The 115,343-nt window shown below is 60.8% G+C and carries 91 protein-coding genes, 4 pseudogenes and 1 riboswitch (2 of these 96 only partly in view); of the genes and pseudogenes, 55 read left to right on the top strand and 40 right to left on the bottom strand.

The window, feature by feature from the left end; translation table 11 throughout:
* The 12 genes in view from AACY44_RS03420 to AACY44_RS03365 are tightly spaced (at most 9 nt apart) and all read right to left on the bottom strand, a layout consistent with a single transcriptional unit that may run on beyond the window.
* A protein-coding gene (locus AACY44_RS03420; protein WP_339529798.1) for an MMPL family transporter crosses the window boundary here: on the bottom strand, window positions 1-2,048 show its 5' portion. Its footprint begins 265 nt before the window's first position; the window shows 2,048 of its 2,313 coding nt (coding positions 1-2,048); its start codon is at window positions 2,046-2,048; its stop codon lies beyond the left edge, outside the window.
* Window positions 2,038-2,721 (bottom strand): outer membrane lipoprotein carrier protein LolA, encoded by a 684-nt coding sequence (locus AACY44_RS03415; RefSeq protein WP_339415572.1) that lies wholly within the window; start codon window positions 2,719-2,721, stop codon window positions 2,038-2,040. The genes AACY44_RS03420 and AACY44_RS03415 overlap by 11 nt, the downstream gene beginning before the upstream one ends.
* The gene (locus tag AACY44_RS03410) at window positions 2,715-3,143 is read right to left on the bottom strand and encodes an acyl-CoA thioesterase (RefSeq protein ID WP_339427274.1); all 429 of its coding nucleotides are present in this window, start codon (window positions 3,141-3,143) and stop codon (window positions 2,715-2,717) included. Before AACY44_RS03410 ends, AACY44_RS03415 begins: the two co-directional genes overlap by 7 nt.
* Window positions 3,136-4,677: an HAL/PAL/TAL family ammonia-lyase gene (locus AACY44_RS03405; RefSeq protein WP_339529797.1), complete on the bottom strand. Its 1,542-nt coding sequence runs from the start codon at window positions 4,675-4,677 to the stop codon at window positions 3,136-3,138. The genes AACY44_RS03410 and AACY44_RS03405 overlap by 8 nt, the downstream gene beginning before the upstream one ends.
* Window positions 4,661-5,596: an LpxL/LpxP family acyltransferase gene (locus AACY44_RS03400; protein ID WP_339529795.1), complete on the bottom strand. Its 936-nt coding sequence runs from the start codon at window positions 5,594-5,596 to the stop codon at window positions 4,661-4,663. The genes AACY44_RS03405 and AACY44_RS03400 overlap by 17 nt, the downstream gene beginning before the upstream one ends.
* On the bottom strand, window positions 5,593-6,327 hold the full coding sequence (locus AACY44_RS03395) for a glycosyltransferase family 2 protein (protein WP_339415576.1): 735 nt from the start codon (window positions 6,325-6,327) through the stop codon (window positions 5,593-5,595). Before AACY44_RS03395 ends, AACY44_RS03400 begins: the two co-directional genes overlap by 4 nt.
* On the bottom strand, window positions 6,320-7,990 hold the full coding sequence (locus AACY44_RS03390; RefSeq protein ID WP_339529793.1) for an ApeI family dehydratase: 1,671 nt from the start codon (window positions 7,988-7,990) through the stop codon (window positions 6,320-6,322). The genes AACY44_RS03395 and AACY44_RS03390 overlap by 8 nt, the downstream gene beginning before the upstream one ends.
* Window positions 7,987-8,532 carry a hypothetical protein gene (locus AACY44_RS03385; RefSeq protein ID WP_339529791.1) on the bottom strand — a complete coding sequence of 182 codons (546 nt, stop codon included), beginning with the start codon at window positions 8,530-8,532 and terminating at the stop codon, window positions 7,987-7,989. The genes AACY44_RS03390 and AACY44_RS03385 overlap by 4 nt, the downstream gene beginning before the upstream one ends.
* Window positions 8,529-8,783, bottom strand: coding sequence for an acyl carrier protein (locus AACY44_RS03380; RefSeq protein ID WP_003187949.1), 255 nt, complete (start codon window positions 8,781-8,783; stop codon window positions 8,529-8,531). The genes AACY44_RS03385 and AACY44_RS03380 overlap by 4 nt, the downstream gene beginning before the upstream one ends.
* 9 nt (window positions 8,784-8,792) lie before the next feature.
* Window positions 8,793-9,062 carry a phosphopantetheine-binding protein gene (locus AACY44_RS03375; RefSeq protein WP_339427272.1) on the bottom strand — a complete coding sequence of 90 codons (270 nt, stop codon included), beginning with the start codon at window positions 9,060-9,062 and terminating at the stop codon, window positions 8,793-8,795.
* Window positions 9,040-9,852, bottom strand: coding sequence for a lysophospholipid acyltransferase family protein (locus AACY44_RS03370; protein ID WP_339427271.1), 813 nt, complete (start codon window positions 9,850-9,852; stop codon window positions 9,040-9,042). Before AACY44_RS03370 ends, AACY44_RS03375 begins: the two co-directional genes overlap by 23 nt.
* Complete coding sequence (locus AACY44_RS03365; RefSeq protein WP_339415581.1) at window positions 9,828-10,547, bottom strand: beta-ketoacyl synthase chain length factor; 720 nt, start codon at window positions 10,545-10,547, stop codon at window positions 9,828-9,830. The genes AACY44_RS03370 and AACY44_RS03365 overlap by 25 nt, the downstream gene beginning before the upstream one ends.
* A 304-nt stretch (window positions 10,548-10,851) precedes the next feature.
* On the opposite strand from AACY44_RS03365, the gene AACY44_RS03360 reads away from it, so the two are divergent.
* Complete coding sequence (locus tag AACY44_RS03360; RefSeq protein ID WP_339438062.1) at window positions 10,852-11,622, top strand: ParA family protein; 771 nt, start codon at window positions 10,852-10,854, stop codon at window positions 11,620-11,622.
* A 124-nt stretch (window positions 11,623-11,746) separates the two neighbouring features.
* On the opposite strand, the gene trxC is transcribed toward AACY44_RS03360, so the two are convergent.
* Window positions 11,747-12,181 carry a thioredoxin TrxC gene (gene trxC, locus AACY44_RS03355; protein WP_339415583.1) on the bottom strand — a complete coding sequence of 145 codons (435 nt, stop codon included), beginning with the start codon at window positions 12,179-12,181 and terminating at the stop codon, window positions 11,747-11,749.
* 235 nt (window positions 12,182-12,416) lie between these two features.
* Here trxC and AACY44_RS03350 point away from each other — a divergent pair.
* Window positions 12,417-12,712 (top strand): annotated as a pseudogene (locus AACY44_RS03350) (type II toxin-antitoxin system HigB family toxin).
* Window positions 12,709-13,110: a helix-turn-helix domain-containing protein gene (locus AACY44_RS03345; protein ID WP_339415827.1), complete on the top strand. Its 402-nt coding sequence runs from the start codon at window positions 12,709-12,711 to the stop codon at window positions 13,108-13,110. The pseudogene AACY44_RS03350 and the gene AACY44_RS03345 overlap by 4 nt, the downstream one beginning before the upstream one ends.
* A gap of 5 nt (window positions 13,111-13,115) precedes the next feature.
* Here the strand turns inward: AACY44_RS03345 and selO are convergent, their stop codons facing one another.
* From selO to AACY44_RS27630, 5 genes and pseudogenes are all read right to left on the bottom strand, one after another.
* On the bottom strand, window positions 13,116-14,579 hold the full coding sequence (selO, locus tag AACY44_RS03340) for a protein adenylyltransferase SelO (protein ID WP_339427268.1): 1,464 nt from the start codon (window positions 14,577-14,579) through the stop codon (window positions 13,116-13,118).
* Between the two features lie 48 nt (window positions 14,580-14,627).
* The gene (gene mscK / locus AACY44_RS03335; RefSeq protein ID WP_339415586.1) at window positions 14,628-18,011 is read right to left on the bottom strand and encodes a mechanosensitive channel MscK; all 3,384 of its coding nucleotides are present in this window, start codon (window positions 18,009-18,011) and stop codon (window positions 14,628-14,630) included.
* Between the two features lie 52 nt (window positions 18,012-18,063).
* Entirely contained in the window at window positions 18,064-19,806 is a 1,743-nt protein-coding gene (locus AACY44_RS03330; RefSeq protein ID WP_339427267.1) for a potassium/proton antiporter, read from the bottom strand.
* A 232-nt stretch (window positions 19,807-20,038) separates the two neighbouring features.
* A complete protein-coding gene (locus tag AACY44_RS27635) occupies window positions 20,039-20,902 on the bottom strand; it encodes a methyl-accepting chemotaxis protein (protein WP_370468024.1) in 864 nt (287 codons plus the stop codon).
* A pseudogene (locus AACY44_RS27630) lies at window positions 20,894-21,649 on the bottom strand (MCP four helix bundle domain-containing protein); the annotation flags it as partial. The pseudogene AACY44_RS27630 and the gene AACY44_RS27635, both read right to left, overlap by 9 nt.
* A 293-nt stretch (window positions 21,650-21,942) precedes the next feature.
* On the opposite strand from AACY44_RS27630, the gene AACY44_RS03320 reads away from it, so the two are divergent.
* Together AACY44_RS03320 and AACY44_RS03315 are read left to right on the top strand one after the other, a co-directional pair.
* Complete coding sequence (locus tag AACY44_RS03320; protein WP_339415589.1) at window positions 21,943-22,173, top strand: hypothetical protein; 231 nt, start codon at window positions 21,943-21,945, stop codon at window positions 22,171-22,173.
* Window positions 22,170-22,463 (top strand): cell division protein ZapA, encoded by a 294-nt coding sequence (locus AACY44_RS03315; protein WP_339415590.1) that lies wholly within the window; start codon window positions 22,170-22,172, stop codon window positions 22,461-22,463. Before AACY44_RS03320 ends, AACY44_RS03315 begins: the two co-directional genes overlap by 4 nt.
* Here AACY44_RS03315 and AACY44_RS03310 read toward each other — a convergent pair.
* Together AACY44_RS03310 and putA are read right to left on the bottom strand one after the other, a co-directional pair.
* The gene (locus AACY44_RS03310) at window positions 22,460-24,262 is read right to left on the bottom strand and encodes an acyl-CoA dehydrogenase (RefSeq protein WP_339415591.1); all 1,803 of its coding nucleotides are present in this window, start codon (window positions 24,260-24,262) and stop codon (window positions 22,460-22,462) included. The two genes, AACY44_RS03315 and AACY44_RS03310, sit on opposite strands and share 4 nt — an antisense overlap.
* Before the next feature lie 158 nt (window positions 24,263-24,420).
* A complete protein-coding gene (gene putA, locus AACY44_RS03305) occupies window positions 24,421-28,377 on the bottom strand; it encodes a trifunctional transcriptional regulator/proline dehydrogenase/L-glutamate gamma-semialdehyde dehydrogenase (RefSeq protein ID WP_339529787.1) in 3,957 nt (1,318 codons plus the stop codon).
* Window positions 28,378-28,838: 461 nt separating this feature from the next.
* On the opposite strand from putA, the gene putP reads away from it, so the two are divergent.
* From putP to AACY44_RS03290, 3 genes and pseudogenes are all read left to right on the top strand, one after another.
* Window positions 28,839-30,323, top strand: a complete 1,485-nt coding sequence (gene putP, locus AACY44_RS03300) for a sodium/proline symporter PutP (protein WP_339415593.1) — start codon at window positions 28,839-28,841, stop codon at window positions 30,321-30,323.
* A 204-nt stretch (window positions 30,324-30,527) separates the two neighbouring features.
* Window positions 30,528-32,503 (top strand): annotated as a pseudogene (locus tag AACY44_RS03295) (type VI secretion system Vgr family protein).
* 27 nt (window positions 32,504-32,530) lie between these two features.
* A pseudogene (locus AACY44_RS03290) lies at window positions 32,531-33,214 on the top strand (DUF4123 domain-containing protein).
* Here the strand turns inward: AACY44_RS03290 and AACY44_RS03285 are convergent.
* Window positions 33,200-34,477, bottom strand: coding sequence for an O-acetylhomoserine aminocarboxypropyltransferase/cysteine synthase family protein (locus tag AACY44_RS03285; protein WP_339415594.1), 1,278 nt, complete (start codon window positions 34,475-34,477; stop codon window positions 33,200-33,202). The pseudogene AACY44_RS03290 and the gene AACY44_RS03285 sit on opposite strands and share 15 nt — an antisense overlap.
* Before the next feature lie 249 nt (window positions 34,478-34,726).
* On the opposite strand from AACY44_RS03285, the gene AACY44_RS03280 reads away from it, so the two are divergent.
* A complete protein-coding gene (locus tag AACY44_RS03280; protein WP_339415595.1) occupies window positions 34,727-35,563 on the top strand; it encodes a 23S rRNA (adenine(2030)-N(6))-methyltransferase RlmJ in 837 nt (278 codons plus the stop codon).
* Between the two features lie 79 nt (window positions 35,564-35,642).
* Here AACY44_RS03280 and msrA read toward each other — a convergent pair whose 3' ends face one another.
* From msrA to aceE, 4 genes are all read right to left on the bottom strand, one after another.
* Window positions 35,643-36,290, bottom strand: a complete 648-nt coding sequence (gene msrA, locus AACY44_RS03275; RefSeq protein WP_065875274.1) for a peptide-methionine (S)-S-oxide reductase MsrA — start codon at window positions 36,288-36,290, stop codon at window positions 35,643-35,645.
* A 72-nt stretch (window positions 36,291-36,362) separates the two neighbouring features.
* Window positions 36,363-39,053 (bottom strand): putative bifunctional diguanylate cyclase/phosphodiesterase, encoded by a 2,691-nt coding sequence (locus AACY44_RS03270; RefSeq protein ID WP_339415596.1) that lies wholly within the window; start codon window positions 39,051-39,053, stop codon window positions 36,363-36,365.
* A 316-nt stretch (window positions 39,054-39,369) separates the two neighbouring features.
* Complete coding sequence (gene aceF / locus AACY44_RS03265) at window positions 39,370-41,013, bottom strand: dihydrolipoyllysine-residue acetyltransferase (protein WP_339529784.1); 1,644 nt, start codon at window positions 41,011-41,013, stop codon at window positions 39,370-39,372.
* Window positions 41,014-41,024: 11 nt separating this feature from the next.
* Window positions 41,025-43,670 (bottom strand): pyruvate dehydrogenase (acetyl-transferring), homodimeric type, encoded by a 2,646-nt coding sequence (gene aceE, locus AACY44_RS03260; RefSeq protein WP_339415598.1) that lies wholly within the window; start codon window positions 43,668-43,670, stop codon window positions 41,025-41,027.
* A gap of 383 nt (window positions 43,671-44,053) precedes the next feature.
* On the opposite strand from aceE, the gene glnE reads away from it, so the two are divergent.
* The 8 genes from glnE to AACY44_RS03220 all read left to right on the top strand — a co-directional run bounded on the left by glnE (window position 44,054) and on the right by AACY44_RS03220 (window position 54,166).
* Window positions 44,054-46,993, top strand: a complete 2,940-nt coding sequence (gene glnE / locus AACY44_RS03255; protein WP_339529782.1) for a bifunctional [glutamate--ammonia ligase]-adenylyl-L-tyrosine phosphorylase/[glutamate--ammonia-ligase] adenylyltransferase — start codon at window positions 44,054-44,056, stop codon at window positions 46,991-46,993.
* A 220-nt stretch (window positions 46,994-47,213) separates the two neighbouring features.
* Window positions 47,214-48,248: a lipopolysaccharide heptosyltransferase II gene (gene waaF / locus AACY44_RS03250; protein WP_339415600.1), complete on the top strand. Its 1,035-nt coding sequence runs from the start codon at window positions 47,214-47,216 to the stop codon at window positions 48,246-48,248.
* 1 nt (window position 48,249) lies between these two features.
* Complete coding sequence (gene waaC, locus AACY44_RS03245) at window positions 48,250-49,311, top strand: lipopolysaccharide heptosyltransferase I (protein WP_339415601.1); 1,062 nt, start codon at window positions 48,250-48,252, stop codon at window positions 49,309-49,311.
* A complete protein-coding gene (locus tag AACY44_RS03240) occupies window positions 49,311-50,435 on the top strand; it encodes a glycosyltransferase family 4 protein (RefSeq protein WP_339493308.1) in 1,125 nt (374 codons plus the stop codon). The genes waaC and AACY44_RS03240 overlap by 1 nt, the downstream gene beginning before the upstream one ends.
* The gene (rfaP, locus tag AACY44_RS03235) at window positions 50,432-51,238 is read left to right on the top strand and encodes a lipopolysaccharide core heptose(I) kinase RfaP (protein ID WP_339415603.1); all 807 of its coding nucleotides are present in this window, start codon (window positions 50,432-50,434) and stop codon (window positions 51,236-51,238) included. Before AACY44_RS03240 ends, rfaP begins: the two co-directional genes overlap by 4 nt.
* Window positions 51,238-51,972, top strand: coding sequence for a lipopolysaccharide kinase InaA family protein (locus tag AACY44_RS03230; RefSeq protein ID WP_339415604.1), 735 nt, complete (start codon window positions 51,238-51,240; stop codon window positions 51,970-51,972). Before rfaP ends, AACY44_RS03230 begins: the two co-directional genes overlap by 1 nt.
* Window positions 51,969-52,721, top strand: a complete 753-nt coding sequence (locus AACY44_RS03225) for a lipopolysaccharide kinase InaA family protein (RefSeq protein ID WP_339435800.1) — start codon at window positions 51,969-51,971, stop codon at window positions 52,719-52,721. The genes AACY44_RS03230 and AACY44_RS03225 overlap by 4 nt, the downstream gene beginning before the upstream one ends.
* On the top strand, window positions 52,721-54,166 hold the full coding sequence (locus tag AACY44_RS03220) for a lipopolysaccharide kinase InaA family protein (protein WP_339415606.1): 1,446 nt from the start codon (window positions 52,721-52,723) through the stop codon (window positions 54,164-54,166). Before AACY44_RS03225 ends, AACY44_RS03220 begins: the two co-directional genes overlap by 1 nt.
* A gap of 7 nt (window positions 54,167-54,173) precedes the next feature.
* On the opposite strand, the gene AACY44_RS03215 is transcribed toward AACY44_RS03220, so the two are convergent.
* Entirely contained in the window at window positions 54,174-54,440 is a 267-nt protein-coding gene (locus AACY44_RS03215) for a hypothetical protein (protein ID WP_339415607.1), read from the bottom strand.
* Between the two features lie 119 nt (window positions 54,441-54,559).
* Window positions 54,560-56,662, bottom strand: a complete 2,103-nt coding sequence (locus tag AACY44_RS03210) for a TonB-dependent receptor family protein (protein WP_339529780.1) — start codon at window positions 56,660-56,662, stop codon at window positions 54,560-54,562.
* 198 nt (window positions 56,663-56,860) lie between these two features.
* Here AACY44_RS03210 and AACY44_RS03205 point away from each other — a divergent pair, with 198 nt between their 5' ends.
* The 8 genes from AACY44_RS03205 to AACY44_RS03170 all read left to right on the top strand — a co-directional run bounded on the left by AACY44_RS03205 (window position 56,861) and on the right by AACY44_RS03170 (window position 65,479).
* On the top strand, window positions 56,861-57,217 hold the full coding sequence (locus tag AACY44_RS03205) for a YceK/YidQ family lipoprotein (protein WP_339435803.1): 357 nt from the start codon (window positions 56,861-56,863) through the stop codon (window positions 57,215-57,217).
* Window positions 57,218-57,359: 142 nt separating this feature from the next.
* Window positions 57,360-59,117 (top strand): carbamoyltransferase family protein, encoded by a 1,758-nt coding sequence (locus AACY44_RS03200; RefSeq protein WP_339438054.1) that lies wholly within the window; start codon window positions 57,360-57,362, stop codon window positions 59,115-59,117.
* The gene (locus AACY44_RS03195; protein ID WP_339427262.1) at window positions 59,101-60,231 is read left to right on the top strand and encodes a glycosyltransferase; all 1,131 of its coding nucleotides are present in this window, start codon (window positions 59,101-59,103) and stop codon (window positions 60,229-60,231) included. Before AACY44_RS03200 ends, AACY44_RS03195 begins: the two co-directional genes overlap by 17 nt.
* Window positions 60,231-61,127: an antimicrobial resistance protein Mig-14 gene (locus AACY44_RS03190; protein WP_339415612.1), complete on the top strand. Its 897-nt coding sequence runs from the start codon at window positions 60,231-60,233 to the stop codon at window positions 61,125-61,127. The genes AACY44_RS03195 and AACY44_RS03190 overlap by 1 nt, the downstream gene beginning before the upstream one ends.
* Complete coding sequence (locus AACY44_RS03185; RefSeq protein WP_339415613.1) at window positions 61,124-62,506, top strand: PIG-L deacetylase family protein; 1,383 nt, start codon at window positions 61,124-61,126, stop codon at window positions 62,504-62,506. The genes AACY44_RS03190 and AACY44_RS03185 overlap by 4 nt, the downstream gene beginning before the upstream one ends.
* Before the next feature lie 56 nt (window positions 62,507-62,562).
* Window positions 62,563-63,447 carry a DUF6625 family protein gene (locus AACY44_RS03180; protein WP_339415614.1) on the top strand — a complete coding sequence of 295 codons (885 nt, stop codon included), beginning with the start codon at window positions 62,563-62,565 and terminating at the stop codon, window positions 63,445-63,447.
* Complete coding sequence (locus tag AACY44_RS03175; RefSeq protein WP_339435805.1) at window positions 63,444-64,598, top strand: glycosyltransferase; 1,155 nt, start codon at window positions 63,444-63,446, stop codon at window positions 64,596-64,598. The genes AACY44_RS03180 and AACY44_RS03175 overlap by 4 nt, the downstream gene beginning before the upstream one ends.
* Window positions 64,595-65,479: a glycosyltransferase gene (locus AACY44_RS03170; protein WP_339415616.1), complete on the top strand. Its 885-nt coding sequence runs from the start codon at window positions 64,595-64,597 to the stop codon at window positions 65,477-65,479. The genes AACY44_RS03175 and AACY44_RS03170 overlap by 4 nt, the downstream gene beginning before the upstream one ends.
* 51 nt (window positions 65,480-65,530) lie before the next feature.
* On the opposite strand, the gene AACY44_RS03165 is transcribed toward AACY44_RS03170, so the two are convergent.
* A complete protein-coding gene (locus tag AACY44_RS03165; protein WP_339415617.1) occupies window positions 65,531-67,387 on the bottom strand; it encodes an O-antigen ligase family protein in 1,857 nt (618 codons plus the stop codon).
* 157 nt (window positions 67,388-67,544) lie between these two features.
* On the opposite strand from AACY44_RS03165, the gene msbA reads away from it, so the two are divergent.
* From msbA to AACY44_RS03150, 3 genes are all read left to right on the top strand, one after another.
* The gene (gene msbA, locus AACY44_RS03160; RefSeq protein WP_339415618.1) at window positions 67,545-69,350 is read left to right on the top strand and encodes a lipid A export permease/ATP-binding protein MsbA; all 1,806 of its coding nucleotides are present in this window, start codon (window positions 67,545-67,547) and stop codon (window positions 69,348-69,350) included.
* Between the two features lie 126 nt (window positions 69,351-69,476).
* Window positions 69,477-70,901 carry a bifunctional D-glycero-beta-D-manno-heptose-7-phosphate kinase/D-glycero-beta-D-manno-heptose 1-phosphate adenylyltransferase HldE gene (gene hldE / locus AACY44_RS03155; RefSeq protein WP_339415619.1) on the top strand — a complete coding sequence of 475 codons (1,425 nt, stop codon included), beginning with the start codon at window positions 69,477-69,479 and terminating at the stop codon, window positions 70,899-70,901.
* The gene (locus tag AACY44_RS03150; RefSeq protein WP_339415620.1) at window positions 70,894-71,820 is read left to right on the top strand and encodes an NAD-dependent epimerase/dehydratase family protein; all 927 of its coding nucleotides are present in this window, start codon (window positions 70,894-70,896) and stop codon (window positions 71,818-71,820) included. The genes hldE and AACY44_RS03150 overlap by 8 nt, the downstream gene beginning before the upstream one ends.
* A gap of 109 nt (window positions 71,821-71,929) precedes the next feature.
* On the opposite strand, the gene AACY44_RS03145 is transcribed toward AACY44_RS03150, so the two are convergent.
* The 4 genes from AACY44_RS03145 to AACY44_RS03130 form a co-directional block, all read right to left on the bottom strand.
* A complete protein-coding gene (locus AACY44_RS03145) occupies window positions 71,930-72,889 on the bottom strand; it encodes a metal ABC transporter ATPase (RefSeq protein WP_339415621.1) in 960 nt (319 codons plus the stop codon).
* Window positions 72,890-72,930: 41 nt separating this feature from the next.
* Window positions 72,931-73,743 carry an aldo/keto reductase gene (locus tag AACY44_RS03140; RefSeq protein ID WP_339438047.1) on the bottom strand — a complete coding sequence of 271 codons (813 nt, stop codon included), beginning with the start codon at window positions 73,741-73,743 and terminating at the stop codon, window positions 72,931-72,933.
* The gene (locus AACY44_RS03135; RefSeq protein ID WP_339493307.1) at window positions 73,740-74,909 is read right to left on the bottom strand and encodes an NAD(P)/FAD-dependent oxidoreductase; all 1,170 of its coding nucleotides are present in this window, start codon (window positions 74,907-74,909) and stop codon (window positions 73,740-73,742) included. The genes AACY44_RS03140 and AACY44_RS03135 overlap by 4 nt, the downstream gene beginning before the upstream one ends.
* Before the next feature lie 142 nt (window positions 74,910-75,051).
* Window positions 75,052-75,387, bottom strand: coding sequence for a DMT family transporter (locus tag AACY44_RS03130; protein WP_339415624.1), 336 nt, complete (start codon window positions 75,385-75,387; stop codon window positions 75,052-75,054).
* Between the two features lie 102 nt (window positions 75,388-75,489).
* Here AACY44_RS03130 and AACY44_RS03125 point away from each other — a divergent pair, with 102 nt between their 5' ends.
* Together AACY44_RS03125 and waaA are read left to right on the top strand one after the other, a co-directional pair.
* Entirely contained in the window at window positions 75,490-76,380 is an 891-nt protein-coding gene (locus AACY44_RS03125; RefSeq protein ID WP_065879892.1) for a LysR family transcriptional regulator, read from the top strand.
* Window positions 76,381-76,403: 23 nt separating this feature from the next.
* A complete protein-coding gene (gene waaA, locus AACY44_RS03120) occupies window positions 76,404-77,681 on the top strand; it encodes a lipid IV(A) 3-deoxy-D-manno-octulosonic acid transferase (protein ID WP_339427251.1) in 1,278 nt (425 codons plus the stop codon).
* Between the two features lie 118 nt (window positions 77,682-77,799).
* On the opposite strand, the gene AACY44_RS03115 is transcribed toward waaA, so the two are convergent.
* A complete protein-coding gene (locus AACY44_RS03115; RefSeq protein WP_339415627.1) occupies window positions 77,800-79,239 on the bottom strand; it encodes a TolC family outer membrane protein in 1,440 nt (479 codons plus the stop codon).
* A gap of 207 nt (window positions 79,240-79,446) precedes the next feature.
* A riboswitch (TPP riboswitch) is annotated at window positions 79,447-79,552 on the top strand.
* Between the two features lie 149 nt (window positions 79,553-79,701).
* Here AACY44_RS03115 and thiC point away from each other — a divergent pair.
* Together thiC and cytX are read left to right on the top strand one after the other, a co-directional pair.
* Window positions 79,702-81,606, top strand: a complete 1,905-nt coding sequence (gene thiC / locus AACY44_RS03110; RefSeq protein WP_339415628.1) for a phosphomethylpyrimidine synthase ThiC — start codon at window positions 79,702-79,704, stop codon at window positions 81,604-81,606.
* Window positions 81,607-81,759: 153 nt separating this feature from the next.
* The gene (cytX, locus tag AACY44_RS03105; protein WP_339529777.1) at window positions 81,760-83,049 is read left to right on the top strand and encodes a putative hydroxymethylpyrimidine transporter CytX; all 1,290 of its coding nucleotides are present in this window, start codon (window positions 81,760-81,762) and stop codon (window positions 83,047-83,049) included.
* Here the strand turns inward: cytX and AACY44_RS03100 are convergent.
* Complete coding sequence (locus tag AACY44_RS03100) at window positions 83,018-83,755, bottom strand: RsiV family protein (RefSeq protein WP_339438044.1); 738 nt, start codon at window positions 83,753-83,755, stop codon at window positions 83,018-83,020. The two genes, cytX and AACY44_RS03100, sit on opposite strands and share 32 nt — an antisense overlap.
* A gap of 247 nt (window positions 83,756-84,002) precedes the next feature.
* On the opposite strand from AACY44_RS03100, the gene AACY44_RS03095 reads away from it, so the two are divergent.
* From AACY44_RS03095 to AACY44_RS03060, 8 genes are all read left to right on the top strand, one after another.
* The gene (locus tag AACY44_RS03095; RefSeq protein ID WP_339415631.1) at window positions 84,003-84,620 is read left to right on the top strand and encodes an NUDIX domain-containing protein; all 618 of its coding nucleotides are present in this window, start codon (window positions 84,003-84,005) and stop codon (window positions 84,618-84,620) included.
* Complete coding sequence (locus tag AACY44_RS03090; protein WP_339415632.1) at window positions 84,611-85,060, top strand: DUF1249 domain-containing protein; 450 nt, start codon at window positions 84,611-84,613, stop codon at window positions 85,058-85,060. The genes AACY44_RS03095 and AACY44_RS03090 overlap by 10 nt, the downstream gene beginning before the upstream one ends.
* Before the next feature lie 97 nt (window positions 85,061-85,157).
* Window positions 85,158-85,973, top strand: a complete 816-nt coding sequence (cpdA, locus tag AACY44_RS03085; protein WP_339415633.1) for a 3',5'-cyclic-AMP phosphodiesterase — start codon at window positions 85,158-85,160, stop codon at window positions 85,971-85,973.
* Between the two features lie 203 nt (window positions 85,974-86,176).
* Window positions 86,177-86,785 carry a YqiA/YcfP family alpha/beta fold hydrolase gene (locus AACY44_RS03080; protein WP_339415634.1) on the top strand — a complete coding sequence of 203 codons (609 nt, stop codon included), beginning with the start codon at window positions 86,177-86,179 and terminating at the stop codon, window positions 86,783-86,785.
* Between the two features lie 44 nt (window positions 86,786-86,829).
* The gene (parE, locus tag AACY44_RS03075) at window positions 86,830-88,734 is read left to right on the top strand and encodes a DNA topoisomerase IV subunit B (protein WP_339427250.1); all 1,905 of its coding nucleotides are present in this window, start codon (window positions 86,830-86,832) and stop codon (window positions 88,732-88,734) included.
* Complete coding sequence (locus AACY44_RS03070; RefSeq protein ID WP_339415636.1) at window positions 88,734-89,729, top strand: esterase-like activity of phytase family protein; 996 nt, start codon at window positions 88,734-88,736, stop codon at window positions 89,727-89,729. The genes parE and AACY44_RS03070 overlap by 1 nt, the downstream gene beginning before the upstream one ends.
* Window positions 89,730-89,802: 73 nt before the next feature.
* Complete coding sequence (gene parC, locus AACY44_RS03065; protein WP_339415637.1) at window positions 89,803-92,067, top strand: DNA topoisomerase IV subunit A; 2,265 nt, start codon at window positions 89,803-89,805, stop codon at window positions 92,065-92,067.
* A gap of 176 nt (window positions 92,068-92,243) precedes the next feature.
* Complete coding sequence (locus AACY44_RS03060; protein WP_339415638.1) at window positions 92,244-92,954, top strand: PqiC family protein; 711 nt, start codon at window positions 92,244-92,246, stop codon at window positions 92,952-92,954.
* 74 nt (window positions 92,955-93,028) lie between these two features.
* Here the strand turns inward: AACY44_RS03060 and AACY44_RS03055 are convergent, their stop codons facing one another.
* Window positions 93,029-94,534 carry an AhpA/YtjB family protein gene (locus tag AACY44_RS03055; RefSeq protein ID WP_339435811.1) on the bottom strand — a complete coding sequence of 502 codons (1,506 nt, stop codon included), beginning with the start codon at window positions 94,532-94,534 and terminating at the stop codon, window positions 93,029-93,031.
* Between the two features lie 133 nt (window positions 94,535-94,667).
* Here AACY44_RS03055 and serB point away from each other — a divergent pair, with 133 nt between their 5' ends.
* Complete coding sequence (gene serB, locus AACY44_RS03050; protein ID WP_027604912.1) at window positions 94,668-95,882, top strand: phosphoserine phosphatase SerB; 1,215 nt, start codon at window positions 94,668-94,670, stop codon at window positions 95,880-95,882.
* A gap of 123 nt (window positions 95,883-96,005) precedes the next feature.
* On the opposite strand, the gene asd is transcribed toward serB, so the two are convergent.
* From asd to AACY44_RS03035, 3 genes are read right to left on the bottom strand one after another with little or no spacing between them, the layout of a single operon-like run.
* On the bottom strand, window positions 96,006-96,866 hold the full coding sequence (gene asd / locus AACY44_RS03045) for an archaetidylserine decarboxylase (protein ID WP_339415640.1): 861 nt from the start codon (window positions 96,864-96,866) through the stop codon (window positions 96,006-96,008).
* 15 nt (window positions 96,867-96,881) lie between these two features.
* The gene (locus tag AACY44_RS03040) at window positions 96,882-97,697 is read right to left on the bottom strand and encodes a rhodanese-like domain-containing protein (protein ID WP_339435812.1); all 816 of its coding nucleotides are present in this window, start codon (window positions 97,695-97,697) and stop codon (window positions 96,882-96,884) included.
* Between the two features lie 58 nt (window positions 97,698-97,755).
* Window positions 97,756-99,291 carry an HDOD domain-containing protein gene (locus tag AACY44_RS03035; protein WP_339455623.1) on the bottom strand — a complete coding sequence of 512 codons (1,536 nt, stop codon included), beginning with the start codon at window positions 99,289-99,291 and terminating at the stop codon, window positions 97,756-97,758.
* A 166-nt stretch (window positions 99,292-99,457) separates the two neighbouring features.
* Between AACY44_RS03035 and motA the strand changes: the two genes are divergently transcribed.
* Both motA and motB read left to right on the top strand, forming a co-directional pair.
* Window positions 99,458-100,309 (top strand): flagellar motor stator protein MotA, encoded by an 852-nt coding sequence (motA, locus tag AACY44_RS03030; protein ID WP_339415643.1) that lies wholly within the window; start codon window positions 99,458-99,460, stop codon window positions 100,307-100,309.
* 3 nt (window positions 100,310-100,312) lie between these two features.
* Window positions 100,313-101,332 carry a flagellar motor protein MotB gene (motB, locus tag AACY44_RS03025; protein WP_339415644.1) on the top strand — a complete coding sequence of 340 codons (1,020 nt, stop codon included), beginning with the start codon at window positions 100,313-100,315 and terminating at the stop codon, window positions 101,330-101,332.
* Between the two features lie 63 nt (window positions 101,333-101,395).
* On the opposite strand, the gene rsgA is transcribed toward motB, so the two are convergent.
* Window positions 101,396-102,427 (bottom strand): small ribosomal subunit biogenesis GTPase RsgA, encoded by a 1,032-nt coding sequence (gene rsgA / locus AACY44_RS03020; protein ID WP_339415645.1) that lies wholly within the window; start codon window positions 102,425-102,427, stop codon window positions 101,396-101,398.
* A 109-nt stretch (window positions 102,428-102,536) separates the two neighbouring features.
* Between rsgA and orn the strand changes: the two genes are divergently transcribed.
* Both orn and AACY44_RS03010 read left to right on the top strand, forming a co-directional pair.
* On the top strand, window positions 102,537-103,079 hold the full coding sequence (orn, locus tag AACY44_RS03015; protein WP_010213620.1) for an oligoribonuclease: 543 nt from the start codon (window positions 102,537-102,539) through the stop codon (window positions 103,077-103,079).
* 112 nt (window positions 103,080-103,191) lie between these two features.
* On the top strand, window positions 103,192-103,806 hold the full coding sequence (locus tag AACY44_RS03010) for a trimeric intracellular cation channel family protein (protein WP_069075149.1): 615 nt from the start codon (window positions 103,192-103,194) through the stop codon (window positions 103,804-103,806).
* Here AACY44_RS03010 and queG read toward each other — a convergent pair.
* A complete protein-coding gene (queG, locus tag AACY44_RS03005) occupies window positions 103,803-104,867 on the bottom strand; it encodes a tRNA epoxyqueuosine(34) reductase QueG (protein WP_339415646.1) in 1,065 nt (354 codons plus the stop codon). The genes AACY44_RS03010 and queG overlap by 4 nt on opposite strands.
* A 63-nt stretch (window positions 104,868-104,930) precedes the next feature.
* Here queG and AACY44_RS03000 point away from each other — a divergent pair, with 63 nt between their 5' ends.
* From AACY44_RS03000 to AACY44_RS02955, 10 genes are all read left to right on the top strand, one after another.
* Window positions 104,931-105,791: an NAD(P)H-hydrate dehydratase gene (locus AACY44_RS03000; RefSeq protein WP_339415647.1), complete on the top strand. Its 861-nt coding sequence runs from the start codon at window positions 104,931-104,933 to the stop codon at window positions 105,789-105,791.
* A complete protein-coding gene (gene tsaE / locus AACY44_RS02995; protein ID WP_049710303.1) occupies window positions 105,779-106,249 on the top strand; it encodes a tRNA (adenosine(37)-N6)-threonylcarbamoyltransferase complex ATPase subunit type 1 TsaE in 471 nt (156 codons plus the stop codon). The genes AACY44_RS03000 and tsaE overlap by 13 nt, the downstream gene beginning before the upstream one ends.
* Window positions 106,250-106,264: 15 nt before the next feature.
* Complete coding sequence (locus AACY44_RS02990) at window positions 106,265-107,686, top strand: N-acetylmuramoyl-L-alanine amidase (protein WP_339415648.1); 1,422 nt, start codon at window positions 106,265-106,267, stop codon at window positions 107,684-107,686.
* Window positions 107,686-109,602 (top strand): DNA mismatch repair endonuclease MutL, encoded by a 1,917-nt coding sequence (gene mutL / locus AACY44_RS02985; protein WP_445261108.1) that lies wholly within the window; start codon window positions 107,686-107,688, stop codon window positions 109,600-109,602. Before AACY44_RS02990 ends, mutL begins: the two co-directional genes overlap by 1 nt.
* Window positions 109,602-110,573, top strand: coding sequence for a tRNA (adenosine(37)-N6)-dimethylallyltransferase MiaA (gene miaA / locus AACY44_RS02980; protein WP_339438043.1), 972 nt, complete (start codon window positions 109,602-109,604; stop codon window positions 110,571-110,573). The genes mutL and miaA overlap by 1 nt, the downstream gene beginning before the upstream one ends.
* A 94-nt stretch (window positions 110,574-110,667) precedes the next feature.
* A complete protein-coding gene (hfq, locus tag AACY44_RS02975) occupies window positions 110,668-110,928 on the top strand; it encodes an RNA chaperone Hfq (protein ID WP_049710299.1) in 261 nt (86 codons plus the stop codon).
* Between the two features lie 12 nt (window positions 110,929-110,940).
* The gene (hflX, locus tag AACY44_RS02970) at window positions 110,941-112,242 is read left to right on the top strand and encodes a ribosome rescue GTPase HflX (RefSeq protein ID WP_339415652.1); all 1,302 of its coding nucleotides are present in this window, start codon (window positions 110,941-110,943) and stop codon (window positions 112,240-112,242) included.
* Window positions 112,243-112,338: 96 nt separating this feature from the next.
* A complete protein-coding gene (hflK, locus tag AACY44_RS02965) occupies window positions 112,339-113,514 on the top strand; it encodes an FtsH protease activity modulator HflK (protein ID WP_339415654.1) in 1,176 nt (391 codons plus the stop codon).
* A complete protein-coding gene (gene hflC, locus AACY44_RS02960; protein ID WP_339529773.1) occupies window positions 113,514-114,380 on the top strand; it encodes a protease modulator HflC in 867 nt (288 codons plus the stop codon). Before hflK ends, hflC begins: the two co-directional genes overlap by 1 nt.
* A 294-nt stretch (window positions 114,381-114,674) precedes the next feature.
* Window positions 114,675-115,343, top strand: partial view of an ATP phosphoribosyltransferase regulatory subunit gene (locus AACY44_RS02955; protein ID WP_339435817.1) — the 5' portion only. It continues 519 nt past the right edge of the window; 669 of the gene's 1,188 nt are visible here — the first part of the coding sequence; it begins with the start codon at window positions 114,675-114,677; the stop codon falls past the right edge of the window.

Genomic DNA, 115,343 nt, shown 5'->3' with positions numbered 1-115,343 from the left:
GGCTGGCCCAGCCAACCGAGGCTGGCCAGGCTGCACAGGGCCGCCAGCAGCGGCAGGGCGACAATGCGCAAGGCACCGCCAAACCCGAAGGGCAGGATCAGCAAGAGCACGATCAGCACGCACGACATCAATTTCAATTCGGCGGCGCTGATTTGCGTGTCGGCGAACACCCGGTTCAATTCGCCCAGGCGGTCCACCAATTGCACGCCGGGTAAATCCACTGCTTGCACCCGCAGCAGCGCCGGGTTGTTCAAGCCTTGCAGGCTAACCATTGCTGCCACGCCGCCGTCCACCGGGCCCAGCCACAGGGTGCGCCAAGGCTCGGCCAATGGGCCTGCCAGTGCGGCGTCGATATCTTGCGTAGGCAACGCTTGCAGTTGCCTCACCTCAGCTTGCAGGGCGCTGGCCGGTACGCCAAGGTCCAGCAATGGCTGCCAGTGCTGCGGCAGTTTATTCAAGGCGTCGCGCACTTGTTGCTGCTCGGCGGGCAGGCTGACCAGTTGATTGAGCGCCAGATAGCCCTTGAGCTTATCCATGTTTACCAATTGATCCAGGCGCTGCGCGAGTGCGCGCTGGCGCTCCAGCAACTGCTGCTGATCCTGCGCCCGCACCAGGAAAAACTGGCTGGTGGGTTGGAACCCGGTAATCCGCGCGACGGCCTGTGCTTCTTCCAGCAATTGCGGCGGCGCGCCGATCCACTGGCGGATATCGTTTTTGCTGTTCAACTGCCACAGGCCACCGGCGCAAAACAGCACCAGCAGCGCCAGCAAGACCGGGCTCGGCACGCGCTTGAGCAGCGAGGCGCGCAGCCGCCACAGGCCTTCGGCGATACGCAGCGGCCATTGCGCCGGGCGCAGCTCGACGCCCTTGAGCAGCGCCGGCAACAGGCACACGGCGGACAAATAAGCGCCCACCAGCCCGGCGGCGGAGAACACCGCGATCTGTGTCAACGCCGGGAACGGCGTCCACGCCAGCGCCAAGTAACCGATGCAACTGGTCGCCAGGCTCAGGCTCAGGCCGGGCAAGGTCAGGCGCAACGCCGGCCAGCTGCGCCATGGGCGCATGCTCCAGCTTTTCGACAGGTAGTGCAGCGGGTAATCCACCGCCACGCCGATCAGGCTGGAGCCGAGCACTAAGGTCATCACATGCATGTGCCCGAACAGCGCCACACAGGCCACCGCGCCAAACAGTATGCCCACCAGCACCGGCACAAAAGCCAGCAACACGCGCCAGCGTCGGAACGCCAGCAACAGCAGTAACAGGATGCCGACGGTAGCGCCGCCGCCGACCCAGGTGATTTCCCGCGTGGCTTGCTGCTGACCATTGGCCGCATACAGCAAGCCACTGGCGGCGAGCAGTTGCGCGCCTTGCTGACCTGCCTGCTCGCGGCTGGCCTGGAGCAACTGCGCCACTTGCAGCGGCAGGTTCATGTCAAAGGCATTGCCGGTGGTGCTCGCACGCAGCAGCACCCAACGCTTGCCGTCAGCGTCGGCGACCAACGCGCCGCTGCCGATATCCAATTGCACTGAGCCCTGTTGCGGTTGGCTGTTCTGGATACGCCCGGTCAGCCCCAGCCAGTCATCCTGGCTGGGCACCAGGCTGAACCCGGTAAAGGGGTCGAACAGGGCTTGCACGCGTTGCTGGATAAACGCGTCGGGCTGGTTGATCAGCTGCTCGCGGTCCGTGGTCGAGAGCATCGCCAGGCGACCGCGCAGCAATTGCTCGCGTAGCGCCGGCAAGTCGGCTTGCAGGTTCCACTGCACTTTTTCAAACAACCCGCTGGCTTGCCAGCGCTCGCCCAATTGTTGCGCCACGGCGACCGCTTGTTGGCGGTCGGCATGGCCCACCAGCACCAGTATTTGGTGGTTAAGCGGTTCCTGCATGCGCTGTTCGGCTTGTTGCTCCAGGGCGTCCGGCGTGTTGCCCGGCACCAGCTCCATCAGGTTGGCGGACAACGGCGCGCCGTGGCGCCACTGCCAGCCGGCCAGCGCAAGCACCGCCACCAGCAGGATCAGGAAAAGGCGCGGCAGCAGGCGCTCACTGGGCAAAGTCGTGTTGCTCCGCGTCGCTCAACGGCTGGTTGGCAGTGCTGTCCTGCATGCGCAGCACGGTGCTGTCGCCTTGGGTTTCGAGCAATTCGATCTTTTGCACAAGATCGCCACCGTCGATGTTGATCCGGTTGAAGACTTGCTTGAGCAGCAGCGAGCGCGGAATCAGGGTCAATTGCCACTGCTTGGCCTCGCCGTGCAACTGCAATTCGAAGTCACGCTGCAAGCCGCTGCTGTCGCCCTGGAGCACGGCGAGGAACAAACGGTTCTGCTCGGCGCCGGCACTCTTGTTTGGCAGCAGTTGCCAGCCATTGGCGTCGCGGCGGGCGATGCCTTGTGCGCTGATGCGGTAGTCCTGTTGCAGCGGGGTTTTCAGCAGCCACAGCAGGCCGTGGTCCTTGGCGAGGACGAAGGTGCCTTTGCTGACCAAGGGTTGGGGCAGGGCACGCAGGTGTTTTTCCTGGGTGAAGCTGCCGTGGATCACTGAGGGTTTTGCAAGCTGATCGCTGAGTTGTTGCAGATCAAAGGCGTGGGCATTAAAGCTCAGCAACAGCGCAACCCCTGTGGGAGCAAGCTTGCTCGCGAAGAGCCTGAGAGCGCCGCGCAGTGTCAGGCGGCCCGCGTTATCGTTAACGTCCATCGCGGGCAAGCCCGCTCCCACAGGGGTCAGCATTTCAAGGCCCTTTCTATGGCGTCTGTGAATACTTTTGGCGAGGCCAATTGCATCTCGCGGGTCGTGATTTCCACGGCCACTTGCACGGTGCTGGCACGGGTCAAACGCTCGCCGCTGGCGAGGTCGGTGATCAGGTAATTGACCTTCAAGCGGTTCTCCCACTCCACCAGGCTGGCGCGCACGTTAATGGTCTGGCCGAACACAGCACCGCGCACGTAACGCAGTTGCATGTCGATCACCGGCCAGGCGTAGCCGGACTCGAGCATCGCCGTGTAGTTATGGCCGATCTGGTCCAGTAGCGCGCAGCGCGCCACTTCCAGGTACTTCACGTAATGCCCGTGCCACACGACATTCATGGTGTCGACGTCAAAAAACGGCACCAGGATTTCGGTGTCGCAATGCAGTACGCCGGGGCTACGCATGCAGCCTCCAGTGTTGCTCGGCGATGCGTTGCAGGCACAGGCGCAGTTCACCTTCCAGGGCACGGTCTTCGATGACCGGCGGGAAATCTTTGGCGAGTTCTTCGTGCATCGCCGCCAATGCCGGTGGCAGCGCGCGTGCATCCTCAGCCTGGGCCCGCAGCCAAACGCCTTGGTTGGCGGCGAGCAAGGTAGCGGCGGCGACCTGTTCGGTCAGCTCCAGCACGCGGATCGCATCGCGTGCGGCGATGGTGCCCATGCTCACCTTGTCTTGGTTATGGCACTCGGTGGAGCGCGAGAACACGCTGGCAGGCATGGTGTTTTTCAGCGCTTCGGCGGTCCAGGCGCTGGTGCCGATCTGCACGGCCTTGAAGCCATGGTTGATCATCGCGCGGTCAGTCGGGGCGCCGGACAGGTTGCTCGGCAGGCCGTGGTTGTAACGCACGTCCACCAGCAGCGCGAGCTGGCGGTCAAGCAGGTCGGCGACGTTGGCCACCAGGGTCTTGAGGCTGTCCATGGCGAAGGCGATATGCCCGCCGTAGAAGTGCCCGCCGTGCAATACGCGCTCTTCTTCAGCGTCGATGATCGGGTTGTCGTTGGCGCTGTTCAGCTCGATCTCGATGAACGAACGCAGCCAGTTCAGGCTGTCGGCCAGCACCCCGAGCACGTGGGGTGCGCAGCGCAGCGAATAACGGTCTTGCAGGCGATGCAGCGGCGCGGTCGGTGCGTCAATCGCCAGGTCTTTGCGCAGCCAGGCGGCGACTTGCATCTGCCCCGGGTGCGGCTTGGCGGCGAACAGGCGCTCGTCGAAGTGTTCCGGGTTGCCTTGCAGCGCTACCACATTCAGTGCGGTGATGCGCGTGGCCAGTTGCAGCAGGTAGTCGGCGCGGGCGAAGGCCAGGCAAGCCAGGCCGGTCATCACAGCGGTGCCGTTCATCAGCGCCAGCGCTTCCTTGGGCCGCAGTACCAGCGGTTCCCAGCCCAGCTCGCGGTGCACGTCGGCAGCCTGGCGGCGTTCGCCACGGAACATCACTTCGCGCTCGCCGGACAGGGTCGCGGCCACGTAGGACAGCGGCGTCAGGTCACCGCTGGCGCCCACCGAGCCTTCTTCCGGGATCAGCGGCAGCACGTCGTGTTCAAGGAAGGCATGCAGGCGCTCGAGCAGTTCCACGCGCACACCGGACACGCCGTGGCACAGCGACTGCAAACGCGCGGCCAGCACGGCGCGGGTCGCTTGGGCGTCGAGCAACTTGCCCAGGCCGCAACCGTGAAAGGTGTACAGGTGACGCGGCAGCGCCTCGACGTGCTGCAACGGCACCGCCACCACGCACGAATCGCCGTAGCCGGTGGTCACGCCGTAGATCACGCCTTCCTTGTCCAGCAGCGAGTCGAGGAACTGCGCGCCCTTGGCAATGCGCTGGCGATACGCGGCATCGTCTTGCAATTGGGTGGGCACCTGACGATTGGCCAGGGCCAGCACGTCTTCGATGCGCAAAGCGCGTTCGCCAAAGGTTACTGGCTCAAGATGCGTCGTCATCGGTCTTCCAGAAAGGGTAAAAGTTGAACCATTGTTGGGGCGCTTCCAGGCAAAACTGGCCCAGGCGTGCAGCGTAGCGCGCGGTCCATAAGGCTATGACTTGCTCGCGGGTGTTGCGTTTCCATTCGACCCGTTCGGCGAAAGGTTCAATGCTCAGGCGATAGCGGTTGTTGTGCTTGAGGCACATCAGCAGGTTCACCGGGCACTTGAGCAGGCCGGCCAGCAGCCAGGGGCCCTGGGGGAAGGCGGCGTCATGGCCGAGGAAACCCACGCGCACCGTGCGCCCACCGTGCAGCGGCACGCGGTCGCCGGCAATCGCCAGCCACTCGCCGTCGTCCAGGCGCTGGCTGAGCAGCAGCATGGTGGCCGGGTCCAGCTCGCTGACCTGGATCAGGCGCAAGTGGCTCGCGCCGGCTTCGCCCAGCAGGCGGTTGAATTGTTCGGCGTGCTTGGTGTGCACCAGCACGTTCATGGTGACTTTTTCACCGATCTCCGCGAGGGCGCGGCACACTTCGAGGTTGCCCAGGTGCGCACCCACCAGCATCTGCCCACGTTCACCGCGCAGGTGCCCGCGCAATTGCGCCGGGTCGTTGATGTCGATCTGCTCCAGGCGCAATTTGCCGTTCCACACGTCGAGCTTATCGAGCATTGAGTCTGCAAACGCCATGAACTGACCGAAGACTTTCCTGTGGGTGGGGCGCAGGTCATCACGCCGGCTCCAGTCGGCCAGGCGCTGCTGGTATTGCCAGGCGCTCTGGCGCGCCGTGCGGCCGAACAGGAAGAAGTACAGGACGATCCCGTACAGCAGCGGGCTCAATACCCGACGGCCGAGTACCTTGGCGGCGAAGGCCGTGAGCTTCATCAGCCAATAGCTGCCGCGTTCATCACGGTCAGCCCAGTGTTTGTTGCGATCGCTCATGCCTGCCACCGTCGCCACAGGATCATCGGCGCACGGATCAGCATGCCGAAGAACAGTCGGGTGTGCATGGCCGAGATACGGACGTTGTCGCGGAACAAACGAAAGTGCGACAAGCCGTCAGCGGGGTAGTGCACCTGGGTTGGCAGCCAGCGCATCGGCTGGTTGCGCCAGGCCAGGCGCACCAGGATGTCCGAGTCGAAGTCCATGCGCGTACCAATGTAGGCCGAGTCCATCAGCGCCAGCACCGGCGCCAGTGGGTACACGCGAAAGCCGCACATCGAATCGCGAATCTGCAGCGACAAGGTGTTGATCCACACCCACACGTGGGTCAGGTAGCGCGCGTACAAACGGCCCTTGGGCACGCTGTCGTCGTATTCGGGGTAGCCGCAGATAATCGCATCGGGGTGCCTGCGCGAGGTGTCGACAAACGTCTCGACTTCGCGCAGGTCGTGCTGGCCGTCGGCGTCCACTTGCAGCGTGTGGCTGAAGCCCAGGCGTGCGGCTTCGCGAAAGCCCGCCATCACCGCGCCGCCTTTGCCCTGGTTGTTGGGCAGGGTGAGCAGGGTGACGTTATCCAGGGTGGCAAGTTGCGCCAGCACTGCCGCGCAGGTGGGGCTGCTGCCGTCGTCCACCAACAGGCAGGGCAGGCCGCTGTTCAACAGGCTGTGGACCACGGCCGGCACGGCGGCTTCGTGGTTGTAGACCGGGATCAGGGCGCACGGGTTATGCATGCGCGGCCTTCAGCAAAATCCGGCCGCTGGAGCAGGCGGCGACGCCGTTGCGGTAGGCGAAGTACAACTTGCCGCGCTCCCGGTCGAAGCGCAGGTGCAGTTCAATCGCGTCGCCGGGGCGTACCAGTTGCTGGAACTTGAGCACTTCCATTCCGGCAAAGGTCGGCGGCAAATCGAGCAGTTGCTGGCCCAGGTTGAACGCCCATTCCACCTGCACCACGCCCGGCAGCACCGGCGTGACCGGGAAGTGCCCGCTGAAATAGGCCAGGTCCGGCGGGACGCTTAGTTGTGCGGTCCATTCGCCGTTGGCTTCGACTTTCTCCAGTACGTCTGGCGCCTTTGGGCGCGGCGCCAACAGCAGCGACTCGACGTCCGCCTGGGGCAGCTTGCCTTGGCTGTTCAGCGGTAACTGCCTGAGCAAACGCCAGCGACGCGGCAGAGCCAGCGCTTCGCAATGCTGGCTCAAGTGTTGGCGCAGGGTTTGGGTGAGCGTGCGCCGGCCCTGATTGCGCAGGGCATGCAGGCCCTCGTCGCTCAGCACCACCAGGGCGCCGAGGGAGGCGCGGTTTTCCTGCACCACGCCCAGGCGGGTTTCGGCGACCCACGGATGGGCCATCAGTGCGTGTTCTAGCATGGGCAGGGAAATACGTTTTTCTTCCAGTTTGACGATGCGATCCAAGCGGCCCAGCAGTTCGAAACGGCCATCGGCGTGAATGCGCGCGGCGTCGGCGGTCTGTTCGATATGCCCTTCAGGCAGATACTTTGAGGCGATGCGCAGCGCGCCGTCTGCATCCTGACTCAGTTGCACGTCGGCAAACGGCTGCCAAGGCTGCGCACCCTGGCGCCAGGCGATGCCGCCGGTTTCCGAGCTGCCGAGGATTTCCGTGGGCCACTGCTGCAAACGGTCGTAAAGGCTGCCGGCAGCGTCCACTGGCAGCGCGCCGCCGGACGAAAACACCCGCGACACCTGGCTCAGTGCCGGCCAGTCGAGGTTATCGCCCATGCGCTTGAGCAGTGCCGGGCTGGCGACCCAGGCAAATTGTCCGTGCTCGCGGCTCGCGCGCTGCATGTCTTCAGGGAAAGCCAACTGCTTGCGCACAAAGGTGCGCCCGGCGCACAGCGGCCAGAGCACTCGGAACAGCAAACCGTAGATATGTTGAGTGGCCACGCTGCCGATGATGCAGGCGTCTTTAAGGTCCGGGCCCCACAGGGTTTCCAGCGCCTCAACTTCGTTAGCCAGCTGGCGCAGCGTCTTGTCGATGCGCTTGGGTTCGCCACTGGAGCCGGAGGTGCACAGGCTCAGTTGGCAGCTGTCCAGATCAAGGGCGGCTGGGCGCAGTGGTGTTTGAAACAGCGCGTCCAGGTCAGCCGCTTCGGTCAGCCAGGCATCAACGGCCTCGTCCCAGCGTTGGCGGGTTTGAGGTTGCAAATCGGCGGGCAGTAGCACGCTGACCCCGGCCCGCCATGCACCCAGCAGGGCAATTGCCAGCAGGCCGGCATCTTCCAGGTACACGGCGAGGCGCTGGGTACCCCGCGCTTGCAGGCCCGCCGCCAGGCTCAGGGACTGCTCCCACAGCTGTGCATGATTCATCTCAGGCTCGGTGGTGACCAAACGCTGTTGCAGCGGCTCAAGCAGCAAGTGCTCAAGTTTCAACCCATTCATACGCGGCCTCGAACCCTTTGTCGTACCAGCCATTCCACGGCAAACAACAGCCCAATCAGCCCGTAGGCGATCAAGCCGTTGTACAACGTCCACCAGCTCAGCGGCGCCCACAGGGTGAGGGCAGTGGCGAGCAGGCCATTACACAGAAAAAACACGCTCCACACCACGGTAACCTGGCGGGTATACACAATGGCGTGGGGCGGCAACACCGGATCGGTCATGCGCGCCAGGCGCTCGACCATCGGTGGGCCGTATTTCAGGCTCAAACCGAACAGTGACAACATGAACGCGCTGACCAGGCTCGGGTACCAGCGCAACAGTTGCGGGTTATCGAACCAAGCCAGCGCTAAACAAAACACGATGATCGCCAACGCCATCCAGCGGCTGCCGTGGCGTCGGGCACCGGTCAGCCCACGCAGCAGCCACAGGCCGCCGAGCAGCAGGCCGAATTGCCAGGGTGCAAAGTGCTCGGTGCCGTAATACACCGCAAATGGGTACAGCAGCCCCGCCAGCAACAGGCCAAGGCCGATCAGCCGGCTCATGCGGCCGGCTGGACCAGGCGGTACACCGCCTCAACCACGTCGTTCACGGTCCGTACCGCCTTGAATTCTTCGGCGGCGATCTTCTTGCCGGTCTGGCGCTTGATATGGTCGATCAAGTCGACGGCGTCGATGCTGTCGATTTCCAGGTCCTGGTACAGGTTGGCGTCAAGGGTGACGCGTTCCGGCGGCAGTTCAAACAGTTCCACCAAGGCATCGCGCAAGGTGTTGAAGATATCGTCACGAGTTTGCATGGTCCGGTCTCAAGCTGCCTGTCTGTCCGTGACATACGCCGCAAGGCTGGCCACGTTGGTGAAGTGATTGCGGGTGTCCTTGGCGTCGGCATCGATCTTGATGCCGTACTTTTTCTGGATTGCCAGGCCCAGTTCCAAGGCGTCTACCGAATCCAGGCCGAGGCCTTCGCCGAACAGGGTTTGCTCGCTACCGATGTCGTCGACGCTGATGTCTTCAAGGCCCAGGGCCTCGATGATCAGCATCTTTATGTCGTGCTCAAGGCAGTGTCTGTCGCTCATCTTCGGCGAGCTCCTTAAAAAAATAGTCGTGCAGGTAATCGTTGAGCTTGCGTGAGGCTTGGGGCGCGGGGCCCAGTGTTGCGAACGCCTGTGGTTCTATATCGGCACCCACCCGCAAACTGAAGTGCACGCGGCATTTCGGGATGCGATACCAGGGTTCGGCCTTGGTCAGCGTCGTGGGGCTGACCTTGATCACCACGGGGGTGATGATTGTCGCACCCCGCAGCGCAATGGCGGCGCCGCCGCGATGAAAGGCAGGCGCCGCGCCGGGTGTGGTGCGGGTGCCCTCGGGGAAAATGATCAGGGTCTGGCCTGCGCGCAGGGCATCGGCGGCGGCATCGAGCATTTCAGCGCTGCCGTCGTTGCTGATGTAGCCCGCGTCGCGCACTGGCCCGCGGGTAAAGGGGTTCTGCCACAGGCTCTGCTTGACCACGCAATTGGCCTGGCGCACCAGGCCGATCAGAAACACCACATCGATCAGCGACGGGTGGTTGGCGATGATCATCTGGCCCGGGCGCCCGAGTTTTTCCGCGCCGTCGACGCTATAGGTCAGCACGCCGGCGCGTTGCATCAAGCGAATAAAGAACCAGAACAGCCAGCTGATGGTGTGGCGGGCGCGGCGCCTGTGGCTTGCTGCGCTGCCTGGCAGGCAACTGAGCAGGGGAAACACCAGCAACCGCAGGCACAGCCCTCCGAAGCCAAACAGCGCGAAACTGGCAGCGGTGGCGAACAGACGCCAATAGTAGGCGTCTCGCGGTTTGTCGTTCAGGGTTTGCGTTGCCAGTTCCATACGCGGTTCTTCCAGGCATGTTGGCAGGCGACCTGTTCGGTGAGCAGGGTGCGCAGCAGGTTCAGGGCATGGGGCCACTGGGTTTGAGTGAGTTGGACAGTGCGGGTGCTGAGTTCCAACTGCCACTCGTCGCCCGGTGTCAGCAACAGGCCGAGGGCGTAAGGAAAGGGTGCGTCAACGATCCAGCTGGCGTAGGCCTCGGGCGGCAGTTCTTCGGTAATCACCAGCAAAACGGCCGGCGCGCCTTCGTTGAGCAGCGCGGCGGCCTCGAGCATGCCGTGTTCCAGGCCATCGCCCGCGGCCGCGAGGGCGGTCATTTCGCTGGTTTCATTGCGCAGGATCGACCACAGGCCAATCACCGCGTTATGCACCGACAGGCTGAACTGGGTTGGCGACAGTGGCTGGTCGTTGGCCAGGTCGCTGAGAATGTCGAGGGTGCGCGGGGTCTCGCCATGCCGGGAAACAAACACCAGTGGCAAGTCCTGCAAGCCCTCGGCCAGCGGCCAGCCTACGCTGAACGCCATGCGCGCCAGGCGGCTCAGCCGGCGGCGTTGCATGGCTGGCAGGAACGAGACGTCGGGGCAGGCTTCGCTGACAGGCAGAGACACCGGGGCCTGGCACCAGGCACGCCATTCATCCGTGCTTTCCAGGCCAGGGGCCCAGGCGCGCCATTGGGCGATGTTGAAAGTGATCACTGAGAAAGTATCCCGCCCCTGCGGGCTTCCATGTGCGACTTGTGGCCCCGAATACCGGGACAGGGAGCAATAGCCGAATGGCGCGCATTATCCGGGTGCCGTGGGGTTCTAGCAAATATTGGTAAAAAATTGTTCACGGCTGATAACAATTTGGTTGGGATGATTTACAGATTGTCCTTTACCCCACGCCGATTTGGATTGTCGGGCCCTTCCTGTTCGTTTGTCGGGGATGGATGAACGAGGTAGCGAACATTCGCTTAAGCCCTCTACACTCCTGCATTCATTGATACACGGAGGTTTTTCCATGCGGCGCGTGGTGTTCAATCAAAAAGGCGGCGTTGGCAAGTCCAGCATCGCCTGCAACCTGGCGGCGGTCAGCGCCAGTGAAGGCTATCGAACCCTGTTGGTGGACCTCGATGCACAAGCCAACTCAACCCAATACCTCACCGGGCTGACCGGCGACGACATCCCCATGGGTATCGCGGATTTTTTCAAGCAAACCCTGTCTTCCGGGCCGTTCTCCAAGAAAAACAAAGTCGATATCTACGAAACCCCTTTCGACAACCTGCATGTGATCACCGCCACTGCGGAATTGGCAGACCTGCAGCCCAAGCTTGAAGCCAAGCACAAGATCAACAAGCTGCGAAAGCTGTTGGACGAACTGAGCGAAGACTACGACCGGATTTACCTGGATACGCCGCCGGCGCTGAATTTTTATGCGGTTTCGGCGCTGATTGCTGCCGATCGCGTGCTGATACCGTTTGATTGCGACAGCTTCTCCCGCCAGGCACTGTACGGCCTGCTGGCTGAAATCGAAGAATTGAAGGAAGACCACAACGAAGGCCTGGAAGTGGAAGGTATCGTGGTCAACCAGTTCCAGGCGCGTGCGAGCTTGCCGCAGCAGATGCTCGATGAGTTGATTGCAGAAGGGTTGCCGGTGCTGCCGGTGTACCTGACCAGCTCCGTGCGCATGCGTGAGTCGCATCAGGAGAACAAGCCGCTGATCCATCTCGACCCTCGGCATAAGCTGACGCAGCAGTTTGTGGAATTGCATAACCTGCTGGAAAACGTGTGACCTGAAAGGCAACGTAGAACCTTGTGGGAGCCGGGCTTACCCGCGATGAGGCCGGAGCATTCAATAGAGAGAATGCCTGACACACCGTCATCGCAGGCAAGCCAGCTCCCACATTCGACCGTGTTTAGACGCCCTGGCTACGCAACCAACTCATCAACTGCGGCAACGGAAACGCCCCGCTCTGACGCACCACTTCGCGGCCATTCTTGAACAGAATCAAGCTGGGAATCGAACGAATCCCCAACTGCGCCGACAACTGCTGATTGGCCTCACTGTCGAGCTTTGCCAACCGGCACTTGCCCTCCAGCTGCCCAGCGGCCTGCTCAAACACCGGCGCGAATGACTTGCACGGCCCGCACCAGTCGGCCCACACATCCACCAGCAAGGGCAGGTCGCCCTTGATCTGGCTGGCGTAGTCGCCTTGCTTCAACTCGAAAGGCTTGCTCAACAACACCGGCTGCTTGCAGCGCCCGCATTTGGGCGCGTCACTCAGGCGTTCGCCGGGGATGCGGTTGAGGCCGTTGCAATGAGGGCAGGGGATTACAAGAGGTTCGGACATGGTGGGCTCCTTCGATGTGGCCAATGGACTGTATCTGGAGTCGGGCGAGGTGTTTATCAAGGCGGGGAGAGGGGGGACTCATCCACTCACAGTTTTGCCCGTGCTGATGTGGGCAGCTGTCTAGGCTGTCAGAGCCTGTTCTGTTTTGAACCATCGGTCTGTTTGCGATTATCGCAAATTGAGATATTCGGAATTCGGGTTTAACCTTCATAGCAAGATGCGATAAGGATGTTGCATGCGAGTGATCAGCGAGAAAGGATCTGGGAAGCGAAGGAAAAGTGGCCACGTTCAGCAACAGCGTTGGATCAGTGGTATCGGGTAATGAGGCGAAATTACCCCAAAGATTTCGCGGCGATGAAAGCCATGTTCCCTGCCACGGATAAGGTCGGGGAGTTTCACATTTTCGATATTGGAGGCAACAACTTGAGGTTGATTGCTGGCGTGGAGTATCGGGCGCAGCGCATCTACATCAAGCATCTGCTTGATCACCGCGACTATGAGAAAGATAAATGGAAGGAAAACAACAGATGAGCGCGCTTATGCGAGTAGCTGCCGAACACTGGCAATTTGTTTCACCCGTGATGCGCAAACCAGAAAACGAGGAAGACTACGACGCTCTGGTATGTGGGTTGGACGAGTTATTGAGCCTGATCGGCGAAAATGAGGACAGTCCGCTGATGAGCTTGGTAGATATCCTCAGCGACTGGATCGAAGCCTACGATCATGAGCATCGCCCAATGCCCGTCGCCAGCGGCGCCGATGTGCTGCGATACATGATGCGCGAACACAATCTCACTCAGAGCGACCTGCCGGGCGTCGGCGCCCAATCGGTCGTCTCTGAGGTGTTGAGCGGAAAGCGCCAACTCAACATACGGCAAATTCGTTGGCTGGCTGAACGCTTCGGCGTATCAGTAGAAACCTTTATCTGAGGCGTTTACGACGAACAACTAATCTCCAAATGCTTGCCCCAATCTGGCGGCCGCTGTGCGTATTGCTCCATACCAGGCTGCTCCCCAAACGGCTTGCTCAGCACCTCGTGCAGTCGCCGCACCTCGCTGTAATCGCCCGACTCGGCCGCAGTGATTGCGTTCTGCGCGAGGTAGTTGCGCAGGATGTACAGCGGGTTCACCGCGTGCATCCGCTTGCGGCGCTGCTCTTCGCTATATTCCCCATCCCGCGCAACGCGGGCCTTGTACAGCTCAGCCCAGGCATCAAACCCGGCGAGGTCGACGAAGTCGTCGCGCAGTCGTGCCACGGCCAGCGCCGCCGACTCATCTCCCAGGCGGCGGAAGAACAGCGTGTAATCAACGCCACTGTTCTGCATCAGTTGCAACAAGCGCTCCACCAGCTTCTGGTCATCGTCTTCAGCGGTGGTCAGCCCCATGCGGCGACGCATCAAATCCAGGTAATTCGCCTGATACAACGGCAGATACAGCCCAAGCGTTTCTTTCAAGGCGTCGACGCTGATAAACGGCGTCAACGCCTGTGCCAATGCACTGAGGTTCCACTGCCCAATCGGCACTTGGTTGCTGAAGGAGTAACGTCCTTCATGGTCGGAGTGGTTGCAGATGAAGTGCGCATCAAAGTCATCGAGAAACGCAAACGGTCCGAAGTCGAAGGTGATGCCCAGGATCGACATATTGTCGGTATTCATCACGCCATGGCAAAAGCCATACGCCTGCCACTTGGCGATCAATTCGGCGTTGCGCTCGACGATTTCGCGGAACATGGCCAGGTAAGGCTCTGGTTGTTCGCGGCACTCGGGGTAATGCAGGTTCAATACGTGTTCGGCCAAAAGCGCCTGCTGTTCGGGCTTTTTGGTGTAATAGAAATACTCGAAATGCCCGAAGCGGATATGGCTCGGCGCCATGCGCAGCACCATCGCGCCGCGTTCCTGCTTCTCACGCCACACCGGGGTATCGGAGCCGATCACGCACAGTGCGCGACTGCTGGGGATACCCAGCGCATGCAGCGCTTCGGAGGCCAAAAACTCGCGGATCGAAGACCGCAACACGGCGCGCCCATCACCCATGCGTGAGTAAGGCGTCATACCGGCACCCTTGAGGTGCAGGTCCCAGTGCTCGCCGGCCTCGTTATACACCTCACCCAGCAACAACCCACGGCCATCGCCCAATTGCGGGGTGTAGCCACCGAACTGATGCCCGGAATAGACCATCGCCCGTGGCTCCGCTTCGGCCCACAGCGTGTGCCCGCCAAACAGCTCGGCAAACACCGGCGTTTCGGCCACGGCCGGGTCGAGGTCGAGCAATGCCATGGCAGCGTTACTCGCCACTACCAGACGCGGTGCGTCGAGGGGTTCAGGCAGTACGTGGGTTGAGAACGCGTCGCCCAGGCGTGCGAAGCGGTTGTCGAAGGTCAGTTCGTCGAGGGCTTTCACCGGCCATCTCCAGCAGAATGTCCTGGCATTCTGCTGGGGATAGCACCGTTAGTCGAGTTTGCTCGGCGGCGGCTCCGGCGCATCGTCGACTTTGCCGGGTGGCGGCTCGGGGGCGTCCTGCTCAGGGGCAGGCACGGCCATGGTCTTGTGCTCGTCTTCGGCAGGCACCAATTTGTATTCCTTGCCGTGCATGTTCTTGAGGTACACCTCCATCTGCCGGAACGAGATGTTGATGTGCTGTTTCTTGAACTCACGGTTGATGTAGCGGTTGACCTCATCCAGCACGGGGTTGCGGTCGCCCAGGTCGCGCACGTGCATGCGCAGTTCGTGGTCGAGGGCGCTTTCACCGAAGTTGAGGAAGTACACCAGCGGTTCCGGTTCCTTCAACACGCGTGGGTTTTCCCTGGCAGCCTTGAGCAACAACTCCTTCACCAAGTCCAGATCGGAGCCGTAGTCCACGCCCAGCTTCAGGGTGACCCGGGTGATGGTATCGGTCAGCGACCAGTTGATCAGTTGCCCGGTAATGAAGGTTTTGTTCGGGACAATGATGTCCTTGCGGTCAAAGTCGGTGATCGTCGTGGCGCGGATGCGGATTTTGCTCACCGTGCCCGACAGGTTGCCGATGGTGATGGTGTCGCCGATGCGCACCGGGCGTTCGAACAGGATCATGATGCCGGAGATAAAGTTGGCGAAGATCTCCTGCATACCAAAGCCCAACCCCACGGACAGCGCCGCCACCAGCCATTGCAACTTGTCCCAGCTCACGCCAAGGGTGGAGAGGGTGGAGACAAAACCGATGCCGGCAATCACATACGACAACAGCGTGGTCGTCGCGTAGGCGCTGCCTTGGGCCAGCTCCAGTTTGGACAGTACCAGCACCTCGAGCAGACCGGGTAGGTTGCGCGCCAGTGCGAAGGTAATGCCGATGATGATCAACGCGCCGATGAAATCGCCGATGCTGATCGGCACCATGCTGATATTCGCACCCGTGCCGCTGGTGTATTCGTACAGGGTGACGTTGTCCAGGTAGGAAAATACCGAGATCAGGTCCGACCACACCCAGTACAACGCCGCGATAAAGCCGCCGAGCAAGGCCAGGCGGATCAGTCGCATCGACTGCTCGTTGACCTGCTCGATGTCCAGGGTCGGCTCTTCGATCACCGCTTCGCCTTCACCGGCTTCCTTGGCGGCCTGGCGTTTAGCCAGTGCCCGCGCATAGGCCAGTCGCCGCGCCGCAACGCCCAGGCCGCGTACAAAGGTGGCCTCGATCACCAGCCAGAACATCAGCAGGTACAGGGTGTTGATCAAGCGGTCGCTGAGCTTGAGCGCGGTGTAGTAATAGCCAAAGCACACGGCGATAAACAGGGCGACGGGCAAGGCGGTAAACAGCAGGCCGATGGCCTTGCGAAACAGTGAGGCTTTTTCATGGGTTGGGCTGTTGAGCAGCAGGCGACCCAGCAACCAGGCCATCAGCGCATAGCACGTGAGCACCACGCCAATGCCCAGCACATCGTCCGCCAGCGCCGCCGGCTGGTGCTCGGCGATCGCCACGACGGCCACCAGCGCCAGCACCACCAGACCGAGCTTGCGTATCCAGCCTTGCAGGAATTCGACTTGGGGTTTTTCCCAGCGGAAGTGCAATTGCGCCACGCCACCCGGCGCCAGGATGCGATAAGCGGTGTAGAAGACCAGCCAGGCCTGGGCGATTTGCAGCAACGCTGCGCCGAGGTTGGCGTTCTGCCCACGGGCGTCAATTTGCAGTGCATAGCCGCACAGCGCCAGGCCCAGCGCCACCGGCATCGCCAGCAGGATATTGATCAGGATGGCCTGCGGCGTGTGCCACTGGCTGTCGCGCTTGAAGTGGCCGATGTCCAGGTGGACCTTGCTCAGGCGCTGATACAGGGCTTTGCGTCGCCACAGCAGGGCACCGATCACCAGCAGCAGTGGCAGGAACAGCAGCGGGCGCTGGGTCAGGCCGTCATACAATTCGCTGATGCTGGAGGCCCAGGGCAGGGTGGCGACTTGCTTGCTCAGGTGCGCCGGGACAGTTTCCAGCCACTCGGTGTCCAGCGGCTTGTTGCTGGGGATCCAGAACATCTGCTCATCCAGCGTCGCCCGCAGTGCGGTGGCGGTGCTGAGCAGTTGTTTCTGGTTCAGTTGCAACGTGATGGATTCATTCAGCAGCGAGCTCAGCTCTCGGCTCAGGCGCTCCAGCAGGTCGCTGCGGGTGATGGCCAGTTCCAGCAACGTGCGGCGCAGTTGCGGGGTGACATCTTCTGGCGCCTGGTTAGCCAGCAAGTTATCCACATAGGCGCTGGGCGAGCTGATCAGCTCGCGCTGCTGGTTGACCTCAAACTGATACAAGCGAATGTTGGCGATGTCATCCGCCAGGTCACGGTCTACCGTCAGGCGCGGCAGCGCCTGTTTCTGTTTGTAGAGGATCTTGGACAGCAGCAGGCTGCCCTTGAGCACGTTGATCTGCTCGTCCAGGGCCGAATCGCTCTGGGTGACTGTGTCCAGTTGCTGCTTGGTTTGCAGGTTTTTCTGGGTCAGGTCGTTGAGGCGGTCAGTGCTTTTAAGCAGGTAGTCGGAGAGCTTGAGGTTGGCCGCGCTTTCCGTGGCCAGCAGGCTGCTGCCGCCAGCTTTTTGCGCTTCGATGGATTGCTGGGTGACGGTCTGCTGGGATTGGGCCAGGCGCTTTTGGTTGATCAGGGTTTGCAGGTCCTGGATTTCTTGCTCCAGGCGCGCGGTTTTTTCCTGGATCAGGTCGTGCTGACTGTTGCCCAGGTCTTGCAGTTGGCTGTTGCCTGCCAGTTCCTGGCGGCGCAAGGGGATCAGTGCGTTCAGGGCGGCGAGTTCAGCGTTGAGCTGGTTGCGCTGATCGGCATTGAGGGTTTTGCCGTTGTCTTTGCCGGCCTTGAGGATCGAGTTGATCTGCAGGATGCGCGTCTGGCTGCTGCTGATTTCAGTCTGGGCGCGCTCGGGCCGGGTCTGGGCGGCGATGGACAGGCTGTTGGCGTCGGCCAGCTCTTTTTGCAGGTCGCCCTGCTGGGTACTGCGCTGCACCAGCAATTGCTCGAGCTGCGGTACCGGCAGGGTGGCGTAGCGTTGGGCGACCGGGACGACCTTGGTGGCCTTGAGCCGCGTCAGTTCGCGCTGGTTCTCTGTGGTCTGGCGCGGGGCGTCTTCCAGCTGGCGCTTGAGGTCGATGAGGCGCTGCTCATAGTCCTGCTTATTGTCCAGGTACGTCAGGGTCTGTTGCAGGATCGCCTGCAACGCTTTCATATCGGCGTCGGGCAGCTTACGGTCGGGCAGTTTGTCCAGGGTTTGCTGGATGGCGTCGGCGCTGGGCGGGTCGGCCGCGTGGACGGTACCGACACAGAGGGTCAAGCCCAGCAGGGCAGTGGCGAGAAATGTGCGCAGAGTTGGCATAGAGACCGGTCGAGCGAAATGAAAAAATGGGGGCGAGCTGTCGCCCCGCAGTTTAGAGGAAGAGTCCGGGACCCGGGCGACTTCCTTCGGGGAATCTGACGCCGACTTTGCCGATCTTGTTCCCGTCCATGACAGCGACGGTCCAGATGGTGTTGTTCCACTCCACCTGGTCGCCTACGACTGGCGCACCGCCGACTTTCTGGGTGATGAAGCGGCTCAGCGGCATGTCCGGGTCGATGCCCTCCAGCTTCAAGCCGTACAGGGCGGAAACCGCGCCCAGCTGGGCGTCGCCTTCCAGTACGAAGTCGCCGAAGAAACGCAAATCCAAACCGCGTTGCGGCGCCTGGCTGAAGAGTTTGCCCAGGGCCGGCAGGTTGTGTTCGTGGCCGATCACACAGAGCAAATCATCGACTTCCAGCACCGTACTACCCGACGGATGGAGCAGTTGTTGACCGCGGAACAGGGCGGCGATCCGCGTGCCCTCAGGCATTTTCAGCTCACGCAGGGCGGCGCCAATGCACCATTTTTCTGCGCCCAGGCGGTAGACGAACAGCTCCCACTCGCTGGTGACATGCACTTCCAAGGCCGCACGGGAGATCGGCGCCGGGTCCGGCGGTACGGTGACCTTGAGCAGCTTGGCCACCCACGGCAGGCTTGTGCCCTGCACGAGCAGCGAGACCAGCACGATAAAGAACGCCAGGTTGAAGTACAGCTGCGCATGCGGCAGGCCGGCCATCAGCGGGAACACCGCCAGAATGATCGGGACCGCACCGCGCAGGCCGACCCAGGCGATAAAGGCTTTTTCGCGGCCGTGAAACGCCTTGAACGGCAGCAGGCCAACCATCACCGACAGCGGCCGCGCAAACAGGATCATCCACAGTGCAAGGCCCAGCGCCGGGAGGGCAATGGGCAGCAATTCGTGGGGCGTGACCAATAGGCCCAGCACCAAAAACATGCCGATCTGAGCCAGCCACGCCATGCCGTCGAGCATATGCAAAATGCCGTGACGGCTGCGCACCGGGCGGTTGCCGATCACCAGGCCACACAGGTAAACGGCGAGGAAGCCACTGCCGTGCAGGGCGTTGGTCAGGGCGAAGACGAACAGGCCGCCGGCGATCACCAGGATCGGGTACAGGCCGTTGGCCAGGCTGATCCGGTTGACCATCTGCAGCATCAGCCAGCCGCCGCCCAAGCCGACGATACCGCCGATGCCGAACTCGCGGAGCAGGTGCGTCAGCAGGCTCCAGTGCAGGCCGGTCTGGCCACTGGCAATCATGTCGATCAACGTGACAGTGAGGAACACCGCCATCGGGTCGTTGCTGCCGGATTCAATTTCCAGGCTGGCGGAGACCCGCTCGTTGAGGCCTTTACCGCCCAACAGCGAGAATACCGCTGCGGCGTCCGTGGAGCCGACGATGGCACCGATCAACAGGCCCTGGATGATATTGAGGTCAAACAGCCAGGCCGCAGCCATACCGGTGAGGCCGGTGGTAATCAACACCCCCACCGTGGCCAGTGACAACGCCGGCCAGAGTGCCACACGGAAACTTGCGACCCGGGTACGCAAGCCGCCATCGAGCAGGATCACCGCCAGGGCGAGGTTGCCCACCAGGTAGGCGGTCGGGTAGTTATCGAAAATGATGCCGCCGCCATCAACGCCGGCCAGCATCCCCACGGCCAGGATGATCACCAGGATCGGAATCCCCAGGCGGGACGAAAGAGAACTCACCAGAATGCTCGCACTCACCAGCAACGCGCCGATCAAGAACAGGCTGTTGATGGTCGTCGCATTCAAAGGCAGTACTCCATGAGCAAACAAGACGGGGCGCAAACTGACCATGCAGTCTGCGTGCCAGCGATTCTAACCTGTTGAATTGCTGCGCTGTCAAAAAGGTTCTTCTGATTCATGTAGATCTAATGTGGGCGCGGGCTTGCTCGCGAATGCGGTACATCAGCTAAAGATAGGCTGACTGAACCACTGCATTCGCGCGCAAGCCCGCTCCCCCATTTTGACTGAGGCGAGTCAGTTAGAGGCGGAATCGCCCCACCATCCCATTCAAGTCCACCGCCAACCGTGAGAGCTCACTGCTCGCCGCGCTGGTCTGGCTGGCACCGGTCGCCGACTGCACCGACAGATCGCGAATGTTCACCAGGTTACGGTCCACTTCCCGCGCCACTTGTGCCTGTTCTTCCGCCGCGCTGGCGATGACCAGGTTGCGCTCGTTGATCTCGACAATCGCGGTATTGATCGTGTCCAGCGACATCCCCGCGCCTTTGGCGATGTTCAGGGTCGACTCAGCGCGTTCCGTGCTGTTGCGCATCGAATCCACCGCATGCTCTGTACCGGCCTGGATGCTGCCGATCATCCGCTCGATTTCGCTGGTCGACTGCTGGGTGCGATGGGCGAGTGCGCGTACTTCGTCGGCAACCACCGCAAAGCCTCGTCCGGCTTCACCGGCGCGCGCCGCTTCAATCGCAGCGTTAAGGGCCAGCAGGTTGGTCTGGTCCGCCAGGCCGCGAATCACGTCGAGCACCTTGCCGATATCGCGCGACTCATTGGCCAGGTCGCCGATCAGCGTGGCGGTGGCCTGTACGTCGCCGCTCATGCGTTCGATGGCGCTGACGGTTTCCTGCACCAAATCACGGCCATCACCGGCAGAGGTGGTGGCGTTGCGCGAAGCTTCGGAGGTGCTCACCGCATTGCGTGCGACTTCTTCGACAGCGCTGGTCATCTCATTCACCGCAGTGGCGGCTTGTTCGATTTCGGTGTTTTGCTGAGTCAGGCCGCGGGCGCTTTCGTCGGTGACCGCGTTCAGCTCTTCGGCAGCCGATGCGAGTTGGGTAGCGGAACCGGCGATGCGTTGCAGGGTGTCGCGCAGTTTGTCCTGCATCTTGGCCATGGCGGCCAGCAGGCGCCCGGCTTCGTCGTTGCCGTCGACTTTGATCGGGCGCGTCAGGTTGCCTTCGGCCACTTCTTCCGCCGCTTCCAGTGCCTGGGAAATGGGCAGGGTGATGCTGCGGGTCAGCAGCCAGGCGAACAGCATCGTCAGTGTCGTGGCGATAATCAGCAGCCCAATCACCCAGTTGAAGGCCATGTTGTAATGGTCTTCGGCCTGTTGGTTGGTGTTAAGGGCGGCCTTGTTGTTGTAGTCCAGCAGGCGGTTGAGCACGGTGTTGACCTGCTCGGAGTTGCTCAACAGCTCAGTGTTGAGCAGGGTGCGCAGCTCTTCGATCTGGTTGGCGCGCGACAGGCTCTTCATGCGCGCTTCAATCTGTTGGTACTGGGCAAGCAGGCGCATGTACTCGTCGTAGATCGAGCGCTCTTCACTGCTGTCGATCAGTTTTTCGTAAATGCCCTGCGCGGTGCGGATCTGCTGGTTGCGCAGTTCGAAGGCTTCCAGGGTCTTTTGCTGAACGTCCGGCTCGCGGTTGGTCAGCAAGCGATAGGACAGCACCCGCAGGCGCAAGGTGAGTTGGGTGAATTCATCGAGGGCGCGGATGCTCGGCACGCTGGACAGGGTGATGTCTTGGGTGGCGCCACGGATCTTGCTCATCTGATTCAACGCGAAAATACCGAGAAACAGCATCAACGCGCCGATAAACGCGAAGCTGAGGAAGGCTCTCGGAGCGATATTCATATTACGAAGCGACATGGGGGGGAATCCTGGGGGAACGCGCGATCCGTGCGGCCATGAGACGGTGTGTGCCTCTCTATCGGTCTTACGACTAAAGTCTAAAGGGGCGTGTGCGTTTTTGTCGCACCTGACGAGGGTCTTGGCCGATTCAGGAACCAGATCGGGTAATTGCAGTCACTAAGGCTCGAAAGTGCGGCCCGGCCCTTAAAAATCGGGCTGCGCGCCAGGGATAACCCTGGCATCCGAGGTGAATTTTCTTTATCGTCACCGCCCTTTGAAAAGCCAGAGAAATCAAAATGTTAGAAGCATCCCTCAGCCAATTGGAACAACTCGTCAGCGACTTGGTACAACAAAATCAGGATCTGCTGGGCACCACCGAATCCCTCAAAGCGGAATTGGCCCGCGCCAAGGATGAGAACGACAGCCTGCAACTGAACCTGATGGAGCAGGAAGAAAAGCACGGCGCTACCGCCGCCCGTATCCAGGCGCTGGTTGAGCGTGTGAGCGCAGGGCCTGTCAACGCATGAGTGAAGGGATAAAGGTCGTTTCGATTCTCGGAGAGGATTACTCGATCAAGGCTCCGGCCGGGGAAGACAAAACCCTGATGCACGCCGTGACCCTGCTCAAGGCGTCCCTTACCACCACCAAGAAAAAGTACCCGACCCTGATCGGTGACAAACTACTGGTGCTGGCGGCGCTGAACCTGTGCGCCGAGCAGATCGAAATGCAGCAGGCTCACCAGCAGGAACTCGACCGTTACCAAGAGCAAGTCAGCGCCACGGTCGATGTGATTTCCAAGGCGATCGGTACGCCTTAGAACCACTCATCCTGCATGCCCAGGCACGTGTCATCGCGTGCCTCCAGAATTGCCAGTTCATGATGGCAGCTCGGTACTTCCCAGGTCAGGAAGTACCGGGCGGCCTGGAGCTTGCCTTTATAAAAGGCCACATCCGCCGCATTGCCCTTGGCCAATCCTTCTTCGGCGCGAATCGCCTGTTCCAGCCAGCGCCAGCCAATCACCGTATGCCCGAACACCTTCAAGTACAGCGCCGAGTTTGCCAGGCTGCTGTTGACCTTGCCTTGGGCGAGATCCGTCAGCAGGCCGATGGTGACGCTTTGCAGGCGGTTGACCAACTGTTCCAGCGGTTCCCTTAGTGCGGTCAGGCTTGGGTATTCCTGCGCCCGTGCACCGGTTTCGGCAATCAGTCGTATGAGTTGCTTCAACCCCGCGCCGCCGTTCTGCGCGAGCTTGCGCCCCAGTAAATCCAGGGACTGGATCCCGTGCGTGCCTTCGTGGATCGGGTTCAGGCGGTTGTCGCGGTAGTACTGTTCCACCGGGTACTCGCGGGTGTAGCCATGGCCGCCGAGAATCTGGATTGCCAGTTCGTTGGCCTTGAGGCAGAACTCCGAAGGCCAGGATTTGACGATAGGCGTGAGCAGGTCCAGCAGTTCGTGGGCGTGCTTGCGCTCAGCTTCGGTTTCCAGGGTGGTGGTGTCGTCGAACAGCCGTGCAGCGTAGAGGCCAAGGTCGAAGGCGCCTTCCACGTAGGATTTTTGGGTCAGCAGCATGCGCTTGATGTCTGCGTGCTGAATGATCGAGACCGGAGCCGTTGTGGGGTCTTTGCTGTCGGGCAGGCGACCTTGCGGGCGTTCGCGGGCGTATTCCAGCGAGTAGAGGTAGCCGGCATAACCGAGCATCACCGCTCCCATGCCGACGCCGATGCGCGCTTCGTTCATCATCTGGAACATGCAGCTCAGACCCTGGTGCGGTTTGCCCACCAGATAGCCGACGCAACTACCGTTATCGCCGAAGTTGAGCGCGGTTGACGTAGTCCCGCGCCAGCCCATCTTGTGGAACAGCCCCGCCAGCAGCACGTCGTTGCGCTCGCCCAGGCTGCCATCGTCGTTGACCAGGAACTTGGGCACGATAAACAACGAAATGCCCTTCACCCCAGCGGGCGCATCCGGCAGCTTGGCCAGCACCATGTGCACGATGTTTTCCGACAGCGGGTGGTCGCCACCGGAGATGAAGATCTTGTTGCCCTTGAGTCGATAGGTGCCGTCAGCCGAAGGCTCCGCGCGCGTACGAATATCCGAAAGCGACGAGCCCGCATGGGGTTCGGTCAGGGCCATGGTGCCGAAGAATCGGCCGTCGATCATCGGTTGCAGGAAGCGTTGTTTCTGATCGTCGGTGCCGAAACTTTCGATCAGGTTGGCGGCGCCCATGGTCAGGAATGGGTAGGAAGTGGACGCCGCGTTCGCTGACTGGAAGTGCGCAAAACAGGCTTGAGACAGCAGGGTGGGCAGTTGCATGCCGCCTGCTTCGAAGCTGCGGGCCGCGTTGAGGAAGCCGGCTTCAAGGAAGGCATCCACCGCCGGTTTGACTTCCGGGATCAGGATGGCTGCGCCGTTCTCGTAGCGCGGTTCGTTCTCGTCGTTCTTGCGGTTGTGGGGGGCGAAATACTTTTCGGCGATGTTGCGCGCGGTGCTGATGGCCGCATCGAAGGTTTCGCGATTGTGCTCGGCAAACCGCTCGCGCTGGGTCAGGCCCTCTGCATCGAGGACTTCGTAGAGCTCGAAAGCCAGATTGCGGGAACTGAGCAGCGTCTCGGACATGGCGGATTACCTGTAGAAAAGTATGCCGCAGTCTAGGAGCGCTGATAAAAACGGGGAAGGAAGATAGATGGGGGTGATGGGGCGGCACAAGCTTCAAGCTACAAGTAAGAGCGGCGTGCTTTTACTTGCAGCTTGTAGCTTAAACTGGCGGCTGCTGCTTAACCGATAGTCATCAGGCTGGCATTGCCACCCGCCGCCGCCGTGTTAACACTCAACGCACGCTCAATCACCAAACGCTCCAGCGCAATCGCCGTTTCGCCTTGCGACAAACCATGCACCCCAACAATTGCGCCACCGCGCTGGGCCACTTGCTGGCACACCGCTCGCAGCTGGTCGGAATCACCGTGATGCAGAACCGCGTCAAACACTACTTCATCCTTCTTGGTCCAGTCGGCCACGCGCTTGATCTTCGCCTGAATGTCTTTAGGCAGGCGTGAGAACAACGCCTTGGTCAGCTCGGTTTCTGGCCATACCGCCGAACCGCCCACCGCCAATACCGCCGCCAGTTGAGTCAACAGGTCGCCTTCCACGTCCGCCAGGCACAGTACGTGCTCGCGGGGCAGGATGGCGTAGCTGTTGCGCTCGCCGGTCGGGCCGGCCAGTTGGCGGGTGATACCGCTTTGCGATTGCGCGGCGAATTGGCTGCACAGGGCGCTCAGGTCGCTGAACTTATTGCTGTCGGCCCAGGTTTTCAGGGCTGTCAGCGGCTGGCTCATGGCATCGCGCAGGCGCACGTCCGGCGCGGCCAATGCGTCGCCGCGTACGAAGGATTGCTCAATGGCATCCGTAGGGCGCGTCGACAACAGGCGGTACAGGTACAGCGGGCCACCGGCTTTCGGGCCAGTACCCGACAGGCCTTCGCCGCCGAACGGTTGCACGCCGACCACGGCGCCGACGATGTTGCGGTTCACGTAGACGTTACCGGCATTGACGTTGTCGATCACCTTGGCGATGGTCTCGTCGATGCGCGTGTGCACGCCCAGGGTCAGGCCATAGCCAGAAGCGTTGATCTGGCCGATGAGCTGGTCGATCTCTTTGCGCTTGTAGCGCACCACGTGCAGCACCGGGCCGAAGATCTCGCGTTGCAGTTCGTCGAAGCTTTCCAGCTCAATCAGGGTTGGCATCACGAAGGTGCCACGCTTGATCTCTTCGCCATCAGCGATAGCCACCTGATACACATTGCGGCCTTTGTCGCGCATGGCCTGAATGTGTTTCTCGATGCCGGCCTTGGCTTCGGCGTCGATCACCGGGCCGATGTCGACGGACAAACGCTCCGGGTTACCCAAGCGGCATTCCGCCATGGCGCCCTTGAGCATTTCGATCACACGCTCTGCTGAATCTTCCTGCAGGCACAGTACGCGCAGGGCCGAGCAGCGTTGGCCGGCGCTGTCGAAGGCCGAGGACACCACGTCGATGACCACTTGTTCAGTCAGCGCCGAGGAGTCGACGATCATCGCGTTCTGGCCGCCAGTTTCGGCGATCAGCGGAATCGGACGGCCCTGGGCATCCAGGCGACCGGCGACATTGCGTTGCAGCAGGCGTGCGACTTCAGTGGAGCCGGTGAACATCACGCCTTTGACGCGATCATCACCGACCAGGCGCGCACCCACGCTCTCGCCTTGACCCGGCAGCAATTGCAGCACGCCTTCCGGAATACCGGCTTCGAGCAGGATGCGCACGGCTTGGGCGGCCACCAGCGGCGTTTGCTCGGCAGGCTTGGCCAGTACCGGGTTGCCGGCAGCCAGTGCCGCGGCGACTTGACCACTGAAAATCGCCAACGGGAAGTTCCACGGGCTGATGCACACCACCGGGCCCAGTGGGCGGTGGGCGTCGTTGGTGAAATCGTTACGCGCTTGCACGGCGTAGTAACGCAGGAAGTCCACGGCTTCGCGCACTTCAGCGATCGCGTTGGCGAAGGTCTTGCCGGCTTCACGGGCCAGCAGACCCATCAGTGGCTGGATCTCGCCTTCCATCAGGTCGGCGGCGCGTTCCAGGATCGCGGCACGTTCGGCGGGCGGGGTGGCCTGCCAGATCGGGCCTGCATTGATGGCGCATTGGATAGCGTTGTCGACGTCTTCGACAGTGGCTTCCTGCACATGGCCGACCACATCACGCAGGTCGGACGGGTTCAGTACCGGTGCCGCTGCTTCATTGCTGGAGGCGCAACCGAGCATGGGCGCCGCTTTCCAGTTGTTGTGAGCGGTCGCCAGCAGGGCGCAGGACAGCGAGGCCAAGCGGTGTTCGTTGGCCAGGTCGATACCGGCCGAGTTGGCGCGGTCGCTGCCATACAGGTCACGCGGCAAAGGGATGCGCGGGTGCGGCAGGCCGAAGCCGCCTTCCAGCGTAGCCATTTGCTCGATGCTGGCCACTGGATCGGCCACCAGCTCCTGAATCGAGATGGACTGGTCGGCGATGCGGTTGACGAACGAGGTGTTCGCGCCGTTTTCCAGCAGGCGACGTACCAGGTAAGCCAGCAGTGTTTCGTGGGTACCCACCGGTGCGTACACGCGGCACGGACGGTTGAGCTTACCCTCGGACACCTTGCCTACAACCTGCTCGTACAGTGGTTCGCCCATACCGTGCAGGCATTGGAACTCGTACTGGCCGGGGTAATAGTTCTGACCCGCAATGTGGTAGATAGCCGACAGTGTGTGGGCGTTGTGCGTGGCGAACTGCGGGTAGATGACTTCCGGCACCGACAGCAGCTTGCGTGCGCAGGCAATGTAGGAAACGTCGGTGTAAACCTTGCGGGTGTACACCGGGTAGCCTTCAAGGCCTTCAACCTGGGCGCGCTTGATCTCGCTGTCCCAGTACGCGCCTTTTACCAGGCGGATCATCAGACGATGGCGGCTGCGGCGTGCCAGGTCGATGACGTAGTCGATCACATACGGGCAACGCTTCTGGTAGGCCTGGATCACGAAACCGATGCCGTTCCAGCCGATCAGTTGCGGCTCGAAGCACAGGCGTTCCAGCAGGTCGAGCGACAGCTCCAGGCGGTCTGCTTCTTCGGCGTCGATGTTCAGGCCGATGTCATATTGCTTGGCCAGCAGCGTCAGGGACAGCAGGCGCGGGTACAGCTCATCCATCACGCGTTCGTACTGAGCACGGCTGTAACGCGGGTGCAGTGCCGACAGCTTGATGGAGATGCCCGGGCCTTCATAAATCCCACGGCCGTGGGAGGCTTTGCCGATGGAGTGAATGGCTTGTTCGTACGAGGCCAGGTACTTCTGCGCATCGTGCTCAGTCAGCGCGGCTTCACCGAGCATGTCGTAGGAATAACGGAAACCCTTGGCTTCGAATTTGCTCGCGTTAGCCAGGGCTTCGGCGATGGTTTCGCCGGTGACGAACTGCTCGCCCATCAGGCGCATAGCCATGTCGACGCCCTTGCGGATCATCGGTTCGCCGCTCTTGCCGATGATGCGGCTCAGGGACGAGGTCAAACCTGCCTCATTATGCGTGGCGACCAATTTGCCGGTCAGCAGCAGGCCCCAGGTGGCGGCGTTAACGAACAGCGATGGACTGTTGCCCACGTGCGGGTGCCAGTTGCCGGTGCTGATCTTGTCGCGGATCAGTGCGTCACGGGTGCCTTTGTCCGGGATGCGCAGCAGCGCTTCGGCCAGGCACATCAGCGCCACGCCTTCCTGGGAAGACAGGGAAAATTCCTGCAACAGGCCCTGAACAATCCCTGCACGGCCGCCAGCACTTTTCTGGTTACGCAGCTTCTCGGCAATCGAGGCGGCGAGCTTGTTGGTGGCCTCGGCCATAGGCGCTGGCAGGCGAGCCTGCTCGATCAGCATCGGCACCACTTCCGGCTCTGGGCGGCGGTAAGCGGCGGTGATCGAGGCGCGCAGTACGGACTGCGGCAGAATGCTCTCGGCGAACTCAAGGAAGCATTGGTGGGCGTGGTCGTTCTGGACCTCGCCTGCGTCGTCTGTGTCCTTGCTGCTCAAGCCATTGAGCTCAGGCAGGGTTGCACCACCCTCCAGTTTCTCCAGGTAATTGAAAATCGCCTGCTTGATCAGCCAGTGCGGCGTGCGATCAATGGAGGTCGCGGCAGCCTTGAGGCGCTCGCGGGTTGGGTCGTCAAGTTTGACCCCAAGGGTGGTCGTAGCCATTTTTTTATCCTCATGGGTGCCACTACCGAGTGGCATCAGCTGGCGGCAAGATTAGCTTTGCGCATGCAGAGGTGCAACCGGGTGCAACCCTTTTTATGCATGAAATTTTCGCACGGGTACATGAAATAAAATGGCCCCCGGCGGAATCGGCTCTGTCTTGGTGCGTTTGCTTCTGAGATTGGCTGTTCTTGCTCCGAAAAGTAGCAAAAACAGAGTGTTTTGCACTTTTTGCATCAAGGTGCAACTTATTCTCGCGAAACTGGTTGCACCTTATTTGGTTTGTTGAATAGCATTCGGGGCCAAGGTGCAACCACTCCCGCGAGTCGGTTCATCGGCTGACGGCTTTCCTGGGGAAACGTCAGTCATAAATGCGCGGCACGCAGCTACGTCTAACCTACTCTTAGTGGGTGGTCGTCTGACAGACCGTCGCTACATAAAAACAAAGCCAGGGCGTCACTCTTATGAGCGTTAGTAATCCAACCCTGATCACATTCGTGATCTATATCGCAGCAATGGTACTGATCGGCTTCATAGCCTATCGCTCCACCAACAACCTTTCCGATTACATCCTGGGCGGCCGTAGCCTCGGTAGCGTGGTGACTGCCTTGTCGGCCGGCGCTTCCGATATGAGCGGCTGGTTGTTGATGGGCCTGCCGGGCGCAATCTACATGTCCGGCCTGTCGGAAAGCTGGATCGCCATCGGCTTGATCGTCGGTGCCTACCTCAACTGGCTGTTCGTCGCCGGTCGCCTGCGGGTCCAGACCGAGCACAACGGTGACGCCCTGACCCTGCCGGATTACTTCTCCAGCCGTTTCGAAGATAAAAGCGGCCTGCTGCGGATCATCTCCGCCGTGGTGATCCTGGTGTTCTTCACCATTTACTGCGCCTCCGGCATCGTGGCCGGTGCACGCCTGTTCGAAAGCACCTTCGGCATGTCCTACGAGACCGCGCTGTGGGCCGGTGCTGCAGCGACCATTGCCTACACCTTCGTCGGTGGTTTCCTGGCAGTGAGCTGGACCGATACCATACAAGCCACGCTGATGATCTTCGCGCTTATTCTTACGCCGATCATCGTGCTGCTCGCCACCGGGGGCGTTGACACCGCCTTCCTGGCGATCGAAGCCAAGAACCCTGACAACTTCAACATGCTGAAAAACACCTCCTTCATCGGCATCGTCTCGCTGATGGGCTGGGGCCTGGGTTACTTCGGCCAGCCGCACATCCTTGCGCGTTTCATGGCGGCGGATTCGGTGAAGTCAATTGCCAAGGCACGTCGCATCTCCATGACCTGGATGATCCTGTGCCTGGCCGGCACCGTGGCGGTGGGTTTCTTCGGCATCGCTTACTTCTCGGCGCATCCGGAAGTGGCAGGTCCTGTGACCGAGAACCACGAACGTGTGTTCATTGAGCTGGCCAAGCTGATGTTCAACCCATGGGTTGCCGGTGTGCTGCTGTCGGCCATCCTGGCTGCCGTGATGAGCACCTTGAGCTGCCAATTGCTGGTGTGTTCCAGCGCCCTGACCGAAGACTTCTACAAAACCTTCTTGCGCAAAAACGCCTCCCAGATTGAGCTGGTATGGGTCGGTCGCCTGATGGTGCTGCTGGTTGCCCTGATCGCCATCGGCATGGCTGCCAACCCGGAAAACCGTGTATTGGGCTTGGTGAGCTACGCCTGGGCTGGCTTCGGCGCTGCGTTCGGTCCTGTGGTGCTGATCTCGGTAATCTGGAAAGGCATGACCCGCGACGGCGCACTGGCCGGTATCCTGGTCGGCGCGATCACCGTGATCGTGTGGAAACAATTCGAATTGCTGGGTTTGTACGAAATCATCCCTGGCTTCATCTTCGCCAGCCTCGCGATTTACTTCGTGAGCAAGATGGGCGCACCGACTGCGGGCATGGTTGAGCGCTTTGATGCGGCGGAAAAAGACTACAACCTCAATAAGTAATTCGACGGGCGTGAAGCGCCCTACGAAATGAAAAAAAGGCCCGCGTCCTACGGATGGCGGGCCTTTTTTTGTGAGTGCTTTACGTCGGACTGAAGAAAGCTCTGGCGCGTGCATGTAGGGTTTTACTGATTTGTTTGGGGTGTGTTCAGCAAGGTGAAACGGTGGTGCAGAATCTGCCACCTATCCCTCGCAGAGAAACACCGGATGTTCGCTCCTGCCAATCAAAGTGCCTTCACCCTGACCCTCGATGGGGAGCCCAGTGAACTCAAGGTGTTCGAGTTCATGGGTGTGAGTCCATCAGCCAACCCTACCGTTTTGAACTCGAACTGGTCGCCGAGCAGCCCGATCTAGACCTGGAAAGTCTGCTGCATCACCCGGTGTATCTCGGATTTGATGATCGTGGCCATGGCGTTCATGGTCTGGTTCACCGAGTGGCGCAAGGTGATTCAGGGCGCCGACTGACGCGTTATCAAATGACGCTTGTACCGCAGCTCGCCTATCTGGCGCACAGCAGTCACCAGCGTATTTTCCAGCACAAGACAGTACCGCAGATTGTTGCGCAGGTGCTGGAGGGGCAGGGGATCCAGAGCGACCGCTTCGAGTGCCGGCTCAGCGGCACCTACCCCGAGCGCGAGTATTGCGTGCAGTTTGGCGAAACTGATCTGGCCTTCATTCAGCGGCTGTGTGCCGAGTTGGGCATTCACTATCACTTCCAGCATTCGGCCGAGGCGCATGTGCTGGTATTTGGCGATGACCAGACGGTTTTTGTCCAGGCGGATCAGCCTACTCCTTACACTCCCGGTTCCGGGATGGTCGCGGACACCCCGGCGATCAAGCGGTTTACGGTGCAGGTGCAGACGCGCGCCACGGCAATCAACCTGCGCGACTATGACTTTCGCAAACCCAGCCTGGCGCTGGAAAGCGCGGTGTCTGGCGAGCAGTTACCCAAGCTCGAAGCGCAGGATTATCCCGGCCACTTCAGCGACCGTGCCCATGGCAAATACCTCGCACAGCGTGGCCTGGAGCGTCATCGCAGCGACTATCGTGTCGCCTGTGGCAGTGGTGATGAACCTGCTCTGGTCAGCGGACGGTTCCTCAGGCTCGCCGGTCACCCGCGCGAAGACTGGAACGCCTTGTGGCTGGTGACGAAAGTAACCCATGAGGGCAAGCAGCCCCAGGTACTGGAAGAGCTTGTAACCGAGGTGTCGGGCGGGGATTTTCGCCAGGGCTATCGCAACGAATTCGCCGCCGCCCCGTGGGATGTGATTTTCCGGCCGCCAATGCCAGAGCAGCCTCGCCCGAGCATTGCTGGCTATCAAAACGCAACGGTGACCGGCCCCGTCGACAGTGAAATTCATTGTGATGAATACGGCCGGGTCAAGGTGCAGTTGGCGTGGGATCGTGCCGCAGAGCATAACGACCATTCCAGTTGCTGGCTGCGGGTTGCCAGCGCCTGGGCGCATGATCGTTATGGGTCGGTCGTGATCCCGCGAGTCGGCATGGAAGTGCTGGTGGGCTTCGTCAATGGCGACCTGGACATGCCACTGGTGGTGGGCTGCCTGGCAAGCGCCGCAACACAGGTGCCCCTCGACCTGCCGGCGGACAAGACCCGCAGCATTTTCCGCAGCCAGAGCAGCCCAGGTGGGGGAGGCTACAACGAGCTACGCATTGAGGATCGCAAGGGGGCCGAGGAAATCTACCTGCGTGCCCAGCGTGATTGGACGCAGCATGTGCTGCATGACCATCGGGTGAAGGTGGGCGGTGAGTCGCACCATGAACAGCAAGGCGAAGAGCAGCGCATAACCCATGGCAACCGCGTGACCGACCTCAAGCAGGACGACCATCTGGTGGTTGGCGGCTCACAGCAGGTGCGCGCCGGGCAGACCATCCAGATGGGGGCAGGGCAAAGCGTTGTCATTGATGCGGGCGCGACCGTCACGATTCAGGCGGGTGGGCAGTCGATCACGCTGTCTGCGGGCGGAATTTTCAGCAGCGTACCGATTCAGCTCGGCGGCTCCGCCGTTCCGACATCCGCGCCGTTGATTCCTGGCGTGAAAGAGAAGTTGCTGGCCGTGATTCCTGCACCGCTGAGTCGTGTGCAAATTGCCAGCCTGAAGCGCAGCGCGCCGTTTTGCGAAGAGTGTGAGCGTTGTAAAAACGGCCAGTGTGATCTCACCTGACCTCCACTTTAAAAGGAATTTACGTCGATGCATCAACCCTTGCTTGCTGGTGAACAGCTCTTCGCGGTACTGGGCGCTGCCAGCGACGCCAAGCCCTTGGAGGCTTGGAGAGCGCTTGCCGTCGGCGCCCCACTGCAACCCATTTGGGCTGGCACCGCCTACGAGAAATGGGAAGAGGTAATGCCCTACGTGGGTATCGTCGAGCCGGGCAGCCCTTTCCTCGATTGGGCCGCCTCCACTGACGCAACGGATTGAGGGTGGCTGGCCCTTTCGTTGAGCTCGTTGGACAGTGTGGTGGCACATCTTCAAGGCTTGACCAAGGTGTACCTGCCCGATGGCCAGGAGGTGGTTTTGCGTTTATGGGATGGCGATCAGATGCTACCCATCCTGCAGCAAGTGGGTGGCGAGGTGTTGCCGGTATTCCAGCATTACCTGATCAGTGGCCAGTCGCTGACCGTTGCGACTGGCCCGGTCACGGCGGCTAAAGCCAGCCCGTGGTGGCGGGTGCCTGCACCGTTATTGGAACACCTGGCCGGGCAATCGCCGCAGACTCTTATCGGCAACTTGCTGCAATGGCTGGAAGAGCAGCGCCCCCACCTCTACACCGCCTTCACGCCCACGACCTTGCAGCACAAGGTCGTCTACTTTTCGCGCGGTCCGGATGTCAGCCATCAGGCGCTGGCCGGCTATCTGGCCTCAGAGCTGAGTTGAACCCAGTGCCTGCTGCAGATCTTCGATCAGGTCTTCAATCGCCTCGATACCGACTGACAGGCGAATCATCTCCGGCTTCACGCCGGCCTTGGCTTGTTCCCGCTCGCTCATCTGCCGATGGGTGGTAGAGGCGGGGTGACAGGCCAGGGATTTGGCATCGCCGATATTTACCAACCGCTTGAAGATTTGCAGCGCGTCGTAGAAGCGCACACCGGCCTCGTAACCACCCTTTAGGCCAAACGACAGGATCGCCGACGGTTTACCCTGCATATATTTCTGCGCCAATACGTGATGGGGATGGTCTGGCAGGCCGGCGTAGCTGACCCACTCGACATCCGCGTGGTCTTGCAGGAATTGCGCAACTTTCAGGGCGTTTTCGGTATGGCGTTCCATGCGCAAGGCCAGGGTTTCCAGGCCTTGCAGCAGGAGAAAGGCGTTCATGGGGGCCAGCGCCGCGCCGGTGTTACGCAGCGGTACGGTGCGGGCGCGGGCGATGAAGGCGGCAGGGCCGAATTTTTCCGTGTAGACCACGCCGTGATACGCGGGCTCCGGGGTGTTGAGACCGGGGAATTTCTCTGGGTAGTCGGTCCAGGGGAAGGTGCCACTGTCGACGATCACACCGCCCAGTGAATTGCCGTGGCCACCGATGTACTTGGTCACCGAGTGCACCACGATATCGGCACCAAACTGGATCGGTTTGCACAGGATCGGCGTGGCCACGGTGTTATCCACCATCAGCGGCACGCCTCGGGCGTGGGCCACCTTGGCCAAGGCTTCCAGGTCGACGATATTGCCGGCTGGGTTGCCGATGCTTTCGCAGTACACCAGCTTGGTGTTGTCATCGATCAGTTCGGCGATGGCTTCGGCGGAGTCGTCGCGGGCGAAACGCACGTCGACGCCAAAGCTTGGCAGCAAGTGTGCGAACAGGGTGTAAGTGCCGCCGTAGAGTTGCGGGGTGGTGACGATATTGTCGCCGGCCCGGGTGAGGGTCTGGATCGCGTAGTGGATTGCGGCGCTGCCGGCCGACACGGCCAGGGCGGCGATACCGCCTTCAAGGGCGGCGACACGCTGCTCCAGCACGTCATTGGTGGGGTTCATGATTCGCGTGTAGATATTGCCAGGCACGTCCAGGTTGAACAGATCGGCGCCGTGCTGGGCGTTATCGAATTCGAACGCGACGTTCTGGTAGATCGGTACGGCGACGGCCTTGGTGGTTGGGTCGGACTTGAAGCCGTGGTGCAATGCGATGGTGGCGTCTTTCATGAAAATTATTGACCTCCCTGGACTCTGTGGGCACCCGCTGCAAGGTGCAAGCTGGCTCGCCTGCGATAGCATCACCGCGGTAGTTGGTAATACCGCAGCGCCTGCATCGCGGGCAAGCCCGCTCCCACATAACCCGCTAGATCATTTTCGGCATAACGCCTGTGCTTTTGACATAAGCACCGTCCGGCAAGCCGCACTGCACCAACGCCCGCGTAAAAGGTAAACTTCGCCCCCTGCGCAGGAGCAACCATGAATTATCGTCACGCCTTTCACGCCGGCAACCACGCCGATGTCTTCAAACACCTGACCTTGACCCGCCTCATCGCCCTGATGTCGCGCAAGGAGCAGCCGTTCACCTACCTCGATACCCACGCCGGCATCGGTCTGTACGACCTGCAGGGCGACCAGGCCAACCGCACCGGTGAATACCTGGAAGGCATCGCGCGCCTGTGGGGCGAAAGTGACCTGCCGCCGCTGACCGCCGATTATATGCGTGTGCTGCATGAGATGAACCCGGATGGCGAGTTGCGCTACTACCCGGGCTCGCCGGAGCTGGCGCGGCGCCTCACGCGTCCACAGGACCGCGTACTGCTCAATGAAAAGCATCCGGAAGACGGTCTGCTGCTCAAGGACAACATGAAAGGTGATCGCCGGGTCAAGGTGCACTTGGGCGAAGGCTGGCATGTGCCACGTGCCTTGCTGCCGGTGCCGGAAAAGCGTGCGCTGATGCTGATTGATCCGCCGTTCGAGAAGCTCGACGAGATGCAACGTTGCGCGGCGTCCCTCAAGGAAGCCGTGAGCCGCATGCGCCAGACCGTCGCGGCCATCTGGTACCCGGTGAAGGACCAGCGCCTGTTGCGCCGTTTCTACCAGGACCTGGCCGGCACCGGTGCGCCGAAGTTGTTGCGTGTGGAGTTGCTGGTGCATCCGCTGGACACGCCCAACACCCTGACCGGCTCGGGCCTGGCGATCGCCAACCCGCCGTGGGGCCTGGAGGAGGAATTGCGTGAGCTGCTGCCGTGGTTGTCGAAGAAGCTCGGGCAGACCCAGGGCGGGTGGCAGATGGATTGGCTTATTGCTGAATGAAAGCTGCAAGTTTCAAGCTGCAAGTGGTGGTTGCTGCTTTTACTTGCAGCTTACAGCTTGAAACTTGCAGCTCCGATCTTCAGATCGGACAGCTCACGCCTGTACCGCCAATCCCGCAGTAGCCCTGCGGGTTCTTCGCCAGGTACTGCTGGTGATACGTCTCGGCGAAGTACACCGTCGGCGCTTCTTCGATTTCCGTCGTGATCTCACCCAGGCCGGCCTTGGTCAATTCAGCCTGATAGGCATCAGCACTGGCTTGCGCCGCCGCCAACTGCTCCGGCGTGGTCGCATAGATCACCGAGCGGTACTGGCTGCCAATATCATTCCCCTGACGCATGCCCTGGGTTGGGTTGTGCAGTTCCCAGAACATCTTCAGCAGGTCTTCGTATTTCACTTTGGCTTGGTCATACACCACCAGCACTACTTCGCTGTGGCCGGTCAGGCCTGAGCAGACTTCTTCATAGGTCGGGTTCGGCGTGTAGCCGCCGGCGTAACCCACCACGGTGCTGACCACGCCATCGCGCTCCCAGAACTTGCGCTCGGCGCCCCAGAAACAACCCAGGCCGAAGATCGCAAAACCGACGTCATCGAGGAACGGGCCCAGCAGCGGGTTGCCGTTGACGAAATGAGTCTCTGGCAGCGTCATTGGGGTTTCACGACCAGGCAAAGCTTGTTCTTGAGTAGGCAGCACGTTTTTGTTCACCAGAATTTCCGAGCGCAAGACCATGATCAGTCCTCTCAGTCAGGTTGAATTGGATAAGACGTCAGACCGCCAGTGTGCCCGAGTGTTACAGCGCTGTCAGGCGATTGGCCCGCGCGGATAGCGTTTGAGCTTCTCGAGCAGCTCTGCTCCGGGGATCGGCCGGTCAAACAGGTAGCCCTGGCCGACATCGCAACGGTGCCGGCGCAGGAACGCCAGTTGCTCGGCCGTCTCAATGCCCTCGGCCACGACCTTGAGCTTGAGGTTGTGGGCCATGGCGATCACCGCCGAGGTGATTTCCATGTCGTCCTGGTTATCCGGGATTTCGTGGATAAAGCTGCGATCAATCTTGATGATGTCGATGGGGAATTTTTTCAAGTAGCTCAGCGACGAGTAACCGGTGCCGAAGTCATCCATGGCCAGTGTCAGGCCAAAGCTTTTCAGCTGATCGAGTTGCAAGCGCGTGTCTTCGGTGGCTTCCAGCAGCAAACCTTCGGTCAGCTCCAGTTCTAGAAGGTTGGCCGGCAGTTGTTCTTCCTTGAGGATCGTGGCAATCGACGCGACCAGGTCCGGGTCAGAGAACTGCTTGGGCGACAGGTTGATCGCCACCTGCAGATTGCCCATGCCGGCGGCACTCAGTTGCTTGCTCATGCGGCAGGCCTGGCGCGCAATCCATTTGCCGATGGGAATGATCAGCCCGGTTTCTTCAGCCACGCTGATGAACTGGTCGGGACGGATCATGCCCTTTTCCGGGTGGTTCCAGCGCAGCAGCGCCTCCATGCCCAATAGGCGACCGCTACGCAGGCACAGCTTGGGTTGGTAGAACACGTCCAACTCGTTCTGGGTAAGGGCGCGGCGCAGGTTGTTTTCCACGAACAGTTTGTAGCTGGCTTCGGCATTCAGGGCTTCGGTAAACACTTGCACCTGGTGTTTGCCGTTGGCCTTGGCTTTGTGCAGGGCCAGGCCGGCGTTGCGCATCAGGGTTTGCGGATCGCGGCCATGCAGCGGCGCGCAGGCGAGGCCCACGGAGCCGGTGACGCTGATCAACTGATTATCGACGAACATCGGTTTGTCGAGGGTCGCGAGCAGTTGGCTGGCGACCTGCTGGCCGGTCTCCAAATCGGTGTCGTCGAGCAGCACTGCAAACTCGTTACTGGCAAAGCGCGCCAGGCTGCCGCTGGCGCTCAGGCTGTTGCGCAGGCGGCGCGCCAGGCTGATCAACAGTTTGTCACCGGTCTGGTGGCCAAGGCTGTCGTTGATTCGCTTGAAGTTATCGATGTCCACCAGCAACAGGCTGATCGGGCTGTCGCTGTCACGTGCAAAGCGTTCATCCAGGTTGCGGATAAACGAGGGGCGGTTGCCCAGGTTGGTCAAGTTGTCGGTGTAGGCCAAGCGCTCGATGCGCTGCTGGGCCAGCTTGGTCTGGGTGATGTCTTCGTAGATGCCGATGTAGTGCGTCAGCTCACGGTTATCGCCATAGACCTTGGAAATTGACAGTTGGCCCCAGTAGGGTTCGAGGTTTTTACGCCGGCTTTTGAATTCGCCCTGCCAGCTGTTGCTCTTGGCCAGGCTCGACGGTGCGTCGAACAGTAATTCGCTGAAGTTTTCCAGCGCCGGCAATTCGGCCAGGCGGTGGCCGTGGACTTCTTCGGCGCTGTACTGGGTGATCGCGGTAAAGCTCGGGTTGACGTACTCCACCACGCCGTCGCAGTTGACCAGCAAAAACGCGTTGGCGCTTTGTTCCACGGCACGCTGGAACAAGTGCAGTGCACTGGTGGCAGTGCGGCGGTTGTGGTTGTTGATGACTTGCGCGAACTGATCGGCCAGTTCGCCGGCAAAGGCGATTTCATCGGCCTGCCAGGCGCGCGTGCAGCTGCTTTGTTCCAGGCACAACACGCCGACGACCTGGCCATCGACGCGGATGCTCGCGTCGAGCATGGCGTGAATGTCTTTGTTCTCGACCATTTCCCAGGTACGTGGGTCGCGCAAGGCGTTGGTGGCGTCAATGGCGCGGCTGGTGTGCAGGGCTTCGAGGTAATCCGGGAAGCAGCTTGCGTCAATGGAGTCGGGCAGGTGGTGCTGCTGGTCGTCGCGGTGGTAGGCCGAGATGGGCACCAGCCGTTGGCCTTCGAGGTTCCAGATGCTGGCGCAGTCGATCTGGTAGATATCGCAGGCGCTGCGAGTGATCAGCTCAGCGGCTTCTTGCAACGAATTATTGATGGTGTAGCGTTGGCGGGCCAGCAGCAGAATCAACTCCTGCTGGGCACGCACCCGCTCCAGGTGTTGCAACTGTTCCTGCTGGGCGCGCTGGTTGAGCTCTAGTGCGATCTGCAGGCGGCTGTTCTGGTTTTCCAGGTCTGCCGTGGGCACGGCAGCGGCAGCGGGGAGTTCACTGAACAGGCCGTCGACCACCATCAGGTAGCCGCGCAGCAGGTGGCGATTGTGTTGTTTATAGGCTTCGCCCATTTCCAGCAGGCTCAGCGGACCATCATTGGTATGCAGGGTATAGCGCACCAAGTAGTGAGGGCTCAGGGCCAGTTGCTGCTGGATGGTGTCGTGCAGTTCATAGCGCGCCTGGGGTTCCATCAGGCTGGCGTAGGGCGTGCCGAGCAGGGCACACAGCTCAACGGCCGACACACCGAATTGGCGCTCGCAATTGGGGTCGAGGTAAAGGAGGGCCCAGCTTGCCTCATTCAGCCGCTCGAAACGCAGCATACCGAGGCGCGAAGGCACCGGTAACTGCGTCACTACCTCGGCCGCCATTCGGGCGACATCGGGTTGGCTTTTCATGGGGCAGACTCATTTGAAATAACGCGCACGGCGCCGGGCTTACGCCCTCTTTTCTGTTGCCTGCGGCAAGGTTGCATCATGCGGCGCGGGCTGACAAGAGAGGATGAAGGCTAAGTGCTATAAGGGTGTTATCGGCCGCGGGAGGGGTTTCTTCAATCGGAATGATGGAAGGTGTACAAACCTGTCTTCTTTATCCAGCTTCCTGCCGGGGAACAGGCAAAAAAAGCCCCGCCAAGTGGCGGGGTTGAGGTACGAGCGTGGCGCTCGGAAATCGGTGCAGCCAGGCCCCCTCGGTGAGGAGGAGGCCCGTTGAGGCTTACAGCAGGATGGTGCGGATGTCGTTCAGCAGTTGGCTCAAGCGCTGCGTGAAGCGAGCAGCAGCGGCACCGTTGATCACGCGGTGATCGTAGGACAGCGACAGCGGCAGCATCAGCTTAGGCTGGAACGCTTTGCCGTCCCACACAGGCTGGATAGTGGCCTTGGACACACCCAGGATCGCCACTTCCGGCGCGTTGACGATTGGCGTGAAGCCAGTGCCGCCAATATGACCGAGGCTGGAGATGGTGAAGCATGCGCCTTGCATGTCGTCTGCGGTGAGCTTCTTGTCGCGGGCCTTGGCAGCCAGCGCAGCGGCTTCGGCAGCGAGTTGCAGCAGGCTCTTCTGATCGACGTTCTTGATGACCGGTACCAGCAGGCCTTCCGGTGTGTCGACGGCAAAGCCGATGTGTACGTATTTCTTGCGAATGATCGCCTTGCCGCTTGGCGCCAGCGAACTGTTGAAGTCCGGCAGTTCCTTGAGCAGGTGCGCACACGCCTTGAGCAGCAGTGGCAGCACGGTCAGTTTCACGCCAGCCTTCTCGGCCACGGCTTTCTGCGCAACGCGGAAAGCTTCCAGGTCGGTGATGTCGGCCTGGTCGAACTGAGTCACGTGTGGGATGTTCAGCCAGCTCGCGTGCAGGCTCGACGCGCCGATTTGCATCAGGCGGGTCATCGGCACTTCTTCGGTTTCGCCAAAGCGGCTGAAGTCCACGGTGCGGATCGGCGGAATGCCCGAACCACCGGTAGCGCCACCGGCAGCCGGCGCTTCCTTGGCTTTTTGCATCATGGATTTGACGTAGACCTGCACGTCTTCCTTCAACACGCGGCCGTGAGGGCCGCTTGCCGATACGGCATTGAGCTCAACGCCGAATTCACGGGCCAATTGACGCACGGCTGGACCGGCGTGAACCTTGGCACCGCTTGGCGCAGGTGCGCCAGCCGCTTGGGCCGGTGCGGCCTCGGCTTTTGCAGCAGGTGCAGGTGCAGCGGCAGCCGGTGCAGCTTCAGCTTTGGCGGCTGGAGCAGCGGCCGGTGCTGGAGCGGCAGCAGGTGCAGCGCCTTGCACTTCCAGCGTGAGGATAAAGTCGCCAGTGCCGACTTCATCTTCCAACTTCACTGCAATGCTTTTCACCACGCCGGCAGCCGGCGAAGGGATTTCCATGGAGGCCTTGTCGGACTCCAGGGTGATCAGCGATTGGTCGGCTTCAACGGTGTCGCCGACCTTGACCAGCAGCTCAATGATCTTGGCCTTGCCCGACGAGCCGATGTCCGGGACATGAATGTCCTGAACGCTGGCGGCGGCAGGGGCAGCCGCGGGGGCCGCAGGGGCCTCGGCAGCAGGTTTTTCAGCCGGTGCAGGTGCAGCAGCGGCAGCAGGAGCCGCCGCAGCAGGGGCCGCATCAGCGGCACCTTCGATTTCCAGTTCCAGCAGTTCGTCGCCTTCTTTCAGGCGGTCGCCCAGCTTCACTTTCAGGCTTTTGACCACGCCGGCCTTGGGAGCAGGGATTTCCATGCTCGCCTTGTCCGATTCCAGGGTCAGGATGCTCTGGTCGGCTTCGACAGTGTCGCCGACCTTCACAAACAGCTCGATTACTTCACCTTCACCGCTGCCGATGTCAGGTACGCGAATGAGTTCGCTCACAAAAAATCTCCTCAGCAGTCCAGTGGGTTGCGTTTTTCCGGGTTGATCCCGAACTTGACGATAGCGTCAGCCACCACCTTGGGTTCGATCTCACCACGGTCAGCCAAGGCTTCCAGGGCTGCCAACACCACGAAGTGACGGTCAACTTCGAAGAAGTGACGCAGCTTCTTGCGGCTGTCACTGCGGCCGAAACCGTCGGTGCCCAGGACTTTGAATTCCTTGGACGGGACCCACTGGCGAATCTGTTCAGCAAACAGCTTCATGTAGTCGGTAGAGGCGATCACCGGACCTTTGCGGCCGGCCAGGCACTCTTCGACGTAGCTCTTCGCAGGCTTCTGGCCTGGGTGCAGACGGTTGCTGCGCTCTACGGCCAGGCCGTCGCGACGCAGCTCGTTGAAGCTGGTAACGCTCCACACGTCAGCGCCGACGTTGAACTCTTCACGCAGGATCTTCGCCGCTTCACGCACTTCACGCAGGATGGTGCCGGAGCCCATCAGCTGCACGTGGTGCGCCGCTTCCTTGGTGTCTTCTTCGAGCAGGTACATGCCCTTGATGATGCCTTCTTCAACACCGGCCGGCATGGCAGGTTGCTGGTAGGACTCGTTCATCACGGTGATGTAGTAGAAAACGTCCTGCTGCTCTTCAGTCATCTTCTTCATGCCGTCCTGGATGATCACCGCCAGCTCATAGCCGTAGGTTGGATCAAAGGTGCGGCAGTTCGGGATGGTGGCAGCCAGGATGTGGCTGTGACCGTCTTCGTGTTGCAGGCCTTCACCGTTCAACGTAGTCCGGCCGGCGGTACCGCCGATCAGGAAGCCACGGGTACGGCTGTCGCCTGCTGCCCACGCCAGGTCGCCAATACGCTGGAAGCCGAACATCGAGTAGAAGATGTAGAACGGCAGCATCGGCTGGTTGTGGCTGGAGTACGAAGTACCGGCAGCGATGAAGGAGCTCATGGCGCCCGCTTCGTTGATGCCTTCTTCGAGGATCTGGCCCTTCTTGTCTTCCTTGTAGAACATCACCTGGTCTTTATCGACTGGCTCGTAGAGCTGGCCGACGGAGGAGTAGATGCCCAACTGACGGAACATGCCTTCCATACCGAAGGTACGGGCTTCGTCCGGGATGATCGGGACGATGCGCGAACCGATTTCCTTATCCTTGACCAACTGCGCGAGGATCCGCACGAAGGCCATGGTGGTGGAGATTTCGCGGTCGCCCGAGCCGTCCAGGATAGCTTTGAGGGTATCCAGCGGTGGTGTCGGGATGTTGAAGCTCTTGGCGCGGCGCTGCGGCACGAAACCGCCCAGTGCAGTGCGACGCTCGCTCAGGTAGCGGGCTTCGGCGCTGTTTGGCTCAGGCTTGAAGAACGGCAGGTTTTCCAGCTCTTCGTCCTTGACCGGAATGTCGAAGCGGTCGCGGAACAACTTCAGGCTGTCGACATCGACTTTCTTGGTGTTGTGGGCAGTGTTCTTCGCTTCGCCGGCACCGGTGCCATAACCCTTGATGGTCTTGGCCAGGATGACGGTGGGTTGTTCTTTATGGTTGACCGCTTCGTGGTACGCCGCGTAGACCTTGTACGGGTCGTGGCCGCCACGGTTGAGTTTCCAGATCTCGTCGTCGGACAGGTCTGCAACCATCGCCTTGAGTTCTGGCGTGTTGAAGAAGTGTTCACGCACGAATGCGCCGTCTTTGGCCTTGTAGTTCTGGTACTCGCCGTCGATGACTTCGTCCATGCGACGTTGCAGGATACCGTCGACGTCCTTGGCCAGCAGTGGGTCCCAGAAACGGCCCCAGATGACTTTGGTCACGTTCCACTGAGCACCACGGAACACACCTTCGAGTTCCTGGATGATCTTGCCGTTGCCGCGAACCGGGCCGTCGAGGCGCTGCAGGTTGCAGTTAATGACGAAGATCAGGTTGTCGAGCTTCTCGCGGCCAGCCAGGGAGATGGCGCCTAGGGATTCCGGCTCGTCACACTCGCCGTCGCCCAGGAAGCACCAGACTTTCTGCTTGCCTTCAGGGATGAAGCCACGGGCTTCCAGGTACTTCATGAAGCGTGCCTGGTAGATCGCTTGGATTGGACCCAGACCCATGGAAACGGTCGGGAACTGCCAGAAATCAGGCATCAGCCAAGGGTGCGGGTACGACGACAGGCCGCCACCGTCCACTTCCTGGCGGAAGTTGTTCATCTGGTCTTCGGTGATGCGGCCTTCCATGAACGCACGGGCGTAAACGCCTGGGGAGGTGTGGCCCTGGAAGTAGATCAGGTCGCCGCCGTGTTCCTCGGTCGGGGCCTGGAAGAAGTAGTTGAAGCCGATGTCATACAGAGTTGCACTGGAAGCGAAGCTGGAGATGTGACCGCCCAGGTCAGAATCTTTCAAGTTCGTGCGCATTACCATCGCCATGGCGTTCCAACGTACCAGCGAGCGAATGCGGCGTTCCATGAACAGGTCGCCAGGCATGCGTGCTTCGTGGGTAACGGGGATGGTGTTGCGGTATGGCGTAGTGATGGCGTAAGGCAGTTGCGAGCCGCTGCGGGTCGCGAGTTCGCCCATACGGGTCATCAGGTAGTGAGCACGGTCTTCGCCTTCTTTGTCGAGAACCGATTCCAGGGCGTCCAGCCATTCCTGGGTTTCGACGGGATCGAGGTCTTGCATGGCTTGCTCCAGGGCGGAAAGGCTACCAGAATCGGTTGCCTGAAGTTTGCGACTGGCCTTGTGGGCAGACGACATAAATTCTTGGATGGCCGAAGGTTGCTTCGGCGTCCTGTAGTTTTACTACAAATCGTCGGCCATTTCAGCCTTTCGAATGTATATACGAGTAGTAAAACTACACAAGACTGAGCGTATGGCTCGGTCTGGCTGGTGAGCATAATCGTTATTGTTGATCTTTTGCGAACAAGAAAAGGTGGAAGTTTAATGTTCCCTGCCAACAACTATGGTTTTTCAGCTATTTATAACCTTTGTTCGACAGTCCTTCATGTAGCGCCAGTATCACGTCCACAGCAACAAGCCATTTACGCGCTGATCAAGGATAGACCATGAGCCTTCCAATGCTGGCCGAACTGCCGGCCATTCTCTTGCCAAAAGCCCAGCGGGCCGAGCAGTCATTTCGTGACGCTGTGGCCGCGCTGGACGACGATCATGGACTCTCTGCGTGGACGCCGCAACGGTGGGCGGATTTCGTCCGCGTGTGCGCCGCCAGTGATTTCGTCATTGAACAGAGTGTTCGTGACCCTTTGATGTTGCTCGAGCTGGTGGCCTGGGGCGAGCTGGACCGGGGTTTCGCCCCTGGCGAGCTGTGTGGGCAAATTGCTGGCGCAGTGCAACAAGCCGAAACAGAAGACGAGCTGGGCCGTGTGTTGCGTCGCCAGCGTACTCGCCAGCAAGTGCGCATCATCTGGCGCGATTTGACCCGCCAGGCGGGCCTGGTGCAAACCTGCCAAGACCTTTCCGACATGGCCGACGCGAGCATCGACCAGGCCTACCTGTGGCTGTACCAGCGCCACTGCGCGCAGTTCGGCACGCCTACCGGCCGGCGCAGCGGCGAGCCGCAGCACATGGTCATCCTCGGCATGGGCAAGCTCGGCGCGGTGGAGCTGAACCTGTCGTCGGATATCGACCTGATCTTCGCGTATCCCGAAGGCGGCGAAACCGTCGGTGTTAAACGCTCCCTGGACAACCAGGAATTTTTCATCCGTCTTGGTCAAAAACTGATCAAGGCCCTCGACCCGATGACGGTTGACGGCTTTGTGTTCCGCGTCGATATGCGCCTGCGCCCCTACGGTTCCGCGGGCGCGTTGGTGCTCAGCTTCAATGCGCTGGAGCAGTACTACCAAGACCAGGGCCGTGACTGGGAACGCTACGCCATGATCAAGGCGAGGGTGGTGGCGGGCGACCAGGTGGCGGGTGCGCAACTGCTCGACATGCTGCGACCGTTCGTTTATCGGCGCTATCTGGACTTCTCCGCCATCGAAGCGCTGCGCACCATGAAGCAGTTGATCCAGCAGGAAGTGCGGCGCAAAGGCATGGCCGAGAATATCAAGCTGGGCTCTGGCGGTATCCGCGAAGTGGAATTTATCGCCCAGGCCTTCCAGCTGATCCATGGCGGCCGCGACCTCAGCTTGCAACAGCGGCCGCTGCTCAAGGTGCTCGGCACCCTGGAGGGTCAGGGTTACCTGCCGCCGGCGGTGATCGCCGAATTGCGCAATGGCTACGAATTCCTGCGTTATACCGAACATGCGATCCAGGCGATTGCCGACCGCCAGACGCAAATGCTCCCGGACGACCCGGAAGATCAGGCGCGCATTGCCTTTATGCTGGGGTTCGCCGACTGGGCCGCGTTCCATGAGCGCCTGATGTACTGGCGCGGGCGTGTGGATTGGCATTTCCGCCAAGTGATTGCCGATCCAGACGAAGAAGAGGGTGAAGAGAGCGAACTGGTAGTGGGCGGTGAGTGGTTGCCGTTGTGGGAAGAATCCCAAGACGACGAAGCGGCCTGCCGCCAATTGGCCGAAGGCGGGTTCACTGACGCGACCAAGGCGCTCAAAGTGTTGGCCGGCCTGCGCAGCAGCGCCCAACTGCGTGCCATGCAGCGCCTGGGCCGCGAACGCCTGGATGCATTTATCCCGCGTCTGCTCGCCCAGGCTGTCGAACACGCCAACCCGGACCTGGTGCTGGAGCGTGTGTTGCCGCTGGTGGAGGCGGTCGCTCGGCGTTCTGCCTATCTGGTGCTGCTCACGGAAAACCCTGACGCGTTGCGTCGCCTGTTGACCCTGTGCGCCGCCAGCCCGTGGATCGCCGAACAGATCACACGCTTCCCGCTGCTGCTGGATGAGCTGCTTAACGAAGGCCGTTTGTTCAAGCCGCCATTGGCGCCGGAGCTTGCGGCTGAGCTGCGCGAGCGCCTGACGCGCATCCCCGAGGACGACCTTGAGCAACAGATGGAAGCCTTGCGTCACTTCAAGTTGGCTCACCGCCTGCGCGTGGCCGCGTCTGAAATCGCCGGCAGCTTGCCGCTCATGAAAGTCAGCGACTACCTGACCTGGCTCGCCGAGGCCATCCTCGAGCAAGTGCTGGCCCTGGCCTGGCGCCAGACCGTCGCGCGCCACGGCTCGCCGCAGCGGTTGGACGGTACGCTGTGCGATCCTGGGTTCATTATTGTCGGTTACGGGAAAGTCGGCGGGATCGAACTGGGGCATGGTTCGGACTTGGACCTGGTGTTTATCCACGACGGCGACCCGCAGGCCGAAACCGATGGCGCCAAGCCGATTGATGGCGCGCAGTTCTTCACGCGCCTGGGCCAGCGGATCATTCACCTGCTGACCACCCAGACCAACTCCGGCCAGCTGTATGAAGTGGACATGCGCCTGCGGCCTTCCGGCGCCTCCGGGCTGTTGGTCAGTTCACTGGGAGCGTTTGATCGCTATCAACAAAATGAAGCCTGGACCTGGGAACATCAGGCATTGATCCGTGCGCGGGTGCTGGTCGGTAGCCAGGATGTGGGGCATGGGTTCGAACGGGTCCGGGCTAAAGTGTTGGGGCGGGAGCGGGATCTGGCGAAGCTGCGCCAGGAGGTGAGCGAGATGCGCGCGAAGATGCGTGACAACCTGGGTACCAAGACCACGGCGGCCGGCACTGGCGCCAATGCCTTCGAAGCCACGGCGGCGTTCGACCTCAAGCAGGACGCCGGAGGTATCGTCGATATTGAATTTATGGTGCAATACGCGGCTTTGGCATGGTCTGCGCAACATCCATCGTTGCTGCGCTATACCGACAATATCCGCATTCTGGAAGGCCTGGAGCAGGTGGGCTTGATGCCCGCCGCCGATGCCCACCTGCTGCGTGAGGTGTATAAGGCCTACCGTTCCGCCGCGCACCGCCAGGCCTTGCAAAACGAGGCCGGTACGGTGGCCGGGGATCAGTTCGCCGACGAGCGGCGCCAGGTGATGCGAATCTGGAAAGAACTGGGGTTAAGCTGAAACTTGATGAATTGAGCGACGCCGATCTGATGTGGAAACCGGCTTTATGTGGGAGCGGGCTTGCTCGCGGAGCAGGCGCTGCGGTCTGTCTATCGGGCTGCGGTGATGCCTTCGCGAGCAAGCCCGCTCCCACACAAACCGGTGTTCACACAAACCCGGTCTTATAGTCATTATCGAGGCGGGGAGGCATAAGCCTCCCCGCATCGTTTGTGGAAACTACATGAATATTCTGATCGTTGGGCCCAGCTGGGTCGGTGACATGGTGATGGCGCAGACACTGTTTCAGTGCCTGCGCATGCGCTACCCAGACTGCCAGATCGACGTGCTCGCCCCTGAGTGGAGCCGGCCGATCCTTGAGCGCATGCCCGAGGTGCGCAAGGCCTTGAGCTTCCCGCTCGGTCACGGTGCCCTGGAGTTGGCGACCCGCCGCCGCATCGGTAAATCCCTGGCGGGCGAATACAACCAGGCGATCCTGTTGCCCAACTCCCTCAAGTCGGCGCTGGTGCCGTATTTTGCCGGCATCCCCAAACGCACCGGCTGGCGCGGCGAGTTTCGCTACGTGCTGCTCAATGATGTGCGCAGGTTGGACAAATCCCGCTACCCGCTGATGATCGAGCGTTTCATGGCCCTGGCGTATGAGCCGGGTGCCGAGTTGCCCAAGCCGTATCCGCGCCCGAGCCTGCAGATCGACCCGGTCAGCCGCGACGCCGCCCTGGTCAAGTTCGGCCTGCAACTCGACCGTCCGGTCCTGGCGCTGTGCCCAGGGGCCGAGTTTGGCGAGTCCAAGCGCTGGCCGTCGGAACACTACGCCAAGGTCGCCGAGGCCAAGATCCGCGAAGGTTGGCAGGTGTGGTTGTTTGGTTCGAAGAAGGATCATCCGGTGGGTGAAGATATTCGCCAGCGCCTGATTCCCGGCCTGCGCGAAGAGTCGGTCAACCTCAGTGGTGACACGTCCCTGGCCGAGGCCATCGACCTGCTGTCCTGCGCCGATTCGGTGGTGTCCAACGACTCCGGCCTGATGCACGTCGCCGCCGCGCTGAACCGCCCATTGGTGGCGGTGTACGGCTCCACTTCCCCTGGTTTCACCCCGCCTTTGGCCGATAAGGTCGAAGTCGTGCGCCTGGGCCTGGAGTGCAGTCCGTGCTTTGAGCGCACTTGCCGTTTCGGTCACTACAACTGCATGCGCCAATTGCTGCCGCAACCGGTGAACGAAGCCTTGCAGCGGTTGCAGGGCTCTGTGGTCGAGGTCCGATAGTTTGCGCGTACTGGTAATCAAGACCTCATCCCTGGGCGATGTGATCCACGCGTTGCCGGCACTGACCGACGCAGCGCGGGCGATCCCCGGCATTCAATTCGACTGGGTCGTGGAAGAAGGCTTCGCCGAGATTCCCACCTGGCATCCGGCGGTCGACAAGGTCATCCCGGTGGCAATTCGTCGCTGGCGCAAAAACATCTGGCAGACCCTCAAAAGTGGCGAATGGCGGCGCTTCAAGCAGCAGGTCCAGTCGACCAAGTACGACCTGGTGATCGACGCCCAAGGCCTGCTTAAAAGCGCCTGGCTGACCCGCTATGTACGTGCCCCGGTAGCCGGTTTCGACAAGCACTCGGCCCGCGAGCCGTTCGCAGCACGCTTCTACTCCCGGCGCCTGGCCGTGGCCCCCGGGCAACATGCGGTGGAGCGTTTGCGCCAACTGTTCGCCGTGGCGCTGGGTTATGACTTGCCCAAAGGCTTGGGCGACTATGGCCTGAGCGTCGACAAGCTGCTCGGCCTACCGCCGAAAAAGCCCTTCGTCCTGCTGCTGCACGGCACCACCTGGGACACCAAGCACTGGCCCGAAACCTACTGGCGCGAGCTGGCCGAACGCATGGGGCGCCTGGGTGTGGACGTGAAATTGCCCTGGGGCAACGCCGCCGAAAAAGCCCGCGCCGAACGCTTGGCCCAGGGCCTGCAAAACGCCGAAGTGCTGCCCAAGCTGAACCTGGCCGGTGTCGCCCGCGTATTGGCCGGCGCCCGCGCCTGCGTGGCGGTGGACACCGGTCTCGGTCACCTGGCTGCTGCGCTGGACGTGCCGACCATTTCCCTGTTCGGCCCGACCAACCCTGGCCTCACTGGTGCCTATGGCAAGGGCCAGATTCACCTGGCCAGCGACTTCCCCTGCGCGCCTTGCCTGCAAAAGCACTGTACCTATCAACCGACGGCCGACGACCTGCGTCGCTTCGACATCACGCGCGAGTCGCCCCTGTGCTTCACTCGCCTGAACCCTGAGCGTGTGGCAAGCCGACTGAGCACGTTGTTATTGGCTGAGGAGCTGCACTGATGCAACTGGCTTTTGTTCTGTACAAATATTTCCCCTTCGGCGGCCTGCAGCGTGACTTCATGCGCATCGCCCTGGAATGCCAGCAGCGCGGCCATCAGATTCGTGTCTACACGCTGATCTGGGAAGGCGATATCCCGCCCGGTTTCGAAGTGCTGGTGGCGCCGGTCAAGGCGTTCTTCAACCATCGGCGCAACGAGAAACTCAGCGCCTGGATGGAGGCCGACCTGGCCAAGCGCCCAGTGGACCGCCTGATTGGTTTCAACAAAATGCCTGGCCTGGACGTGTACTACGCCGCCGACGGCTGCTTTGAAGACAAGGCGCAAAACCTGCGCCATTCGCTGTACAAAAGCTTTGGCCGTTATCGCCACTTTGCCGAGTACGAGCGCGCGGTGTTTGCCAAGGATGCCAAGACCGAAGTCCTGATGATTTCCGAAGTGCAGCAGCCGCTGTTCATCAAGCATTACGACACCCCGCTGGAACGCTTCCACTTGCTGCCGCCGGGCATTGCCCAGGACCGGCGCGCGCCGCCGAACGCCGCCGAGATTCGCGAAGGTTTCCGCAAGGAATTCAACCTGGGCGCAGACGATCTGTTGCTGGTGCAGATAGGCTCCGGCTTCAAGACCAAGGGCGTCGACCGCAGCCTCAAGGCCGTGGCCGCCTTGCCATCGGAGCTGAAAAAACGCACGCGCCTGTTTGTAATCGGCCAGGACGACCCCAAGGTATTCCAGTTGCAGAGCGCCACGTTGGGGCTGGGCGATAACGTGCAGTTCCTCAAAGGCCGCAGCGATATCCCGCGCTTCCTGCTGGGCGCCGACCTGTTGATCCACCCGGCGTACAATGAAAACACTGGCACCGTATTGCTCGAAGCCCTGGTGGCCGGGCTGCCGGTGCTGGTCTCGGCGGTGTGTGGTTATGCCCACTACATCCATGAGGCCGACAGCGGCCTGGTACTGGATGAGCCGTTTGAACAAACGCAGCTGAACCAGTATTTGGCCCAGATGCTCACCGACACTGCACAGCGCGCGGCCTGGAGCCGCAATGGGTTGGCCTTCGCCGAGACGGCCGACCTCTACAGCATGCCGCAGCACGCGGCAGATGTGATTCTGGCGGAGCCAAAACGATGAAATTGATTCTTGCCGAACCGTTCAAGACGTTGTGGGCCGGGCTTGATGCCTTTGCCGAAGTCGAGAAACTGCAAGGCCAGGTATTTCGTGAGCTGGCGGCGCGTCGCACCTTGCGCACCGAGGTCGATGGCCGCCCGTTTTTCGTGAAAATCCATCGCGGCATTGGTTGGGCGGAAATCTTCAAGAACCTGATCACCGCCAAGTTGCCGGTGCTCGGCGCCGGCCTGGAGTGGGACGCCATCCACCGTTTGCAGGCACTGGGTGTGCCGACCATGACCGGCGTGGCGTTCGGCGAAAAGGGCAGCAACCCGGCGGACCAGCATTCGTTCATCATCACCGAAGAGCTGGCGCCGACGATCAGCCTGGAAGACCTGACGATCAATTGGGTTGCCGAGCCGCCTGCGCCTGCGTTGCGCCACGCCCTGACGGCTGAGCTGGCGCGCATGGTCGGTGATATGCACCGAGGTGGCGTCAATCACCGCGACTGCTACCTGTGCCACTTTCTGCTGGACACCTCGAAGCCCATTGATGCCAGCACGATCAAGCTGTCGGTGATCGACCTGCACCGTGCCCAATTGCGGGCCCATCTGCCGCTGCGCTGGCGCGACAAGGACCTGTCGGCGCTGTACTACTCGGCGCTGGAAATCGGCCTGACCCGCCGCGACAAGCTGCGCTTTCTCAAGGGCTACTTCCGCCAACCGCTGCGCCAGATCCTGGCCGAGCAATCGGCGTCGTTGAGCCTGATGCAGCGCAAGGCCGACAAGCTCTATGCGCGCAAGCAACGTTACGGGGATGCGATCTGATGGCGGGTTGGAACCTGGAGCCTGCCTACGCCCACCTAGCGGATGATTTTGGAAGCCTCGAAGCCGTCTTTGCCCTGCAAGGCGAGCGGCTGACCCGCGACCCGCTGTCGGAGGTGGTCCGGGTGGAGCGCGGCGGGGTCAATTACTACGTCAAGCGCTACGTCGGCGCCGGCAAGGGCTTGCGGCGTTACCTGGGCAAGCCCCGGGTCAAGTCCGAATGGCAGAACCTCAAGCGCTTCGCCAAGTGGGGCATTCCCACTGCCGACGTGGTTGCCTGGGGCCTGGAACGCAAAGGCCTGGCCTACGACCGTGGTGCGATGATCACCCGCGAGTTGCCGAGGACGGAAGACCTGTCGGTGCTGGCCGAGCGTAATGATGCACGCCTGCGCGATCCGAAGTGGGTCGACGCGGTGAGCCGCCAGCTCGCTGAATACACGCGCACCATGCACGATCATCGGTTTACCCATAACGATTTGAAGTGGCGCAACCTGCTGATCGACGACCAGACCACCCTGTACCTGATCGATTGCCCCAACGGCGATTTCTGGCGCGGCTTCTGGCTCAAGTACCGTATTACCAAAGACCTGGCCTGCCTGGACAAGGTGGCCAAGTATCACCTGTCCGCCACCCAGCGCCTGCGCTTCTACATGCAGTACCGTCAGCGCCGGCACCTGAGTGCTTCGGACAAGCAGCGTATTCGCCACGTGGTGAAGTTTTTCGAGGGACGTGAATGAGTGATTTCCTGGCGGCTGAAGACCGTGCGCTGCTGGAGCGCAACGGCCTGGCGACGTTCGATGCCCTGTGGGCCAAACAACTGGATGCGGTGGACGAGCCGAATACCAGTCGCGGCGGCTGGAGCAGCGTGTTTCGCCTGGAGCTCGACGGCCACGGTTACTACCTCAAGCGCCAGAGCAATTACCTGACGCGCAGCCTGCACCGCCCCTTCGGCGAACCGAGCTTCTCCCGCGAATTCCGCAATATCAGCCGTTACCGCAAGCTCGGTATTCCTGCCTTGCAAGCGGCGTTCTACGGGGAGCGAAAAGTCGCTGGCGAACACCGCGCGATGCTGCTGACCCGCGCCCTGGACGGCTTGAATGACCTGGATTCGTTGCTGGAGCAGTGGCCTTCACTGAGCGATGCCCAGCACCGCGCGATCCTGCTGGCCTGTGGCCAACTCGCACGCCGACTGCACAGCGTCGGCCAAGTGCATGGCTGTTTCTACCCCAAGCATATTTTCCTGCAGGCCACCGGTGACGGTTATGCCGCGCAGTTGATCGACCTGGAGAAAACCCGCCCGCTGCTGTTCGGCTGGCGTGATCGGGTCAAGGATCTGGAGCCGTTGTTGCGTCGCGCACCACAATGGTCCGATGCGCAGGTCCGCCAACTGTTGGCGGCCTATCTGGAACAGCCTGAGGGCAGCGAGTTGGTCGCCACTTGGTTCCAGCGCCTTGGCGCTCGTCGTAGCCATAAGGAAAACCGTTGATGCGTTTGTCCGAGCTGAAAACCGCCGGCCGTACTCCCACCCTGCCGCTGACGATTGAACTGGTCGATGCGGCGGGCCCAGGCCAGTTGCAACTGCTGAGCCTGTTGCGTGTGCTGCCGGGCGAGCGCTACGTAGGCGCAGCGGTGTGGCGCGGGCGTCCGGTGCTGGCCAAGTTGCTGGTGGGCAGCAAGGCGGCGCGGCACTTTCAGCGTGAACTCAATGGCGTGCGCCTGCTCGCCGAGCAAGGCCTGACCACACCGTTGTTGCTGGCCGATGGCTTGCAGGAAGGCGAGGGCGGTTGGCTGTTGTTCGAATTTATCGAAGGCGCCGAGAGCTTGGCGGACGCCTGGCACGCGGTCGAAGGTCTGCCGCCCTTGGCTGACGAGCAAACTGCGGTGCTTGCCGAGGCATTGGGTGCTATTGCCCTGATGCACACCAAAGGCCTGTGGCAGGAAGACCTGCACCTGGACAACTTGCTGCGTCGGGACGGCAAGCTGTATTTGATCGATGGTGCCGGGATTCGCGTGGAAGAGGCGGGCAAGCCCCTGTCGCGCAACCGCGTACTGGAAAACCTTGGGGTGTTTTTCGCCCAATTGCCGAAGCATCTCGAGCCGTTTAACGAAGAACTGCTGGTGTATTACCTGCTGGGCAACGGCGAGCACGCTTTGCCCTTGGAGGCCTTGGAGAAACAGGTGCGCAAGGTCAGCGCTTGGCGCCTGAAGGACTTTCTCAACAAGGTCGGTCGCGAATGCACGCTGTTCAGTGTGCTGCGCGGGCCGTTTGCCCTGCGTGTAACCCGTCGCGAGGAAGAAGTCGCGATGCTGGCGGTGCTGGAACAGGCCGATGCCTTGCTCGAGCAGGGCCACTTGTACAAGACCGGTGGAACCGCCACGGTGGCCAAGGCCGAAGTGGCGGGTCGCCCATTGGTGATCAAGCGTTACAACATCAAGAGTTTCGCCCACTGGTTCAAGCGCTTCTGGCGCCCAAGCCGTGCCTGGCATTCCTGGCGTGAAGGCAATCGCCTGGTGTTCCTCGGTATCGCTACGCCCAAGCCGCTGGCCGTGCTGGAAAAGCGCTTTTTCGGCCTGCGCGGTCGCGCTTACCTGATTACCGAATTCCTGCCGGGGCCGGACATCATCGAGCGCTTTGCGCCTTACATTGAGAGCGGTGACGCGCCGGAGAACGAACTGCTCGCCCTGGATCACCTGTTCGCCGAGCTGATCCGCGAGCGCATCAGCCATGGCGACTTCAAGGGGCATAACCTGTTCTGGGACAAGGATCGCTGGTCGTTGATCGACCTGGATGCCATGCGCCAACACAGCACCCAAGCCAGCTTCGCCCCGGCGTTTGCCAGGGACCGCGCGCGGTTCATGCGTAATTGGCCGCAGGACAGTGCGTTGTATCAACTGATTGATCAGCGCCTGCCCAAACAGATCGAGGCCTGAAGGCCGGTTACTGAGCCTTGACCAGCGTCGTACGAATGTCGACCTTGTTCTGAGTATTGTCCTGGCTGGCGAAGAAGTACCCGTAGTCCTCCAGGTACATGACGGTGCTGGTGGCGCGGTATTGATCGCCAGCGGCGGTGCAATTGAGCGCTTTGGCATTGCCGCTCAGCGCCGAGTTGAGTGTGCTGGCCGCCAATTCGCGTTCCACGACGCAGGTCGAATCGCGGGACAGCAGGCGCTCCTCTTCGGCGGTAGTGCGACTGCGCTCCTTCACCTTGAGCCCCAGCCTAGCGCGACGATAATCGCGATGTGTTTCATGAGCGTTCCTTGCAGGCTAGAGGGGGATCAGGGCCTTTCGACCGCCCGCATCGCGGCTTGTGCGCGGCGCGCTGATCAGAATGGGTACTCCGCGCCCGCACCCGCATACCACGAGCGACCCGGTGCCGCTTCGTAGTAGCGGTTGTTGCCATCGCCGACGATCACCGAGCCGACGTACTGGCGGTCGAGCAGGTTATCCAGGCGCAGGGTCTGGTGGAAGGTCCAGTGTTCGACCTTCTGCTCGAAGCGCGCACGCCAGTTGAACACGCTGTAGGCCGGTGCGGCGTGTCGGCTGTTGGTGTCCTCGACGTAGACCTTGCTGCGGTAAATGCCTTCGATGGCGGTGCTGACCCAGTCGCGGGGCTTCCAGTTCAGTTCGGCGAACAGCGTGGTTTGCGGCACGCCGGGCAGGTAGTTGCCCTTGTCGACGGCGGTGCTGCCGCCGCTGACGAAGTCGCTGTCGTAAGTAGCTTGCAGGCGGGTGTAGGCGAGGCTGCTGCTCCACTGTTCGCTGAGCTGGCTTTCGAGGCCCAGTTCGAAACCGCGGCGCAGGGTGCGGCCGGCGTTTTGGTAAGTCGTGCGACCGCCGCTGGATTGCTGAACCACTAACTCGTCTTCGGTGGTGATTTGGAACACGGCAGCGTTGATGCGGGTGTCCTGGCCGACACGTGCTTTCAAGCCGACTTCATACTGTTTGCTGACCGATGGCTTGAGCGCGAAGTTGAAGCTGTTCGAGTTGCTTGAATAGGCGGATTCAGCTTGCGTCGGCGTTTCAAAACCTTTGCCGGCGCTCACGTAGCCGTGCAAGTCAGGCGTAAACGCGTACATGACGCTGACCGATGGCGTGTTTTTCTGGTAGGTCTTGCTGCCGCTGTCGTTGCCGTCGCTGAGGAAGTGGTCGTCCACGTCCATCTTCATGGTGCTGTGGCGAAGGCCGGCTTGCAGTGTCCAGTCCCCCAGTAGCCAGTTGGCTTGCACGAACGGGTCGAGGCTGGTGGCGGTGTCGATTTCATCACGGCCGAGTGCGCCTTTGACGCCGTGCACACCGTTAACGGTGTTGGAATAGCCTTGGCGATCATCCTCGCTGCGGTCGTAGTCGAGGCCGGCGATTAGCGTCAGGTCGCCGGGTGCGCTGGTGATGGGTTGCAGCCAGTGGACGGAACCGCCGTATAACTTGCGGTCGAAAGCCACCACACCGCCGCGAGCATTGGCGGGGTTTTTCGCGCCACTGGCGAACTTGTCAGGAATCGACAAATACTGAATCACACTCCGCCGTCCCGTATACGCATTCACCTGCAACGTCGCATCGCCGATATAGCGCTCGTAATTCATCCCCAATTGCTGATGATCGATACTTTTGCGCGTGTTGTACGTCAGCGCATTCGCACTCACCGAGCGTGGATCGGCCTTGTACGCTGACCACGTCTGCCCTAGCGGGTCCTGCGTGCCATTCTGCTCCAGGCTGCTGTAGATCAGCGCCAGCTTGCTGTCGTCATCCGGCTGGAAGTTGAGCTTGGCAAAGGTCTGGTCACGTCGCGCGCTGCTGTGGTCGCGGTAGCCGTTGGTGTCCATGCGCGAGGCGTCGAGCACGAAGCCTGCGCCGTGGGTGGCGCCCTCGGCGGTCAGGTGGTTTTTGTTCAGGCCGTTGCTGCCCACCAGGGTTTCGGCGCCGATGCGCGGCGGGCCTTCGCCGTCGCGGGAGAACATCTGGATCACCCCGCCGGCATTGCTGCCATACAGGGTGGCTGCCGGCCCACGCAGTACTTCGATGCGCTCGGAGGTGTCGAGGTTGAAGGTGGCAGCCTGGCCCTGGCCGTCCGGCGTGCTGGCCGGAATGCCGTCGGCGATCAGCTTGATGCCGCGCACGCCGAATGCCGAGCGGGCACCAAAGCCTCGGGAGGAAATCTGCAAGTCCTGGGCATAGTTCTGGCGGTTCTGCACCACCAGGCCGGGCACGCGGGAGAGGGCTTCGGAGGCATTGATGCCGAGTTGACCGTCGCTGATATGTTCACGGTTGATGCCGTCCACCGAGTAGGGCAGGTCGAAGGTCGGGCTGGCGCTGCGTGAGCCGCTGACCACGCTCGGGTCGAGGACCAAAGGCGTGTCATCGGCCAGTGCCGTATTGCTCAGTGTGAGCAGGCCTTGCAGCAACAGGGTGAAGCGGGCGAGGGTGTTCATCAGTCAGCCGGAATCCGTGGCGCGCATAGGAGGTAAACGCGCAAAGGGGCGCGAGTTTAGTGAATCAGGCGAGTTTTATCATTTAGGAGTCGTCTTACGCAGCGAATCGGTGTTCCCGCCCTGGGTCGCCATCCGTTGTGATGTTAGCGTGGCCAGCCTTGGCAGTAACAATGGCTGAAGGGTCAAAAGGGTGGGGTCATGAGGATTACGTCGAAAGTCTTGTGGGTTGCGGTGTCTTTTTCGCTGGCCGGTTGCGGCACCATCAATACCGTCTTCCGACCCGACGCCGTGACCAGCCAGAACCTCAAGGACTCACGCAGCCATTGCGAAAACGTGCCGCGCATCTACAGCGGGGTGATCTACGGGTTTTGCACGCTCAATGGCGAGCCAGCGCCTGACAAGAGCCTTAAGGACAAGAGCCTGATAGACCATGGGGGCAGCGTGTTGCCTATCGTCGCCGTGGAGTTCGTCGCCTCCGGCGTGCTGGACACCCTGGTGCTGCCCTACACCATTTACCGCCAGAATAGGGACGGCAGCATCCAGATCTTCCGCTGATCCCTCTTGACGCTTGTCGCTAACAGCTCCCCACTGCTTTTAAGCTATAATCCCGCCCTTTAGCTGTTTCCTGCCCAGGCAGGGGGCACACTTTTTTCAGGCGTAACCCGCCTGCATGCAGACTAAAAGAGGCTAGACCCCTGTGGCATTGACGATTCTTGGCCTGTCCGGCGCCCTTAGCCATGATCCTTCCGCAGCCTTGTATATCGACGGCAAGCTGATCGCGGCCGCCGAAGAAGAGCGCTTCGTACGCGACAAACATGCAAAGAACCGCATGCCTTACGAATCGGCGAAGTTCTGCCTGGAACAGGCCGGTATCAAGCCTTCCGACGTTGACGTGGTCGCGATCCCGTTCGCCCCGATCAGCCTGTTCGGCGAGGCGCGCTGGCACTACGCCAAGCGTTACTGGTACGCCCCCGACCGCGCCCTCGACGCGATCCTGATGGGCAACCGTCGCTACAAGCGCTACCGCAACAAGATCGTCTGGTGCCTGGAGCAACTGGGCTTCGATCCTAAGAAAATCAAGATCGAACCGGTTGAACACCACCTGGCCCACGCCTCCAGCGCCTACCATTGCTCTGGTTTCCAGGAGAAAACCGCGATCCTCGGGATCGACGGTAAAGGTGAGTACGCCACCACGTTCTTCGGCTACGGCGAAAACGGCAAGATCCACAAGATCAAGGAATTCTACGATCCAGACTCCCTCGGTGGCCTGTATGGCGCGATCACCGAGTTCCTCGGTTTCGAGATGCTCGACGGTGAGTTCAAGGTCATGGGCATGGCGCCGTACGGCGATGCCAGCAAATACGATTTCTCGCGCCTGGCCTCCTTTGAGAACGGCGAGTTGGTGATCAACACCGACTACGCTAACGTCATCGGCCTGCGCCGCTACAAAGAGAAGGGCAAGGGCTTCTACTTCTCGCCAAAACTGATCGAGTGGCTGGGTCCAAAGCGCGAAGGCGATATCGCCGACGAGCCGTACATCCACTACGCCGCCAGCATGCAAGCGCTGTTCGAGAAACTGGCCCTGCAGATGATCGACCACTACCTGGGCGACATCCTCAAGGACACCGGCAAACTGGCCTTCGCCGGCGGTTGCGCGCTGAACGTCAAGCTGAACCAGAAGATCATCGCCCGTGACGACGTCAAAGAGCTGTTCGTGCAGCCGGCGTCGGGCGATGCCGGCACTGCGGTCGGTGCGGCGGCGTATGTGTCCCACGCCCGTGGTGTGCCGGTCGAGAAGATGGAACACGTCTACCTCGGCCCGTCCTACAGCAACGAAGACGTGATTGCCGCGTGCGCCAAGCACGAGAGCAAGCCGAACTGGCGCAAGATCGAGAACATGCCACAGCGCGTCGCCAAGATCATGGTCGACGGCAACCCGGTGGCCTGGTTCCAGGGCCGCATGGAGTTTGGTCCGCGCGCCCTGGGCGGTCGTTCGATCATCGGTTGCCCGAGCGCGACCGGTGTGGCGGATCGCATCAACCACCAGATCAAGTTCCGCGAGCGCTGGAGGCCTTTCTGCCCGTCGATGCTCGACACCGTGGCCCCGCAGATGATCAAGGTCGATCACCCGGCGCCGTTCATGACCTTCACCTTTGAAGTGTCCGAAGAGTGGAAGACCCGCGTGCCGGAAGTGGTCCATGAAGATGGTACCTCCCGCGCCCAGGTGCTCAAGCGCGAATACAACCCGCGCTACTACGACATGATGAAAGAGCTGGAAGTGCTCACCGGCAACGGCGTGTCCCTGAACACCTCGCTCAACCGTCGTGGCGAAGCGATGATCTGCTCGCCGACCGACGCGCTGAACATGTTCTTCGGCTCTGACCTGCAGTACCTGATCATGGAAGACATCCTGGTCGTCAAGGATGGCGTGGACCCTTATGACGCGCTCGGCTGACCGCCACGTCCTGCAGTTCTGCCACGGCTATGACGGGCCATTCCTCGATTGTGCGCGGCAGTACGCCAGTTTGTTCGCAGGGTCAGGCTACAAGGTGACCACGGTGTTTCTCACCGGGGTCGCCGACCCTGAGGTGGCGGCCGGTTGCGCCAGTGATGAAGTGTTGTTCATGGAGTACAGCTCGAAGGCCATCCGTGGCCTCAAGCTGGGCGCCATCGCCGAGCTGCGCAAGATTGCCGCGTCGCGCAACTTCAGTTTCTGCATCGCGCACCGCGCCAAGCCGATCTACATCGCGCTGCTCGCCACGCGCTTGCAGGTGATTGGCGTGCATCACGCTTTTGGCGACTACCAGCGCCGGGGGCGTCGGCTGTTTGCAACGATTTTTCGCCAGCGCCTGAGCTTGTTGGGCGTCTCCGATGCCGTGCGCGATGACATCCGTCGCTGCCTGCCGAAATGGCCGGCGGCGCGTATCCAGACCTTGTACAACCGCATTGATGTCGAAAGCCTGCAGGCCCAGCAGGTTTCGAAGGATGAGGCGCGCGACGCCCTTGGCTTGTCGCCGGATGAGTGGGTGGTCGGCAATGTCGGCCGCCTGCACCCGGACAAGGATCAGGCCACGCTGCTCAAAGGTTTTGCCCTGGCATTGCCAACGTTACCGGCTGAAAGTCGTCTGGCGATCCTCGGCACCGGACGCCTGGAGCAGGACCTGAAAGAGCAGGCGCGCGAGCTGGGGATTGCCGACAAGGTTGTGTTTCTCGGCCAGGTGCCGGAGGCGCGTCGCTATTTCCGTGCGTTTGACGTGTTTGCGTTGAGCTCCGACCACGAACCCTTTGGTATGGTGTTGCTGGAAGCCATGGCGGCCGGCGTCCCCTTGCTCGCCACCGCCTGTGGCGGCGCGCGGGAAGTGGTTGAGGGCGTTGGTATCCTGTTTCCCTTCGGCGACGGCGAGCACCTGGCCCAAGGGCTGGGGCACTTGGCTGCGATGGATCAGCACCAGCAACGCCAGTGCGCTGATTTGATGCTGGAGCGCCTGCACGCACGATTCTCGGATCAGGCGGTGCGCGCTACTTTCTGGCAACTGCCGCATGTCATTGAACTGACCGCGAGGGCTTGATGCTCAATCGATTTCAAGGCTGGCGCGAGCGCGGCTGGTCCGTCGTCGATGCGCCTGCATACAGCGAGGCCTGGCAGCGTTTTGGCGGCAGCGTCGCGACGCATCCGCAAGTGATCGAACGCCTGGCCGGGTTGGCGCAGATTCCGGTGCGTTACTTGGCCTGGGAGCAGGCGGGTGAGCTCAAAGCGTGCATTGCCACCTGGGGGCGCGACCTGGCGCTGTCCAAGGATGTACTTAAGCGCAGTGGCAAGAAAGGCCTGTTCGATCTGGGCAATGCCGAGCTGATCCTGCCGGCCGCCGCCGACGCGCAGGCACCGCTGAGGCAGCGTGCGCGCTACCTGTCTGCGCTGAACGAAGGGCGTTTCAGCGGCCTCAAGCTTCAGGCCGAGCAGTTGGCCATGGCGCGAACGCCCGAAGAACTGTCGAAGAAGTTTCGCTACAACCAGCGCCGCGAACTGCGTTTGCTGGAAGAGGCGGGCGGCGTGGTGCGGTCGGTCAGTGAGTTTTCCAGTGCGGAGCTGGCGTCCATCTACTGTGACCTGTTCCTGCGCCGCTGGGGCTTCACCGCCACAGGCGCCGAGCGCATGGCCGAGGTCATCGAGCTGATGCGCGAGTGGTTGATCGGCTCGGTGATTTTTCTGAATGACGCACCCATCGCAATCCAGTTGGTGTATCGGGTCGAGTCGCCGCAATGGATCAGTGTGGAGTACGTCAACGGTGGGGTCGATCCTGAAACTCGCGCCTTTAGCCCCGGCAGCGTGCTGAGCTTTCTCAATACCCAGAGCGCCTGGGAGCAGGCACGCGAAGTCGGCAAGCCACTGCGCTTTTCCTTTGGCCGCGCCGACCGCGAATACAAGGACCGTTGGTGCAACCCTGTGCAGGTATTCAGCGTATGACCCGCAAGCAGCAATTGCTCAAACGTCACCGGCGCAACAAGCGTACGGCGCTGATCATTGGTGTGTTGCTGCTGTTGCTGGTCGGCATCCTGGTGGTCTGGTGGTTACCGTTGCTGTTGGCGCTGCTGGCCTGGGTGGCCCATGAAGCGTGGTTTGCCGACCACCTGTTCTACGCGCCCAACGAAGATTACCAGTACCGTTTCGCGGCGGATGCCGAGCTGGCGGGCGTGCGCTTGGAAAATGGGCGCTTGCTGCTGGATCAGGCGGTTGACGCGGACGCGACGGTGGTGCTGGCGATCAAGGTCAAGAGCACTTGGCTGGGGCGTTTTTTTGACCCGAGCGTCGAGCTGGTGGACGATCGGCAAACCTTTGAGCGTGGCGTCAACGGCGTGCGTTACCTGAACCTCAGCGGTTTGGCGCTGAGCGACTTAACGTTGCGCGGTCGCCATTGCCGATTGCTCGGCACGCCCCGTCTGTGGGCCTGGACCCATCCGGACTACCGCGCACAGCGCGTGATGGTGATCGCGCCCCACGCCGACGATGCTGAATTGGCGGCCTTCGGCCTGTACAGCCAGGCTGAAAATCCCTGGATCGTCACCCTGACGGCAGGTGAAATCGAAGCCGAGCATTATGAGCAGATGGGCCTGGACGCGGTCGAAGCCTCGCGCATCAAAGGCCGCCTGCGTGCCTGGGACAGCATCGCCGTGCCGCTCTGGGCGGGTGTGCCCCAGGCCCACTGCGTGCAGCTGGGCTATTTCTGCCTGCAGTTGCAGGCGATGCAGGCCGCGCCGGACCTGCCCTTCGCTTCCCGCGAGGCAGAGCTGACGGACGTGCGGCCATTCCGTCAGTTCAACCCCTTTCCATTACCGGCGGACAGCGACGGCCTGCCCACCTGGAACAACCTGTTGGCCGACCTGCGCCAAGTACTGTTAATGGCGCGCCCGGAAGTGATCGTGTTGCCGCATCCGGTATTGGACCCGCATCCAGACCATGTCTGTGCGCAGCAAGCCGTGATGGAGGCGCTGGAAGGGCTGGAGTGGCAGCCGACCACTGTGCTGGGCTATGCCAACCACTTGCATGACAATGATCGTTGGCCAATGGGCGCCTCCGGAGATAGTGTCGCTTTGCCACCAGTCTTTGATTCGGCGTACACTCTGCAACCCTATTGCCTGTCGGTCTGCGAAGAGCTGCAGCGTGATAAGGCCATGTCGCTTGGCATGATGCATGATTTGCAACCGAGGATGCCATTAAAGCGGCGTATGCGGCGCGCCATACAGCGCCTGTTGGCGGCACGGACCGTTTCGCCCTGGGGCGAGAACGAGTTCTTCCGCAAAGCCATTCGACGGCATGAAATTTTTTGGCTTATTGACCGCAAGTAAAGTTATGCCATGTCTGGAGCGCTGAGCGCTCCTGTAGTAATGACAGTGAGTCTCCTATGATCAATCCGCCCCCCCGTATCCTTTTTCTCATTCCTTATTTTGGCCGCTGGCCATTCTGGATGCCGTTTTTTCTCGAAAGCTGCCGACGCAACGCGGATATCAACTGGCTTTTATTCAGCGACTGTCCGCTGCCTGACAACATTCCCGAAAATGTCAAAATCGAGCGTATTACTTTCGCTGATTATTGCGCATTGGTGTCACGGCGTTTACATATCAACTTTGCGCCACAGGCGCCTTACAAATTGTGTGATATCAAGCCCGCGTTGGGGCATATCCATGTCGATCGTCTCGATGGCTACGACTTCTGGGCTTTTGGTGATCTGGACCTCATCTACGGTGACCTGCGTCAGTATTTCAGCGCCGAGCGGTTGGCTCGTTATGACCTGTTTTCCACTCATGAGCGACGGGTTGCCGGCCACTTGTGTGTGATGCGTAACACCGCCAAAAAACGCCAAGTGTTCATGAAGATCAAGGATTGGAAAGCGCGCTTCACCGATCAGGCGCATCATGCGCTGGATGAGGGTGCGTTCAGTCGTATTTTTCTGTGGCGCAAAAATTTTCCGAAACCGTTGTTCGAGCTGGTGGGTAAGTTCAACACGTGGCGCCGACGCAGTGAATTCATCGAGGCGTTCAGCACGCCGGGTGGCGTAATCAAGTGGCATGACAACAGTTATTGCTTTCCTGATCAGTGGTTCTGGAATAACGGCCGCCTGACCAATGACAGGGATGGCGAGCGTGAGTTTCCGTATTTGCATTTTGTGTGTTGGAAGCGTAATCAGTGGCCTTTGTTACCGGAGCCAGACATCGAGTCTGTCGCGGCGCTTGCTGCTGAGACATCTTGGGTTATTGATTCCAAAGGTTTCCATCGAGGAGAGTTATGAGTCAGCGTTTCAAGGTCCTGCAATTGCAGCCTGACTACAATGTTAAATCCCACGATTTTGCCGACTTGGCCGAACAGATCGTTAAGGCATTGCCCTCGGACCGCTATGAAGTTACGGCCGCGTTCCTGCGTGGTCGTCCTGGGGCTGCGGACCCGGTCAGTCGTGCGGATACTTCGGTCTACTTTGAGTTTTCCGACAAATCCCTCAAGGGGTTGCGGCTGAGCGCCATGTGGCGGTTGTACCAATTCTGCCGCAAGGAAAAGTTTGATGTCGTTGTGTGCAACCGCTTCAAACCAGTCAATATCATGTTGCAACTCAATCGCTGGCTGAAAATCCCGCTGTGTATCGGTATCTCCCACGGCTTTGGTGAGTATGACCGTCTTTATCGGCGCAAGCAGGCGCAACGCTGGATCGACGAGCACTGGCGCTTTGTCGGTGTATCGCCCGCGGTCAAGCAATACCTGTTGAACTGCCAGTGCGGGTTTACCGATAGCAATACCTACGCCATTACCAATGCCATCGACATCGCACAGGCCGAAGCCTTGCAGCATTCGCGCGAACGCGCGCGTGAGTTGTTGGGGCTTGCCCCTTCCGTACGTTTGGTCGGCGCCTTGGGTCGCCTGGTGCCCGTCAAGGGGCACACCTATCTGTTGCAAGCGTTTGCGGCACTCAAGGAAAAATACCCCACGGCACAGCTTGCCATCATTGGCGCAGGGCGCGAGGAGTCCAGCCTGGCGGCTCAGATCCAGAGTCTTGGCCTTGATGGTCGCGCTCACTTGCTGGGATTCAAGGAAAATGCCCTTCAGTACGTTCGAGCCTTCGACATCTGGGTGATGCCTTCACTGGCAGAGGGCCTGGGGCTCGCACTATTGGAGGGAATGAGCGGTCGCCTGCCTGTGATCGCCTCAAGTGTACCGGCCATGCTTCCCTTGATTGAGGGGGCCGGTGGCCTTGCGGTAGAGCCAGCTAACGTACCCGGCCTGACCCAGGCGCTGGACACCTACCTGGCGCTGTCCGAAGAAGCGCTCGCGCGCAAGGGCGAACAGGCTTACCAGTACCTGCAGGCACAGCACGACATTGAGGTGTTCCGTCAGGAGTATCTGGAACTGATTGATTCAGGATTGGCTCAAGCACATAGGAACAATGTATGAACCCGAGTCAGCCTTTGGTGACAGTGATCATCGCGTCTTACAATCATGGCCCATACATTGAGGAAAGTATCCTCAGTGTCCTGAACCAGACGTACCCCAACATTGAGTTGCTGGTGATTGACGATGGCTCTACAGACGACAGTGTCGAGCGTATTCGTCGATTGCAGGAACACCATGGGTTCGACTTTCGCGTCCAGAAGAATCAAGGGCTGACCAATACGCTCAATGGTGCCATCGCCCGGAGCGAGGGCGCGCTTATTGTGCCGTTCGGTTCCGATGACATTATGTTGCCGGAGCGCATTGCGACCCAGGTGGCTTATATGGATGGCAAGCCTGAGGTGGGTATCTGTGCCGGTAACATTGAGCTGATCGATGCCCAGGGTGAGTTGTTTCCGGAAAAGAGCCAGCGGCGGGACGTGCCGTTCCGGCGCCTGGACTTCGACGACATGTTCATGGAACGTAAGCCTTACCCACCTGCGCCCACGTTGATGATCCGTCGCGAGGCACTGGAAAAGGTCGGTGGGTTCGACCCTGAGATTCGCCTGGAAGACTTGTTGATCGAGTTGAAAATCACCCACGCCGGCTACTTCATCGATGGTCTTAGCGTGGTCATGGCCCGCTACCGCAAGCACGCCACCAACTCGTACAAGAATCACCGGTTTATGATCGACAATATTTTGCGTTCATACGCATTGTTTAGCGACCATCCGAAATATGACGAGGTGCGTTACAAGTTTCTCAGCTCCATGTTCCTTAAAACCTCTAACCGCAATCGCATGTTAGCGCGGGAACTGCTGGCACAGATCCCGTTTCGGGTGTGGAATAAGAAAACCTGGCGTGGCTTGGCGCGGCTGTATTTTTCCCCGTTGGAAAAAGACTGATACCGCTGCCGTGCGCCCCCCCCCCCCCGGGGGGGCGCACAGACTCGCTTGTTAAGCGATTGGACGGGCCAACGTCAGTACATGTTCACGTATCTTGACCGTGGCCCGTTGCGACGCGACGGACGCATAGCCCTTCGCCAGCTGCTCGAAATGTGCCTCGAACAACCAATTGCGATCCTGCGGGTAGCGTTGCATATGCTTGAGATTACGCTGACGGAGCGCATCGCTTAGCGCGGACGGGTAGATACGCATGTCGGCCAGGTCAATCAGCCCGAACTCACCATCCTCCATGAGCAGCACATTGCCCAGATGCAGCGAACGGAAATAAACGCCGTGCTCGTGCAATTGAGCCATGAATTTACCAAAGCGCTCTATCAGCGAATCTCGCAGGCTGCTGTCCAGGCTTTGTAAGGCTTGGCGCAGGGTGCAGCCGGATAATGGCTGATAGCGCACGGCGCTGCTGCCGTCCTGCAAACGATACAGATTCAGGATCAGCGGCGAAGCAATGCCCTTCGACCTGAGCTGCTCACTGTTGATGGCAAAGCGTTCGGAATAGGGGTTGAATCCACCAGAGGTATACCAGCGGCGCGGCCTGAATAGCTTGAGGAAGGTGCGATCCTTCAGTCGCAGAACTTTCGGACCAAGGCCGTCCTCTTCGATGATGTCAGCGCTTTCGTGCAGAGCTGCGAAAGTCTCGGTGTTGGGTGAGCTCATCGGCATGCCCAATAGGCTGTGACGACGCCGAGCGATGCTCAAGCCTGCGAGCAATGCCAGCGGAATCCACAGCAGGAACCAGTGTTCCTTTGGGCGCGACAGAATGCCCCCCCCTTCGGTCAGGCCTGCGCCGATGCCGTATGCGAGGAGGGCGGAAGCCAGCGAAAACAGCGGCTGTGCCCGCTCCTTGAAGCCTTTATACAAGCCCCAGCAGAGCATGAAGGCCCACGGCATAAAGCCGATTATCCCGACATAGTAGAGTACGCCAAGGGCGAAACTGTGGGGTTCGCTCAATTCCAACCCGCCAGGTAGTACCAGGTGCAGCTCTGAGTTGAAGCTATGGCCGATCAAGGGGTGGTCCGCGATACGATGCAGTGTCATGGTCCACAGTTCAAGGCGGTACGAACTGCCACGCTCAGTGATAGCCTCGGGGTAAAACAGCAGCAGCCCGGCGGCGCCCAGTAGCATGGCTGCAATCAGCAGTGCCGAGCGACGGTTGCGGCTTACAAAGCTCATCCACAGGCCGGCCAGTGTCAGCGCAACCAGCGGTGTTCGCGAACCGGTGGCCAGCACGGCGACCATCATGATTCCCAGCGCAGGGATGCTGAGCCACAGCAGCTTCAGGCGCTGGGTGGTGAGGCAGACATACAGCCAGTAGACAGAGAAGAAACCGAAGAGGTGAGAACTGAGCAGTGGGTTGTCGAGGGCGCCATGGCCCCCGATCATGCGCATGCCCGGCTCAAACCCTTTACCGAAAGCCATCAGGTTGCACGCGCATACCACCAGGGCTGTCACGGCCGCACCGAAAAATATTGGTTTGAACAGATCGTTGCGGTAATGCAGCAGCAGTCCGCATCCGGCAAACAGCATGAATGTATGCAGTGGTCGCTTGAACAGGTCGGAGTCAACGCTGGTAACTGGGCTCCATAACAATGTAATCAGCGCCCAGGCGCAAAATGTCAGCAGGGCAATCACCAACGGTTCGCGCAGCAGCGCCTTCAGCTCCCGTGGGCGCAAGCACAACAACAGCAAGGTGGGCGCGCTGAAGAAAATATAAAAGAACCTGTGCAGTACGTTTCGATTGGTGACAAGGAACAGCGAACTCAGAAGCAGCAATAAGCCAATGGGTAAAACCCACAGGACCAAGAGGTCGAAAACGCGATTTGAGCCATAGTTGTGACGTTTGGAGTGCATACAAAAAGCCATTCCAGAAAGAGAAAGCCGACCATCTTAAAGTAGTGGCTATATAGTGTCGCCGGTTGAGCCCAACCGGGCGTAATGCTACGCCAGGTGCAAGTACAACAGAGAAGCTGTGCTAAAGTCAGCCTCCTTTTTCAAAACGCCGCGTGATATGACCGACTCCAGTCCGAGCGCAAGCCCTTCGAGCTTGAAAATATACTTCCGCCTGCTCAGTTACGTTAAGCCTTACATGGGCTTGTTCGCGCTGAGTATCGTCGGATTTCTGATTTTCGCGTCGACTCAGCCAATGCTGGGGTACATCCTCAAGTACTTCGTCGACGGTCTATCCAACCCAGAGGCGGTGCTGTTTCCGAGCGTACCTTACCTGCGCGACCTGCAATTGCTGCAGGCCGTGCCGCTGCTTATCATCCTGATCGCCGCATGGCAGGGTCTGGGGTCGTTTCTGGGCAACTACCTGCTGGCCAGAGTTTCATTGGGCCTGGTCCATGACCTGCGAGTGCAGTTGTTCAACAACCTGCTGACGCTGCCCAACCGCTACTTCGACAACCATAACTCCGGGCATCTGATTTCCCGCATCACCTTCAACGTGACTATGGTCACAGGGGCTGCGACCGACGCCATCAAGGTGGTTATCCGCGAAGGCATGACGGTGATCTTTCTGTTCGCCTCCCTGTTGTACATGAACTGGCGCCTGACGCTGGTAATGATCGCCATACTGCCGTTGATTGCCGTAATGGTCAGCACTGCCAGCAAGAAATTTCGCAAGCAGAGCAAAAAGATCCAGGCCGCCATGGGCGACGTGACTCACGTTGCTTCGGAAACCATCCAGGGCTACCGCGTGGTACGCAGCTTCGGTGGTGAATCCTATGAGGAAAAGCGTTTCCTCAAGGCCAGTCTGAGCAATACCAACAAACAACTGCGCATGACCCGCACCGGAGCGATCTATACGCCGGCGCTGCAACTGGTGATCTACACCGCCATGGCGGTGCTGATGTTCCTGGTTCTTTACCTTCGCGGCGATGCGTCTGCCGGTGACATGGTCGCCTACATCACCCTGGCCGGCCTCTTGCCCAAGCCGATTCGCCAGTTGTCGGAAGTCAGCTCGACCATCCAAAAAGGTTTGGCTGGTGCTGAGAGCATTTTCGAACAGCTCGATGAAGAGATGGAGGTCGACCGTGGCACTATCGAGCTTGACAAGGTTAGCGGCCGTCTGGAAGTACGCCACCTGAACTTCACCTATCCGGGCACCGACCGTCATGTCCTCAAGGACATTAGCTTTACCGCAGAACCTGGGCAGATGATTGCATTGGTGGGCCGCTCCGGCAGCGGTAAGTCGACCCTGGCGAGCCTGATTCCACGCTTCTATCACCACGCAAGCGGCAATATCCTTCTCGATGGCGTAGACATTGAGGACTACAAGCTGCTCAACCTGCGCAGGCATATTGCTCAGGTCACCCAACACGTAACCCTTTTCAGCGATACCGTAACCAACAATATCGCCTACGGCGATCTGGCTGGCGCGCCACAGGCTGACGTTGAAGCCGCAGCGGCGGACGCCTATGCCAAGGACTTTATCGACCAATTGCCTAAAGGCTTCGATACCCCGGTCGGTGAAAACGGCGTGCTATTGTCCGGCGGGCAGCGCCAGCGACTGGCAATCGCCCGTGCCCTGCTCAAGAACGCGCCGCTGCTGATTCTCGACGAGGCCACATCGGCACTAGACACCGAGTCCGAGCGGCATATTCAGGCCGCGCTGGATAAAGTCATGCAGGGCCGCACGACCCTGGTGATCGCGCATCGCCTATCGACCATCGAGAAAGCCGACCTGATCCTAGTGATGGACGATGGCCAGATCGTAGAGCGCGGGACCCATAACGAGTTGCTGGCACAGAACGGTTACTACGCTCGTCTGCACGCCATGGGCCTGGATGCTCCCGTATCGGCAGATATCACCTGACACCTGAGCTGAGGCGGGCAATCCGCCTCACCTGTTCCGCGCAACATCTTCTGCCACACCTCCACAAGCGTTCTGTAACCCTGTGCTAATATCGCGCCCCTGTTCATTTTGTATGTGGGTTGCTCCATGAAGTTGTCCATGCCGCGATTCGATCAAGCCCCTGTCTTGGTGGTCGGCGATGTCATGCTCGACCGTTACTGGCATGGCGGTACCTCACGGATTTCCCCTGAGGCGCCGGTACCGGTAGTCAAGGTCGAGCAAATCGAAGACCGCCCAGGCGGCGCTGCCAACGTTGCCCTCAATATTGCCGCCCTCGGCGCCCCGGCCTCCCTGGTGGGTGTGACCGGTGACGATGAAGCCGCCGACAGCCTGGCCAACAGCCTGCGCGGTGCTGGCGTGCGCGCGCTGTTCCAGCGCATTGCCCATCAGCCGACCATCGTCAAGCTGCGGGTCATGAGCCGTCACCAGCAATTGCTGCGTATTGATTTCGAAGAACCCTTCACCACCGACGCCCTGGCCCTCAGTGGCCAGGTTGACGAGCTGCTCGAAGGCATCAAGGTGCTGGTGTTGTCGGACTACGGCAAAGGCGCCTTGAAGAATCACCAGGTATTGATCCAGGCCGCCAAGGCCAAAGGCATCCCGGTGCTGGCCGATCCGAAGGGCAAGGACTTTTCGATTTATCGTGGAGCCAGCCTGATCACGCCGAATCTCAGCGAGTTCGAAGCCATCGTCGGTGGTTGCGCCGACGAGCACGACCTAGTGACCAAGGGCGCAGCGCTGATGGCCGACCTCGACCTGGGCGCCTTGCTGGTCACCCGTGGCGAGCACGGCATGACCTTGCTGCGTCCGGGCCACCCGGCGATGCACCTTCCGGCGCGAGCGCGTGAAGTGTTCGACGTCACCGGCGCCGGCGATACAGTGATTTCCACCCTGGCCGCCTCGATTGCGGCCGGTGAAGAGCTGCCCCATGCGGTGGCCCTGGCCAACCTGGCAGCGGGCATCGTGGTCGGCAAGTTGGGTACGGCAGCCATCAGTGCACCGGAATTGCGTCGCGCGATCCAGCGCTCCGAAGGCTCGGAACGCGGTGTGCTGACGATTGAGCAATTGCTGCTGGCGATCGACGATGCCCGTGCCCACGGCGAAAGCATTGTGTTCACCAACGGCTGCTTCGACATCCTGCACGCTGGTCATGTGACGTACCTTGAGCAGGCGAGCGCCCAAGGCGATCGCCTGATCGTCGCGGTCAACGACGACGCGTCGGTCAGCCGCCTCAAAGGCCCTGGCCGCCCGATCAACAGTGTCGACCGTCGCATGGCGGTGCTGGCAGGCTTGGGCGCGGTGGACTGGGTGATCAGCTTCCCTGAAGCGACCCCTGAAAACCTGCTGGCCCAGGTCAAGCCGGACGTGTTGGTCAAGGGGGGCGACTACTCCGTCGACCAGGTCGTGGGGGCGGATATTGTCAGCGCCTACGGCGGCACGGTCAAAGTGCTGGGCCTGGTTGAGAACAGCTCGACTACGGCTATCGTCGAGAAGATACGCAACAATGAGTAAGCGGGTACTGATCACCGGTGGTGCAGGCTTTATCGGCTCGCACCTGGTCGATGGGCTGCTCGCTAAAGGCTACAGCGTGCGGGTGCTGGATAACCTCTCCACCGGCAAGCGCAGCAACCTGCCGTTGGACGATCCGCGCGTCGAACTGCTTGAAGGTAATGTGGCCGATGCCGAGCTGGTGGCGCGTGCCGCTGTCGGCGCGGCAGCGGTGGTGCACCTGGCGGCGGTGGCCTCGGTGCAGGCATCGGTGGATGATCCGGTCAGCACGCACCAGAGCAACTTCGTCGGCACCTTGAATGTCTGCGAAGCCATGCGCAAGGCTGGCGTCAAGCGTGTGGTGTATGCCTCCAGCGCTGCCGTCTACGGCAACAATGGCGAGGGCGCGTCGATTGACGAAGAAACCACCAAGGCGCCGTTGACGCCTTATGCGTCCGACAAATTGGCCGGTGAGTATTACCTCGACTTCTACCGCCGCCAGCATGGCCTGGAGCCGGTGGTCTTGCGCTTCTTTAATATCTTCGGGCCGCGCCAGGATCCGTCATCGCCGTATTCGGGCGTGATCAGTATCTTCAGCGAGCGCGTACAGCAAGGCGTGCCGATTGCCGTGTTTGGCGACGGCGAGCAAACCCGTGACTTCATGTACGTGGAAGACCTGGTGGACGTATTGGTCCAGGCCGTAGAAGCGCCCGCCGCACCTTTGGGCGCAATCAACGTGGGCTGGAACCGCACCACCACCCTCAGCCAAGTGCTGCAAGCCCTGGAAGAAATAGTCGGCAAGTTGCCGGCGGTGACTTACGGGCCGGCGCGTTCCGGGGATATCCGGCATTCGCGGGCGAACAATCAGCGGTTGTTGGCGAGCTTCACACTGCCGGAGCCTACGCCGTTGAAGGTCGGCCTGGAGCGCTTGCTCAAAGGCTGAACGCAATCAATTGTGGGAGCTGGCTTGCCTGCGATGGCATCAGCTCGGTCTACCTGATGCACCGAGGTGTGTGTATCGCAGGCAAGCCCGCTTCCACATTTGTTTCGTGTTAAGCCTTGGCTTTTTTCTTCGGCACGATTTTGCGCAGCACCCGCTTTGCCAAGCGCTTCAATTTCGATTCTTTCTCCGGCACCGCGAGCCCTTGCTGGCGCAGCCAATCCTTCCAGCGAATCCGCTCCTCACGCACCACCCAGCCTTCCTGTTGGGCGAAGCTTTCTGCGAGGTACAAACCCCGGGTGCTCGCTGGATACAGCTGGTCCTTCTTGACGGTGTACAGCTCGGCCAAGGGTTGGCCGTCTTTGAGTGGCATCAGGTACAGGTCCGGCCGCTTGCGGTCCAGGCGCGCGACCAGTTGATCACCTTCCAGGCGCTCGTCCACATGGAACAGGCTCAGGGATTTGGCTTCCTTGGGCACTTCCAGGCGCAGGTCGTAAATCAATTGCAGCGATGCGGTGGGCAAGTGCACGTAGGCACGCGGGCGTTCGATCAACTGGGTTGTGGCACAACGCACCGGGCGGGCAGCGCCGGACAAGGGGCTCAGGCGAAACGGCAGCGCTTCGCGGTAATGCAGCGCGGCCGAGTAGGGCGCGGGCAGCCAGGTGTCATTGAAGCGCCCGCTGAGCCAACCTTCCGGCGTTTCCAGCAGGCACTCTTCGGCAATTTCCTGGATGGCAGTGTGCAGCGGCAGGTTCAGTTCATGGGCTGGCACGTAGCCGGAAATCAGCTTGAGCACCACATCGCCACGGTCCTGCCGGCGTTGGCGTACCAGCACCCAGTAATCGCGGTTCTGCCAATGCAGGGTCAGGCGTACCGAAACCCCCAGGTTGGCCAGTTCGAGCGCGAAGCGCTCGGGGTCTGCCACCTCCACCGGCTTGCGCCGCTGCAGGGTCTGGGCAAAGTTGAGCGGCATGCCGACGCTCTGGTAGCTCAGGCCTTCGGGGGTGGCTTCGACGTGCAGCGGCAGTGTTTTGAAGTTGCTGGGGTTTTTTCTTATGAGCGTACGCGCCATGTCGGCTCCTTCTTGCGACGGGGTCGGCCGCGTCGGCGGCATCAGAGTTGACGAATGACTTGGGCAGCGGTCGCCACGTTATGGGCCAGGTGCAGCGGATTAATGGTCCCGACAATAGCACTGGCGACGCCGGTTTGCGCAAACAACAACGTGAAACTGGCGCGAATTGGATCCACTCCAGGCGCAAGGCATACGTGACCACTGGCCAGGGCCTTTTTCACCAGGATGCCCTTGCCGTGTGCCGCCGCATACTCAATGACGGCTTTCTCGGCCTGTTCGTTCAAGTTGTAGGTGATCATTGCGCAATCGCCCTGTTCCAGAGCCTTCACACCGCCTTCGGCGGTTTTGCCGGAAAACCCGAAACCGCGAATCTTGCCTTCCTTTTTCAGATCGGCCAGGGTCTGGTAGACCTCACAGTCGTTGAGGATCTGCAGGTCATTACCGTCGGAATGCACCAGCACAAGGTCGATAAAATCAGTTTCAAGGCGTTTCAGGCTGCGTTCAATCGACATCCGCGTATGAACCGCGCTGAAGTCGTGGCTGGACGCGCCATTCTCGAACTCTTCACCGACCTTGCTGACAATCACCCAGTCCTTGCGCTGATCCCGCAGCAGCGGCCCCAGGCGTTCTTCACTCATGCCATAAGCCGGTGCGGTATCGATCAGGTTGATGCCCAGTTCACGGGCCTGACGCAACAGCATACGGGCCTCGTCGTCACCGGGAATCTGGAAACCGCTGGGGTATTTCACCCCTTGATCGCGACCCAGCTTGACGGTGCCCAGGCCCAGCGGCGAGACCAGCAGGCCGGTGCTGCCCAAGGGGCGATGCAGGTCGTGCAGGGTTGGCAGGCTCATGGCAACAGTTGCTCCCAGGCAGGTACGCCGATGGCGGGTTTTGGCAGCGCGGGCAGTGGCTCGCTGGCGCTTGGGCGGATGCCATCACGCGCCAGGCTGTCGATCACCCGGTCAGCGAAGTCAGGCGCCAACGCCAGCTTGGTCGGCCAGCCCACTAGTAGCCGGCCTTGCTCGGCGATGAAGGCGTTGTCGGGGCGGGATAAGCCTGATTGCAATGGTTCGGCACGGTCGACGCGCAGGGTGGTCCACTGGGTCTGGCTCATGTCGATCCATGGCAACAGCTGAGCAAGCTCTTTCTGCGCGGTGGCGATCTGTTCTTGTGGGGTGCGCGCCACGCCATCGGCTTCGGCAATGTCGCCGCCCATGTACCACACCCAATTGCCATCAGCCGCCGGGTGAGTGGTGACGGTGATGCGTGGCTTGGTGCCGCCGCCGAGGCAGTGGGCGTACAACGGCTTCAGGCCGGGCCCTTTGGCGATGATCATGTGCAATGGACGTTTTTGCATGGCGGGCTGGCTGGTGCCCAGCGCGGTCAGCACATCTGCCGTGCCGGCGCCGGCGCTCAACACGATGCGTTGGGCGCGAATGTCGCGACCGTCGACCTTCAAACCCACCAGCGCGTCGCCCTCCAGCAACGGTTCAATCTGTTGCCCGGCGAGCAACCCGTCGCCGGCCAGTTGTGCCAGGCGTTCGATCAGGCTCGGTACATCCACCACCAGTTCGGCCAAGCGATAGACCTTGCCTTTGAAGCGGCGGTCTTGCAGGGCGGGTGGCAGGTCATCGCCCTTGACCTGGTCGACACGGCCGCGCACGGCCTTGCTGGCGAAGAAACTGGTGAGGTTGCCAGCGAGCGTGCCGGGGGACCAGAGGTAATGGGCCTCGGACAGCAAGCGTACGCCGGACAAATCCAGCTCACCCTTACCTGCCAGCGCTTCACGCCAGCGGCGCGGCATATCGGCAATCGCTTCAGAAGCGCCGGTAAGGGCACCGTGCAGGGCGTATTTCGCACCCCCGTGAATGATCCCCTGGGACTTCACGCTTTGCCCGCCACCCAGGGTGGCGCTTTCCACGACCACCGTGGAAAAGCCCTGGCGGCGCAGGCGCGCATTCAGCCAGAGGCCGGCAACCCCGGCGCCGACAATCAGAACGTCGGTGGAAATAGGCATGCGCGCGGGACCTCTGGCGTAGAAAAAGGAGCGCTAGTATAGCGCGCAGCTGGTAGTTATCAGCTGCAAGCGGCAAGTTAGAAGCGAACCGCGTTGCTTTTTCTTGCCGCTTGTAGCTTGAAACTTGCCGCTGGCTATCGCCTCAATGCCCTGCTGTTTTCGAAAAGAGTTGTATCACCACAACCCCAAGCACAATCAGGCCCATTCCCAGCACCGCCGGGATATCCAGCTTCTGCCCATAAATAAACAGCGCCGCGATGCTCACCATCACAATGCCCATCCCGGCCCACACGGCGTAGGCCACGCCGACCGGTACCGTGCGCACCACCAACGTCAGCATCCAGAATGCCACGCCGTAACCGACGATCACCAGCAGCAGGGGAATTGGCGTGCTCCAGCCCTTGATGGCCTTCATCGAAACGGTGGCGATCACTTCCGAGCAAATGGCGATTGCCAAGTAATAGTAGGCGGCGTTCATGGGTCAATCCTCGGGGTAAAGCAATCAGATAAGGCTGGCATTTTAGAGTTTTATCAGATGGGGTAAAGTCATTAGCTATCCGAATTAGAGATGGGTTGAGCCATGAGCGTGCAGTGGGATCTGGAGCAGATGCGCCTATTTGTCAGCGTCGCCGAGCAGCGTTCGTTTTCGGCGGTGGCGCGTGAGCAGCGCAAGGCCCAATCGGCAGTCAGCAACGCGATTGCCATGCTGGAGGCGGACCTGGGCGTGAGCCTGTTCGAGCGCAGCAGTGGCCGCCAACCGCGGCTGACTGAAGCCGGCAGCGTGTTGCTGGAAGAAGCACGCGAAGTGCTGCGCCAATGCGAGCGGCTCAATGGCCGGGCGCTGTCATTGACGCGCGGCGAGGAGGCTTGCTTGCGCCTGGCTCAGGATGAAGCCATGTTGTTCCAGCCGGTCCTCGATAGCCTTGAGGCGCTGGCGGGGCAGTACCCGCTCCTGGAAGTGCAACTGTCCAGCGCCGCCCAGGGTGATGTCGCGCGCAAGTTGGTGGAGCGCAAGGCGGACCTGGGCCTGTTGTTCTATCACGACCAGATCCCCGAAGCACTCGAGCGGCGAGTAGTCGGCAGTGTGGAGATGGTCACGGTATGCGGTGTCAATCACCCGCTGGCCAAGGAAAAGTACGTGGATTGCCAGCGCCTGGCGCAATTTCGCCAACTGCTGATGTCGACCCAGACCAGCGTTTACCCCGGCAGTGAAGCCGCCAGCCCGCTGGTGTGGCGCGCCGACAGCTTCTACGTGCTGGCCGAATGGCTGATGAGTGGCCTTGGCTGGGCTTGGCTGCCCCGGCATATCGTGCAGTACCCGACTTATCAGCAACAAATGGTCGAATTGGACAGCGAATGGACGCCGCCGGCCCTGGTGGTGGAATTGGTGTGGCGCCGCGACGAGCACTTGGGGCCCGCCGCACGCTTCCTGGCCAAACGTTTTGCTGAGTGCTTGCAGGCGATCGACTGAAAAAGCCGATAAACTCCGGCGCCATGAATAGAACTCTCTACAGCTGTCTGTTTTACCTGGCGCTGCCGTTGGTGGCTTTACGTCTGTGGTTGCGTGCGCGCAAGGCGCCGGCCTATGCCAAACGCGTCGGCGAGCGCTTTTCCTATGGCTTGCCGGTGATGCAACCGGGCGGGATCTGGGTGCATGCGGTGTCGGTGGGCGAAAGCATCGCTGCTGCGCCGATGGTTCGGGGGTTGCTTGCGCGTTATCCAGAGCTGCCAATCACCGTCACCTGCATGACGCCCACCGGTTCCGAGCGCCTCCAGGCGCTGTTCGCCAACGAGCCGCGCATTCAGCACTGCTACTTGCCGTATGACTTGCCGTACGCGGCCAAGCGTTTTCTTGATCGTGTGCAGCCGAAACTCGCGGTGATCATGGAAACCGAGTTGTGGCCCAACCATATCCACGCTTGCGCCCAGCGCGGGATCCCGGTGGCGTTGGCGAACGCGCGATTGTCGGCGCGTTCGGCCAAGGGTTACGGGCGCTTCGCCAAGCTGACGGCGCCGATGCTGTCTGAGCTGAGCCTGTTCGCCGTGCAGACGCAAACCGAAGCCCAGCGTTTCCTTAGCCTGGGGGCTCGTCCGGAAACCGTCGACGTCACCGGCTCGATCAAATTCGACCTGACCATCGACCCCCAGTTGCCGGTGCGAGCTGCTGCGTTGCGCGGACAATGGGGCGCCAGCGAGCGTCCGGTGTGGATCGCCGCCAGCACCCACGAAGGTGAAGATGACGTGGTGCTGGCTGCCCATCGCCAGCTGCTCGACAGCTATCCCAACGCGTTGCTGATTCTGGTGCCGCGCCATCAGGAACGCTTCGGTCCGATGTTTGAACTGTGCGAGCAGCAAGGCTTTGCTACCGTGCGCCGTTCCAGCGGCGAACCGGTTACCGCGCAAACGTCAGTCTTGCTCGGCGATACCATGGGTGAGCTGCTGTTTCTCTATGCGTTGGCCGACAGCGCGTTTGTTGGCGGCAGCCTGGTGGCGACCGGTGGGCACAACCCTTTGGAGCCGGCAGCGTTGGCCAAACCCGTGATCATGGGGCCGCACGTGTTCAACTTCCTCGAAATCACCGCGATGATGCGGGAAGCCGGGGCGTTGCTAGAGGTGGATGATGCCCAAGGACTGGCCGAAGCCGTGCGCCAGCTGTTCGAGCTACCGCAGGATGCACGCAAGATGGCCCAGGCTGGCCTTAAGGTGATGCAGGCCAATCAGGGCGCGCTCAAGCGTTTGCTGGATGGTTTGGACAAACTGCTTGCGCGCTGACAACACCAATCAAACGTGGGCGCTGGCTTGGCTGCGATAGCATCGCCTCGGTGTACCAGAAGTACCGAGGCGTCTGCATCGCAGGCAAGCCAGCTCACACAGGGGTCATGCGGTGTGCTTAATTATTCGGGCGGGCCTTGAGCTGTTCGGCTGCGGCCTTGGCCAGGTCTGGTGGCAGGAAGTCTTTATCCGGGTTGTAGTCAACCTTGAGGTAGCGCGCCAGGTCCTGCAGATCCCCTGGGTTCAAGGTGCCCGCTGCCTGCTTCAAACGCAGGTTGTCGAGAATGTAGTCGTAGCGGCTGTTGTTGTAGTTGCGCACCGAGGCGTAGAGCTGGCGCTGTGATTCCAGCACGTCGACGATGTTGCGCGTACCCACCTGATAGCCGATTTCCGTGGCTTCCACCGCGCTCTGGTTGGAGATGATCGACTGGCGGCGCGCCTGTACTTGTTCCACATCGGTGTTTACCGCACGGTGCAGATTGCGGGTGTTTTCCACCACCTGGCGGCGCAGGCCTTCGCGTTGCTGCTCGGTCTGGCCCAGGCGCGAGTAGGATTCACGCACCTGCGAGCTGGTCAGGCCGCCGCTGTAGATCGGGATGCTCAGGCGCAGGCCGATGGTGCGTTGCTCCACATCACCCCGATACGGCGTGCCGAAGGCATTCGGGTTGCTGAAACCGAGGGCGTCGTTATCGCCTTTCTGATATTGCGCAACAGCATCGAGCGTCGGGGCATGCCCTGCCTTACGCTGCTTGAGGGTTTCTTCAGCGGCGGTAACGGCGTAGTTGCTGGCGAGCAGGTTCAGGTTCTGGCGGCCGGCGGTTTCCACCCACGCCTTGGCGTCATTCGGCAGCGGTGGCAGCACCGGCAGCGTGTGGACAATGCCCTGGATTGAGTTGTATTGACGGTTGGTCAGGGTGATCAGCGCTTCAAACGCGTCTTCCACCTGGCGCTGGGCCAGGATCCGGTTGGCGCGGGCGGTGTCGTAGCTGGCCTGGGATTGCAGCACGTCGGTCTTGTCCGACAGGCCCACGTCGAAGCGCTCGTTGGATTGGTCCAACTGACGCTTGAACGCATTTTCTTCGGCTTTGGTCGACGCCAGGTTGTCCTGGGCGCGCAGCACGGCGAAGTAGTTTTCGGCGCTTTGCAGGATCAGGTTCTGTTCGGTGGCCGACAGTTGCAGCGCCGCCTGTTCGTTGGTGGCCTCGGCAGCCTGCAACTGGAACCAGCGATCAGCACGGAACAGCGGCTGGCTCAACGTTGCGCGCCAGGAGTGAGCATCGCGGTTGGCGGTGGCGGCGGGCGTGTCGATCTGGGTGCGCACGTTATTGATATCGGCACCACCGGTCAGGTTCGGCAGCAGCCCGGCGCGTGCCTGGGGCACCACCTCTTTTTGCGCGCCGTATTGGGCGCGGGCGGCGGCCAGGTCGGCGTTGTTGTCCACCGCTTCCTGGTAGACGCTGACCAGGTCAGTTCTGGCAGACAAGGGCGCTTCTGCTGCCCAGACCATTCCGTTGGTCGCACAAGACACGGCAAGCGCCAGTGAAAGTTTGCGCAGCATGAGGCGATCCTTTGTTGAAAATAATGAGTTGAATATTACGGCTGTAATTTGCGCTCAAGGCTGAGACGGCCGATTCCTGGCGTCAAGGGCTTGAGCAGTTCCCGAGTGTAGTGGCGTGTTCACCACACAACAATCTGCAAAAGAGCCATTCATCACGCTGAATGCTCGGGTGTTGGCAATTTGCCCACGGCATGGTCTAGACTGGACGCGTTCTTGTCGGGGTGCCTTGTTGGAAGGCTGAGATCGGTAAATACCGGATCCCGTTGAACCTGATCAGGTTAGCGCCTGCGTAGGGAACAAGATTTCTCGTCACCCGGCGAGTCCTCTTGTGCTTCGTCCGGGATGTTGTTCGACAATCGAACAGCCCTCGTGCGCCAAGCACAGCACTGGTTTCAGTGCGTCCATCCGTCACAGGTTCGCTCCGACAAAAATCCACCGCCTGGATAAGTTGGAGAGCCCGTGATGAGCACAGAACAAAAAAGTACAAAACTGAAAAACACCGTGCACCTGAGTGAATCGGCCAAGGTTGACTCAGGCTCCGTGCAACCTTTTACCCGCTCGCAAAAAATTTACGTGCAGGGCACTCGCCCGGACATCCGCGTGCCGATGCGCGAAGTCAGCCTGGACGTGACCCCCACCGATTTCGGCGGTGAAATCAACGCGCCCGTCGTCGTCTACGACACCTCCGGCCCCTACACCGACCCTAACGTGATCATTGATGTGCGCAAAGGCCTGGGCGATGTACGTTCGCCGTGGATCGAAGTGCGTGGCGACACCGAGCGCCTGCCCGGCCTGAGCTCGCACTTCGGCCAACAGCGCCTCAGCGATGCCGAGTTGACCGCGCTGCGCTTCGCCCACGTGAAGAACCCGCGCCGCGCCAAGGCCGGCGCCAACGTCACGCAGATGCACTACGCGCGCAAAGGCATCATCACCGCTGAGATGGAATACGTCGCCATCCGCGAAAACATGAAGCTTGAAGAAGCCCGCGCCAGTGGCCTTCTCGACCAGCAACACGCCGGCTACAGCTTTGGCGCCAGCGTGCCGAAGATCATCACCCCCGAATTCGTGCGTGAAGAGATCGCCCGTGGCCGTGCAATTATCCCGGCCAACATCAACCACACCGAGCTGGAACCGATGATTATCGGTCGTAACTTCCTGGTGAAGATCAACGGCAACATCGGCAACAGCGCCCTGGGTTCGTCCATCGAAGAAGAAGTGGCGAAACTGACCTGGGGCATTCGCTGGGGCTCGGACACCGTGATGGACCTGTCCACCGGCAAGCACATCCACGAAACCCGCGAGTGGATCATCCGCAACTCGCCGGTGCCGATCGGCACCGTGCCGATTTACCAGGCCCTGGAAAAAGTCGGCGGCGCCGCCGAAGACCTGACCTGGGAGCTGTTCCGCGACACCCTGATCGAGCAGGCCGAGCAGGGCGTCGATTACTTCACCATTCACGCCGGCGTGTTGCTGCGCTACGTGCCGCTGACCGCCAAACGCGTCACCGGCATTGTGTCCCGTGGCGGCTCGATCATGGCCAAGTGGTGCCTGGCGCACCACAAAGAAAACTTCACCTACACGCATTTCGACGAAATCTGCGAAATCATGAAGGCCTATGACGTCAGCTTCTCCCTTGGCGATGGCCTGCGCCCCGGTTCGATTGCCGACGCCAACGACGCCGCGCAATTCGGCGAGCTGGAAACCCTTGGCGAACTGACCAAGACCGCCTGGAAGCACGACGTGCAGACCATGATCGAAGGCCCTGGCCATGTGCCGATGCAGTTGATCAAGGAAAACATGGACAAGCAGCTCGAGTGCTGCGACGAGGCGCCGTTCTACACCCTTGGCCCGCTGACCACTGACATCGCGCCGGGTTACGACCACATCACCTCCGGCATCGGTGCGGCGATGATCGGTTGGTTCGGTTGCGCGATGCTCTGCTACGTCACGCCCAAGGAGCATCTGGGGTTGCCAAACAAGGATGACGTGAAGACCGGGATCATCACCTACAAGATCGCTGCGCACGCGGCTGACCTCGCCAAAGGCCATCCAGGTGCGCAGATCCGCGATAACGCCTTGAGCAAGGCGCGCTTCGAGTTCCGCTGGGAAGACCAGTTCAACCTCGGCCTGGACCCGGACACCGCGCGTTCGTATCACGATGAAACCCTGCCGAAGGACTCGGCCAAGGTCGCGCATTTCTGCTCGATGTGCGGGCCGAAGTTCTGCTCGATGAAAATCACTCAGGAAGTGCGTGAGTACGCGGCCAACCAGCGCATTGAAGCGGTGGATGTCGATGTAGCCAAGGGGTTGGCGGAGCAGGCGGAGCGGTTCAAGCAGGAAGGCAGTCAGTTGTACAAGAAGGTCTGATCCAGAGGCGGCGGTGACTGTGCCGCCGCCATCGCGGGCAAGACCGGCTCCCACATTTGGAATGCATTCCAGTGTGGGAGCGGCGGTGCGACGATTCGACTTGCCCGCGATAGCGATCTCCCAAACAACAAAGTGTCCCTCAGAGATAACCCCTTGAGCATTCAACCCAGCACCTACTCCCCGGACATCGCAGTCCCCGCTGACAAGCGCGTCTTCGGCGCCCGCGACCTCTTTTCCCTCTGGTTCTCCCTCGGCATCGGCCTGATGGTCCTGCAAACCGGCGCATTGCTCGCGCCTGGCCTGGGCTTGTCGGGCTCTTTGGTGGCGATCCTCCTTGGCACTTTGGTCGGTGTGCTGTTGCTGGCCGCCGTCGGCGTGATCGGCAGTGACACCGGCCTGTCCGCCATGGCCGCCCTCAAGCTCAGCCTCGGCACCAAAGGCGCGAGCCTACCGGCGCTGCTCAACCTGCTGCAACTGATCGGCTGGGGCTCGTTTGAAATCATTGTGATGCGCGACGCTGCCAGCCTGTTGGGCGCGCGGGCGTTCAGTGACGGCAGCCTGCTAGCCAGTCCTTTGTTATGGACGCTGTTTTTCGGCGGCTTGGCGACCCTGCTGGCCGTCAGCGGCCCACTGACTTTTGTGCGGCAAATCCTGCGCAAATGGGGCATTTGGCTGTTGCTTGCCGCCTGCGTGTGGCTCACCTGGAACCTGTTCGCCAAAGCCGACCTCGCTGCACTCTGGGCCCAGGCTGGAGACGGCTCGATGCCGTTTGCCGTGGGCTTCGATATCGCCATCGCCATGCCACTCTCGTGGCTGCCGCTGATCGCCGATTACTCACGCTTCGGCAAACGCGCAAAAAGCGTGTTCGGCGGCACTGCGCTTGGATTCTTTATCGGTAATTTATGGCTGATGAGCCTGGGCGTGGCGTACACCCTGGCATTTGCGCCGAGCGGTGAAGTGAATGCGCTATTGCTGGCCTTGGCCGGGGCGGGCCTGGGCATTCCGCTTTTATTGATTCTGTTGGATGAGTCGGAAAACGCCTTTGCCGATATTCACTCGGCGGCAGTCTCCAGCGGGATATTGTTGCGCTTGAAGGTCGAGCACCTGGCATTGGCCATTGGCGTCATCTGCACCCTGATCGCCTGCTTTGCACCGTTGGCTCAGTACCAGAATTTCCTGCTATTGATCGGCTCGGTGTTTGCGCCGCTGTTTGGCGTGGTGCTGGTGGATCACTTCATCCTGCGCCGTCGTGGCCAGGGCGCAATCGCCAACCTGCGCTGGCCGGCGTTATTGGCTTGGCTGGGTGGCATCGCGACTTACCACCTGCTGGCCAATCTGTATCCGGACATCGGCGCGACTCTGCCGGCACTGGTGCTGGCAGGGCTGTTGCAGTTGATCCTGAGTCGGATCTTCAGCGGCGTGCGGGCACCAGGTCAGGCCTGAGGATGCCGTCCAGGCGCGAGTAGGGGATCTGCAGCTCGACATGGCCCAGGGCATAGGGGGCGATCGTGGTGGTCGGGTACTTGAGGATCACGCCACCATAGGTCAGCGCCACGTTCGGGGTTTTCTGGAAGGGGTAGGTTTTCACAAACTCCGGCTCCAGGCTCAGGCGGGTGCTGATCAGCCAGCTGTTGTGAGCCACCTGGGCCGCTTTCCAGAACGCGTCCTCCTTGCCCGGCAACAGCATGTCGGTCAGGGTCAGCGCCTTTTGCTGCTGGCGCGAATAGTTGATGAACGCACGGCCTGGTTCGCCGTGGGTAGCACCCTGATCCAGGTAGCTGGACAGCTCGATGATCACCAGACCGTCATGCTGCTCCCGTACCTTGGCCTGCAAATACATGCTATTGCGCGGTGCAGCGGTGCGCAGGAACTGCTCGCTGTACGTCGCAAGGCTCGTCGGCAGCGGGTCGGTTTGGGTCATTTCCAGCAGGCGCTGTTCAATCAAAGCGTCCAGCTTGGGTTCCTTGGCAAAGTGCACGGTGTCGATATTCACCAGCGGGCAATCGGTGCTGGCGCAGCCCGGCTTGCTCTGCTCGGTGGCGTCGCGGGTGGATTCCAGCGGGGTGCTAAAGCTCGGTTGGAACAGGCTTTGGCAGGCACCCAGGGTCAATGCGATGCAGGCCACGGAGGCGATTTTTAAAAGCGACATGGATGTCCTTCGTCTAACGATAAGAGCGAAATTTGTGGAGCTTCGACTACCGGCAAGGCAGTCAGTTCGCCACTAAGCTGATCAGGGGGCGTTCTCAATTAGTTTCCCCGCCGCGACGGGGAAACTAATTGAGAACGCCCCCCTGAGTTTGACGCTCGCCGTCTATCCCGGCAACTGGAAAGGGGCTGCACCAACCAGCGTGAGCGCGTTAGGATGGCGCGAATTGCACAGGCTAACGAGGAAGGATATGACGGACATTGCGAAATCGACGCCGAGCAAGATTGAAATTGTTCAGCGCGACAATGCTTTCAAGGGCTTCTACCAGCTCGACCGCCTGCAGCTGCGTCACGAGAAATTTGATGGTGGCATGAGCCGAGTGATCAATCGCGAGGTCTTTGTGCGTCATGATGCCGTGTGCGTATTGCCCTACGACCCGCAGCGCGATGAAGTAGTGTTGAACGAACAGTTTCGCGTCGGCGCCATGGGCCGTACCGGCAACCCCTGGCTGATCGAAATGGTCGCCGGCCTGATCGACAAGGACGAGCAACCGGAGGAGGTTGCACACCGCGAAGCCGAAGAGGAAGCTGGGCTGACGTTCTCTGCGTTGTGGCCGATCACCCAATATTTCCCTTCGCCCGGCGGCAGTACTGAATATGTGCACTTGTACCTGGGCCGTTGCGACAGCACCGGTGTAGGTGGCGTCCATGGATTGGAAGAAGAAGCTGAAGATATCCGCGTCACCGTATGGGCTTTCGAAGATGCCCTGCAAGCGGTGCGTGACGGCAAAATTTCCAACGCAGCCAGCATCATCGCCCTGCAATGGCTTGCGCTTAATCGCGCGGAAGTGAGGGGGTTATGGCAGTAAAGGCACGGGAACGTTATCGAGTCGACCTGATCGGGCTGCAAGCCGCCTGCGAGGCCAACTATGCGCGGCTGATGCGCTTGCTCCCCGACATGCGCCATGCCCCTGCGGCTCGGCGCATCGGTGTGACCCATGGCGACCAGATGCTTGGCGTGCTGGCCCTGGACGTCATCGTCAACTGCCCGTACACCACCACCCTGCGCGTGCGCCAGGAACACAGCCTGCCATGGCTGCCGGTGCCGCAACTGGAAGTGCAGGTCTACCATGATGCGCGCATGGCTGAAGTGATCAGCGCCGAACATGCGCGACGCTTTCGCAGCATCTATCCTTACCCCAACGTGTTCATGCACCAGCCCGATGAGAAAGCACAACTCAATGTGTTCCTCGGTGAATGGTTGAGCCACTGCCTGGCCCTGGGCCATGAGTTCGAAGCTGTGCGGTAGATGTGAACTGCGTCCGCTTCATGGGTTTCCTCTTTGTGTCCTGCCCCAGCATAATCACGCCAAACGTCCATTCCTGTGATTGCCTTGGGAGAGCGCCTTGCCGAGCGTATCCACTGTGAGTCCTGATGCGCCAGCCTTGCTGGTGCAACTGTCCGACAGCCATTTGTTTGCCGAGGCCGATGGCACGCTGCTGGGCATGAATACCCGTGAAAGCCTGCAACGGGTGATCGAGCTGGTGCAAACGCAGCAGCCCCGGATTGATTTGGTGTTGGCCACGGGGGATTTGTCCCAGGACGGCACATTGCAGTCGTACCAGCAATTTCGCGCCATGACCGCGCCCATCGGTGCCCCGGCCCGCTGGATTCCCGGTAATCACGACGAGCCGCAGATCATGGCCGACGCCGCCATGCACAGCGACTTGCTGGAGCCGGTGGTCGATATCGGTAACTGGCGCGTCACCTTGCTGGACTCGGCGGTACCCGGTTCGGTACCGGGCTATCTGCAAGACCAGCAACTGCAATTGCTCGCCCAGGCCCTGAGCGAAGCGCCGAATCGGCATCATCTGGTGTGCTTTCACCATCATCCGGTGCCTATCGGTTGCGCCTGGATGGAGCCCATTGGCCTGCGCAATCCCGATGCTTTATTTGCCGTGCTCGACCGTTTTCCACAGGTACGGGCGGTGCTCTGGGGCCATGTGCACCAGGAGATCGACCGCGATCGCAACGGCGTGCGGCTGTTGGCGTCGCCGTCCACTTGCATCCAGTTCGCGCCGGGCAGCGAGGATTTCAAGGTCAGCGAGCAGGCGCCGGGGTATCGCTGGTTGCGCTTGCATGCCGACGGACGGTTGGAAACGGGGGTGGAGCGGGTCCAGGATTTTGCATTTACCGTGGACTACGGCAGCAACGGCTATTAAAAGCGGTAAACGCTGATCAAAAATGTGTGCGGGCTTGCTCGCGAATGCGGTGTAACAGTCGACATCTGTATTTGCTGACCCAACGCCTTCGCGAGCAAGCCCGCTCCCACATTGGTTCTGCAGCGGCTGGACGATAGGGGACTCACACACCACCCCGATCCCTGTAAACTGCGCCTCTTTGGCCACGTCACGGAGAGCCCGGCATGTCCGCTTCGATCCTTTATATCCACGGTTTCAATAGCGCGCCGGCGTCCAACAAGGCCAGCCAGTTGATCACCGTGATGGAGGCGATCGGCCTTTCCGGCCAGTTGCGGGTTCCGGCGCTGCATCACCATCCCCGTCAGGCGATTCCCCAGTTGGAAACCGCTATCGCTGAACTGGGGCGGCCACTGCTGGTCGGCAGCTCACTCGGCGGCTACTATGCAACCCATCTTGCCGAACGCCATGGCCTCAAGGCGCTGCTGGTGAACCCTGCGGTCAGCCCCCATCGGATGTTCGACGGTTATTTGGGCACCCAAAAGAACCTCTACACCGACGAAACCTGGGAACTGACCCACGACCACGTGACGGCGCTGGCCGAGCTGGAAGTCCCGGCGCCCCAGGACGCCGCGCGTTATCAGGTGTGGTTGCAGACCGGGGACGAAACCCTGGACTATCGCCTCGCCCAACAGTATTACCGGGCCTGTGCCTTGCGCATCCAGGCCGGTGGCGACCATGGTTACCAGGGGTTCGCCCAGCAATTACCGGCGTTGCTGAGCTTTGCCGGGATTGGCGCAGATCAGTATCAATCCTTCGACTTTGCAGCACTGTAAAGTCGCAGGTCATTTTTTAATCGAACGACTCACGACGAGACCCCATGGCCACTCCCAGCGCTAGCTCTTATAACGCCGACGCCATCGAAGTCCTCTCGGGCCTCGACCCGGTGCGCAAACGCCCCGGCATGTACACCGACACCAGTCGGCCGAACCACCTTGCCCAGGAAGTCATCGACAACAGCGTCGACGAAGCCTTGGCCGGGCACGCCAAGTCGGTGCACGTCATTCTCCACGCTGACCACTCCCTGGAAGTGTCCGACGATGGTCGCGGCATGCCGGTGGACATTCACCCTGAAGAAGGCGTGTCGGGCGTCGAGCTGATCCTCACCAAGCTGCATGCTGGCGGCAAGTTCTCCAACAAGAACTACCAGTTCTCCGGTGGTCTGCACGGTGTGGGTATTTCGGTGGTCAACGCCCTGTCGAACCACGTCCGGGTCAAGGTCAAGCGCGACGGCAACGAGTACGAGATGACCTTCGCCGATGGCTACAAAGCCACCGACCTGCAGGTGATCGGCACCGTTGGCAAGCGCAACACCGGCACCAGCGTGTACTTCGCGCCCGACCCGAAATACTTTGATTCGCCGAAGTTCTCCATCAGCCGCCTCAAGCACGTACTTAAAGCCAAGGCTGTTCTGTGCCCAGGCCTGCTGGTGACCTTTGAAGACAAAGGCACCGGCGAGAAGGTCGAGTGGCACTACGAAGACGGCCTGCGCTCCTACTTGGAAGATTCCGTCAGCGATTTCGAGCGCCTGCCTAACGAGCCGTTCTGCGGCAGCCTGGCCGGTAACAAAGAAGCCGTCGACTGGGCGCTGCTGTGGCTGCCGGAAGGTGGCGACAGCGTGCAGGAAAGCTACGTCAACCTGATCCCGACGGCCCAGGGCGGTACCCACGTCAACGGTTTGCGCCAAGGCCTGCTGGATGCCATGCGCGAGTTCTGCGAGTACCGCAGCCTGCTGCCACGCGGCGTGAAGCTGGCGCCGGAAGACGTGTGGGAGCGCATTGCGTTCGTACTGTCGATGAAGATGCAGGAGCCGCAATTCTCCGGCCAGACCAAAGAGCGTCTGTCATCCCGTGAAGCGGCAGCGTTTGTCTCCGGTGTGGTCAAGGACGCATTCAGCCTGTGGCTCAACGAGCACCCTGAGCTGGGCCTGGCCCTGGCGGAACTGGCGATCAACAACGCCGGCCGTCGTCTCAAGGCCAGTAAAAAGGTCGAGCGCAAGCGCGTCACGGCGGGCCCGGCACTGCCGGGCAAGCTGGCCGATTGCGCGGGGCAGGACCCGATGCGCTCCGAGCTGTTCCTGGTGGAAGGTGACTCCGCCGGTGGTTCCGCCAAGCAAGCGCGGGACAAGGAGTTCCAGGCGATCCTGCCGTTGCGCGGCAAGATCCTTAATACCTGGGAAGTCGATGGCAGCGAAGTCCTGGCCAGCCAGGAAGTGCATAACATCGCCGTGGCCATCGGTGTCGACCCGGGCGCGGCCGATATGAGCCAGCTGCGCTACGGCAAGATCTGCATCCTCGCCGACGCCGACTCCGACGGCTTGCACATCGCCACGTTGTTGTGCGCGCTGTTCGTCCAGCACTTCCGCCCGTTGGTGGATGCCGGCCACGTCTACGTCGCCATGCCGCCGCTGTACCGTATCGACTTGGGCAAGGAGATTTACTACGCCCTGGACGAAGCCGAGCGCGATGGCATCCTCGACCGCCTGGTGGCCGAGAAGAAGCGCGGCAAGCCGCAGGTCACGCGATTCAAAGGCCTGGGTGAAATGAACCCACCGCAACTGCGCGAAACCACCATGGACCCGAACACTCGGCGCCTGGTGCAGTTGACCTTGGAAGACTACGCCGCCACGTCGGAAATGATGGACATGCTGCTGGCGAAGAAGCGCGCGCCGGACCGCAAGTCCTGGCTGGAATCCAAAGGCAACCTGGCCGAGGTGCTGGGCTGATGCGCACAGGTTTCGCCCTGGCGATCCTGATGTTGAGCGGGTTGGCGGCCACCGAGGTGGTCGCCGCGCCCGTTGCAGAGCTCAAGCTTCTCTCCGAACACCCAGTGGACGGCATGCGCGGCGGTAACCTGTCGGGCCTGGCCATCTGCGGTCACGAGCTGTGGACAGTTTCCGACCGCGATGACGACCAGATCTACCGCCTGGATATCAGCGCACCGACCTGGCAAGCCGAGGTTGTGAAGATCGACGTGCCACCGGTGCCGGAATCCGGGTTGCCGTGGGGGTTGCGTTCGCGCACCAAGGCCGCCTCGTTCATTCGTGGCGGCGACCTGGATTTTGAAGGTATTGCCTGCGATGCCGTGGGTAATCGTTACATTGTCAGTGAAGCCCATGCGGCGGTGCTGCAAGTGCCGGTGACGGGCGCGCCTGAGTGGTTGAAGATCGCGCCGGGCATGGTGCGTGAAGCGCGAGCCAGCGGCATGTTGTTGCACTTTAATGCGTTATTCGAGGGGTTGGCGATCAATCCCGAGGGCAATCAGATTTGGCTGGCAGCCGAGCGTGAAAGGCGCGGCCTGATTTCGATCAAGCGTCCGCAAAGCTTATGGGACTGTGACGGCCCCTGTGTATTGTTGAGCCAGGCCGGCCAGGAAGTACAACCGGCGCAGTTCCCTAACGCCAAGGCGGTGTCCAAGGATTTCGCCGACCTGGCGCTGTTCAACGGCAAGCTGTTCACACTGGAGCGCAATGCGTTCCAGATTTGCCGGCGTGATGCGGTCACGGCCAAGGTCGAGCGGTGCTGGTCGTTTGCCGACGAAACCCTGACGCCCGAGCGGCGTTATCCCCAACCTTACGGTCTGGCTGAAGCCCTGGTGGTGGACGCAGAAGGTGCCTGGCTGGGCATCGACAACAATTTCGGCCCGCGTGCCGATGGTGAAAAGCGCCCCGTGGTCTATCGTTTGGCCGCCCCTGCCGGTGGTTGGAGCGCCCAGCCATGAAACGCTGTTTTTTTGAATTGACCCGGCGCAGCGGCAGTTCCGCTGCGCCTTACCCGACAATGATGAGGCCCGCATGAGTGACATCCTCGCAGACAGCTTAGATGGCGTAGAACGCCGGTCGCTGGCTGACTTCACCGAAAATGCCTACCTCAACTACTCCATGTACGTGATCATGGACCGTGCCTTGCCGCATATCGGCGACGGCCTGAAGCCCGTCCAACGGCGCATCATCTACGCCATGAGTGAGTTGGGCCTGGATGCCGATTCCAAGCACAAGAAGTCGGCGCGTACCGTCGGTGACGTGCTCGGTAAGTTCCATCCCCACGGCGATTCGGCGTGCTACGAAGCCATGGTGCTGATGGCCCAGCCGTTCAGCTACCGCTACACCCTGGTGGACGGCCAGGGTAACTGGGGTGCGCCGGATGATCCTAAGTCCTTCGCCGCCATGCGATATACCGAAGCACGCCTGTCGCGTTATTCGCAAGTGTTGCTCAGCGAGCTGGGCCAGGGCACTGCGGACTGGGGGCCGAACTTTGACGGTACCCTCGACGAACCGCTGGTGTTGCCGGCACGTTTGCCGAATATCCTGCTCAACGGCACCACCGGTATTGCGGTCGGCATGGCGACCGACGTGCCGCCGCACAACCTGCGCGAAGTTGCCACGGCCTGCGTGCGTTTGCTCGACGAGCCGAAAGCCACGGTCGAGCAGCTCTGCGAGCATATCCAGGGCCCGGACTACCCGACCGAAGCGGAAATCATCACGCCGCGTGCCGACCTGCTGAAGATGTACGAAACCGGCAAAGGCTCGGTGCGCATGCGCGCCGTGTACCACATTGAAGACGGCGACATTATTGTCACCGCGCTGCCGCACCAGGTGTCGGGCGCCAAGGTGCTGGAGCAGATCGCCGCGTTGATGCAGGCGAAACCGTCGAAACTGCCGCAGGTTGCCGACCTGCGTGACGAGTCTGACCACGAAAACCCATGCCGCATCGTGATCATCCCGACCAACAGCCGGGTCGACCACGAAGTGCTGATGCAGCACCTGTTCGCCAGCACGGACCTGGAGTCGAGCTATCGGGTCAACGTCAACATCATTGGCCTGGATGGCAAGCCGCAGCTGAAAAACCTGCGCAATCTGCTGGTGGAATGGCTGGAATTCCGCGTCAACACTGTGCGCCGCCGCCTGCAATTCCGCCTGGATAAGGTCGAGCGCCGCCTGCACCTGTTGGACGGCTTGCTGATCGCCTACCTCAACTTGGATGAAGTGATCCACATCATCCGCACCGCCGAGCACCCGAAAGCCGAGTTGATCGCGCGTTTCGAACTGAGCGAAATCCAGGCTGACTACATCCTCGACACCCGCTTGCGCCAGTTGGCGCGACTGGAGGAAATGAAGCTGCGCGACGAACAGGACGCGCTGCTCAAGGAACAAGCCAAGCTGCAAGCGCTGCTGGGCAGTGAAGCCAAGCTGAAGAAACTGGTGCGCAGCGAGCTGATCAAAGACGCCGAAACCTATGGCGACGACCGCCGTTCGCCGATCGTGCAACGCGCCGAAGCGAAGGCTCTGACAGAGACCGAGCTGCTGCCGAACGAGAAAATCACCGTCGTTCTGTCGGAAAAGGGTTGGGTTCGCTCTGCCAAGGGGCATGATATCGACGCCACTGGTTTGTCGTACAAGGCTGGCGACGGGTTCAAGACCGCTGCGGCCGGGCGTTCCAACCAGTTTGCGGTGTTTATCGATTCCACCGGGCGCAGTTATTCGGTGCCGGCCCACACCTTGCCATCTGCACGGGGGCAGGGCGAGCCGTTGACTGGGCGCCTTACACCGCCGCCTGGGGCGAATTTCGAGTGCGTGCTGCTGCCGGACGACGATGCGCTATACGTGATTGCGTCTGACGCGGGTTACGGTTTTGTGGTCAAGGGTGAAGACCTGCAGGCCAAGAACAAGGCGGGCAAGGCCCTGCTGAACCTGCCGAACAACGCCAAGGTGATCCTCCCGCGGCCGGTGGACGACCGCGAGAGCAACTGGCTGGCGTCGGTCACTACCGAAGGGCGCTTGCTGGTGTTCAAGATCAGCGACCTGCCGCAACTGGGTAAAGGCAAGGGCAACAAGATTATTGGTATCCCCGGCGAGCGGGTTGCCAGCCGCGAAGAGTACGTGACCGACATTGCTGTCATACCAGAAGGCTCCACGCTGGTGCTGCAAGCCGGTAAACGCACCCTGTCGCTGCGCCCTGACGACCTTGAACATTACAAGGGCGAGCGCGGTCGCCGTGGTAACAAATTGCCTCGTGGCTTCCAGCGAGTGGATGCTTTATTGGTGGAAACGCCTGTTTAAGGCGGTTTAGAGCCCTAGATCTAGGATTTAAAGCGTAGATCGACGCTTTGGCGCTGGAGTCATGGCGCATATTCACGGATGATATGGCCTTTCCAGCGCCGGCGTGGCCGAGCGTGTTTAGGTTATTTTTAGTATTACATTGTGGTTCGCCTTGTGGCAGCCACCTGGATGGGATGATGACTGCTCCACGCCTTCCTTTTATTTTCGTGCTCGCTGGCTTTTTGGGGTTGGCGGGTTGCAGCACACATCAGCCTGTGTCGCTGTACCAACTGGACAGCGGAAGTCCGGCTCAGCCAGCACAGAGCGCTGGCCTGGCCGTTTTGTTGGGGCCGGTGGTCGTAGCCGACTACCTGCAACGCGAAACACTGCTGCAACGTCAAAACGACGGCAGCCTGCGAGGTTCCACCGATGGGCGCTGGGCGGGCAGTTTGTCCTCCGACATCAGCCAATTGATGCTGCGCCAGGTGGCGGGGCATTTGGATAGCCAGCGTGTTGTACTCGCGCCTGCGCCCACCGGGTTTAGCCCGGATGTGCAGGTGTTGCTGACTATTACCCGGCTTGACTCTGGTACATCGCAACCGGCGATCCTCGATGCGCAATGGCGCTTGATCGACCGTCGTGGCCAGGTGCGCGATAACCGCATCGTGCATCTGCAGGAAGAACACGCCGGCACCACTGCGTCCCAGGTCCAGGCCCAGGGTGTACTGCTGCAGCATCTGGCGCAGCAATTGTCGGTGGCGCTCAAGCCGTTGGCCAACCAGCCGCCGATCGCCGAGGCACCCCGCAAGCAAAGTGCCCCGGCACAGGCCAAACCGGCAGAGCCGCAGAAGCCGAAGATGCCGATGGCGGTGCCGATTCGTACAGATATGGAAGTGTTCAGGTTCTGATCTGAATCGCGCACAAACAAAAGGCCCGCTGACTCAGCGGGCCTTTTTGTTTGTACACGATTTGACTGAGCGCGTTAGTTCTTGGTGCGGGTCTCGTGCATCCGTGCCAACTGCCGCTCCAGCATCGACGGATACGGCTCCATCAACCGTTCCACGCAACTGGCGCCCTCTGGGCTGGCAATCGGGCGGATGCGTGCGCGTTGGCGGATCAGCGTGTCTTCGCTGATCTTGCGCTCCACCAGCAGCAAATTGCGGCTATGTTGCGACAAGGCCAAGGCGTCCTGTGCGATCTCGGTCAGCAACAGGTCGATCTGGCTCATGCCGAACAGGTCGTCGCCTACGGTCAGGCCCAGTTGCAATTGCAGGGTAATGCCGCTGTCAGCCACTTCGATTTGCAGGGCGTGACCCAGGGCGCGCAGCAGTTCACCGCAGCAGATAGCGTTGGTCAGGTAGTCCTCACCGCTGTCTTCGCTGTGGAACAACATCAGCGTGCTGCCATCGTTCAGGGTGTGCAGTTCGCTCTGGTACAGCGAAGCGGCCTGGTCGAGACAGTCACGGTAGCGTTCCAGCAATTCGGTCAGGCGCGCACGGGGCAGGCGACGCAGTTGGTCCTGCGCACCCAGTTGCACAGCCAGTACGGCGCTGTACTGGGGTTCAGTGCTCTTGATCGGGGCCGGTTTTGGCGCCATGGCCGGGGCGCTTGCCGAGGTGTCGCGCAGGTCGGCGAACGGGTCTTCATCGTCCAGTTCGTCTTCTTCAGCTTTGAACGTGCGGCGGGTGGCAGGCTTCAAGCCCGCTACCGGAGCGTCTTGCACTTCAAATTCGGGCTCGTCGTCGTAGTCCGTATCGTCGAACTCAGGCTCAGGTTCAACCTCACGCACTATCGGTTCCGGGGCGAAGCTGGCGTGCAGTTGGCGGGCCAGGTCGCCGATTTCATCCTGGCGGTCAGTGGCCGGGGTGTTTTCATCGATGTCCCGCAGCCAGATGCGCAGTTGCATCAGCGGCGTAGAGATGTGCCGGCCCAGACGCAGGCTCAACGCCAGGGCCAATGCCAGCAGGATCGCGCTGAGGATGCCCATGCTTTGTAGGCTGATGGTCATCGGCTGCTGGAATTGCTGCATGTCCAGGCTGATACGCAGTTGGCCGGCCTTTACATCCTGAAACGTGATATTGCTCTGGTAGAGCCCTTGCGCTTCACCCAGCAGGCCGTTTTTCGGGCGTTGCCCGGCTTCAGCCATGATCCGGTTGTCCACGCTATAGATGGCCGCGTGGGCCACCAGCGGGTTTTTGGTCAGGTTGTTGAGCAGCACGTTGAGGCTGAGGATGTCGTTGGACACCAGCAGCTCAGTCGCCGAGGTCGCGGTCTGGGTGGTCAGGCTCTCGCCCAGGGCGTCGGCTTGCTCGTGCATGGCCTGTTTGAACTGCAAACCCATCACGCAGGCGTAGATCACCAGGGCCAGGGCGACCAGGATCACGTTATGGCTGGCGATGCGTAATGCGATCGGTACACGGCGGTGGCGCAGTGCCCGGAAGATCAGCAGGAAGAAGTTATCGGTTTTTACTGGCGTGGGCCGGTTCACTTGCGCTCGGCTCTTGGTCCGTGAAGTTGACGCGCAGTATAGCGACAGCCCTAGGGCCGGCAAAGCGCTGGCTGTGCCCGATGGTCACTGAAAGTGGGTAGAATGCGGTTTTTTTCCAGCCTGGGGGTGCGCCTTGCGCGAAATTGTCCTGATTAACATCACGGGGGAAGACCGCCCAGGTCTGACCGCAGCGATTACCGGTGTGCTGGCCCAGGGTGGTGTGAACATTCTCGACATCGGCCAAGCGGTGATCCACGACACCTTGTCGTTCGGCATTCTGGTTGAGATCCCGAGCACTGAACAGGCGTCATCGGTACTCAAGGACATCCTGTTTACGGCGTACAAGCTGGATCAACAGGTGCGTTTCACCCCGGTGTCCGAAGCCGATTATCAGCAGTGGGTGGCCGGTCAGGGCAAAAAGCGCCACATCGTGACCCTGTTGACCCGCAAGGTCACCGCTGAGCAATTGCAGCGTGTCAGCTCGATCACCGCGCAGTACGGTTTGAATATCGATCATATCGACCGTTTGTCGGGTCGCATGCCGCTGGACACGCCCGCTGACAAGGGCAAGGGCTGCATCGAGTTCTCCGTACGCGGTGAGCCAGCCGACCCGCAAGCTCTGCGCGCCGAGTTCCTCAGCGTGGCGCAGGAACTGAACGTGGATATCGCTTTCCAGGAAGACTCACTGTTCCGCCGCAACCGTCGCCTGGCGGTGTTCGACATGGATTCCACGCTGATCGAGGCCGAAGTTATCGACGAGTTGGCCAAGGCTGCTGGCGTCGGCGAGCAGGTGTCGGAAATTACCGAGCGCGCCATGGCCGGTGAACTCGACTTCCGCGCCAGCTTCAAGGAGCGCTTGGCGCTGCTCAAAGGTCTGGACGTCAGCGTGCTGGACTCCATCGGTGCGTCCCTGCGCCTGACCGAAGGCGCAGAAACCCTGTTCGCCGAACTCAAGCGCCTGGGCTACAAGACCGCCATCCTGTCGGGTGGCTTCACTTACTTCGCCAAGCAATTGCAGGCCAAGCTGGGCATCGACTACGTGTTCGCCAACGAGTTGGAAGTGGTGGATGGCAAGGTGACTGGCGTGGCCGTGGAGCCGATTGTCGACGCACAGCGCAAGGCAGATCTGCTGAAGGAGCTGGCTCACAAGGAAGGTTTGCGTCTGGAGCAGACCATTGCGGTGGGCGATGGGGCGAATGACTTGCCGATGCTGGCAATTGCCGGGTTAGGTGTGGCGTTCCGCGCCAAGCCGTTGGTGAAGCAGTCGGCGAAGCAGGCGATTTCGACCCTGGGGTTGGATGGGGTGTTGTATCTGCTGGGCTTCCGCGATCGCGACGGTCAGCTGTAACTGAATAAGTGCGGTAAAAAATGTGGGGGCGGGCTTGCTCGCGAACAGCGGTGGTTCAGTCACTGATGTGTCGACCGATACCCCGCATTCGCGAGCAAGCCCGCGCCCACATTGGGTTTTTTGTCAGGCTTTAGGTGCAGCGATGCCTTGGCCCATCTGCACCGGCGTACCTGCCACCAGCTCTTGCGCCCACTTCACCTGATCCGGCCCAAACAGCACAATCGCCGTCGACCCCAGTTTGAAGCGACCCAGCTCCGCACCTTTTTCCAGGTGGATCGGCGCGCGCGCAGCTTCGTCATAACGGAAGGTTTTCAGCTCACGCTTCGGCGGGGTCACCAAGCCGGCCCACACGGTTTCAATCGACGCCACAATCATCGCGCCCACCAGAACCACGGCCATCGGGCCGCGTTCGGTGTCGAAAATGCAGGCAACACGTTCGTTACGTGCAAACAGCTCTGGTACGTTTTCGGCTGTGGTCTGGTTCACCGAGAAGATACGGCCCGGGATGTAGATCATCTCGCGCAGGGTACCGGCCAGTGGCATGTGCACCCGGTGATAGTCCTTTGGCGACAGGTAGATGGTGGCGAAATCGCCGCCCATGAACGGCGCCGCTACAGCGGCATCGCCGCCCAGCAACTCCAGCACGCTGAAGCTGTGGCCCTTGGCCTGGAACACGCGGCCATGTTCGATCGGGCCGAGCTGGCTGACCGCGCCATCGGCTGGGCTCAACACCGCGCCTGGGGTTTGATCCAGTGGGCGCGCGCCGTCTTTCAGTGCGCGGGTGAAGAAGGCGTTGAAGTGCTCGTAGGCGGTCACGTCTTCAACCAGCGCCTGGGACATGTCCACTTGATAGCGCTTGGCGAACCAGGTGGTGAAGGCATTCTTGAACCAGCGCACGCGGCACTCGGCGATGCAGCCGGCCAGGCGCGATAGCAAGTGGTGTGGCAGCAAGTACTGGCTGAGGATAAACAACTGCTTTTTCATAACTGTCCTTAAACCTTAAATCTCGACGGGGGTGTCGGGGTGGTTGCCCCATTCGCCCCACGAACCGGCATAACCTTTGACTCGCGGATAACCGAGTGCCTTGGCCACCAGGTAGGTGAAGCCAGAGCGGTGGTGAGTCTGGCAGTGGGTGATGATTTCTTTATCTTTGGTCAGTCCGAGGCCTTCGAGGATCTGCGGCATGTCGCGGCGGATACGCAGGTTGCGTGTCGGGTCCATGCCAGCAGTCCATTCAAAGTTCACGGCACCGGGGATGTGCCCGCCTTTGGCGGCGAGGACTTTTTCACCGGAATATTCCAGCGGGCCGCGTGCGTCCCATATGCCCAGGTCGGCAGCACCCAGGCGACTTTGCAGGTATTCACGGGTGGCGGTGGGGCCTTCGTGCAGCGTCAGGCTGACCGGGCCGTCGACCGGGGCGGGTACATCGGTGGAGACCGGGCGTTCCTCTTCCAGCCAGGCCAGAAGGCCACCATCCAGGTAGTGGTATTTCTGATGGCCGATCACGTCGAGCATCCAGATGAACCGCCCGGCCCAGCCGCCGCCTTCGTCGTCGTAGACCACGTAGGTCGCGTCCGGGGTGTGGCCCAGTTCGCCGAACAGCTTCTCCAGGTCCGCCTTGTTGGGCAGCAGGCCGGGTGCCGGCGCCTGGCCCAATTGGGTACGCTTGGGGTCAACGAAATGCGCGCCGGGGATATGCCCTTCGGCGTAGCGGGCGGCACTGGTGAGGTCCACCAGAATCAGGTGTTCGGCATCCAGTTGACCGAGCAGGTCGCTGGGTTCGATCACCAGCGGCAAGCCAGAGAAGTCAGGCATGTGAGGTCTCCTGGGCACAAATGTTGGCGATATAAAGAGGGCGATTGTAGCGCAAGCATCAGGCGCTGCGGTTGGTAAAGCAGAGCAGGGCTTTCTCGATGCATTGGGCGGTTTTGCCGAAGGCCTGCACGGTGGTTTCCGAGAACGGTCCCCCACCCTGGTCGGCCACCATCAGCATCACCACCTTGCCATTGCAGCTCAAGGAGCGCAGTAGCAGGTGTTCACCGGTAAACAGGCGGCGCAGGATCGGTGGCAGCAAGGCTGAGAACTGGGTGTGGTTTTCAGGGTTGAGACGCACCTGCGCGGACTTTTCCAGCAGGCGCTGCAGCAGCGTGCTGTTGACCACGTCCAGGCTCAGGTGAGCGGCGTCCTTCGGCAGGCCGTCGACCTGATGCACGCGCAAAGTACTCTGGGCGCGATCAGTCATCAGCAGCATGACCCGTTGCATGCCACTGGCCACCAGGGCCTCCTTGGCGCAGGTGGTCAGGTGCATCGCGTTGGCAAAACGGCTCGGCTCTACCAGCAGTTCTGTACAACGTTTACGCCAGACGGCCAGCGACTCGGCGGTAGGCGGCGGTGCCGGCAGCAGGCCGCGATGAATCTTCTGCACATGCCAGGGCCAGATCAGTGACAGCGCCGGGTGCCACAGGTCGGGCATCAGCGTGCTGCGGGCGCTGGTCACGGCTTGTTGATGGACGTGTTGCTGTAACTCGCCCAAGGGTTGCTGCAGGTATAGCGCAGTGAGGAGCTGCCAGCGTTCGGTGTGCGGGCAGGTCCAAGACTCTTGCGCCGACATCGCCAAGCCGTTGGCCAGCAACACGGTATTGGCCGGCTGGTTCAGCCAGCGGCGCAGGTTGGGTTCGGCGTCGAGCAATTGCTGATGGTGCAGCGGGTCATCTTCGCGGGCGATATGCAATGCCTTGACCAGCAAGCGCTGTTCGCTCAATAGCAGCTTGTAGCCTTGGGAGACCCAAATCGGCAGGTGCCAGGCTTCGGTCAGGCCGACGCACAGGTCCAGCAGGCGCACGCCGAACAATTCCTGCTCGACCAGACGGGCTGGCTGGCCTTTGTGGATAACCCGCAGCTCCCATTCTTCCAGGAGCTTGGGGTAGGCGACCGCCATCGGCCAAAGCGGCGATAGAAACAGCAGGCTGCCCCAGTGAATGTCCTGCCACAGTCGTGCCAGGCGGCTGCCAAACAAGCCGTTGGCTTGCTGCGAAGCGTGCTGACTTATCAACAACAGTTGGCGCAGCGCCACGGGAATCTCGTTGGCGGGCACCGAAGGCAGGCGCGCCAACAGTTCCTCGGCGCGCTTGAGGCCCAGGCGGTTGAGTGCCACTTCGAGGTTTTCCGCCGGTTCCGCCAGGCTGCCATGGGTGTGGCTGTTGGCTTCGCGCATCACGCTGAGCACGAGGGCCGGGCTGTCTTGCATCAGCTCGGCAATATCTCGTAATGAGCTGCGGCTGTCGCGGATGCCTTTGCACACGCGGTCGTGGCTGGCCTGGGGAACAGGCAGCAGCACATCGTCCAGGCGCTTGATCCAAGCGGCGAGAGAAGTAGGTTTTGCAGTTGGGACTGTCGTTTCATTAGCCATGATTGGGGCGAGATCATCACTTGCGGTCAACACGCCCGGAGCGGGCCGAACTGGCTTTTCGCCTTAACGGGCTATAGTCTGGCGCAGTTTTGCCGATAAGAGGAACAAGAGTTTTCAGTTCCCCCCAATATGTCCATGAACCCGACGGCGCAAGTACTCATCTCCTATGGCTAAAATTATCGGCATCATCGTCGTCATCGCAAGTGTGCTAGGTGGCTACGTCCTGTCCCACGGTAAAATTGCTGCGCTGATCCAGCCCTTCGAAGTGCTGATCATCGGTGGTGCGGCGTTCGGCGCATTCTTGCAGGCGAACCCTGGCTACATGACCATGCACGTGCTCAAGAAATCCCTGAGCATGTTCGGTTCGCGCTTCACCCACACCTTCTACCTGGAGGTATTGGGGCTGGTCTACGAGATCCTCAACAAAAGCCGCCGCGAAGGCATGATGGCCATCGAGGCCGACATCGAAGACGCCTCGGCCAGTCCGATTTTCGCCAAGTACCCGGCCGTGCTCAAAGATGAGCGCATGACCGCCTACATCTGTGACTACCTGCGCATCATGTCCTCCGGCAACATGGCCCCCCATGAGTTGGAAGGCCTGTTCGACATGGAATTGTTCAGCCTTAAAGAAGAGCTGGAGCATCCCTCTCACGCGGTGACAGGCATCGCCGACGGCATGCCGGGTTTTGGTATTGTTGCGGCAGTACTCGGTATTGTTGTGACCATGGCCTCCTTGGGCGAAGGCGACCAGGCAGCCATCGGTATGCACGTGGGTGCGGCGCTGGTAGGTACCTTCTTCGGTATTCTCGCGGCCTACGGCTTCTTCGGCCCGCTGGCCACCTCGCTGGCCCATGATGCCAAGGAAGAAATCAACCTGTACGAATCGATCAAAGCCAGCCTGGTAGCCTCCGCTTCCGGCGTGCCGCCCTCGCTGGCGGTGGAGTTCGGTCGCAAGGTGCTGTACCCGAAACATCGCCCAAGCTTCGCCGAGCTGGAACAAGCGGTTCGCGGTCGCTAAGCCATGGAAAACAACCAGCCGATAATCATCAAGCGCGTCAAGCGCTTCGCTGCGGGGCACCATGGCGGTGCCTGGAAAATCGCTTTCGCCGACTTTGCGACGGCGATGATGGCGTTCTTTCTGGTGCTGTGGCTGATGTCCACCGCCACCCCCGAACAGAAGATCGCCATCGCCGGCTACTTCAAAGACCCGATTGGTTTCTCGGAAAGCGGCACGCCCTTCGTGATCGACCTGGGCGGTTCGCCGCAGTTGGCGCCTGAGCGCACCATTAACCCAGAGGTCAAGACCGAAGCGCCGCAGGAAAAAATCCCGATCGAGCGCGACACTGTCGAATCCATGGCTGAGCAGGTCGAGCAGGAACGCCTTGGGCTGTTGCTTCAAGAGTTGCAGACCAAGGTTGAGGAAAACCCGCAACTGCTGAAATTCAAGGATCAGATTTCGTTCGAAATCACGCCTGAAGGCCTGCGCATCCAGATCATCGACGCGGCCAACCGGCCGATGTTCGACTCCGGCAGCGCGCGCCTGAAGCCGTACTTTGAAGACATCCTGCTGGCCATGGCCGACACCATCAAAACGGTGCCGAACAAGATCAGCATCAGCGGCCACACCGACGCCCAGCCGTATGCGGTCCAGGGCGACTTCGGCAACTGGGAACTCTCGGCCAATCGCGCCAACGCTGCACGCCGCGTGTTGGTGGCCGGCAGCTACCCGGACCCGCAAGTGGCACGCGTGGTGGGTTTTGCCTCCTCGCAGCTGTTTGATCATCAAGACCCGTTAAGCCCGTCCAACCGCCGTATCGATATCGTGGTGCTGACCAAAAAGGCCCAGCGTGCGATTGAAGGTGATCAGCCGCCGGCGCCGCAACCCACCCCAGGCGCAGGTGCGCCGGGTGAAGTACCGGCCGACCCGAACGCCATACCGCCAGGGCAGGAGCCGTTGCCGGCGCATGAGCTGCGTCAGAAGCTGAATTTGTTTGATGATGGTGGCGTGAAGGATCCTACGGTGCCTGGTACGGGTTCGTAGATGTCCACATACAACAAGGCCGCGATGATCGCGGCCTTGTTGTATCTACCTTCTGGGAGCGGTTTAGTGAGTGCTTTGCGGCAGACTCGCAATAATCGACCGATAGCTGTTCATCCGCTGCTGCTGCACACGGCCATCTTCCAGCGCCTTGAGCAGCGCACAGCCTGGCTCGCGGTCGTGTTTGCAGTCGCGGAAGCGGCAGGTGCCGATCAGGTCATTGAATTCGATGAAGCCCGCTTCCACGTCGCTGCGGCTGACGTGGCCGAGGCCGAATTCACGGATGCCTGGGGAGTCGATCAGCTCACCGCCGCCGGGGAAGTGGAACAACCGCGCGGTGGTGGTGGTGTGGGTGCCCTGGCCGGACAGTTCCGACAGCGGGCCCACGCGGGTGTCGACTTCCGGCAACAGGCTGTTGACCAGCGAGGATTTACCCACGCCCGACTGGCCAACGAACACGCTGATGTGCCCGTCCAACTGCTGTTGCAGTTGTTCCATGCCGTTACCGTGATGCGCCGAGACTTCCAGCACCGGGTAACCCAGCGTGCGGTAGACCGCCAGCAGCGCATTCAGCGCCGGGGCATTCTGCTCGTCGATCAGGTCGAATTTGTTCAGCAGCAACAGCGGGCGAATGCCGGCATGTTCGGCTGCTACCAGATAGCGGTCGATCAGGTTGGCATGCGGCTCAGGTAACGGCGCGAACACGATCACGATCATATCGACGTTGGCCGCTACCGGCTTGAGTTGACCTCGGCTGTCGGGGCGGCGCAGTTCGGTGTTGCGCGGCAACTGGGCGACGATCACGCCGATGCCCTGGTTGCCGGCACGCCAGACCACTTTGTCGCCGGTGACCAGCGCAGGCAGATTGGCGCGCAGGTGGCAGCGGGAGACCGAGCCTGCGAGTTCGCCTTCCAGCGCCTCGACTTCGACCTGCACACCAAAGTGCGCGATCACCAGGCCCGTCTGTTCGGGCCCCAGGTCGCCGCCCTCGAGCGCTTCTACCGCGGAGGATTCACGTTTGGCGGCGCGTGCGGCGCGCTCACCTTGAATCTTTTCGATGCGCCAGTTTTGGCGTCGATTGAGCTGGCGTTTGGCCATTGGTGTTCCGTGTCGATAATGCAAAGGTTTAGGTGAAACGGTCGCGAGTCTAGCACGGCCCTGCCTGCTAAACTGCGCAGCTACGCCAAGGTGCCAAGAGAATCAAGCCATGCAAAACCCACAGAACCTGATTTGGATCGATCTGGAAATGACCGGTCTGAACCCCGACACTGACGTCATCATCGAGATGGCGACCATTGTCACCGACAGCAACCTCAACACCTTGGCCGAAGGTCCGGTGATCGCCATCCACCACAGCGATGCCGTATTGGCCACCATGGATGAGTGGAACACCCGCACTCACGGCAACTCTGGCCTGACCCAGCGCGTGCGCGACAGCCGCATCAGCATGGCCGAAGCCGAAGCTGAAACCATCGCCTTCCTGGAAAAATGGGTGCCGAAGGGCAAGTCGCCGATCTGCGGCAATAGCATCTGCCAGGATCGTCGCTTCCTCTATACGCATATGAAGGCGTTGGAGAGTTACTTCCACTACCGCAACCTGGATGTATCGACGCTTAAAGAGCTGGCTGCGCGCTGGGCGCCGGAAGTCAAAGACAGCTTCCATAAAGGCAGCACCCACTTGGCGCTGGATGATATTCGCGAGTCGATTGCCGAGTTGCAGCATTACCGTAAGCATTTCATCAAGGCTTGAGTCTGTGGCGCCTGGTCCTGCGATAGGGGCGACTCGGTCTTTCGACTAGCGCCCCCTTTTGGTGCCACCACCAAATGATTAGACTGCCGGCCTAATCGCAAGGATCGCCACCATGCTGCTGATGCTCTACCTCATCGCCATCACCGCCGAAGCCATGACCGGTGCCCTGTCCGCCGGCCGGCGTGGCATGGATTGGTTTGGCGTGGTGCTGATCGCCTGTGTAACGGCGTTGGGCGGTGGCTCGGTGCGCGACGTGTTGCTAGGCCATTATCCGCTGACCTGGGTCAAGCACCCGGAATACCTGGTGCTGACCTCCATCGCGGCGTTAGTGACGATTTTTATTGCCCCGCTGATGCGCCACCTACGCTCGTTGTTCCTGGCGCTGGACGCCGTCGGCCTGGTGGCGTTCACGTTGATCGGCTGTATGACCGCCCTGGAAATGGGCCACGGCATGCTGGTCGCGTCGGTCAGCGGCGTGATTACCGGCGTGTTCGGTGGCATCCTGCGGGACATCTTCTGCAACGACATTCCGTTGATTTTCCGCCGCGAGTTGTACGCCAGCGTGTCGTTCCTCGCCGCCTGGTTTTACCTGCTGTGCCTTTATCTGGAGCTGCCCAGCGAACAGGCAATACTCCTGACCCTGTTCAGCGGCTTTCTATTGCGCCTGCTGGCGATCCGTTTCCATTGGGAAATGCCCAAGTTCGTCTATAACGACGACGTGCACTAGCGGGTGGCGTGCTGGTTCAGTGCCCATTCCACATGCTCGCGCACCAGTTCCGACGGATAGTCCCGACGCGCCTTCAAGGCTTCCAGCACCGGAATGCTTGAGGGGGCATTACCCAGGCCCACCGCCAGGTTGCGCAGCCAGCGCTCGTATCCGGCACGGCGCAGGGGCGAGCCTTCGGTGCTGCTGAGGAATTTATCCTCGTCCCACATAAACAGCTCGGCCAATTCTGCGTTATCCAGGTTGTGGCGTGGCTTGAAATCGTTTTCTGCGGTGGCGCGGGCGAAACGATTCCATGGGCAAACGATCTGACAGTCATCGCAGCCGAACACTCGGTTGCCGATCAATGGGCGCAAGTCTTCAGGAATGGCGCTTTTGAGCTCGATGGTCAGGTAGGAAATACAACGCCGCGCGTCCAGCACATAGGGGCCGACAAAGGCGTTGGTGGGGCAGATGTCCAGGCACGCGGTGCAGCGCCCGCAGTGTTCGGTGCTGTGAGGGGCGTCAACCGGTAGCGGCAGGTCGACAAACAGCTCACTCAGGAAGAAGTAGCTGCCGGCCTTGCGATTGAGCACCAGGGTGTTTTTGCCGATCCAGCCCAGGCCAGCTTGCTCGGCGATGGCTTTTTCCAGCACCGGCGCGCTGTCGACAAAGGCACGGAAACCGAAGGGGCCGATCTGCGCCTGGATGCGGTCAGCCAATTGCTGCACGCGCTTGCGAATCAGTTTGTGGTAGTCGCGGCCCAGGGCGTAGCGCGAGATGTAGGCTTTTTCTGGCTGGGCCAGCAGTTGAGCCATCTGCGTATCGCCTGGCAGGTAATCCATGCGCAGCGAGACGACGCGCAACGTGCCCGGCACCAACTCGTCGGGGTGGGAGCGTTTGCTGCCGTGGGCGCCCATGTATTCCATCTCGCCGTGGTAGCCCGCGTCGAGCCAGCGTTGCAGGTGCTGCTCATGCTCGGCCAGGTCCAGGCCGCTGATGCCGACTTGTTGAAAGCCCAGCTCGCGGCCCCAGTCTTTGATTGATTGGGCGAGGGCGGGCAGATCGGAGGTAATGGCGGGCATGAGACACGGGAAACCACAGGTTAGATAGGTATAATTCTGCCAGACATCGGAGCTTGAAGACGCATGCCGCAGACAAAACACGCAATAACCGACGTACAGACCCTGTTGCCCGGCCATTTGCCGCAACTGGCTGCGCGCTCCCCGGACGCCCATAAAGGTCAGTTCGGTCACCTGCTGGTCATTGGCGGTGACCGCGGCTTTGGCGGCGCTGCGCTGTTGAGCGCCGAAAGTGCCTTGCGCAGTGGCGCCGGCATGGTGTCCCTGGCAACGCGCCTGGAGCATGTGCCTGCTGCGTTGGCGCGTTTGCCGGAAGTCATGACCGTGGGGGTCAGCTCGGCTAATCAATTAATGGGCTTGCTGGAAAAGATCTCGGTCATCGTGATCGGGCCAGGGCTCGGAGACGCCTCCTGGGGCAAAAGCCTGCTTTCTGCTGCCGCAAACGCTAAACAGGCGCAGGTCTGGGACGCCGACGCCTTGAATCAACTCGCCACCGGCACCGTGGCTCTGCCGGCCAACTGTGTGATCACCCCGCATCCAGGGGAGGCCGCGCGCTTGTTGGGCATTTCGACAGCCGAGGTTCAGGCCGATCGCCTTAAGGTGGCGCGCGCGTTGAGCCAGACATTCAACGCAGTGACTATCCTCAAGGGTGCTGGCAGTTTGATTGCCAGCCCAGACGGACGTGTTTCGCGATGTGACCAAGGCCACCCGGCGATGGCAACGGCAGGGCTCGGCGATGTGTTGGCCGGCCTGGTGGGCGCACTGCTGGCCCAGGGCATTCACGCCTATGAAGCAAGCTGCCTGGCCGTGTGGTTGCACGCCACGGCGGGGGACCGTCAGGGTACTTTTGGACGAGGGCTGGCTGCGAGCGATCTGATACCCGCCATTCGTCAATTGTTGGAGGAACAGTCGCCGTGCCTGAAGTAATTCTTTTCCTGGCCGATGAAGACGCCATGGTTGCCTTCGGTCAGCGCATCGCCCAGGTCACGGCCGGGGCCGGGCTGATCTTCCTTGAAGGTGACTTAGGGGCGGGCAAGACCACGTTGTCCCGGGGGATTATTCGCGGTTTGGGTCATGCGGGGGCGGTGAAGAGTCCGACATTCACCCTGGTCGAGCCCTATGAGATCGGTGCAGTACGCGCCTTCCACTTCGACCTCTATCGCCTGGTAGACCCCGAAGAGCTGGAGTACATGGGCATCCGTGATTACTTCGATGAAGATGCGTTGTGCCTCATTGAGTGGCCAGATAAAGGCACAGGCTTTTTGCCAAAGCCGGACCTGACCATTACCATTACGCCGCATGAGCACGGACGTCAGTTGAAGTTGTTGCCCCAGAGCGCGCGCGGCCAGTCGTGGTGCGCCGCTTTGGCATTGGAATTCAAATAATTGGTGGGGTTAGGTATGCGCTTTCGCGCGTTGGTTGCTGTCGTGGGGGTGTTGCTTGCGGCAATGACTGTCAATGCTCTGGCTGCTTCACAGGTGAAGAGTGTTCGCCTGTGGCGAGCGCCGGATAACACGCGGCTGGTGTTCGACCTGTCTGGCCCGGTCCAGCACAGCGTCTTTACTCTCACGTCTCCTGATCGCCTGGTGATCGACATCAACGGCGCGACCCTGGCCGCGCCGTTGAAGGTATCCACTGCCAACACCCCGATTACCTCTATACGCTCGGCCCAGCGCACGCCCACTGACCTGCGCGTGGTGATCGACCTGAAAAAGGTTGTAACGCCGAAAAGCTTCTCGCTGACGCCAAACGCCCAATATGGCAACCGGCTGGTGGTCGACCTGTTCGACAACGCCGCCGATGCCGCGCCGCCGCCGGCCCCAACGCCAAGCGTGGCAACGGTGCCGGCAGTCCCGGTGAGCCCGTCGCAACCCCAGGTCAAGCTGCCACCGCCGCCACCGGCCCCGGCAGGCAAGCGCGACATTATTGTAGTGATCGACGCCGGCCACGGCGGTGAAGACCCAGGTGCTTCCGGTTCGCGCGGCCAGCACGAGAAAGACGTGGTATTGGCCATCGCCCGTGAGCTGCAGCGCCAGGTCAATGGCATGAAAGGCTACCGCGCCGAGCTGACCCGTACCGGCGACTACTTCATTCCGTTGCGCGGCCGAACTGAAATCGCCCGTAAGAAAGGCGCCGACCTGTTTGTGTCGATTCACGCCGACGCCGCGCCCTCGACCGCTGCATTCGGTGCTTCGGTGTTTGCCCTGTCGGATCGCGGCGCTACGTCCGAGACCGCGCGTTGGTTGGCCGACAGTGAAAACCGTTCCGACTTGATCGGCGGCGCCGGCAACGTGTCCCTCGATGACAAGGACAAAATGCTCGCGGGGGTGCTGCTCGACCTGTCGATGACGGCTTCGCTGACCTCCAGCTTGAACGTCGGCCAGAAGGTCTTGAGCAATATCGGTCGAGTCACTTCGCTGCACAAGCATCGTGTGGAGCAAGCAGGATTTATGGTGTTGAAGTCGCCGGACATCCCGTCGATCCTGGTAGAAACCGGGTTCATCTCCAATGCCAAGGAAGCCTCGAAGCTGGCCAGCGCCAGCCACCAGCAGGCCCTGTCGCGCTCCATCAGCGCCGGTATTCGCCAGTTCTTCCAGCAGAACCCACCGCCGGGCACTTACATCGCCTGGCTGCGTGACTCGGGGAAAATCGCCCAAGGCCCGCGTGACCATCGCGTGCAGCCGGGCGATACTCTGGCCATGCTGGCGGTGCGTTTTCAAGTGTCGGCCGCTACCTTGCGCAGTGCTAACAAACTGAAGACGGATGAGTTGAAAGTCGGCCAGGTGTTGACCATCCCTGGCACTGAATTGGCGGCGCAGTAATGAGTGAGCCCACCCTGAACAGCGGCTCGCGCATTGAGCTGCTGAGCCCGCGCCTTGCTAACCAGATCGCTGCGGGCGAGGTTGTTGAGCGCCCGGCGTCGGTGATCAAGGAGCTGCTGGAAAACAGTATCGACTCCGGTGCCAAGCGCATTGATGTCGATGTGGAGCAGGGCGGCGTCAAGCTGCTGCGCGTACGTGACGATGGCAGCGGCATCTCCTCCGATGACCTGCCGCTGGCCCTGGCCCGTCACGCCACCAGCAAGATTCGCGACCTGGAAGACCTTGAGCGCGTGATGAGCCTGGGCTTTCGCGGTGAGGCCCTGGCCTCGATCAGCTCCGTAGCGCGCCTGACCCTGACTTCGCGCACCCGTGACGCCGACCAAGCCTGGCAGGTGGAAACCGAAGGCCGCGACATGGCGCCTCGGGTTCAGCCGGCAGCCCATCCGGTCGGTACATCGGTAGAGGTGCGCGACCTGTTCTTCAATACACCGGCGCGGCGCAAATTCCTCAAGGCCGAAAAAACCGAATTCGATCACCTGCAAGAAGTCATCAAACGTCTGGCCCTGGCCCGTTTCGACGTGGCTTTCCACCTGCGCCACAACGGCAAGACCATCCTCAGCCTGCATGAAGCCCATGATGACGCCGCGCGCGCGCGCCGGGTGTCGGCGATTTGTGGCGCGGGTTTCCTGGAGCAGGCGCTGCCGATTGAAATCGAGCGTAATGGCCTGCGGCTGTGGGGCTGGGTCGGTTTGCCGACCTTCTCCCGCAGTCAGGCGGACTTGCAGTACTTCTTTGTGAACGGCCGCGCTGTGCGCGACAAACTGGTGGCCCACGCGGTGCGTCAGGCTTACCGCGACGTGTTGTTCAATGGGCGGCACCCGACGTTCGTGCTGTTCTTCGAGGTCGACCCATCGGTGGTGGACGTCAATGTGCACCCGACCAAACACGAAGTGCGCTTCCGTGATGGGCGCATGGTGCATGACTTCCTCTACGGCACCTTGCACCGCACCTTGGGTGACGTGCGTCCGGATGATCAACTGTCGGCACCGATTGTGACGGCGATGGTCCGCCCGAGCGGCCCGGAAGCGGGTGAGTTCGGCCCTCAGGGCGAAATGAGCCTGGCGGCAAACCTGCTGCAATCGCCACAGCCGCAGCCGTCGTACACCACGCCGGGTTCTGGTTCGGGTGCGGGTTACCAGTACCAATACACGCCACGCCCGCAGTCGGCAGTGCCAGTGGCCGAGGCCCAGGCGGCATATCGCGAGTTTTTCGCGCCGCTGCCCGGGGCCGAGCCTGGCGCTGCTGTGGCCTTGCCGGAGGGTGGCGGTGATATTCCGCCGCTGGGTTATGCATTGGCGCAGCTCAAGGGCATCTACATTCTTGCGGAAAACGCCCACGGCCTGGTGCTGGTGGACATGCATGCCGCCCACGAGCGGATCATGTACGAGCGCCTGAAGATTGCCATGGCCAGCGAAGGCCTCAGCGGCCAGCCGTTGCTGGTGCCGGAATCCCTTGCGGTCAGCCAGCGTGAGGCAGATTGTGCCGAAGAGCACCATGCTGTGTTCCAGAAGCTGGGCTTTGAATTGCAACGACTGGGGCCGGAAACCCTGGCCATCCGCCAGATTCCCGCGTTACTCAAGCAGGCCGAGGCTAACCGTTTGGTCGCCGACGTACTGGCAGACCTGATGGAATACGGCACCAGCGACCGCATCCAGGCGCACATCAACGAACTGCTCGGCACCATGGCCTGCCACGGCGCCATCCGCGCGAACCGCCGCCTGGCCCTGCCGGAAATGAACGGCCTGCTGCGCGATATGGAGAACACCGAGCGCAGCGGTCAATGCAACCATGGCCGACCGACCTGGACCCAGATGGGCCTGGACGATCTGGACAAACTGTTCTTGCGCGGCCGTTGATGAGTGCCTCGCCCCCCGCGATCTTCCTGATGGGCCCAACGGCCGCCGGCAAGACCGACCTGGCCATCGAGCTGACCAAGGTGCTGCCGTGCGAGCTGATCAGTGTCGACTCTGCCCTGGTTTACCGGGACATGGACATTGGCACCGCGAAGCCTTCCAAAGCGCTGTTGGCTGAGTATCCGCATCGTTTGATCGATATCATTGATCCCTGCGAGAGCTACTCGGCGGCGGATTTCCGTACCGACGCCCTGGCGGCCATGGCCGAAATCACCGCACGCGGCAATATTCCGCTGCTGGTCGGTGGCACGATGCTCTATTACAAGGCTTTGCAGGAAGGCCTGGCGGACATGCCGCCCGCCGACGCCCTGGTGCGCGCCGAGCTTGAGGAAGAGGCTGTACGCCTTGGCTGGCAAGCCCTGCACGACCAGTTGGCGGTCGTGGACCCGGTATCTGCTGCACGCATCCACCCCAATGACCCCCAGCGCCTCACGCGTGCCTTGGAAGTCTGGCGTGTCAGCGGCCAGACCATGACTGAACATCGGCTGAAACAAAGTGCGCAAAGTGCTGACGCAGGCGCATCTGGACAGCCACAATTACCCTATACTGTGGCGAATCTTGCCATCGCTCCGGCAAATCGCCAGGTGCTGCATGATCGAATTGCACAAAGATTCACAATTATGTTGGAACAGGGGTTTGTCGACGAGGTCGTAGCACTGCGTTCCAGAGGTGACCTGCATCCAGGGTTGCCTTCGATACGTGCTGTGGGCTATCGCCAAGTCTGGGATCATCTGGATGGCAAGCTGACGTCAGCCGAAATGCAGGAGCGCGGCATCATTGCCACGCGCCAATTGGCGAAACGCCAGTTCACCTGGTTGCGCAGCTGGAGCGACTTGCACTGGCTGGACAGCCTGGACAGCGACAATCTGTCACGCGCCTTGAAATACTTGGGAACGGTCTCCATATTGAGCTGAGTCCTTGCAATAGCCGTCTATCCTTGGGGGTGTGACGGCCATAAGTTATCTATTTTCCGATTTTTTATTATTGATCCTTAAAGGAGTGCGGCACATGTCAAAAGGGCATTCGCTACAAGACCCTTACTTGAATACTTTACGTAAAGAGAAAGTGGGTGTTTCCATCTATCTGGTCAACGGTATCAAGCTTCAAGGCACGATCGAGTCGTTTGACCAGTTCGTGATCCTGCTGAAAAACACCGTCAGCCAGATGGTCTACAAGCACGCTATCTCGACAGTCGTCCCTGTTCGTCCAATCCGTCTGCCTAGCGCAGCAGGTGAAGATGCAGTTGACGCTGAGCCAGGTAACGCCTGATAGGAGTCTCCTTTGTTCTTTGAGCGCCACGGTGGTGGTGAGCGAGTAATCCTCGTTCACTTGGATGGACAGGACCCTGAGGCGCGCGAAGATCCGCAGGAGTTTCAGGAGTTGGCAAATTCGGCCGGCGCCGAGACCGTTGCGTTTTTTAACGTGCCGCGTCATCGGCCAACCGCCAAATACCTGATCGGCAGCGGCAAGGTCGAGGAGCTTCGCGACTTGGTCCACGCTGAAGAAGCTGATCTGGTGATCTTCAATCACGTCCTCACGCCCAGTCAGGAACGTAACCTCGAACGTGTTTTCGAGTGTCGCGTGATCGACCGTACCGGTCTGATTCTGGATATTTTCGCTCAGCGCGCCCGTACCCATGAAGGCAAACTCCAGGTTGAATTGGCCCAGCTTGACCACATGAGTACCCGGCTGGTTCGCGGCTGGACTCACCTTGAGCGCCAAGGTGGCGGTATCGGCATGCGTGGCCCGGGTGAGACCCAGCTCGAAACCGACCGACGTCTGCTGCGGGTTCGCCTGCGCCAGATCAAGGGTCGCCTCGAGAAGGTGCGCAGCCAGCGCGAGCAATCGCGACGTGGCCGTTCCCGTGCGGATATCCCTACCGTGTCCCTGGTGGGTTATACCAACGCTGGTAAATCCACACTCTTCAATAACGTGACGAAATCGGACGTGTACGCGGCCGACCAACTGTTCGCGACCCTCGACCCGACCTTGCGCCGTCTGGATCTGGACGACCTGGGGCCGATTGTCCTGGCCGATACCGTGGGTTTCATTCGTCACCTGCCGCACAAGCTGGTCGAGGCATTTCGGTCTACGCTCGAAGAGTCGAGCAATTCCGACCTGCTGTTGCATGTGATTGATGCGGCTGAACCGGATCGCATGTTGCAGATTGAACAGGTGATGCTGGTGCTGGGCGAGATTGGTGCCCAGGACTTGCCGATCCTCGAGGTCTATAACAAACTCGATTTGCTTGAAGGGGTTGAGCCACAAATCCAGCGCGACGAGAACGGCAAGCCCCAGCGGGTCTGGCTATCGGCGCGTGATGGCAGTGGTCTTGAGTTGCTTGAACAAGCCATTGCCGAATTGCTCGGCGGCGATTTGTTCGTTGGCACCTTGCGCTTGCCGCAGCGTTTTGCTCGACTGCGTGCACAGTTTTTCGAATTGGGCGCGGTACAGAAAGAAGAACACGACGAAGAGGGGGTCAGCTTGCTGGCCGTTCGATTGCCGCGCTCGGAGCTGAATCGGCTGGTCAGCCGTGAAGGCGTTATACCGGCAGAGTTCATCGAACAACACACTTTGCAATAAAAGCCTCCCAAAGCGGTTGTGCCGCGGTGGCAGGCATTCTGTAGCATTGGTCGGCGCGCCGTGGGTGCGTCTTTGCTTTATCAGATGGAGAGCGCTATGGCTTGGAATGAGCCGGGTGGCAACTCGAATAATCAGGATCCTTGGGGTGGTAAACGCCGCAATAATGGCGACCGCAAAGGGCCACCAGATCTCGACGAGGCCTTCCGAAAGCTGCAGGAAAGCCTGAATGGGTTGTTCGGTGGTGGGAAAAAACGTGGTGGTGACGACGGCGGTCGCACAAGCAAGGGCGGTGGCTATGGCCTGCTTGGCCTGGGTCTTGTCGTGCTGGCGGCCGTATGGCTGTACAGCGCCGTTTACGTGGTGGACGAGCAGGAGCAAGCCGTGGTGCTGCGCTTCGGCAAGTACTACGAAACCGTCGGCCCGGGCCTGAACATCTACTTCCCGCCGATCGATAAGAAGTACATGGAGAATGTCACGCGTGAGCGTGCCTACACCAAGCAGGGCCAGATGCTGACCGAAGACGAGAACATCGTCGAAGTGCCGCTGACCGTGCAGTACAAGATCAGCAACCTGCAGGACTACGTGCTGAACGTTGACCAGCCGGAAATCAGCCTGCAACACGCAACTGAAAGCGCCCTGCGCCACGTGGTGGGTTCTACCGCCATGGACCAGGTGCTGACCGAAGGTCGTGAGTTGATGGCCAGCGAAATCAAGGAGCGCCTGCAACGGTTCCTCGATACCTATCGCACCGGTATTACCGTCACCCAGGTCAACGTACAGAACGCGGCCGCGCCGCGCGAAGTGCAGGAAGCCTTTGATGATGTGATCCGTGCCCGTGAAGACGAGCAGCGTTCGCGCAACCAGGCTGAAACCTACGCCAACGGCGTCGTGCCGGAAGCCCGTGGTCAGGCCCAGCGTATCCTTGAGGATGCCAATGGTTACCGCGACGAAGTGGTCTCCCGTGCCAAGGGTGAGGCGGATCGCTTTACCAAATTGGTCGCCGAGTACCGCAAGGCGCCGGAAGTTACGCGTGAGCGTCTGTACCTGGATACCATGCAGGAAGTCTTCAGCAACACCAGCAAGGTTCTCGTGACTGGCAGCAAAGGCGGGCAGAACAACCTGCTCTACCTGCCGCTGGACAAGATGATCGAAGGTGGTCGTAGCAGCACCGGCGCACCGTCCACCGGTTCCAATGCCGCTGCCAACGAAGCGAGCGCCCGTGCGGCCGCTGACTTGTCGCAACAGCAAACACGTACCAGGGAGAGTCGTTGATGAGCAATAAATCGCTGACCGCCCTGATTGTGGGCGTCGTCGTGGTCATCGCTGCCTGGAACTGCTTCTACATCGTGGCTCAGACCGAGCGTGCGGTGCTGCTGCAATTCGGTCGCGTGGTCCAGGCGGATGTCCAGCCGGGCTTGCATGTGAAAGTTCCCTACGTCAACCAGGTGCGTAAGTTTGACGCCCGCCTGATGACCCTGGATGCACCGACACAGCGCTTCCTGACCCTGGAAAAGAAAGCCGTGATGGTTGACGCCTACGCCAAGTGGCGCGTCAAGGATGCCGAGCGCTTCTACACTGCGACCTCCGGCCTCAAGCAGATTGCTGACGAGCGTTTGTCGCGCCGTCTGGAGTCGGGCCTGCGTGACCAGTTTGGTAAGCGCACCCTGCACGAGGTGGTATCCGGTGAGCGTGATGCGCTGATGGCTGACATCACGCGATCGCTGAACACGATGGCGGAAAAAGAGCTGGGCATCGAGGTGGTTGATGTTCGGGTCAAGGCTATCGACCTGCCGAAGGAAGTGAATCGCAGCGTGTTCGAGCGTATGAGCACCGAGCGTGAGCGTGAAGCCCGTGAGCACCGCGCCAAGGGTAACGAGTTGGCGGAAGGTATCCGTGCGGATGCCGATCGTCAGCGCCGTGTACTGTTGGCCGAAGCCTATCGCGAGTCTGAAGAGGCCCGTGGTGATGGTGATGCCCAAGCTGCTTCGATCTACGCCAAGGCCTACGGCCAGGACCAGGAGTTCTACGCGTTCTACCGTAGCCTGCGTGCCTATCGTGAAAGCTTCGCGAGCAAAACCGACGTCATGGTGCTGGACCCAAGCAGCGACTTCTTCCGCTACCTGGAAAAGTCCAAGTAACCAGCCTGTGATTCTGTAGGTGTCACTCCCGTCGGGCGGCTAAAACGCCTGGCGGGGTGATCCTTTCAGAAAACGGGTGTATGATGCGGCAGCCGGGAAATTCCCGGCTTTTTTGCGTCTGCATGTTTGATTCGGCAGGCGTTACAGGTTTTTCGAGGAAAGTGCCCGACGAGGCCGGTGATAGGTCGTTCGTCACGTCGTTCTTGCGCGTGGTTTATGCAAGGGGCGGGTATTTTCTGCTCTACTCAAGGCTCGGCCGAGGGCTGGCCGCCCGGATCATAGGGGAATGGCGTAATGGCAACGGTAGACCGCTGGCTGCTGCCAGATGGCATCGAAGAAGTACTGCCACCGGAGGCTGCGCGCATTGAAGTAGCGCGTCGCCAGGTGTTGGATCTGTTCCAGAGCTGGGGTTACGAGTTTGTCGTGACCCCCCATATCGAGTACCTGGAATCCCTGCTGACCGGCGCGGGCCAGGACCTGGATCTGCGCACCTTCAAAGTCATCGACCCGCAATCGGGCCGGCAAATGGGCTTTCGTGCCGATATCACGCCGCAAGTGGCGCGCATCGATGCACACACCCTGCGTCGCGAAGGCCCGAGCCGCCTCTGCTATGCCGGCAGCGTGCTGCATGCGCAACCGCGTGCACTGTCGTCTTCGCGCAGCCCGATCCAATTGGGTGCCGAACTGTACGGCGATGCCAGCCCGAGCAGCGACGTTGAGGTGATCAGCTTGATGCTGGCCATGCTGCAATTGGCTGACGTACCTGATGTCCACATGGACTTGGGCCACGTGGGTATCTACCGTGGCCTGGCCCGCGCAGCCGGTTTGTCCGGTGAAGTGGAACAACAGTTGTTCGATGCCCTGCAACGCAAGGCCATCGATGAAGTGATTGCCCTGACCGCTGGCGTGCCTGCCGATCTGGCCGACATGCTGCGTGCGCTGGTGAACCTGTGCGGCGGCCGT

It is taken from the genome of Pseudomonas sp. RA_15y_Pfl1_P11 (assembly GCF_963970975.1).
Classification (GTDB): Bacteria; Pseudomonadota; Gammaproteobacteria; order Pseudomonadales; family Pseudomonadaceae; genus Aquipseudomonas; species Aquipseudomonas tritici.
This window is presented reverse-complemented; position numbering and strand designations above follow the sequence as displayed.

Coding starts and splice junctions, on each gene's coding strand:
- AACY44_RS03415 (WP_339415572.1), bottom strand. CDS start 2,721: ATGCTGACCCCTGTGGGAGCGGGCTTGCCCGCGATGGACGTTAACGAT.
- AACY44_RS03410 (WP_339427274.1), bottom strand. CDS start 3,143: ATGCGTAGCCCCGGCGTACTGCATTGCGACACCGAAATCCTGGTGCCG.
- AACY44_RS03405 (WP_339529797.1), bottom strand. CDS start 4,677: ATGACGACGCATCTTGAGCCAGTAACCTTTGGCGAACGCGCTTTGCGC.
- AACY44_RS03400 (WP_339529795.1), bottom strand. CDS start 5,596: ATGAGCGATCGCAACAAACACTGGGCTGACCGTGATGAACGCGGCAGC.
- AACY44_RS03395 (WP_339415576.1), bottom strand. CDS start 6,327: ATGCATAACCCGTGCGCCCTGATCCCGGTCTACAACCACGAAGCCGCC.
- AACY44_RS03390 (WP_339529793.1), bottom strand. CDS start 7,990: ATGAATGGGTTGAAACTTGAGCACTTGCTGCTTGAGCCGCTGCAACAG.
- AACY44_RS03385 (WP_339529791.1), bottom strand. CDS start 8,532: ATGAGCCGGCTGATCGGCCTTGGCCTGTTGCTGGCGGGGCTGCTGTAC.
- AACY44_RS03380 (WP_003187949.1), bottom strand. CDS start 8,783: ATGCAAACTCGTGACGATATCTTCAACACCTTGCGCGATGCCTTGGTG.
- AACY44_RS03375 (WP_339427272.1), bottom strand. CDS start 9,062: ATGAGCGACAGACACTGCCTTGAGCACGACATAAAGATGCTGATCATC.
- AACY44_RS03370 (WP_339427271.1), bottom strand. CDS start 9,852: ATGGAACTGGCAACGCAAACCCTGAACGACAAACCGCGAGACGCCTAC.
- AACY44_RS03360 (WP_339438062.1), top strand. CDS start 10,852: ATGCGGCGCGTGGTGTTCAATCAAAAAGGCGGCGTTGGCAAGTCCAGC.
- trxC (WP_339415583.1), bottom strand. CDS start 12,181: ATGTCCGAACCTCTTGTAATCCCCTGCCCTCATTGCAACGGCCTCAAC.
- AACY44_RS03345 (WP_339415827.1), top strand. CDS start 12,709: ATGAGCGCGCTTATGCGAGTAGCTGCCGAACACTGGCAATTTGTTTCA.
- mscK (WP_339415586.1), bottom strand. CDS start 18,011: ATGCCAACTCTGCGCACATTTCTCGCCACTGCCCTGCTGGGCTTGACC.
- AACY44_RS27635 (WP_370468024.1), bottom strand. CDS start 20,902: ATGCAGGACAAACTGCGCGACACCCTGCAACGCATCGCCGGTTCCGCT.
- AACY44_RS03320 (WP_339415589.1), top strand. CDS start 21,943: ATGTTAGAAGCATCCCTCAGCCAATTGGAACAACTCGTCAGCGACTTG.
- AACY44_RS03315 (WP_339415590.1), top strand. CDS start 22,170: ATGAGTGAAGGGATAAAGGTCGTTTCGATTCTCGGAGAGGATTACTCG.
- AACY44_RS03310 (WP_339415591.1), bottom strand. CDS start 24,262: ATGTCCGAGACGCTGCTCAGTTCCCGCAATCTGGCTTTCGAGCTCTAC.
- putA (WP_339529787.1), bottom strand. CDS start 28,377: ATGGCTACGACCACCCTTGGGGTCAAACTTGACGACCCAACCCGCGAG.
- putP (WP_339415593.1), top strand. CDS start 28,839: ATGAGCGTTAGTAATCCAACCCTGATCACATTCGTGATCTATATCGCA.
- AACY44_RS03285 (WP_339415594.1), bottom strand. CDS start 34,477: ATGAAAGACGCCACCATCGCATTGCACCACGGCTTCAAGTCCGACCCA.
- AACY44_RS03280 (WP_339415595.1), top strand. CDS start 34,727: ATGAATTATCGTCACGCCTTTCACGCCGGCAACCACGCCGATGTCTTC.
- msrA (WP_065875274.1), bottom strand. CDS start 36,290: ATGGTCTTGCGCTCGGAAATTCTGGTGAACAAAAACGTGCTGCCTACT.
- AACY44_RS03270 (WP_339415596.1), bottom strand. CDS start 39,053: ATGAAAAGCCAACCCGATGTCGCCCGAATGGCGGCCGAGGTAGTGACG.
- aceE (WP_339415598.1), bottom strand. CDS start 43,670: ATGCAAGACCTCGATCCCGTCGAAACCCAGGAATGGCTGGACGCCCTG.
- glnE (WP_339529782.1), top strand. CDS start 44,054: ATGAGCCTTCCAATGCTGGCCGAACTGCCGGCCATTCTCTTGCCAAAA.
- waaF (WP_339415600.1), top strand. CDS start 47,214: ATGAATATTCTGATCGTTGGGCCCAGCTGGGTCGGTGACATGGTGATG.
- AACY44_RS03240 (WP_339493308.1), top strand. CDS start 49,311: ATGCAACTGGCTTTTGTTCTGTACAAATATTTCCCCTTCGGCGGCCTG.
- rfaP (WP_339415603.1), top strand. CDS start 50,432: ATGAAATTGATTCTTGCCGAACCGTTCAAGACGTTGTGGGCCGGGCTT.
- AACY44_RS03230 (WP_339415604.1), top strand. CDS start 51,238: ATGGCGGGTTGGAACCTGGAGCCTGCCTACGCCCACCTAGCGGATGAT.
- AACY44_RS03225 (WP_339435800.1), top strand. CDS start 51,969: ATGAGTGATTTCCTGGCGGCTGAAGACCGTGCGCTGCTGGAGCGCAAC.
- AACY44_RS03220 (WP_339415606.1), top strand. CDS start 52,721: ATGCGTTTGTCCGAGCTGAAAACCGCCGGCCGTACTCCCACCCTGCCG.
- AACY44_RS03210 (WP_339529780.1), bottom strand. CDS start 56,662: ATGAACACCCTCGCCCGCTTCACCCTGTTGCTGCAAGGCCTGCTCACA.
- AACY44_RS03205 (WP_339435803.1), top strand. CDS start 56,861: ATGAGGATTACGTCGAAAGTCTTGTGGGTTGCGGTGTCTTTTTCGCTG.
- AACY44_RS03195 (WP_339427262.1), top strand. CDS start 59,101: ATGACGCGCTCGGCTGACCGCCACGTCCTGCAGTTCTGCCACGGCTAT.
- AACY44_RS03190 (WP_339415612.1), top strand. CDS start 60,231: ATGCTCAATCGATTTCAAGGCTGGCGCGAGCGCGGCTGGTCCGTCGTC.
- AACY44_RS03185 (WP_339415613.1), top strand. CDS start 61,124: ATGACCCGCAAGCAGCAATTGCTCAAACGTCACCGGCGCAACAAGCGT.
- AACY44_RS03180 (WP_339415614.1), top strand. CDS start 62,563: ATGATCAATCCGCCCCCCCGTATCCTTTTTCTCATTCCTTATTTTGGC.
- AACY44_RS03175 (WP_339435805.1), top strand. CDS start 63,444: ATGAGTCAGCGTTTCAAGGTCCTGCAATTGCAGCCTGACTACAATGTT.
- AACY44_RS03170 (WP_339415616.1), top strand. CDS start 64,595: ATGAACCCGAGTCAGCCTTTGGTGACAGTGATCATCGCGTCTTACAAT.
- AACY44_RS03165 (WP_339415617.1), bottom strand. CDS start 67,387: ATGCACTCCAAACGTCACAACTATGGCTCAAATCGCGTTTTCGACCTC.
- msbA (WP_339415618.1), top strand. CDS start 67,545: ATGACCGACTCCAGTCCGAGCGCAAGCCCTTCGAGCTTGAAAATATAC.
- hldE (WP_339415619.1), top strand. CDS start 69,477: ATGAAGTTGTCCATGCCGCGATTCGATCAAGCCCCTGTCTTGGTGGTC.
- AACY44_RS03150 (WP_339415620.1), top strand. CDS start 70,894: ATGAGTAAGCGGGTACTGATCACCGGTGGTGCAGGCTTTATCGGCTCG.
- AACY44_RS03145 (WP_339415621.1), bottom strand. CDS start 72,889: ATGGCGCGTACGCTCATAAGAAAAAACCCCAGCAACTTCAAAACACTG.
- AACY44_RS03140 (WP_339438047.1), bottom strand. CDS start 73,743: ATGAGCCTGCCAACCCTGCACGACCTGCATCGCCCCTTGGGCAGCACC.
- AACY44_RS03135 (WP_339493307.1), bottom strand. CDS start 74,909: ATGCCTATTTCCACCGACGTTCTGATTGTCGGCGCCGGGGTTGCCGGC.
- AACY44_RS03130 (WP_339415624.1), bottom strand. CDS start 75,387: ATGAACGCCGCCTACTATTACTTGGCAATCGCCATTTGCTCGGAAGTG.
- AACY44_RS03125 (WP_065879892.1), top strand. CDS start 75,490: ATGAGCGTGCAGTGGGATCTGGAGCAGATGCGCCTATTTGTCAGCGTC.
- waaA (WP_339427251.1), top strand. CDS start 76,404: ATGAATAGAACTCTCTACAGCTGTCTGTTTTACCTGGCGCTGCCGTTG.
- AACY44_RS03115 (WP_339415627.1), bottom strand. CDS start 79,239: ATGCTGCGCAAACTTTCACTGGCGCTTGCCGTGTCTTGTGCGACCAAC.
- thiC (WP_339415628.1), top strand. CDS start 79,702: ATGAGCACAGAACAAAAAAGTACAAAACTGAAAAACACCGTGCACCTG.
- AACY44_RS03100 (WP_339438044.1), bottom strand. CDS start 83,755: ATGTCGCTTTTAAAAATCGCCTCCGTGGCCTGCATCGCATTGACCCTG.
- AACY44_RS03095 (WP_339415631.1), top strand. CDS start 84,003: ATGACGGACATTGCGAAATCGACGCCGAGCAAGATTGAAATTGTTCAG.
- AACY44_RS03090 (WP_339415632.1), top strand. CDS start 84,611: ATGGCAGTAAAGGCACGGGAACGTTATCGAGTCGACCTGATCGGGCTG.
- AACY44_RS03080 (WP_339415634.1), top strand. CDS start 86,177: ATGTCCGCTTCGATCCTTTATATCCACGGTTTCAATAGCGCGCCGGCG.
- parE (WP_339427250.1), top strand. CDS start 86,830: ATGGCCACTCCCAGCGCTAGCTCTTATAACGCCGACGCCATCGAAGTC.
- AACY44_RS03070 (WP_339415636.1), top strand. CDS start 88,734: ATGCGCACAGGTTTCGCCCTGGCGATCCTGATGTTGAGCGGGTTGGCG.
- parC (WP_339415637.1), top strand. CDS start 89,803: ATGAGTGACATCCTCGCAGACAGCTTAGATGGCGTAGAACGCCGGTCG.
- AACY44_RS03060 (WP_339415638.1), top strand. CDS start 92,244: ATGACTGCTCCACGCCTTCCTTTTATTTTCGTGCTCGCTGGCTTTTTG.
- asd (WP_339415640.1), bottom strand. CDS start 96,866: ATGAAAAAGCAGTTGTTTATCCTCAGCCAGTACTTGCTGCCACACCAC.
- AACY44_RS03040 (WP_339435812.1), bottom strand. CDS start 97,697: ATGCCTGACTTCTCTGGCTTGCCGCTGGTGATCGAACCCAGCGACCTG.
- AACY44_RS03035 (WP_339455623.1), bottom strand. CDS start 99,291: ATGGCTAATGAAACGACAGTCCCAACTGCAAAACCTACTTCTCTCGCC.
- motA (WP_339415643.1), top strand. CDS start 99,458: ATGGCTAAAATTATCGGCATCATCGTCGTCATCGCAAGTGTGCTAGGT.
- motB (WP_339415644.1), top strand. CDS start 100,313: ATGGAAAACAACCAGCCGATAATCATCAAGCGCGTCAAGCGCTTCGCT.
- rsgA (WP_339415645.1), bottom strand. CDS start 102,427: ATGGCCAAACGCCAGCTCAATCGACGCCAAAACTGGCGCATCGAAAAG.
- orn (WP_010213620.1), top strand. CDS start 102,537: ATGCAAAACCCACAGAACCTGATTTGGATCGATCTGGAAATGACCGGT.
- AACY44_RS03010 (WP_069075149.1), top strand. CDS start 103,192: ATGCTGCTGATGCTCTACCTCATCGCCATCACCGCCGAAGCCATGACC.
- queG (WP_339415646.1), bottom strand. CDS start 104,867: ATGCCCGCCATTACCTCCGATCTGCCCGCCCTCGCCCAATCAATCAAA.
- AACY44_RS03000 (WP_339415647.1), top strand. CDS start 104,931: ATGCCGCAGACAAAACACGCAATAACCGACGTACAGACCCTGTTGCCC.
- AACY44_RS02990 (WP_339415648.1), top strand. CDS start 106,265: ATGCGCTTTCGCGCGTTGGTTGCTGTCGTGGGGGTGTTGCTTGCGGCA.
- mutL (WP_445261108.1), top strand. CDS start 107,686: ATGAGTGAGCCCACCCTGAACAGCGGCTCGCGCATTGAGCTGCTGAGC.
- miaA (WP_339438043.1), top strand. CDS start 109,602: ATGAGTGCCTCGCCCCCCGCGATCTTCCTGATGGGCCCAACGGCCGCC.
- hfq (WP_049710299.1), top strand. CDS start 110,668: ATGTCAAAAGGGCATTCGCTACAAGACCCTTACTTGAATACTTTACGT.
- hflK (WP_339415654.1), top strand. CDS start 112,339: ATGGCTTGGAATGAGCCGGGTGGCAACTCGAATAATCAGGATCCTTGG.
- hflC (WP_339529773.1), top strand. CDS start 113,514: ATGAGCAATAAATCGCTGACCGCCCTGATTGTGGGCGTCGTCGTGGTC.